General features: G+C 47.0%; 89 protein-coding genes and 2 other annotated features (2 of these 91 only partly in view). Of the genes, 12 read left to right on the plus strand and 77 right to left on the minus strand.

Annotated elements, in window-relative coordinates:
• The 6 genes from DXA57_RS02320 to DXA57_RS02345 all read right to left on the minus strand — a co-directional run.
• Positions 1-1,278, minus strand: partial view of a glycosyltransferase family 2 protein gene (locus DXA57_RS02320; RefSeq protein WP_117764280.1) — the 5' portion only. Its footprint begins 21 nt before the window's first position; only the first 1,278 of its 1,299 coding nucleotides appear in the window; the start codon lies at positions 1,276-1,278; its stop codon lies off the left edge, out of view.
• Positions 1,279-1,297: 19 nt separating this feature from the next.
• On the minus strand, positions 1,298-2,035 hold the full coding sequence (locus DXA57_RS02325; protein WP_117764281.1) for a glycosyltransferase family 2 protein: 738 nt from the start codon (positions 2,033-2,035) through the stop codon (positions 1,298-1,300).
• Positions 2,032-3,420: a sugar transferase gene (locus tag DXA57_RS02330; RefSeq protein WP_117764282.1), complete on the minus strand. Its 1,389-nt coding sequence runs from the start codon at positions 3,418-3,420 to the stop codon at positions 2,032-2,034. Before DXA57_RS02330 ends, DXA57_RS02325 begins: the two co-directional genes overlap by 4 nt.
• Positions 3,421-3,551: 131 nt before the next feature.
• Positions 3,552-4,403, minus strand: coding sequence for a hypothetical protein (locus tag DXA57_RS02335; protein WP_117764283.1), 852 nt, complete (start codon positions 4,401-4,403; stop codon positions 3,552-3,554).
• Between the two features lie 18 nt (positions 4,404-4,421).
• Complete coding sequence (locus DXA57_RS02340) at positions 4,422-5,510, minus strand: DUF6077 domain-containing protein (protein WP_117764284.1); 1,089 nt, start codon at positions 5,508-5,510, stop codon at positions 4,422-4,424.
• A 78-nt stretch (positions 5,511-5,588) separates the two neighbouring features.
• On the minus strand, positions 5,589-7,385 hold the full coding sequence (locus tag DXA57_RS02345; protein WP_117764285.1) for an N-acetylmuramoyl-L-alanine amidase: 1,797 nt from the start codon (positions 7,383-7,385) through the stop codon (positions 5,589-5,591).
• A gap of 238 nt (positions 7,386-7,623) precedes the next feature.
• Between DXA57_RS02345 and DXA57_RS02350 the strand changes: the two genes are divergently transcribed.
• Positions 7,624-9,423, plus strand: a complete 1,800-nt coding sequence (locus DXA57_RS02350; RefSeq protein WP_117764286.1) for a L,D-transpeptidase family protein — start codon at positions 7,624-7,626, stop codon at positions 9,421-9,423.
• Positions 9,424-9,535: 112 nt separating this feature from the next.
• Here the strand turns inward: DXA57_RS02350 and DXA57_RS02355 are convergent, their stop codons facing one another.
• From DXA57_RS02355 to DXA57_RS02450, 19 genes are all read right to left on the minus strand, one after another.
• Complete coding sequence (locus DXA57_RS02355; RefSeq protein ID WP_117764287.1) at positions 9,536-9,799, minus strand: HPr family phosphocarrier protein; 264 nt, start codon at positions 9,797-9,799, stop codon at positions 9,536-9,538.
• A gap of 3 nt (positions 9,800-9,802) precedes the next feature.
• Positions 9,803-11,164, minus strand: a complete 1,362-nt coding sequence (locus DXA57_RS02360) for a CdaR family protein (protein ID WP_158571212.1) — start codon at positions 11,162-11,164, stop codon at positions 9,803-9,805.
• A complete protein-coding gene (gene cdaA, locus DXA57_RS02365) occupies positions 11,161-12,030 on the minus strand; it encodes a diadenylate cyclase CdaA (protein WP_117764289.1) in 870 nt (289 codons plus the stop codon). Before cdaA ends, DXA57_RS02360 begins: the two co-directional genes overlap by 4 nt.
• The gene (locus tag DXA57_RS02370) at positions 12,018-12,935 is read right to left on the minus strand and encodes a hypothetical protein (protein WP_117764290.1); all 918 of its coding nucleotides are present in this window, start codon (positions 12,933-12,935) and stop codon (positions 12,018-12,020) included. Before DXA57_RS02370 ends, cdaA begins: the two co-directional genes overlap by 13 nt.
• The gene (locus DXA57_RS02375; protein WP_117764291.1) at positions 12,916-13,380 is read right to left on the minus strand and encodes a hypothetical protein; all 465 of its coding nucleotides are present in this window, start codon (positions 13,378-13,380) and stop codon (positions 12,916-12,918) included. Before DXA57_RS02375 ends, DXA57_RS02370 begins: the two co-directional genes overlap by 20 nt.
• Positions 13,331-14,143 carry a ComF family protein gene (locus tag DXA57_RS02380; RefSeq protein WP_117764292.1) on the minus strand — a complete coding sequence of 271 codons (813 nt, stop codon included), beginning with the start codon at positions 14,141-14,143 and terminating at the stop codon, positions 13,331-13,333. The genes DXA57_RS02375 and DXA57_RS02380 overlap by 50 nt, the downstream gene beginning before the upstream one ends.
• The gene (gene recD2 / locus DXA57_RS02385) at positions 14,143-16,377 is read right to left on the minus strand and encodes an SF1B family DNA helicase RecD2 (protein ID WP_117764293.1); all 2,235 of its coding nucleotides are present in this window, start codon (positions 16,375-16,377) and stop codon (positions 14,143-14,145) included. The genes DXA57_RS02380 and recD2 overlap by 1 nt, the downstream gene beginning before the upstream one ends.
• Positions 16,377-17,375: a rod shape-determining protein gene (locus DXA57_RS02390; RefSeq protein WP_117764294.1), complete on the minus strand. Its 999-nt coding sequence runs from the start codon at positions 17,373-17,375 to the stop codon at positions 16,377-16,379. Before DXA57_RS02390 ends, recD2 begins: the two co-directional genes overlap by 1 nt.
• Before the next feature lie 867 nt (positions 17,376-18,242).
• On the minus strand, positions 18,243-21,080 hold the full coding sequence (gene uvrA / locus DXA57_RS02400) for an excinuclease ABC subunit UvrA (protein WP_117764296.1): 2,838 nt from the start codon (positions 21,078-21,080) through the stop codon (positions 18,243-18,245).
• Complete coding sequence (gene uvrB, locus DXA57_RS02405) at positions 21,077-23,065, minus strand: excinuclease ABC subunit UvrB (protein WP_117764297.1); 1,989 nt, start codon at positions 23,063-23,065, stop codon at positions 21,077-21,079. The genes uvrA and uvrB overlap by 4 nt, the downstream gene beginning before the upstream one ends.
• 53 nt (positions 23,066-23,118) lie before the next feature.
• Positions 23,119-23,991 carry an SIR2 family protein gene (locus tag DXA57_RS02410; RefSeq protein ID WP_117764298.1) on the minus strand — a complete coding sequence of 291 codons (873 nt, stop codon included), beginning with the start codon at positions 23,989-23,991 and terminating at the stop codon, positions 23,119-23,121.
• A complete protein-coding gene (locus DXA57_RS02415; RefSeq protein WP_117764299.1) occupies positions 23,988-24,977 on the minus strand; it encodes a ParA family protein in 990 nt (329 codons plus the stop codon). The genes DXA57_RS02410 and DXA57_RS02415 overlap by 4 nt, the downstream gene beginning before the upstream one ends.
• Positions 24,978-25,299: 322 nt before the next feature.
• Positions 25,300-25,512, minus strand: a complete 213-nt coding sequence (locus DXA57_RS02420) for a hypothetical protein (RefSeq protein ID WP_243005685.1) — start codon at positions 25,510-25,512, stop codon at positions 25,300-25,302.
• Positions 25,484-26,044: a DUF3990 domain-containing protein gene (locus tag DXA57_RS02425; RefSeq protein ID WP_278309125.1), complete on the minus strand. Its 561-nt coding sequence runs from the start codon at positions 26,042-26,044 to the stop codon at positions 25,484-25,486. Before DXA57_RS02425 ends, DXA57_RS02420 begins: the two co-directional genes overlap by 29 nt.
• Entirely contained in the window at positions 26,017-26,238 is a 222-nt protein-coding gene (locus DXA57_RS02430) for a DUF3791 domain-containing protein (RefSeq protein WP_117764301.1), read from the minus strand. Before DXA57_RS02430 ends, DXA57_RS02425 begins: the two co-directional genes overlap by 28 nt.
• 676 nt (positions 26,239-26,914) lie before the next feature.
• Complete coding sequence (locus DXA57_RS02435) at positions 26,915-28,681, minus strand: alpha-amylase family glycosyl hydrolase (RefSeq protein WP_158571213.1); 1,767 nt, start codon at positions 28,679-28,681, stop codon at positions 26,915-26,917.
• Positions 28,682-28,817: 136 nt separating this feature from the next.
• Complete coding sequence (locus tag DXA57_RS02440) at positions 28,818-30,434, minus strand: extracellular solute-binding protein (RefSeq protein ID WP_117764303.1); 1,617 nt, start codon at positions 30,432-30,434, stop codon at positions 28,818-28,820.
• Positions 30,431-31,447 (minus strand): response regulator transcription factor, encoded by a 1,017-nt coding sequence (locus DXA57_RS02445; protein ID WP_117764304.1) that lies wholly within the window; start codon positions 31,445-31,447, stop codon positions 30,431-30,433. Before DXA57_RS02445 ends, DXA57_RS02440 begins: the two co-directional genes overlap by 4 nt.
• Positions 31,444-33,195, minus strand: a complete 1,752-nt coding sequence (locus tag DXA57_RS02450; RefSeq protein WP_117764305.1) for a sensor histidine kinase — start codon at positions 33,193-33,195, stop codon at positions 31,444-31,446. The genes DXA57_RS02445 and DXA57_RS02450 overlap by 4 nt, the downstream gene beginning before the upstream one ends.
• A gap of 271 nt (positions 33,196-33,466) precedes the next feature.
• On the opposite strand from DXA57_RS02450, the gene DXA57_RS02455 reads away from it, so the two are divergent.
• Positions 33,467-34,009 carry a prolyl-tRNA synthetase associated domain-containing protein gene (locus tag DXA57_RS02455; protein WP_117764306.1) on the plus strand — a complete coding sequence of 181 codons (543 nt, stop codon included), beginning with the start codon at positions 33,467-33,469 and terminating at the stop codon, positions 34,007-34,009.
• A gap of 120 nt (positions 34,010-34,129) precedes the next feature.
• On the opposite strand, the gene DXA57_RS02460 is transcribed toward DXA57_RS02455, so the two are convergent.
• Complete coding sequence (locus DXA57_RS02460; protein WP_117764307.1) at positions 34,130-35,143, minus strand: aldo/keto reductase; 1,014 nt, start codon at positions 35,141-35,143, stop codon at positions 34,130-34,132.
• Between the two features lie 16 nt (positions 35,144-35,159).
• On the minus strand, positions 35,160-36,221 hold the full coding sequence (locus tag DXA57_RS02465; protein WP_117764308.1) for a zinc-dependent alcohol dehydrogenase family protein: 1,062 nt from the start codon (positions 36,219-36,221) through the stop codon (positions 35,160-35,162).
• Between the two features lie 253 nt (positions 36,222-36,474).
• Between DXA57_RS02465 and DXA57_RS02470 the strand changes: the two genes are divergently transcribed.
• Positions 36,475-37,332, plus strand: a complete 858-nt coding sequence (locus DXA57_RS02470; RefSeq protein ID WP_117764309.1) for an AraC family transcriptional regulator — start codon at positions 36,475-36,477, stop codon at positions 37,330-37,332.
• On the opposite strand, the gene DXA57_RS02475 is transcribed toward DXA57_RS02470, so the two are convergent.
• The 4 genes from DXA57_RS02475 to DXA57_RS02490 all read right to left on the minus strand — a co-directional run bounded on the left by DXA57_RS02475 (position 37,329) and on the right by DXA57_RS02490 (position 41,603).
• Positions 37,329-38,402: a LacI family DNA-binding transcriptional regulator gene (locus DXA57_RS02475; protein WP_158571214.1), complete on the minus strand. Its 1,074-nt coding sequence runs from the start codon at positions 38,400-38,402 to the stop codon at positions 37,329-37,331. The two genes, DXA57_RS02470 and DXA57_RS02475, sit on opposite strands and share 4 nt — an antisense overlap.
• Before the next feature lie 157 nt (positions 38,403-38,559).
• On the minus strand, positions 38,560-39,393 hold the full coding sequence (locus tag DXA57_RS02480; protein ID WP_117764311.1) for a carbohydrate ABC transporter permease: 834 nt from the start codon (positions 39,391-39,393) through the stop codon (positions 38,560-38,562).
• Complete coding sequence (locus DXA57_RS02485; protein WP_117764312.1) at positions 39,383-40,255, minus strand: carbohydrate ABC transporter permease; 873 nt, start codon at positions 40,253-40,255, stop codon at positions 39,383-39,385. The genes DXA57_RS02480 and DXA57_RS02485 overlap by 11 nt, the downstream gene beginning before the upstream one ends.
• 64 nt (positions 40,256-40,319) lie before the next feature.
• Positions 40,320-41,603 carry an ABC transporter substrate-binding protein gene (locus DXA57_RS02490; protein ID WP_158571215.1) on the minus strand — a complete coding sequence of 428 codons (1,284 nt, stop codon included), beginning with the start codon at positions 41,601-41,603 and terminating at the stop codon, positions 40,320-40,322.
• Between the two features lie 261 nt (positions 41,604-41,864).
• Here DXA57_RS02490 and DXA57_RS02495 point away from each other — a divergent pair, with 261 nt between their 5' ends.
• Complete coding sequence (locus DXA57_RS02495) at positions 41,865-43,685, plus strand: glycoside hydrolase family 36 protein (RefSeq protein ID WP_117764314.1); 1,821 nt, start codon at positions 41,865-41,867, stop codon at positions 43,683-43,685.
• A gap of 132 nt (positions 43,686-43,817) precedes the next feature.
• Here DXA57_RS02495 and DXA57_RS02500 read toward each other — a convergent pair whose 3' ends face one another.
• From DXA57_RS02500 to DXA57_RS17165, 16 genes are all read right to left on the minus strand, one after another.
• Positions 43,818-44,072 carry an HPr family phosphocarrier protein gene (locus tag DXA57_RS02500; RefSeq protein WP_117764315.1) on the minus strand — a complete coding sequence of 85 codons (255 nt, stop codon included), beginning with the start codon at positions 44,070-44,072 and terminating at the stop codon, positions 43,818-43,820.
• A 4-nt stretch (positions 44,073-44,076) separates the two neighbouring features.
• Positions 44,077-45,033, minus strand: a complete 957-nt coding sequence (gene whiA, locus DXA57_RS02505; protein ID WP_117764316.1) for a DNA-binding protein WhiA — start codon at positions 45,031-45,033, stop codon at positions 44,077-44,079.
• A 5-nt stretch (positions 45,034-45,038) separates the two neighbouring features.
• Positions 45,039-45,896 carry an RNase adapter RapZ gene (gene rapZ, locus DXA57_RS02510; RefSeq protein WP_117764317.1) on the minus strand — a complete coding sequence of 286 codons (858 nt, stop codon included), beginning with the start codon at positions 45,894-45,896 and terminating at the stop codon, positions 45,039-45,041.
• Positions 45,893-46,813 carry a UDP-N-acetylmuramate dehydrogenase gene (murB, locus tag DXA57_RS02515; protein ID WP_117764318.1) on the minus strand — a complete coding sequence of 307 codons (921 nt, stop codon included), beginning with the start codon at positions 46,811-46,813 and terminating at the stop codon, positions 45,893-45,895. The genes rapZ and murB overlap by 4 nt, the downstream gene beginning before the upstream one ends.
• 155 nt (positions 46,814-46,968) lie before the next feature.
• Positions 46,969-50,004: a GtrA family protein gene (locus DXA57_RS02520; RefSeq protein WP_158571216.1), complete on the minus strand. Its 3,036-nt coding sequence runs from the start codon at positions 50,002-50,004 to the stop codon at positions 46,969-46,971.
• Between the two features lie 107 nt (positions 50,005-50,111).
• Positions 50,112-53,882 carry a helicase-exonuclease AddAB subunit AddA gene (addA, locus tag DXA57_RS02525; RefSeq protein WP_117764320.1) on the minus strand — a complete coding sequence of 1,257 codons (3,771 nt, stop codon included), beginning with the start codon at positions 53,880-53,882 and terminating at the stop codon, positions 50,112-50,114.
• A complete protein-coding gene (addB, locus tag DXA57_RS02530) occupies positions 53,879-57,310 on the minus strand; it encodes a helicase-exonuclease AddAB subunit AddB (RefSeq protein WP_117764321.1) in 3,432 nt (1,143 codons plus the stop codon). Before addB ends, addA begins: the two co-directional genes overlap by 4 nt.
• Positions 57,311-57,378: 68 nt before the next feature.
• Positions 57,379-60,030 carry a valine--tRNA ligase gene (locus DXA57_RS02535; protein ID WP_117764322.1) on the minus strand — a complete coding sequence of 884 codons (2,652 nt, stop codon included), beginning with the start codon at positions 60,028-60,030 and terminating at the stop codon, positions 57,379-57,381.
• Between the two features lie 229 nt (positions 60,031-60,259).
• Positions 60,260-60,484 (minus strand) — a binding site (T-box leader).
• Positions 60,485-60,529: 45 nt separating this feature from the next.
• Positions 60,530-61,123 (minus strand): ribosome biogenesis GTP-binding protein YihA/YsxC, encoded by a 594-nt coding sequence (gene yihA, locus DXA57_RS02540; RefSeq protein ID WP_117764323.1) that lies wholly within the window; start codon positions 61,121-61,123, stop codon positions 60,530-60,532.
• A 2-nt stretch (positions 61,124-61,125) separates the two neighbouring features.
• Complete coding sequence (gene lon / locus DXA57_RS02545) at positions 61,126-63,456, minus strand: endopeptidase La (protein ID WP_117764324.1); 2,331 nt, start codon at positions 63,454-63,456, stop codon at positions 61,126-61,128.
• On the minus strand, positions 63,453-64,766 hold the full coding sequence (clpX, locus tag DXA57_RS02550) for an ATP-dependent Clp protease ATP-binding subunit ClpX (RefSeq protein ID WP_117764325.1): 1,314 nt from the start codon (positions 64,764-64,766) through the stop codon (positions 63,453-63,455). The genes lon and clpX overlap by 4 nt, the downstream gene beginning before the upstream one ends.
• Positions 64,767-64,867: 101 nt before the next feature.
• Positions 64,868-65,449, minus strand: coding sequence for an ATP-dependent Clp endopeptidase proteolytic subunit ClpP (gene clpP / locus DXA57_RS02555; protein ID WP_117764326.1), 582 nt, complete (start codon positions 65,447-65,449; stop codon positions 64,868-64,870).
• Positions 65,450-65,493: 44 nt separating this feature from the next.
• Positions 65,494-66,780, minus strand: a complete 1,287-nt coding sequence (tig, locus tag DXA57_RS02560; RefSeq protein ID WP_117764327.1) for a trigger factor — start codon at positions 66,778-66,780, stop codon at positions 65,494-65,496.
• Positions 66,781-66,986: 206 nt separating this feature from the next.
• Positions 66,987-67,823, minus strand: a complete 837-nt coding sequence (locus tag DXA57_RS02565) for a DUF975 family protein (RefSeq protein WP_117764328.1) — start codon at positions 67,821-67,823, stop codon at positions 66,987-66,989.
• A gap of 12 nt (positions 67,824-67,835) precedes the next feature.
• A complete protein-coding gene (locus tag DXA57_RS02570) occupies positions 67,836-68,387 on the minus strand; it encodes a DJ-1 family glyoxalase III (RefSeq protein WP_117764329.1) in 552 nt (183 codons plus the stop codon).
• Positions 68,380-68,538, minus strand: coding sequence for a hypothetical protein (locus tag DXA57_RS17165; protein ID WP_158571217.1), 159 nt, complete (start codon positions 68,536-68,538; stop codon positions 68,380-68,382). Before DXA57_RS17165 ends, DXA57_RS02570 begins: the two co-directional genes overlap by 8 nt.
• 35 nt (positions 68,539-68,573) lie before the next feature.
• Between DXA57_RS17165 and DXA57_RS02575 the strand changes: the two genes are divergently transcribed.
• A complete protein-coding gene (locus DXA57_RS02575; protein WP_117764330.1) occupies positions 68,574-69,035 on the plus strand; it encodes a CYTH domain-containing protein in 462 nt (153 codons plus the stop codon).
• A gap of 9 nt (positions 69,036-69,044) precedes the next feature.
• Here the strand turns inward: DXA57_RS02575 and DXA57_RS02580 are convergent, their stop codons facing one another.
• Positions 69,045-69,251 (minus strand): hypothetical protein, encoded by a 207-nt coding sequence (locus DXA57_RS02580; protein WP_117764331.1) that lies wholly within the window; start codon positions 69,249-69,251, stop codon positions 69,045-69,047.
• Positions 69,252-69,517: 266 nt separating this feature from the next.
• On the opposite strand from DXA57_RS02580, the gene DXA57_RS02585 reads away from it, so the two are divergent.
• The 3 genes from DXA57_RS02585 (at position 69,518) to DXA57_RS17675 (ending at position 71,645) form a co-directional block, all read left to right on the plus strand.
• Complete coding sequence (locus tag DXA57_RS02585) at positions 69,518-69,871, plus strand: helix-turn-helix domain-containing protein (RefSeq protein WP_158571218.1); 354 nt, start codon at positions 69,518-69,520, stop codon at positions 69,869-69,871.
• Positions 69,872-70,276: 405 nt separating this feature from the next.
• Positions 70,277-70,525, plus strand: coding sequence for a helix-turn-helix domain-containing protein (locus DXA57_RS02590; RefSeq protein WP_117764407.1), 249 nt, complete (start codon positions 70,277-70,279; stop codon positions 70,523-70,525).
• A 130-nt stretch (positions 70,526-70,655) separates the two neighbouring features.
• On the plus strand, positions 70,656-71,645 hold the full coding sequence (locus tag DXA57_RS17675; RefSeq protein WP_330423176.1) for a VanZ family protein: 990 nt from the start codon (positions 70,656-70,658) through the stop codon (positions 71,643-71,645).
• Between the two features lie 38 nt (positions 71,646-71,683).
• Here the strand turns inward: DXA57_RS17675 and DXA57_RS02600 are convergent, their stop codons facing one another.
• Positions 71,684-72,535: a LysR family transcriptional regulator gene (locus DXA57_RS02600; RefSeq protein WP_117764334.1), complete on the minus strand. Its 852-nt coding sequence runs from the start codon at positions 72,533-72,535 to the stop codon at positions 71,684-71,686.
• A 129-nt stretch (positions 72,536-72,664) separates the two neighbouring features.
• On the opposite strand from DXA57_RS02600, the gene DXA57_RS02605 reads away from it, so the two are divergent.
• Positions 72,665-74,410 (plus strand): ABC transporter ATP-binding protein, encoded by a 1,746-nt coding sequence (locus DXA57_RS02605; protein ID WP_117764335.1) that lies wholly within the window; start codon positions 72,665-72,667, stop codon positions 74,408-74,410.
• Entirely contained in the window at positions 74,407-76,170 is a 1,764-nt protein-coding gene (locus DXA57_RS02610) for an ABC transporter ATP-binding protein (RefSeq protein ID WP_243005687.1), read from the plus strand. Before DXA57_RS02605 ends, DXA57_RS02610 begins: the two co-directional genes overlap by 4 nt.
• A gap of 108 nt (positions 76,171-76,278) precedes the next feature.
• Here DXA57_RS02610 and DXA57_RS02615 read toward each other — a convergent pair whose 3' ends face one another.
• From DXA57_RS02615 to DXA57_RS02680, 14 genes are all read right to left on the minus strand, one after another.
• Positions 76,279-77,640: a DUF4832 domain-containing protein gene (locus DXA57_RS02615; RefSeq protein WP_117764336.1), complete on the minus strand. Its 1,362-nt coding sequence runs from the start codon at positions 77,638-77,640 to the stop codon at positions 76,279-76,281.
• Positions 77,633-78,304 carry a DUF4956 domain-containing protein gene (locus DXA57_RS02620; RefSeq protein WP_117764337.1) on the minus strand — a complete coding sequence of 224 codons (672 nt, stop codon included), beginning with the start codon at positions 78,302-78,304 and terminating at the stop codon, positions 77,633-77,635. The genes DXA57_RS02615 and DXA57_RS02620 overlap by 8 nt, the downstream gene beginning before the upstream one ends.
• Before the next feature lie 2 nt (positions 78,305-78,306).
• Positions 78,307-79,047: a polyphosphate polymerase domain-containing protein gene (locus DXA57_RS02625; RefSeq protein WP_117764338.1), complete on the minus strand. Its 741-nt coding sequence runs from the start codon at positions 79,045-79,047 to the stop codon at positions 78,307-78,309.
• Positions 79,037-80,818: a CotH kinase family protein gene (locus DXA57_RS02630; protein ID WP_117764339.1), complete on the minus strand. Its 1,782-nt coding sequence runs from the start codon at positions 80,816-80,818 to the stop codon at positions 79,037-79,039. The genes DXA57_RS02625 and DXA57_RS02630 overlap by 11 nt, the downstream gene beginning before the upstream one ends.
• Positions 80,805-82,274: an exopolysaccharide Pel transporter PelG gene (gene pelG / locus DXA57_RS02635; RefSeq protein ID WP_117764340.1), complete on the minus strand. Its 1,470-nt coding sequence runs from the start codon at positions 82,272-82,274 to the stop codon at positions 80,805-80,807. The genes DXA57_RS02630 and pelG overlap by 14 nt, the downstream gene beginning before the upstream one ends.
• Positions 82,255-83,679 (minus strand): GT4 family glycosyltransferase PelF, encoded by a 1,425-nt coding sequence (gene pelF / locus DXA57_RS02640; RefSeq protein WP_117764341.1) that lies wholly within the window; start codon positions 83,677-83,679, stop codon positions 82,255-82,257. Before pelF ends, pelG begins: the two co-directional genes overlap by 20 nt.
• Before the next feature lie 11 nt (positions 83,680-83,690).
• Entirely contained in the window at positions 83,691-85,529 is a 1,839-nt protein-coding gene (locus DXA57_RS02645; RefSeq protein WP_243005688.1) for a DUF2194 domain-containing protein, read from the minus strand.
• Complete coding sequence (locus DXA57_RS02650; protein ID WP_117764342.1) at positions 85,514-86,407, minus strand: hypothetical protein; 894 nt, start codon at positions 86,405-86,407, stop codon at positions 85,514-85,516. The genes DXA57_RS02645 and DXA57_RS02650 overlap by 16 nt, the downstream gene beginning before the upstream one ends.
• Positions 86,395-88,527 carry an NAD(P)-dependent oxidoreductase gene (locus tag DXA57_RS02655; protein ID WP_117764343.1) on the minus strand — a complete coding sequence of 711 codons (2,133 nt, stop codon included), beginning with the start codon at positions 88,525-88,527 and terminating at the stop codon, positions 86,395-86,397. Before DXA57_RS02655 ends, DXA57_RS02650 begins: the two co-directional genes overlap by 13 nt.
• A 95-nt stretch (positions 88,528-88,622) precedes the next feature.
• On the minus strand, positions 88,623-90,698 hold the full coding sequence (locus DXA57_RS02660; protein WP_243005689.1) for a diguanylate cyclase: 2,076 nt from the start codon (positions 90,696-90,698) through the stop codon (positions 88,623-88,625).
• 166 nt (positions 90,699-90,864) lie between these two features.
• Complete coding sequence (locus DXA57_RS02665; protein WP_117764344.1) at positions 90,865-91,692, minus strand: TrmH family RNA methyltransferase; 828 nt, start codon at positions 91,690-91,692, stop codon at positions 90,865-90,867.
• A gap of 183 nt (positions 91,693-91,875) precedes the next feature.
• The gene (locus DXA57_RS02670) at positions 91,876-92,856 is read right to left on the minus strand and encodes a calcium/sodium antiporter (RefSeq protein WP_117764345.1); all 981 of its coding nucleotides are present in this window, start codon (positions 92,854-92,856) and stop codon (positions 91,876-91,878) included.
• A 253-nt stretch (positions 92,857-93,109) separates the two neighbouring features.
• Positions 93,110-96,121 carry an EAL domain-containing protein gene (locus DXA57_RS02675; RefSeq protein ID WP_117764346.1) on the minus strand — a complete coding sequence of 1,004 codons (3,012 nt, stop codon included), beginning with the start codon at positions 96,119-96,121 and terminating at the stop codon, positions 93,110-93,112.
• 185 nt (positions 96,122-96,306) lie between these two features.
• Positions 96,307-97,719, minus strand: coding sequence for an extracellular solute-binding protein (locus DXA57_RS02680; RefSeq protein WP_117764347.1), 1,413 nt, complete (start codon positions 97,717-97,719; stop codon positions 96,307-96,309).
• Positions 97,720-97,974: 255 nt separating this feature from the next.
• Between DXA57_RS02680 and DXA57_RS02685 the strand changes: the two genes are divergently transcribed.
• Entirely contained in the window at positions 97,975-98,163 is a 189-nt protein-coding gene (locus DXA57_RS02685) for a hypothetical protein (protein ID WP_117764348.1), read from the plus strand.
• A 325-nt stretch (positions 98,164-98,488) separates the two neighbouring features.
• A complete protein-coding gene (locus DXA57_RS02690) occupies positions 98,489-99,070 on the plus strand; it encodes a thymidine kinase (RefSeq protein ID WP_117764349.1) in 582 nt (193 codons plus the stop codon).
• Between the two features lie 42 nt (positions 99,071-99,112).
• Here DXA57_RS02690 and DXA57_RS02695 read toward each other — a convergent pair whose 3' ends face one another.
• From DXA57_RS02695 to sdaAB, 14 genes are all read right to left on the minus strand, one after another.
• Positions 99,113-100,447, minus strand: coding sequence for a citrate/2-methylcitrate synthase (locus tag DXA57_RS02695; RefSeq protein WP_243005690.1), 1,335 nt, complete (start codon positions 100,445-100,447; stop codon positions 99,113-99,115).
• Positions 100,440-101,735 carry a transglutaminase domain-containing protein gene (locus tag DXA57_RS02700; protein ID WP_147345648.1) on the minus strand — a complete coding sequence of 432 codons (1,296 nt, stop codon included), beginning with the start codon at positions 101,733-101,735 and terminating at the stop codon, positions 100,440-100,442. The genes DXA57_RS02695 and DXA57_RS02700 overlap by 8 nt, the downstream gene beginning before the upstream one ends.
• A gap of 268 nt (positions 101,736-102,003) precedes the next feature.
• Positions 102,004-105,720: a DNA-directed RNA polymerase subunit beta' gene (gene rpoC, locus DXA57_RS02705; RefSeq protein ID WP_117764352.1), complete on the minus strand. Its 3,717-nt coding sequence runs from the start codon at positions 105,718-105,720 to the stop codon at positions 102,004-102,006.
• A gap of 120 nt (positions 105,721-105,840) precedes the next feature.
• On the minus strand, positions 105,841-109,689 hold the full coding sequence (gene rpoB, locus DXA57_RS02710; protein ID WP_117764353.1) for a DNA-directed RNA polymerase subunit beta: 3,849 nt from the start codon (positions 109,687-109,689) through the stop codon (positions 105,841-105,843).
• Positions 109,690-109,853: 164 nt separating this feature from the next.
• Complete coding sequence (locus tag DXA57_RS02715) at positions 109,854-110,291, minus strand: GatB/YqeY domain-containing protein (protein ID WP_117764354.1); 438 nt, start codon at positions 110,289-110,291, stop codon at positions 109,854-109,856.
• 96 nt (positions 110,292-110,387) lie between these two features.
• Positions 110,388-110,762: a 50S ribosomal protein L7/L12 gene (rplL, locus tag DXA57_RS02720; RefSeq protein WP_117764355.1), complete on the minus strand. Its 375-nt coding sequence runs from the start codon at positions 110,760-110,762 to the stop codon at positions 110,388-110,390.
• A gap of 72 nt (positions 110,763-110,834) precedes the next feature.
• The gene (gene rplJ, locus DXA57_RS02725; protein WP_117764356.1) at positions 110,835-111,338 is read right to left on the minus strand and encodes a 50S ribosomal protein L10; all 504 of its coding nucleotides are present in this window, start codon (positions 111,336-111,338) and stop codon (positions 110,835-110,837) included.
• A 70-nt stretch (positions 111,339-111,408) separates the two neighbouring features.
• Positions 111,409-111,538: a sequence feature (ribosomal protein L10 leader region), on the minus strand.
• 224 nt (positions 111,539-111,762) lie between these two features.
• Complete coding sequence (gene rplA / locus DXA57_RS02730; RefSeq protein ID WP_117764357.1) at positions 111,763-112,455, minus strand: 50S ribosomal protein L1; 693 nt, start codon at positions 112,453-112,455, stop codon at positions 111,763-111,765.
• 111 nt (positions 112,456-112,566) lie between these two features.
• Positions 112,567-112,992 carry a 50S ribosomal protein L11 gene (rplK, locus tag DXA57_RS02735; RefSeq protein WP_117764358.1) on the minus strand — a complete coding sequence of 142 codons (426 nt, stop codon included), beginning with the start codon at positions 112,990-112,992 and terminating at the stop codon, positions 112,567-112,569.
• Positions 112,993-113,072: 80 nt separating this feature from the next.
• Positions 113,073-113,588: a transcription termination/antitermination protein NusG gene (nusG, locus tag DXA57_RS02740; protein ID WP_117764359.1), complete on the minus strand. Its 516-nt coding sequence runs from the start codon at positions 113,586-113,588 to the stop codon at positions 113,073-113,075.
• A gap of 19 nt (positions 113,589-113,607) precedes the next feature.
• Complete coding sequence (secE, locus tag DXA57_RS02745) at positions 113,608-113,826, minus strand: preprotein translocase subunit SecE (RefSeq protein WP_117764360.1); 219 nt, start codon at positions 113,824-113,826, stop codon at positions 113,608-113,610.
• Positions 113,827-113,860: 34 nt separating this feature from the next.
• Positions 113,861-114,010, minus strand: a complete 150-nt coding sequence (rpmG, locus tag DXA57_RS02750) for a 50S ribosomal protein L33 (RefSeq protein ID WP_117764415.1) — start codon at positions 114,008-114,010, stop codon at positions 113,861-113,863.
• Between the two features lie 143 nt (positions 114,011-114,153).
• Entirely contained in the window at positions 114,154-115,026 is an 873-nt protein-coding gene (sdaAA, locus tag DXA57_RS02755; RefSeq protein ID WP_117764361.1) for an L-serine ammonia-lyase, iron-sulfur-dependent, subunit alpha, read from the minus strand.
• Positions 115,027-115,028: 2 nt separating this feature from the next.
• A protein-coding gene (sdaAB, locus tag DXA57_RS02760) for an L-serine ammonia-lyase, iron-sulfur-dependent subunit beta (RefSeq protein WP_117764362.1) crosses the window boundary here: on the minus strand, positions 115,029-115,343 show its 3' portion. The gene runs 351 nt beyond the window's last position; the window shows 315 of its 666 coding nt (coding positions 352-666); the start codon falls outside the window, past its right edge; its stop codon occupies positions 115,029-115,031.

Here is a 115,343-nt window from a genome sequence, read left to right on the forward strand (position 1 = left end):
CCCTTCTGTATTTATCGTTTTTCTGGCAGCACGGGCGCAGGCACGAAGAGGTGACGTCACCAGATGGCCTGTTTTATAGGAGAAGGAATCATAGACATTTCGAACCTCGTACTGAAGTTCTGCCTTTTCTGCTCTTAAATCTTCTCTTTCCTGTTCCAGAGCCATCTTTTCCCGCTCCAGAGCCGCTTTTTCCGCTTCCAGCTGACGGATCCGGTCCTCATCCCTGTGGATAATGCCCATCTTTTCGATATGGTTCAGATGCAGACAGTTATCCCTCTCATCCTTGAGATCCTGGATACGAAGTCTTAAAAGGCTGTCGTAATCCTGATCCATAATGGTCCGGTAGAAATGATACATCCGCTGATTATAGTCATAGTAATAATCAGCCGGCTGATCGGCAATATCCAGTGCCTTGAAAAGCCCCCCCTTCAGCTGGTGGTAAAGTGTCTCCTGCTGCACACTCTTTTCCTGGGAAAGCAGGTTTGCCACACAGCCGTCAATGGCATGATTGATAAAACTTCTCTTTACCTCTTCATAACAGCCTTTTTCCAGAAGATATTCCCGCAGTCTTGAGAATGCCCGATGGAAATCCAGCGGTGTCGCTGTATTCGTACTCTGACAGTTTCCTGTGATACCCACACGGTAATTTACCAGAAATTCTTTCACAGTCGTGATTTTCTCCGCATTTACCAGGGCAGAGCAGGTGAAAAAGAGATCATTGGTCCGGCGGATTTCCTGGAAGCAAAGCTTCTTCTCTTCCACAAAGGAACGGCGGAACATTTTATTCCACGGCCAGTTGTGGAAGGTATTGAAAATATACTCCGCCATATCGTGATAATCAAATACCTCTTTCTCCGGAAGATACTCTTCCCGCATGGCTGCATGCTCATCCGTGAAAAACTGAAGATCTTCATGCCAGCAGCGCACCTTACAGACACTGATATCCGCCTGTGTCTCGTCCAGACGGTCTGCCATCCGTTCCAGCAGACAGGGTTCAAAGAAATCATCGGAATCCAAGAACATCAGATATTCGCCTTTTGCCTCTTTCATTCCATGATTTCTGGCAGCACCGCCGCCGGCATTTTTCTGCTCAAGAAGATGAAAACGGCTGTCTTTTTCCACATACTCACGGATGATCTCCACAGAACCATCACTGGAACCATCATCCACGCAAAATACTTCCATCTCCTTTAATGTCTGATGCTCAATGCTCTCCAGGCACTGGCGAAGATATTTTTCCGTATTATAGACCGGAAGGATCACCGATACCTTTATCATAAAGAAGCCTCCTTTTTTCTCACCTGTATTTCCAGATACCGTTCAGGGCATAACTGATAAAACAGCAGAGGGATCTTCCCATTCCAAAGCCCATATAACGGTAGACCTTAAAGGTCATTCCGGCAGATTTTAATTTATTTCCCGACTTTCCCTTTGAAGTCAGGCGATAGTTTAAAAGTGGTTCGTCAATACCTGATGCCGTCTTATATTCCTGTAAAATCTTCAGCCAGGTAATATAATCCTCATGGCTGTCCTCATGCTCCATGGGATATTTCCGTGCCACATCCCGGCGTAAGAGTACGGAAGAACAGTTGATGCTGTTATGGCGGAGCAGATCCTGATAAGTGATCCTTTTTTTGACGGGAATGTATTTTCCCAGTTCTTCTCCTTCCGGTGAACAGAGCCTTCTTCCGGTACAGGCCAGAACATCCTTCGTTTCCTCCAGAAGTTTCAGCTGCTTTTCAAGCTTCTCCGGTTCCCACCAGTCATCTGCATCAAGAAAAGCCACGTAATCACCGGACGCCAGCTGTACTCCCCGGTTTCTGGATGCCGCAGCTCCGAGATTCTTTTCGTTTTTCAGATAACGGAGCCTTGGTTCCTCTCCATATTCCTTTACGATTCCCTCGATATCTTCCCCGGAACAGTCATCCAGCACCAGGATCTCCAGCGGTACCTCCTGAATCAATGCGGAATCAATTGCCTTACGCAGGGTGGATGAACAGCGGTATGCCGGAATGATCACGGATACTTTTTTCATTTTTCTTCTTCCTTCCCGGTTTTTTCCTTTGTGGCAGCAGTGACCTGCCACTGTTCCACGCCTTCCGTATTCTCCTTCTGGAAAAGGATCTTAAAGGTCAGAAAAAGAAGTTTGATATCCAGCACAAAGGAATACGTTTCAATATATGTCAGGTCCAACTTCAGCTTGTCGTAGGGTGTGGTGTTATACTTGCCGTAAACCTGGGCAAAGCCGGTTAGACCTGCTTTTACTTTTAAGCGGTAGTCAAATTCCGGTATCTCCCGTTTATACTGTGCTGCGATCTCCGGCCGTTCCGGTCTCGGTCCCACCAGAGACATATCCCCTTTCAGGATGTTGAAGATCTGAGGCAATTCATCAAAGTGAATATTCCGGATCACTTTTCCGACCGGAGTGACCCTGTCGTCATTTTTCATGGCAAGACGGGCGCCTTTTTTCTCTGAATCCACCCGCATGCTCCGAAATTTCAGTACATCAAAAACTTTCCCGTCCTTGGTAAGTCTTGGCTGCCGGTAAAACACGGGACCACCGTCATAGGCCTTTACCAGAATGGCGATCACAAGCATAAAGGGGGAAGCCAGCACCAGACCAAAAAGAGAAAACACGATATCCATCAAACGCTTCACAAACTGCTGCTCTGCAGTCAGTCCGCGGTTCCGGAATAAAAGCAGGCTGGTATCAAACAGATGAATATGATCTGCATGCATGAGCATAATATCAGAGATCTTCGGTACACTGTAGCAGCGGATGTTGTTTTCAAAACAGAACTTTAAAAACAGATTTCTCTCATGGGCGGGAATATCTCCCAGAAGCACCGCATGATACTGTAGGATCTTCGCTTTGATAGCCTCTTCTCCTGCACTCAGATGGATCTCTTCACAGATATTGTACTTGTCTTCTCTTGTACCGATCTTCTTCTCCAGATCCCTTGGGCTGTATTTGCCATAGATCATCAGCATCTGTCTGGGCGGATAAAGTCTTGCATAGACCCAGCGCATGAAAAATACCCAGATCACCACTACGATAAGATTGATGCCTGTCATCTGGAGCAGATAGTTTATATTCCGGCCAAACTTCCAGTGACCGATCAGTGCCAGCTGAAGATAGGTGATAAAATTCACACAGAGCACCGACAGGATCTGGGAATAAAGCACTTCAAATACCCTGAGATATCCTACTTTGAACCCTCCGTAAAGCTTATAGAAAAGAAACAAAAGCAGGGCATACTGCGCAATAATCACATAGTTTCCTCTGTGCCAGTAGTGCCTCAGCATATTCTTTTCAAAATGATGATACCACATATATGCAAAAACGCCGATCTGGATCGCCATGATCAGAGTCGAAGCCAGAAACATGAGCAGATGCTTGTATTTTTCTCTTTTTTCCAAGGTCTTCCCCCCTAAAGTAATTTACTATGAAAGTCCCGGGCGACACGTCTGTTAAGATGGAATGCTCTGAACTTGCTTCGTATATCTTACACTAGAATGACTGAAAAAACAACCTTTCAGCCATTGGAAGTTTATTCTTTATGCTTCTTTCCATATGAGGTAAGATATACCACTGCTTCAGGAGTCTCCCCTACAGCCTGGCAGCCGGCCTCACGGATCGTCTCATGGACATCATTCTTTTTATAAGCCACAAGGTAATCCGTTCTGGTTTTCGCAAGTGCTTTTTTCAGAACAGAAGGCTCGGTATTCCGTCCTCCGTAGATTACATCCATGATATCCGACTGATAACGATAGCTCTGATTCTCATCGGTATAAGATCCTGCCGTATCGATTCCAAGCCAGAACATCATTTTATTTCTTTCAATGGTCAAACGAAGAGACGGATCATACTGTCTCGCCTGAAGGTTGTATTCCAACGGCAGTGCCACCTTCGGCTCTTCTTTCGTGCTGTCCCGGTGGATCAGCTCCGCCACGGTCAGAAGATCATCTTCCACTTTATAAACATTTTTCGGAATAGAGATCGTGGCGATCTGCTTGAGAGAAGACTGATTACAGAAAAGTACCAGCCCGCCTACAGCCGCGATCAGAGTCACCCGTTTCCAGCCTTTCTTCAGCCGGCTGCCTGTTTCTACCAAGGCATACGCCAGAAAAAACGGCAGAGGTACCAGCCAGAAAAAACGGTAAAACTCCGATTCAAAATCCATTTTTACGATCACTTTGTTCATCAAAAACGGATTAAAAACGGTCAAAAGCAGAACCAACGGATACCAGAGAAAGAGAAATTCCACTTCTTTCTTCCTATATAATAAAGTCAGCAGGATGGCAGCAATTCCCAGGAGTACATAGGTCCAGGTTCCCTGATATTTCACAAAGCAGTCAAAGATAAAGCAAAGCCCCTGTTCTGCCACAGATAAACCTCTCATAACGGTCTGTCTCCTTTCCTATTTTGCCGCCAGCGTTACGATTCTCAGCTTGACCGCCAGATAAAGCATGAGAACCGCCACATCCGGCAGGATTGCCAGAAACGCACGGATCAGCGGCCGGATCTTCTTTTTTTTCAACGCAGTCGGAAGAATCCCTGCAAACACAGCGGCCGGTACCACGGTCATGGAAGAAGTGCTGAGACAGACTGCTCCCAGTGAAACAAAGAAAAGTGTCCACCAGGCCAGATGATCTTCCGACTCCCGGTAAATGCGTACAAAAAGCAAAAACAGGAAGGGAATCACCAGCCCCTCCAGCATGGCCTTTCCTTCATATGCCCGGTAAAAAAGAAAGCCGGAAAATTCCTGATTTCCTGCCAGGAAGAAAAAGAATACCGCCGCTGCCAGGAAGGCCACCGCCTTTTTTCTCACCGCCAGAAGATCTTTTCCACGGAAAAGCTCATATCCGAGCTGATAATACACCAGATCTGCCAGAAATGTCCACATGACGGGATTGATCGTTTTGGCAAGGACCATGGGATGCACCTGAAACACCTTTGCAAAAGCCGCCGTATCGAGATACCAGGCAGCTGTCACATAGCGCACATAAAAAACAGAACTTAACAGGCCGGTATAAGGATTGTATCTTCCCAACGTATCGGTATAAAGAGAGGTGCTGATATTGGCGACATAAAATGCTGCATCCGCGGCATTGAGATCATAAGCCGCCACATAGATCATCTGTCCCAGTGTGAGAAGCCCTGCCAGAATACAGATGATTTTCTGGCACCGGAACACTTCCAGTAGATTTCTGGCACTCTTCACCCAGTCTCTGCCGCACAAAAAAACCGCTGCCAGTCCAACAGCTGCCAGGGCTGCGCCCCAGACAACCGTCAAAACGTGCAGCGGTACCAGCAGCAATGTCATGGGCAGAGCCAGGATTTCAAAGAAACCGTAGTAAAGGAAAAGTCCGAGCACCGGTGTAAACAGCGGCGAATACCAGCTGCATCCCTTTTTCCTCCCAAGGATTTTCCGGAAAAGGCTTCCGAAAGCCAGGAAGAAATAAAGATGAACGCACAGACTGATCCCTCCCAGGAACAATTGCTTCATTCTTATCTCCTTTTTCGTTACAGATTTTCGATCGTTGATAAGATCATACCATTTTTTTGTCTTTTCGGCAAGTACTCCTTAACGCTCTACCACGGTTGTTTTTGTGTAGAGACCTGACGGAACGTCTTTCCGCCCCTTGGTAATACCCTTGCCATTAAAATAATAACGTTTTTTATCAATGTAATGCCAGGTGTTGCGGTATATTTTTCCTTTACACGAAGCAAAATACCAGTTATTCCAGTAATAAACCCATTTGCTCCGGATCATGGAACCATCCGTGCGGAAGAAATAACGTTCTCCGTTGATCGTTGCCAGTCCTTTCTGGGCATGACCGTCTTCGTGGAAATAATAACGTTTTCCATTGATGCTCACCCAGCCAAAATGAAGCATGGATCCGGTACTCGGGCGAAAATAGTACAGCTTTTTCTGGATCGTCTGAAAACCGGTAAGACGTTTTCCGGTTCCTTTCTCCTGATAATACGTCTTTTCACCTACTTTGACAAAGCCTTCCGTGCGATAACCATTTTCATCCAGATAATAGATTCCTTCTTCCAGTTTCAGCCAGCCGGATGCTGCCCTGCTGCCGTCACTTCTCTGATAATAATAATGACCGTTTTCTTCCTTCCAGCCCTCCGTTCCGGAAGGAGTCGGATTGGGATTGGGATCGGGATCCGGTTTCGGATCCGGCGTATCTGTTTTCAGCTTCAGTCCATAATATTTCGCGATCGCGGTCGCATCTGCCACACCCAGCTTTTTGATGGCTGCATCACTGGAAAAATATTTCTTACAGTCTGAAGGATTGTTTACAAACGCATGCTCTACGATGATCCCCGGGAAGCCGGCCAGGACGCTTCTGCGGATGATCCCGTAATAATCTGCCAGGCTCTTGTCCGGATAGAGCGTGTTGTTCTCGCTTTTCCGTACCAGAAGTCCCAGATTGTTAAGCCCCAGTTTGGAAAGTTCACTCAGGATCGTATTGGAGAGTGCCCAGCTTTCGTTTTTCAGATCCGGGCGGTAATTTCCCGTAGCCACAAAAACCAGCGAACCGCTGACAGAATCCTGGTTGTTCTCCGTAGAATTGATATGCTGGCTGACAAGAACCGTCGCTTTTTTACCTGCCGCATAGTCTACGCGGTCCTCCAAGGACATTGTCGTATCACCGGTTCTAGTCATATAGACCGTCACACCGGCATACTTTTCCAGCTCTGCCTTGGTATATCTGGAAATCTTCAGATTGATCACTTTCTCTTCATAAAGGACACCGTTCCAGGTCCTGTTTGCTCCGGCTTCGTTTCCGCCATGGCCTGGATCCAGCACCACGACGATATTGCTGCCTGCGCCAGAACGGCTGGAGGAAGTTCCTGCCTGAATGGAGGCCGCTGCCAGTGTGGAAGCGATCTCTCCGGCATTCTGTGCCGTACAGGTCTCTACGGATGCTTCCTGTGACTGGCTGAGACCGCCGGCTGCCATGCTTCTTCCGGATGCGATCCCTTTGTCTTCGATCTCCTGCTCCGGATCCAGTTTTTTGGTACCGGATGCCTGAAAGAAGGAACTCAGTCGGATCGTCTCTTTTCCGGAAGTCCCGGTAATGGTGACGCTTTTCAGATTTTTCTCACTGATATCCGCACCGGGCACCAGAAAGATCAGATGATTCCCGTTTATCTTCGAACTCTTCACCTTTCCACTGCCGTAATCAAGCGAAGCCTCTGTTACCTTCTCTCCATTCAGGGCAATGACCACACCCGTCTGATTTCCGTTTTCGCTGGGTGTCAGATATACATATTGCAGTTCCGTTGCCGCAGATACGCCAACTGCCGGTACCAACAGCAGCAGAAAAGCCCAGATCAGACACAGCAGTGTTTTTTTTCTGCTCATTTTCGATTCTCCTTTGTAATGTTTTCTTCATAATTCAGTAATAATTCCATTATAGTTACCTCACTTTCGCCTGTCAACAGCGGATTTAATTCTTACATTTTTCTTAAGGGTTATAGAAAATGATTGCATCCCTTCCTCATTTATAGTAAATTAGGTGTGAATAAACATTTCATTTTTTAATAGCCGGCAGACGCCGGTACCGGATTTTTCAAGAGATCCGGGAAGAGAGGGGTATGATATGAGAATCAGAAAAATGCTGCCTGTTCTTTGCATGGCGCTGGGACTGACCATGGCTGCACCCTTAGCAGCCGGAGCTACTGCAGAAGACGTATCAGGCACCACCACAAACACACAGACAGCCAACGAAACAGGCTGGCACTATAATGCTGACGGCTCCCGTTCCTACACCATTGACGGAAAGACCGTTACCGGTTTCCAGTGGATTGCAAACAGCCAGGGAACCAAGCTTCTTTACTACTTCAATCCGGAGAACGGTCTTCTGCTTCAGTCAAAAAGCGCCGGCCGCATCAAGATCGGAAATGATTACTATTACACCTTCGGTTCGACTGGCAATTATGCCATCGCTTCCGCACAGGGCTGGATCCGTACAGAGGGCAATTCCAGAGCTTATTATGTATCCGGTCCATCCAACAACGGAAAGCTTCTTGCCAACCGCGTCGCAAAGATCGGTAAGTTCTATTATGGTTTTAACAGCTACGGACAGCGCTGGGCCAAAGAAGGACGCCGTCGTCTGGGAACCAAGGTTTACTATGTGACCTCCTCCGGTTTCCTCCGCACCAACAAATGGCAGAACATCAGGATTGGCGGTGTGACCCGTTCCTATTACTTCAACGCTCAGGGTGAAATGACCGGTCTCTGTAAGAGAGTTGTCAATAACAAGACGCTTTACTACCAGGTAGACACCACAAAGGGAAATTACCCGCTGCAGAGTGTCGGCTGGCATAAGGATTATCTGAACAGACAATACTATGTCACCAGTCTCCGCCGCCTGGCCACCGGTTTCAAAAAGATTGACGGAAAGATTTACTATTTCAACAAAAACAACGGTATGCTGGTAACGAACCGCTGGATCATTTCCAACAAAAAAGCTTATCGTTCCAACAAAAACGGCGTGATCCAGACCGGCTGGTACACCGTAAGCTCCAAGAAATACTATGGTGATTCCAACGGAGCAAGAGTAACCGGTCTTCAGACCATCGACAACAAGACCTACTACTTCAATGCCGCTGGCGTGATCCAGACCGGCTGGAAGACGCTGAATGGCAAACGATATTACTTCTCACCTGCATACAGCGGTACTTCCTTCGGTATGGCAAGAACCGGCTGGTTCAATCAGGACAACAACATTTATTATGCAAATGCGGACGGTACTCTCCTTACCGGCTGGGTTCTCTACAATAACAACCGTTATTATCTCGATCCCGGAAATGGCGGTGCAGCTGTTCGCAGCAAAACCGTAAACATCGGAGGCATTACTTACACCTTTGATTCACAGGGTCGTCAGACCAACTGGATCCCGGATGGTTCCTACAGTATCAAGGTTGACCGTCAGAGAAATATGGTTGCTGTTTACAAGGGCAGCTACCCCATCAAGGTATTCCTCTGTTCCACCGGTCTGAACAATGCAACACCGACTGGTACCTTCCGTCTTCTGGACAAGCTGAGTATCCACGAGCTGAATGGACCGACCTGGGGCTATTACTGTTCCCACATTACTTCCGACATTCTCTTCCATTCTCTCCCGAGCAGTGCTCCCAGCCATTATGCATTCCCGGCACATAAATACAACCTTCTCGGCCAGCAGGCTTCCCAGGGCTGTATCCGTCTGAGAATGGGTGACGCATACTGGCTCTACAAAAATGTTCCTACCGGAACTACCGTAACTGTCGGCGACTACATCATTCCGAGTTCGATTTCCAAACCGACTTATCAGGCTGTTCCGGAAAGCCTGACTGTAGATCCTACCGATCCTACGGATGCAACAAACAGAAGATACGCACCAGATTACATGGGCTGATAAAAAAATCCTCCTGCTTTTCCAGAAGAAAGGCAGGAGATTTTTTAGTTCAAAAAACCGGCTGAAGAAAAGCATCTCTGCTTTTTTCAGCCGGTTCGATTTTTTTATTCTATTATTCTCCAAGTCCGGATTCTACTGCCTCTACGATCGCCTGAAGAGCTTCTTTTTCGTCTTCTCCATCACAGGTGAACTCAATTACATCACCGCACTGTGCACAGGCACTCAGGACACTTAAAACGCTTTTTGCATTCGCTGTAAGTTCCCGAAAGGAAAAGGTGATCGTACATTTAAAGCGCATGGCCTCTTTACAGAGGTTTCCTGCCGGCCGTAAATGCAGACCTGTAGGATTCTTTATCGTTACCTTCTGACTTACCATCTGTCATTCCTCCGCTGTTTCTGTCTCTGTCTCCGTCACCGGCTCTATTTTTTCCAGATTTACCTTGATGCTGGGCACCGATTCCAGTGCATACCCTTCCGGCAGTTCCACCTGAAGTTCTACGGTATAATTTCCTTCGTTCTGATATTTACTAAGATCCATCGTCACCGAAATGTCTTTTGCAGTGATATCCGGTGCATCTTCGCTTTCTTTGCGGACCTCCACCGGTAATTTATCTGCCGGTGTCAGAACAATCTTCATTCCCTCCGGCTGACCGATAATATGAAAATCAGATACCGGAACACTGACTGTCGTCGTTCCCACTTTTTCTATCTGGATCTTTACAGATACTGCTGTTGCAGAGCCGCTCTCCAGCTTCAACGCTTTCTTGTAATGATCCTGCAGATAATCGGAAAGATCAATGTTCTGCTCAATGGTCGAGGTTGCTCCCGCGTAATTGGTAATCCCTTCAATCACCAGCTCGCCGTCTAAAGCATTCAAGGTGGCCTCCGAACCCGCCAAATTAATGGTAGACGGCGTCAGATCTGTGGAAGTAAGAATATACCCATCTGCCACCTGGATCTGGCTTGTATCCACCTTCAGCCGGATATTCTGCTGTACCTTCCACAAAGTCACTACTGCATTGACTTCATTATCCTTGATCAGTGCACCTTTTGATGTTTTGATCTCCAGACTGTCCATCTGTGTTTTGGAAAGATTGTTGCCATTCCGATCTGTAATGACTACATCTCCGGTCACAGTTTTGTTTTCACTCAGATTGTTTACATCCACCTGGACACCGACCTTATCGATGGTCTTCGTAATAGAGGTCGGACCGGCAATAATGATGTTTTCACCTTCCCGGATCTTCACATCTCCAAGTTCATACCCACTGGCAGGCTGACCGCTTGTGCTTAAAGAGATCGCATAGGTTTTCTCACTCTTATCCTCCAGCACAAACCGCATGGCCACAGGAAAACACTGTACATTTTCTCTTTTTACTCCTGGAACCGTCACCTCATAGGGAACGGTATTCTGAAGAGTCATATTCTGCATATTGGCACTTACGGTGATATCTGCGGAAGTGATCTTGTCCAACACAGATCTTCGTGCCGTCACATAAACCGTAACATTTCCGCTTTCATCATCATCACGCACCACACTGTAAACCTTTTTCCCATCCTGATTCTGCTCCGCTCTGGCCTGCGCTTCTTCCACATTGGTCATCTGGATCCGCTGCTCCGGAATGACAAAAGCCTTGGTCTTCTCCGGATCATCCACATTGACCACCATAAGCCAGATCAGAATTGCCACAAACACGGAAAGGAGCTTTAGGCCAAGATTATTTCCCAAATGCTTTTTCATCCTTTTCCCTTTCCTTTCCATAATTTGAATTTCTGAGACTCCACGGATTTGTCCTGTGTGACCATCAGATACTTCCGAAGTTCATCCTCCGTAACCGCCCTGGAAAGCTTTCCGTTTTCAGCGATTGAAACCTTTCCTGTCTCCTCGGATACAATAATGGTCATCGAATCAGTAACCTCACTGATCCCTACCCCTGCACGGTGTCTGGTTCCCAGCTCTTTGCTCAGTTCCATATTATCGGAAAGAGGCAGATAACAGGTAGCCGATGTCACCCGGTTGCCCCGGATAATAACGGCACCGTCGTGAAGCGGTGTGTTGTGTTCAAAAATATTGATCAGCAGCTGACTGGTCACAATCGCATCCACCTGGATACCCGTACGCTCATATTCTGTCAGCGGCGTATTTTTCTCAATAACGATCAAAGCTCCTGTCTTCACCTTGGCCATTGCCATGGTTCCCTTGATCAGTTCCTCTACCGTCCTGTCGCTGAAACGTTCCTGAATATCTTTCAGTCCGTCAAAGGACACAATGCTGGAAAGCAGCTTCTGCTCGCCCAGCTGTTCGAGTGCTCTTCGCAGCTCCGGCTGGAAAACGATCACCGCAGCAACCATTGCCACGTCCATTCCTTTGGTGATCAGAAATTTGATCGTATCCATTTCAAAGATATATGCCAGCGAAATAAAGAATACCAGCACCAGAAGACCCTTCAGAAGAACCCAAGTTCTTGTCCTGCGGATCCAGATCAGAAAATGATAGATAAAGAAGGACAGGATGATGATCTCAAGGATATCTGTCCAACGGATACTTAAAGTTGGAAGCTGAAGCCATGAAAAATGCATCGTCCAGAAATTTCTTATTGCGTCCATTCATCTTCACTCCTTTCCTGTTTTCGTTTCGGTACTGCCGTCACATAGTAATAGTATTCGTCATCCTGAAAGCGCAGTTTCTCAGTGCTCCGGTAATCCAGATCAAACAGAAAGAGCTGCAGAACCGTTCCCACAACGGCTGCAGTTATGACTCCAAACACCAGATCCGGCACCGAGACTGGTATCTCCAGTGTAAATACTCCAAAAATCTCCAGCAGAAGATAGATAAAAAGCCCGGTTCCCACTGCCATCTGCCAGGCATAGCGGATCTCCGTACGCCTTACCGCAAATACTGCGATCAGTACTGCTGTCAGGGCGATCAGTGTCAGGATCATCGTTCCATTCCCCAGGAAAGCAGAAAGCATCGTCTGCATTTCTTCCAGGAACAATTCCTGGGTACTAAGTGAAGCATCCGAAGGAACAAAACTGCACTGAAGCACACTCTGAAGTCCATAATAACTCACCGTTCCGGCCACGATACCAACCGCTGCCAGTGGCGTTCCCAGAAGACCGAAGGCCACCGGAACCACCAGCGGGATATGAAGAGCCAGCGCCAGCGGTGTCAGAAGAAATGCCAATGCTCCATCGGGTGCCAGTCCAAAATACAAAAGCACAACCAGAAGAAGGATTCCGCCTCCAACTGCCAGTGCCGGAAATGACAAGCCATAAAGCTGACCTAAGATCACAACAAAACAGATCAGCACCGTTCCATTCAACGGAAGAAAAGAGGCAAACAGCGCCAGGATCAAAAGCACCAGGATATTTCCAAATACCGGCAGAAAGCTCATAGAATTCCGAATGACAAGAAGGCTGCCAAATGCCAGGGAAAATCTTCCCAGCGCCCGCAGCCATACATCATATTTTCCATAAACGCTCCGCACGATCTCACGGATTCTCTGCACCATGTCCCCGGCTCCTGTTCCGCCCTTTCCTACGGTTCTCCGTGGAAAAGACTTCCTTTTCTTCTTTCTGATACTCTGCTTCCAGGCGGTCAACCAATCTGTCATAGGCACGTCTTCGCTTCTCTGCCTGATAATAACGGATACTGAAGATCACATACGTGAGCAGCAGATAACTTCCGAGACTGATCCCGTAAGCGATCAGGACTCTCTCTGCCAAACCGAGAACATCCATGGAATTGAGACGGTACAGCATTTCATCAAAATGAAGCACCACATAAAAAGCAAAGCCGATCAGGAATGCCAATGTCAGCCTGCAGCCGTTTTTCAGCATCCGGACACCGATATAATCTCCCCGGAACCACTGATCCGTATCGGAAAGTTCTTCTCTATGACGCTTTTCATAAACCGCTATGGCGGTCATTATACGGATCCGGTTTTCTCTTGCCATGCCTTTCTCCTATCGCTTCTGTTTCCTGCATTCCGCCTTCTCTTTCTGTACCGATACAGGCAGTCAGAAAAAACACTGCTTCTGCTCCGGCTTCTTTTAAAACAGCCGCTGCCGCATCCACCGTGCTGCCTGTCGTAAAGATATCATCTACCAGCAGAACTCTACTTAATTTTACATCATATGGACCGATTTTAAAAGCCTTTTTTAAATTCTTTTGCCGGCTTTTTCGATCCAGTTCCTTCTGTTCAGCGGTTTCTTCCCGTTTGCAAAGAAGATCCGGGATCACAGGAATCTCCAGTGCTTCTCCTATCGGAAAAGCCAGAAGCTCTGCCTGGTTAAAACCACGGTAACGCCGCTTTTTCGGATGAAGCGGAACCGGTGCGATCACATCGATCTCCCATCGATCCATTTCTTCCTGTAAAACCGCTGTCATGGCTTCCGCAAAAAAAGCCCCATAGCTTCTTTTGTTATGAAGCTTCAGATCCCGTATGCTTTTTCTGAATTTTCCAAGATAAGGAAAAGCAGCCCTGCCCGCATCAAAATGGCGCCTGTTTCTCAGGCAGTCCTGACAGTATTCCTGCTCCGGCCGAGCCAGTGGCTTGCCGCATTTCAGGCAGAATGGCTCCTCTATGAGCTGCACAGAGGGACGACAGATATTACAGACCCTTTTTTCCTTTCTTGAAAGAAGCTCGCCGCACAAGGGACAGCGTCGTGGATAAAGGATCCCTGCAAGCCACCGGAAGATCCGTTTTGTTTTTTTCATCAATCTGCAGAAAGGCTCTCCCCTGCAAGTTCGCGTATCCGCTCTTTCAGAGTCGTATAACGCTTCTGTTCAAAGGTATTATCGATCATCTGATTAAACACAGCCTCACTTCCCACGACCGTCACACAGGATTTTGCCCTGGTCACTGCCGTATAGAGAAGATTCCGGTTCATCAGCATCTGCGGTCCGGAAAGCAGCGGAATGATCACCGCCGGATACTCGCTTCCCTGTGACTTATGTACGGTAACCGCATAGGCCAGTTCCAGTTCTTCCAGCTGGGCAAAGGGATATTCCACAAATTTGCCGTCGTCAAACTCGATCGTCATCTGCTCGGCAAAGGTATTGATCTCGCGGATGATCCCCATATCCCCGTTAAAAATACCTTGCCCCTTATCAATCGGGATCCCGTAAGCACCTCGCGTCTCCCAGTCGATCTGGTAGTTGTTTTTTACCTGCATGACTTTATCGCCCTCACGGAACTTAGCGGAACCGTATTCTCTTTCCCGTTTTTTCGGGTCCGGCGGATTCAGATAATGCTGCAGGATCTCATTTAAACGTTCTACTCCCAGAAGACCTTTTCTCATAGGTGTGAGCACCTGAATGTCCGTCTGTGCCGCATGGACATATTTGGGCAGTTTTTTCTGGATCAGAGTCAGAACCACGCTGATGATCACATTGGCATCTTCTCTTTTCAGGAAAAAGAAATCCCGGCTCTTATTATCCAGTGTCACATGCTCTCCACGGTTGATTTTATGGGCATTCATGACAATATCACTCTCCGTTGCCTGACGGAAGATCCGGTTCAGCCGTACCACCGGAAAGCATTTGGACTCTATAATGTCCTTCAAGACACTTCCAGGCCCCACAGAGGGCAGCTGGTTCCGGTCTCCCACCATGATGAGCCTGGTTCCCGGCACAAGTGCCAGAAGAAGAGAATGCATCAGGTAAATATCCACCATAGACATCTCATCAATGATGACCACGTCTGCTTCCAGTGGATTTTCCTGATTTCTCGCAAAACTTCCCCTGTCTGCACCGTTTTCTGTAACAGATGCGACCTCCAGCAGCCGGTGAAGCGTTTTCGCCTCACAGCCGGTAGCCTCTGTCATCCGTTTGGCCGCCCGTCCGGTTGGCGCTCCCAGCATAACAGAAAGCCCTTCCGATTCAAAATAAGAGATCATGGTATTGATCGTGGTTGTTTTTCCGGTACCCGGTCCTCCGGTCAGCACCAGAAGTCCATGACCGGCAGCCTGAACCACGGCTTCCTTCTGCATTTCATCCAGAACCGTTCCCGTCCGTTTCTCGATAGCTGCCACCTTCGTGAGCACGGCACTCTCTGAAATTTCACAGGAAATGTCCAGATCATGAAGCATTTTTGCTGTATTCAGCTCCACATAATAAGCCTGCGCTCCATAAACACAGACTCTGCCTCCGGTCTCCTTTGCCACCAGCTTCCGGTCCACAGCCAAATCCATGATGTGCTTTTCTACCGCTTCCAAGCTGACACCGAGAAGGTCCACGGTCCGTTTTTCCAGAAGTTCTTTCGGCAGAAAGACATGTCCCTCGCCCATAGCCTGCTGCAGGATATAAAGAAGACCACAGCGGATCCGGTAATCCGAGTCTGTATGGATGCCTACCTTTGATGCGATCTCGTCTGCGATACGAAAACCCACACCATTGATATCATCCGCCATCTGATAGGGGTTTTCTTTGATCACCTGGTAAATGTTGTTTCCATACTGATTATAGATTTTTACGCCTAAGGTCGTGGAAATACCGTACTGCTGCAGAAAGATCATGGCTTTTCGCATGTCTTTCTTTTCTTCCATCTGAGCTGCGATCTCCCGGGCCTTCTTCTCACTGATGCCTTTGACTTCCGCAAGCCTCTCCGGTTCTTCTTCCATGATCCGGAAGGTATCTTCATGGAATTTCCGGACGATCCTGGCCGCCAGGGAAACACCGATCCCCTTTACCGCTCCGGATCCCAGATAGCGTTCAATAGAGAGTTCATCTTCCGGAGCCTTGATCTTCAGAGTCTCGATATGAAGCTGGTGTCCATAAGTGGCGTGCTCTTTGTAATGACCGCTGATCTCCACCAGTTCTCCGTCCCCGATATAATGAAGCATTCCCACACAGGTGATCTCTTCTCCGTCTGCCACTACATTCATGACGGTATATCCATTGTCCTGATTCCGGTAAATGATATGATCCACATATCCTTCAATGTGCTCCATCAGACATCCAGCTTTCTGCCGCCGGATACCAGCTCCACATAACGTCCGGTTCCAATGACTACCGCTGTCATGGGTTCTTCGGCTGTCATCGTATTGATCCCTGTTTTAGCCTCGATCAGTTCTTCCAGTCCATTCAGAAGGGAACCGCCTCCGGTAAGGACAATTCCTCGATCTACCACATCCGAAGCCAGTTCGGGCGGAGTTCTCTCCAGGATGCTCTGCACGGTCTCTACGATCTGGGAGAGAGCATCCTTCAACGCATCCCGTACTTCTTCCGAATTGACTCGAATGACTTTCGGAAGGCCGCTGATGAGATCTCTGCCCCGGACTTCCATGCTTTGCGGTTCCGGCCGTTCCACTGCGGTTCCGATCCGGATCTTGATATCTTCTGCCGTCTGCTCACCGATGAGAAGATTATATTTCTTTCTTACATATCTGACGATCGCCTCATCAAAATCATCGCCTGCTACTTTAATAGAAGAACTTACTACAATACCGTTCAAGGAGATCACTGCCACATCCGTGGTGCCTCCTCCGATATCTACGATCATATTTCCGCATGGTCTGGAAATATCCACGCCTGCTCCGATTGCTGCCGCAATGGGTTCTTCGATGATCGCCACCTCTCTGGCACCTGCCAGATACGCAGCATCTTCTACTGCTTTTTTCTCCACTTCTGTAATCCCACTTGGGACGCAGATACTGATCCTGGGTTTCCTGAAAGACATCCTTCCCAGTGATTTCTGGATAAAATACTTTAACATATGTTCCGTGATGGTATAATCCGAGATCACACCTTTTCTTAATGGCCGGATGCCCACAATATTTCCCGGTGTTCTTCCAAGCATCAGCCTGGCTTCTTCTCCGATTGCTTTGATCCTGTTTGTATCTTTATCGAAGGCCACCACAGAAGGCTCCTTCAAAACAACACCCTTGCCTCTCACATAGACAAGGATGCTGGATGTTCCCAAATCAATTCCGAGATCTGCTGCATTCATCTATCTAAAAACGCTCCTTCCTGTATTCCTGTGTGCGGCTGCGGTTTTTCTGCTCCAATACGGAAAATCCTGTCTCCCACCGCGTTGCTTTGCAATCATTATACCCAACTTCCTTTTAATTGAAAAGGGCTTTTTCCCCGTTCCCCCGAATTCATATATTCTTTATCTGATGAACATATTTTGGACACATTTTCGGGGTATAGTAAAACGGTAGCAGCGAAAAGCTGATACATTTCATAACTCACACATCGCAGTGTCCACACGCTGCGGTGTACTCCCTCAAAATATTTTAATTTTTTCTCTTTCCTTTTAAGCAGAACGCTCCGGTTCCCCCGGAGCGTTCTGTTTTTCTTCGTTGTTATCAGAAAACTCCATTTTTTTCTTTGACTTATTATACTCTTTATGGTTTTTATACTTTTTTTAGGTTTCATACATATTTCTAACACATATGTGGGATATAGTATAGATGTATCAGCGAGGAGCTGATATATTTCATAACTCACACATCGTAGCGCCCACACGCTGCGATGTACTCCCTCAAAATATTTTAATTTTTTCTCTTTCCTTTTTAAGCAAGAACGTCCCGGTATCCCCGGGGCGTTTTTGTTTTGCCTGTTCAGAAAAACAGAACATTTTTCTTCAGAAAATTCATTTTTTCTTTTGATGTTGAACACATTTTATACACAAAGATCGGTTATACTACAATTGTATCAACGAAGAGTTGATACATTTCATAACTCACACATCACAGTGTCCACACGCTGTGATGTACTCCCTCAAATTTTTTAATTTTTTCTCTTTCCTTTTAAAGCAAGAAGCGCTCCGGCAATCCCCCGGAGCGTTTTCGTTTTTATTTATTTTGAATGCCTACAGATATTTCTTCACATAACGACCCGTGTAAGACTGTGGACATTCTGCCACTTCTTCCGGTGTCCCTGTGGCAATGACCATACCTCCCCGATCACCGCCTTCCGGTCCCATATCAATGATATAATCCGCCGTCTTGATCACATCCAGATTATGTTCGATCACAACAACCGTATTACCGCCTTCTGCCAGCCGTTTCAAGATCTCGATCAGCTTGTCCACATCTGCAAAATGAAGCCCTGTCGTCGGCTCATCCAAAATATAGATCGTCTTGCCGGTACTCCTTCTGGAAAGTTCTGTTGCAAGCTTGATCCTCTGTGCCTCTCCTCCGGAAAGCTCCGTTGATGGCTGACCCAGGCGAATATAAGACAGTCCCACATCATAAAGCGTCTGGATCTTTCTTCGGATACTTGGCACATGTTCAAAGAAAGGCAGTGCCTCTTCCACCGTCATATTCAGCACATCGTAGATACTTTTCCCTTTGTATTTGACCTCCAGTGTCTCCCGGTTGTAGCGTTTGCCACCGCAGACCTCACAGGGCACATAGACATCCGGCAAAAAATGCATTTCAATCTTCAGGATGCCGTCTCCGCCACAGGCCTCACAACGACCGCCTTTTACATTGAAGCTGAAACGTCCTTTTTTATAACCTCTGGCTTTGGCATCTGCGGTAGACGCAAAAAGATCACGGATCAGGTCAAAAACTCCTGTATACGTCGCCGGATTGGAACGCGGCGTTCTTCCAATCGGGGACTGATCGATATCAATGACCTTATCCAGCTGTTCCATTCCGAGGATCTCTTTATGTTTTCCCGGGATGATCCGTGCCCGGTTCAGATCTCTTGCCAGCCGTTTATAGAGGATCTCATTCGTCAGCGAGCTTTTTCCGGATCCTGAAACACCGGTGATACAGGTAAAAACTCCCAGGGGAATGTCCACATTGATATTTTTCAGATTGTTCTGGGCAGCGCCCAGGACCTTCAGCCATCCCGTCGGCTTTTTCCGCTCTTTTGGCACCGGAATCTTCCGCTTTCCGGAAAGATACTGGCCTGTAATGGAAGTCGGATTCGCCATGATCTCCTCGGCATTTCCCACTGCTACCACTTCTCCGCCGTGTTCTCCTGCTCCGGGACCGATATCCACTATATAATCCGCTGCCAGCATGGTATCCTCATCATGCTCCACAACGATCAGGGAGTTTCCCAGATCCCGTAGATTTTTCAGGGTCGCCAGAAGCTTGTCATTGTCTCTCTGATGAAGACCGATGCTGGGCTCATCCAGGATATAAGCCACACCGACAAGACCGGAACCGATCTGGGTCGCCAGACGGATACGCTGTGCCTCACCACCAGAAAGCGTTCCGGTCGCCCGGGCCAGTGTCAGATATTCCAGTCCTACATCGATCAGAAAACCGATCCTGGCTTTGATCTCCTTGAGGATCTGATGTCCGATCATCTGCTGATGCGGTGTCAGAGTCAGTTCATCCAGAAAAACCTTCAGTTTCTCAATAGGAAGCTCCGTCACCTCCGCGATGTTTTTTCCTCCTACCGTAACTGCCAGAGCTTCTTTTTTCAGACGCTGACCGCCGCAGGTCTTACAGGGGGTGATCCTCATAAACTGCTCGTACTCCTGCTTCATGGCATCTGATCCGGTCTCCCGGTACCTTCTTTCCATGCTGCGGATCAGACCTTCAAAGGCCACATCATAGATGCCTTCTCCCCTCTGTCCCTTGTAGCGGACCTTCACCACCCGGCCGTCCGTACCATGGATCAGCATATGACGGATCTCTGCCGGCAGTTCCTGATACGGAGTTTTCAGATCAAATCCATAATCTTTTGCCAGAGCATCCAGGATCGCACCGGCAAAGCTGTGCTTGTCCGTGCAGGACTGCCAGCCCATGGCAGTAATGGCACCTTCCGCAATGCTTAAGGTCTTATCCGGGATCATGAGATCCTCGTCAAATTCCATTTTGTACCCAAGACCGTAGCAGTCCGGGCAGGCTCCGAAGGGATTATTAAAGGAAAAGCTTCTCGGCTCGATTTCATCAATACTGATCCCGCAGTCCGGACAGGAAAAGCTCTGGCTAAACTGCAGAGTCTCACCCTCCTGCACATCCACCATCGCCAGTCCGTCTCCCAGATGCAGCACGCTTTCCAGAGAATCCGTCAGTCGTTTTTCGATGCCAGGCTTCACAATGAGACGGTCCACCAGAATCTCAATGTTATGCTTTTTGTTCTTTTCCAGTTTGATCTCCTCGGAGAGTTCATAGAGATTTCCGTCTACCCGGACACGGACATAGCCGCTCCTTCTGGCCTGTTCAAAAACCTTGACATGTTCTCCCTTTCTTCCACGGACCACCGGTGCCAGAAGCTGGATCTTCGTTCGTTCCGGCAGAGCCATGATCTGGTCCACCATCTGATCCACATCCTGCTTTTTAATCTCCTTGCCGCATTTTGGACAATGCGGGATACCGACTCTGGCATAAAGAAGACGAAAATAATCATAGATCTCTGTCACGGTTCCTACGGTAGAACGCGGGTTACGGTTCGTCGATTTCTGGTCGATGGAAATGGCCGGCGGAAGTCCTTCGATACTCTCCACGTCCGGTTTCTCCATCTGTCCCAGGAACTGTCTGGCATATGAGGAGAGCGATTCCATATACCGTCTCTGCCCTTCCGCATAGATCGTATCAAACGCCAGGGAAGACTTTCCAGAACCACTCAGGCCGGTTAAGACCACAAACTCATTTCTCGGAATATCCACATCGATCTTTTTCAGGTTATTGACATTTGCTCCCCGGATGCGGATCATCTGTTTTTTATCTTTTTCTGCACTCATTCTTCTATCTCCTGTAACTGCTTCTTCAAAACGATCATCCGGTCACGCAGCACGACAGCTTCCTCGAAATTCAGCTCGGCTGCCGCCTGCTTCATCCGTTTCTGCACATCCTTCAGTGCCGCTTCCAGTTCTTTTCTGCTCATGGATTCCGGATCTTTTTCCTGCTTCTTCGGCACTTCCTCAACTTCCTTTGAAATGCTGATGGCATCCCGTACGGCTTTTTTGATGGTCTTCGGCGTGATGCCGTGTTCCTTATTATAAGCTTCCTGGATCGCCCGGCGGCGCTTTGTCTCATCAATCGCCAGACGCATGGAATCCGTTATATTATCGGCATACATGATAACATGGCCTTCCGCATTCCGGGCCGCACGTCCGATGGTCTGCACCAGAGAGGTCTCGGAACGGAGGAAGCCTTCCTTATCCGCATCCAGGATTGCTACCAGCGAGATCTCAGGAATATCCAGTCCCTCTCTCAGAAGGTTGATACCTACCAGCACATCAAACACATTCAGACGCATATCCCGGATAATCTCCGTACGCTCCAGGGTATCGATGTCAGAATGAAGGTATTTCACACGGATACCGATCTCTCTCATATAATCCGTAAGGTCCTCTGCCATCCGTTTGGTCAGAGTCGTGATCAGAACCTTGTTTCCTTTTGCCGTTTCCTTATTTACTTCACCGACCAGATCATCGATCTGCCCTTCCACCGGACGAACTTCCACCTCAGGATCCAGAAGTCCTGTCGGACGGATGATCTGCTCTGCCCGCAGAAGCTCATGTTCCGCCTCATACTCTCCCGGCGTCGCGGAAACAAAGAGGATCTGATCGATCCTGCTCTCAAATTCATCAAAATTCAGCGGCCGGTTATCCTTGGCAGACGGAAGCCGGAAACCATACTCCACCAGAGTGGATTTTCTGGACTGATCTCCTGCATACATCCCTCTGATCTGAGGGATCGTCTTATGGGACTCATCGATGATGATAAGAAAATCGTCCGGGAAGAAATCCATCAGCGTATTGGGCGGCATCCCCGGAGCCAGACCCGTCAAATGTCTGGAATAATTCTCAATACCGGAACAAAAGCCCGTTTCCTTCATCATTTCAATATCAAAATTCGTCCGTTCTGCAATTCGCTGCGCCTCCAGAAGCTTGTCCTCGCTCTTAAAGTAGCGGACCTGCTCTTTCAGCTCCTCTTCGATATGGATCGCTGCCTCTTTGATCTTTTCCATGGGAGTTACATAATGGGAAGCCGGGAAGATCGCTGCATGCTCCAGCGTCCGCTTTACCGTTCCCATAAGAGGATCGATCTCCGTGATCCGGTCGATCTCATCCCCGAAAAATTCCACCCGGACTGCTGTATCTGAAGATTCTGCCGGAAAGATTTCCAGCACATCTCCCCGCACCCGGAAGGTACCGCGGTGGAAATCCATATCATTCCGGTCATAATGAATATCAACGAGCTGATGGATCACCTCATCCCGGTCTTTTTCCATCCCCGGCCGCAGGGAGATCACCATCTCCTGATAGTCTACCGGGCTGCCCAGGCCGTAAATACAGGACACGCTGGATACAATGATCACATCTCTCCGCTCCACCAGCGCCATTGTGGCTGACAGACGGAGTTTATCAATCTCGTCGTTTGTAGAAGCGTCTTTGGCAATATAGGTATCAGAAGAAGGCACATAAGCCTCCGGCTGGTAATAGTCATAATAGGAGACAAAGTATTCCACTGCGTTCTCCGGGAAGAATTCCTTAAACTCACCGTACAGCTGTGCTGCCAGTGTTTTATTGTGGGCAATGATCAGCGTTGGCTTGTTCAGCTGCTGGATCACATTCGCCATGGTAAATGTCTTACCGGAGCCTGTCACTCCCAGAAGCGTCTCCGCCTGATTTCCCTCCCGGAAGCCCTTCACCAGTTCCGCGATCGCCTGCGGCTGATCTCCGGTGGGGGCGTATTCTGATACTAATTCAAAATGATCCATGAAAGGCACCTTTCTTTATGTATGTATTTTTGACAATATTTACACTTACACTATCACCAATCCATTTCGTTCGCAATTCGTGTTCTCTCATCCTCAACCAATGGAACTAAATTTTCTAATGCATTATGCAATTCCTGATGACTATTCTTCGAGTTATATGTAATTATTTCCAAATTTCTATTTTCCTTAATGATTTGTTTGAATTCATCATTTATTCCATTCTTTGGTGTAACAAAATAATGACTTGGACTTCCCGGAAAAACAAATGAGTAATTCTCTAAAACTAATTGTATGTCCGGATCAGAAAAACCACATCCCAAAAACACAAAAGTATAATTTAAAGAAAGAGCTTCTAACAACCTATAAAATGCTGCATTTTCATATCGAGCATTTGTGTACTGACTTCTTGTAAAAATCATTTTTGAGCTTTCATCAAGTGTACCATGAATTTTTAAAATAATTCTTTCGTCTGCTTTAATTTTACTAACCAGATCTGAGTCATAATATTTTTTAACCAAAATAGTTCCTGCAGTTTCTGACTGTGCATATACTTCATATATTTTGTCAACACTTGGTGTTATTACTATTCTCGCATCTAACTTTAGTATATTCTCATGTATTTTATGGCTTTTATATTTAGGTGCCAGAAACTGATCTCGTGCTATTTTTTCGAATCTTATATTTCCGATCTGATTCACGAGAACTTCACATGCTGTTAAATAATCTTTTTCTTTTAAGAGTGAGTCTACATATTTTTTTATAGCTGTATTATCAATTTCATTAAGAATTATTCGTATGAATTCCTCCCAAGTGGGAGGATGCTTTGATCCATCTAAACTAACCGCATTAGCTGAAATTCCGGCTCCTAAAAAAAGTATTGCTTTTCTTTTCGCAATTTTTTCTACAATATCTATAGGCCAATTCATTGCATTTTCTCCATATTATTTATAAAGCGAGTAGCAATACTTTCCATGACACCTTTATAGTCTTTAACCTTTGCAAAATGTGCCCCTACTATGCCATCCGTACTATTCAACTCGAAGACAGGTTTATGTGCTGATTGTGATAATGGTATAATACTATTAAAATTTGGTATTGTTCCTAATTCATAATTAATATTATTTCTTTGAACATTTAAAATATTTATCAATTCCTTTTGGATTACTTCTGGTACATTAGAAAGAATTCTTTCATATGCTTGTACTGGTCGTCTAACCCCTTCTACAGTTTTACTGGTATATTGCTGTGTCACATATCCCAAAAACTGTATTGCTGGAATAGGCGCAAAATACTGTTTCAATTCCTCATCTCCACATCTATTAAACCCTTCTCTAAAAGAATCTCTCCATCCCTTTATAGTCTTTCCTATATTCTCTATTGCTAAAATACTAAATATATCCGACGACATTGGAGTTACAAAATAATCACATCCTAGTAAAATGGCTCTATTGATGGCCCCTAAAGAAGGTCCCATATCAAAAATAACAAAATCATATTGTTTAAAACGTCTTGTCAAATCACTAAAAGTTAATGTAGTTCTTATACCTCTTTCTCCACCAGATAATGTTGAACTCCAATCAGAAGCCAACGTATCCTCAAAAAGTGCTAATTGAGGATCTCCCGCTATAAAATCAAATCCAAAACTATCTAAAAAATATGTATTTACATCTCTTACATATCCCATCCCCTGATTTACCGGTTTTATCACATTATATATTGTAAAACCTTTCTTTTCATAATATACAGTATTAAATAGTTCATCATTAAAACAATATACAGTTGAATTGCATTGTGGATCAGCATCAACCAATACAACCTTTTTCCCCTGTCGTGCAAAATAAGAAGCCAAATTACAGGTTAATGTGGTTTTTCCCACCCCACCTTTATTATTAAACATAGCGATTGCTTTCATTCAATTCTCCTCCAAATTATACTTTAATATTTAAATCTAAAACAACATATAATACTTTACCAGATATGAGCCTAAGATATACTCATATCTATAATACACATGCATTCCCCTGGCTTTCTACTATGAATAGTTCTACCCGTCTAAATATGTTTCCTATCATAAAATTTTAAAAAACGCCTTTTGATTTATTGTTTCTTCTTCTGTTTTTCTCATTATTCTATAGTCATTCTATTTATTCATAAAGCAGCCTTTCGCATTTCTTGATTTATAAAAAATTTCATCACTTTGATAAAATTCCAAAATGATGAAATTACTTTATACTTTACATGTTTTGAATCTCCCTTTTTAACAACTCATACACATAAGTAGATCCTTCCAAATAAAGACCAGTCTCTACATCACTTAACTTTTCAAATGTATCTGACAAATAGAACTGCTCCATAGCCTGTTCTATGGTAATTGCATTATCCTCTATAAGATAACCAACCACTTCCTGTGTGGTGTACTCAATCATTTCCTGTTGCTGATCTGTCATGCATCACACCTACTTTCTTCAAATACTGCAGAGCCTTTTCCGTATGAAACGTATATTGATTTGTAAGCCTTCCAAAATCAAACTCTTTCTTAAGGTATTCTGCATCTATCGTTCCCCGGCTAAACTGCCGGATTAAAAGACCTACCGTATCATTTGCCACAGGTCCGATAACCACATCAAATTTACAGTCAAGATTGCATTCCCTGCTGCTAATATCCGTAAATTTTCTATCTCGATTATTTTTTATGAATATCGCCCATTCAATTGTAGGTTTGTCATCAAATATACGACAGTTCAGATCTGACCTTTCTGCCAAATCATCCGGTACCTCATATACAGTTACCGTCGGTATACCACCGTCAATTCTTGCTCTACGCTGTGCCATTCTCCATGCCTGTTCTTCCAGTAACGTAGTATAAAATCCACATCCAAAATCTTTATTAGGCATGCACTTTGACAAATCCACTTTATCAATTTCCATATTAGATCCATGAAAAAGTCTCACTAAGCTGCACCTCCATTTTTCCTGCATATTGCAGCCAGATCATCCAAAGCATCATCAAACGAGAGGGTATGCTCTACATCATAGAATTCTTTTAGAAACTCAATTCCTTTATAACGATTCAAATAAATATAAGCATCTCTCATATGCATCCCGTACCGATTTGCAAATTCACTGATACAAACAACAATGTAATCTAATAGGTTCCTATCTGCTTTCGTCATATCACTCTCTCCTTTCCTGTATCTTAGATCTGCTTTGATTATAGCAAAAATTCATAAATCTTACACTACACTTTTTAATCAGTGTTGCACGCCCTCTATTTTGAGCGGTACCGACCAATTTTTTCGCTTCTATATTTCTGTCACGGAGCCCTCTTTACGCATGAGGGTCACTGAACTCACCCTGTCCATATAGTTTTATCCTGTCCACACAGTCCATATAGCCCACAATATCTGGTATAAACAGCACCAAGCAACACTAAATAGCTGTTCTAAAAGTACTCATCGTTATTAGGACACAAAGTATTCGACTGCGTTTTCCGGGAAGAATTCCTTAAACAGCACTGTAAAACACAAAATAACACGGATAGTATTTACCCGTTACTTGAATTTCAATTATAGCATACAGATAAAAAAAAGTACAGACAAATCCGAACTTTTGTTCTGCGCTTTTTGATAGTTTTCATTCAAGCTTTTACATAACGATGTTGGAGCACAACACAAAAATACAGGTCTGCCAAAAAGACAAACCTGCACTTATTTCTTATGAAATTGTCCGTCAATATCCCGGCTTTACTCTCATCTTGATCCGGCAGCTTTCGATGTCGGGCTGGATGCCTCCTCATTCAGACATGTAATACTTCATGCCCTGCATCAATACCATCATTTTTTTATTCTCTTATTCCAAAACAAGCAGTGTATACGGGCTGATCGTTACGTGACTGCCCTCTAGTTTGCTTTCTTTATCATCTGCACTCTGGAAGAAAACACTCGTGAAATCGCCGTAAACCTCTGACGTCTTCAGATCCAGTTCCTTTGTTTCTCCGGTCAGGTTTACCAGTACCAACAGGCTCTCGTCCTTGGTCATACGAATGAACGCCTCGATTCCCTGATCCTCTGTTTCATATACATCGATATCACCATTTCTGAGTACATCGGAATTCTTTTTCAGATTCAGAATTTCTGTATAGTAGTTAAACAGCGGATTTTCTCCTGCTAAAGCTGCATCAACAGTAAGTCCTTCTTTGGCCATCTCCTCTGTCCACGGCATCTTGATCATGCCTTCTTCATCCCAGCTCTTGGTGGCTCCCAACTCCTCCTGGAAAAACAGGAATGAATTTCCCGGCATAGTAGCAAGCAGAGAAGCTGCTGTACGGGCATGATCCTGATTGCCCTCCAGCTGAGCCATTACACGCTGCTGGTCATGGTTGGACAGGAACGGACAGTCAATGAATTTTCCGTTGGAAATCTCATTGCAGGTCTCATAATATGCAATCAGATCTTCTGCAATATTCAAATCATTGTTCTCTTCCTCGGTCAGCTTGTCTTCACCCTCTACATACTGATATTCTGTAGACTCATTTTTTGCTGCTGTCAGCATCTTGCTGCTTAAATTGAAATTATAGAGACTGTCCAGATATCCGCCTTCAATAAACGGTGTCATGTGGCTGGCATCTTTGTCCCATACTTCTGCGATCAGATATGTGTCGGGATGCTCTTTACGTACTCCTTCGCTAAATTCTTTCCAGAAGCCCATATTTTTGGCAAAAATCTCATCACTGTAAATATTGGACAGATAATCTCCGAAAATGTGGCGTGCAGCATCCAGTCGGAAACCGTCAAATCCCAGATTCAGCCAGAAATTCGCACACTCAATAAACTCCTGACGTACTTCCGGGTTATCAAAATTCAGATCCGGCACATTATCCTGGAAAATATCGATCCAGGTATAATCAAATTCTTTGCCCTTATAAGGTGAATCATCCGGCAGCTGATCCGTTGTCCACCAAACGGATTCAAATCTTCCGTTGGCATTATCCCCCGAATACGTGCCGCCTGTCATCGGGTACTGCTCCTCCCAGCCTTCCAGAGATCCATGTTCCAACTCATATGCATTCCGCTCTTCCTGGATCTCAAGTGCTGTCTTATCTACAAAGTTTGCATCCTTAGATACGAAATTAAACCAGTCAAAATACTTGTTTTTACTACCATCTTTCAGAATCGGTCCTTCTAACGCAGTCTCAAACCAGGGATTATTGTATGCACAATGGTTGACTACCAGATCCATAATCACCTGGATTCCTCTTTCATGCGCCGCACTTAAAAAAGATTTCAGATCCTGCATCGTTCCAAGATCCGGATTCAGACCGTAATAGTCTATCGTACTGTATGGCGACGAATTTGACTTATTGATCGGCATAAGCCAGATTCCCGTGATTCCCAGATTTTCAAGGTAATCCAGCTTCTGCTCGGCTCCGCGGAAATCTCCTATTCCGTCTCCGTCACTGTCGCAAAAGCTGCTTACCCTCATTTCGTACCAGTTTCCACCTTCCTGCACTTCTGCATTTGTGTTACCGGCAGCTGCAAAAGAGGTAGTTCCCGTTCCCAATGCCATAGCAGCAGCCATCATCGTAACCATGAGTTTTTTTCCTGTGTTTTTGTTCATATAACACATACCTCCTTTATTTATTTGTATGTATTTTAGCAGTTTAGCACAAATACCTCAATGGAGATGTGTCTTTATTTTAGGATATTATTTTTTATTTCTTATTACAATTTTAAAATTGTTCTCTTATTTTTTATCAATTTTCTAATCCCGCATAATACGCATTTACTTCCTCCTGGATTTTCAGTCCCCCGTTTTCCTTCCATGTATCTACAAACTTGTCAAACGCCTCGACCGGTTCCTTTCCCAGAATTATTTTTGCATATGTCTGCTCTTCCAGATTTTTCAGGGATTTCCATTTTGCCTTCATCGTCTCTGTTGTTCCGGAAAACAGATTATCCACTGGCAAATATTCCTGATCTGCGATCGGCCGTACTCCGTTTATGATCCCATACAGACGGATAAAGCTGGTGTTATTTCCCTCCTGATAATCTTCCGTTCCGAAATGATCGTATGGAAACCTGTTTAACAGATTCAGATTATCCACATCCTCCTGAATCGATTTATGCCCGGAAAAATCACTCGTTTGTTCTTCTCCCTGCATTACCTGATCCAGCTTCTTCCATATATATTCCAGTTCATCTGCGAAATCATACTCCCAGCCAAGAGGATAAGCCAATATGTTTATGCTGTTGTCCTCCTTTCTCCAGCCGTATTCCAGATTGATCCCATAATTTAAGATATCGATTACCGCCTCCGGATCCTGGCATTTTTGATGGATGACCAGATACTGATTTACTTTGGGCGGCATCACACAAATATACTGCCCATCCTCATCCAACGGCGCTCCGTATGCCTGCCATTCGCTTTTATTTTCAATGATATCCTTCTCCAACCGTTCTGCCGCCCACCAGGGGCCGAAGAAAATTCCTGCCTTTCCTTCATTTAACACCTCTGACACATCCTGTCGCAGGAATATTTCCTGATCCAGCACGCCCTCTTTATACAATTCTGCTAAAGTCTTCAAGGCTTCTCTGACTTCCTTTTGCACCGATCCATAAATCAGATTTCCATCCTCGTCCTTCAGCCAATATTTGGGATACGCATGAAAAGCACTAAACAGAGGCGTCAGACCAAAGCAGCACTTGCCAACGGCAGTCAACTCTTCATCGACCCCCGGGCCTAAAATGCCAACGGTTCCTTCTCCTCCCATCTGATGCTCTGTAAACAACTCGCCTGCACGAATTACCTCCTTGATTGTACGTGGAGGCTCCAGTCCCAGTTCGTCCAGCCAGTCTTTCCTGATCCACATAACATTGATTCCACTGGCTGTCAGATTCGGAAAGGGGATCGCCATCATTTCTCCGTCTACCCGCACGGCTTCCAGCATTTCTTCGCCTCCGCTTTCCACAAAGGCTTTCGCCTGATCCGAAACCATCTGTTCATATAATTCCGTTACCGGCTGAAGCTGTCCGTATTCCAACATTTGCAGGTATTGTGCCTCTCCTACCATTAACGCCTCCGGCAAAGCATCGCAGGCGATATGCATGTCGATATTCCGCTCAAATTCCTTTGTCGAATAAATCCAGTCATATACCACACGTATACCCAGGTCCTCCTGGATCCGATCCAGTATCTGATTATCCTCTACTGTTTCACCCTCCGGAAAAGAAACATTTTCCTCCAATACTGCCCCCAGATGAATCACCTGTTCGCTCTCTGCTTCCTGTGCATTTCCGGATTTCCAAAAACCATACCCACATACGCTCAAGATTGTCAGTATTCCAATTCCTCCTAACCATTTCCTTTTCATTCCTGTTCCTTCTCTCTTTTCCGGTATTCTGCAGGGCTACATTGAAATTTTTCCCGAAAAACACGATTAAAATAGTAAACATCCTCATAGCCACTTTTCCAGGCAATCTCCATAATGCCAAGGTTCGTATGCAAAAGCAGTTCTTCTGCCTTTTGCATTCTAAAATTCTGAATGAAATCGCCAAATGTGCTTCCCGTATATTTTTTAAACTTTACGCTAAAATAGCTTCTGCTCATCCCGATTTCCGAGGCCACCTCCGGGGCATGAAGGGGTTCTGTATATCGTTGCTCGATCAATTTTACTGCCTTTAATATAGTCGTAAATTCATTACCTGCAAGTTTATCACTGTTCCTGTATTCCGAACGTATCTGATCAACCCAATCCATCATTTCATCTTCTGACTGAAACCAGGGGACATCTGTCTCACTGCGTCCAAGCAAGTTATCCGCCTTTCCAATGCATTTCACGATCTGGCGTTCCAGAATCCGCGTCTTAGGATGCCATGCTTTCGTAAACGCCATCAGATTTTTGTAAAAAATCGTATCAAAAATCCAATACAGACTGTTCCACTGCTCTTTTATTTTTTCCCATTCCTCCCCAGCTCCATCTTTATTTCGGACGAATCCCTGATTCCGTTCGTCAAACTTTTTTTCAATTCTATCCAGAAGAGAATCGCCATCTGTAAATTCAAGCGAGGCTTTAGAAATATATTCCAGGCACCCCAGGCGGATTGCTGCCTGGGCATATGAAAATTCTTCATAAAATGTCAGCACGACAAACCGTATCTCTGGATTCTTTGCGCTGCACTGCTCCATAAATGTAATCCCGTCCATCTCCGGCATATCAATATCCACAAAAATCAGGTCTGCTTCCTGTTCATTCAAAAATTTCAACGCCTCTTTGCCATTTTGCACATCTCCGACTACCTCCATCTGATGCTTTTCCCAATGAAGCAGGGAGATAATCCCCTTCCGTGCCAGCTTGTCATCATCCACGATCAGAACTTTAATCACTGTTTTTCCTCCCCTATGTTTTCACCAGGTCTGTGCCCTCCGGCACATTCCCGCAATGGTATCAGTATATTGATTTTTGTCCCTTTGCCTATCGCACTGTTTACATTCAGGATTGCCTTTTCTCCATAAAAGGACTCCAACATATACCGTACGTAACGAAAACCAATTCCGGCTTTTTGCGGGCTTTCCGGCTCCACGCCAAGGGGACGGCAGATCCTGTCGTACTCCTCCATATTCAGCCCCTCGCCATAATCCCGTACAATAATCACCGCATAATTTCGAGACGTATCTTCAAAAATCCACAGTTCCAGTCTTCCTCTTTCCCCAAGGCCATGCTGAAGGGAATTCTCTATTAACGGCTGCAAAAGCATACGGATGGTCGGTTCATCCAAATACTCACCTTCCTCCACCTCCAGCATAATCTCAAAATCATACCGCTGTTTTTGGATTTCAATGTATTTTCTCGCGATTTCTACCTCTGTGCGCAGCGTACTGACTGTTTTTTCTTTTCCAAGATTATACGACAAGATGACCATCAGATCATGGACAAACCCACGGATTTCCGGTTTTCCCTCCTTCTGTGCCATCCATTGTACAGAATACAGGGTATTTAATACGAAATGTGGGTTGATCTGATACATCAGCTTTTCCAACTCTGCCTTTTTGCGCAGCTCATATCCTGTCCTTTCCTGCTCTTGAAGCTGCTTAATATTTCTGCGCATCTGACTGATGGTTTTCAGCACCTGATCAAACTCCTCTATTCCCATATCACTTTTAATGGCTTCAAAATTTCCTTTTCCTGTCTCTTTTATTTCCTCCCGCAGCTTTCTGATCGGTTTTCCAATCATTTGGTAAATCGCCAGAACAATGCTATAGAATAAGGCTAATATGATCAACGAGGCAATGATGCTTCTTTTCTGCCAGATATTGGTTTCACGGTTGTAAACAGACAGCGGCAGGCTTAGTGCATAATAAAATCCCATTTGATTCTTCTTTAACAGCAAATAGTACCCGTTCCGTTGAAAACCCTCTTCCGTTTTCTCCTCTCCCCTTGCAGTATCCAATGTTTCCCCCTCCTGGAAGTCTGCACATTCCGAATAAATGATCTTCCTGTTCTCATCCAACTGCAGCAGTTTATAGTCTGCTTTATCCGTATTATCTATCTGAAGTGCCAGGTAGATATCCAACAAATCATTTTCAAAATATTGTTTTTCTTTTTTCATGGAAATCAGATATTTGGAATGATAAGCATTACTGCTGTTTTCAATTCCATAAAACAGATTGTTTCCCACCCGCTTCAGCTTTTTCGCCTGTTCTGTTGTCTCTTCGTAAACGCTGCCTCCTGAAAACAATACCTCTCCGCTTTCTGAATCCTGATAAGAAATCCGTCTGACATTCAGATTGGTAAATAAAGTATTTGCAATCTGTTCTTCAACGTGCTGCTTTTCTACTCGCTTATCGTAGGTTTCCGGCTGCTCCAAATAAGTGATAACAGCCTCACCGCAGCTTCCCTTTGCCTCAAGGTTCTGCATGATATTCACCAGATTCAAATACCCCTGATCAAAGCAGGAGCAGATCTGATCAAGTGAAAACTGCATTGCGCTGTGAATCTGTTCCTTTTCCACGGAAGAGATCGTCATCCGGGCTAAAATAAAGCTGACCAAAATACTCACTATCGTGCCAAGCATGATAAGCTGAAATAATCGGTTTTTCAGCGAATTATTTCTTTTCCACAGCTTCTGTATCATTATCTATCTCCCCCCTGCGCTGATTTTAATCGTTCACAAAGAGTATCTCCATCCGGCGCCCCTCTGCTGCTCTTTGGATTTTCATTCTTCTTTTCATCTTCATAACTTCCATTATATCACCTGTCACTAATATTTTTTCGTCCATGCTCAGGCTTCCTACCAGAAATAAAATAGTACAGTTAGTATAGCTTATTTCTGTTCATTTTTCCAGTATCATGGTATAATACGCCTCAGGTAATTACCAAAAGATATTATACGAGGAGTGACATACATGGAATTAGTAAATGGACGGCCGGAAAATCCGGTCGGGAGACTGGAAAAAGAGATCCGGACTTATGATTTTCTGGATAAACTGAAGATTGATTATCAGAGGATCGACCACGAAGCAGCCATGACAATGGAGGACTGTGAGGCGGTTGACAAGATTCTTGATGCTACGATCTGTAAAAATCTCTTCCTGTGCAACCGGCAGGAGACCAGGTTTTATCTCCTGATGATGCCAGGTGATAAGAAATTTAAGACAAAAGAGCTCTCTTCCCAGATTGGCTCGGCAAGACTTTCTTTTGCCAAAGATCATTATATGGAAGAATTTCTGGATATCACACCGGGCTCCATGAGCGTGCTGGGACTGATGAATGACAAAGAAAACCGGGTACAGCTTCTGATCGACGAAGATGTGCTGAAAGGAGAATTGATCGGCTGCCATCCCTGCATCAATACTTCAAGCCTGCGGTTCCGTACCGAGGATCTGATGAAAAAGATCCTTCCGGCCATGGGACATGAGGCGGTGTTTGTAACACTGGGGCTGGAATGAGCATTATCCGGCTCCTGAATGAAGCAGGGAAATCCACAAAGATCCATCGTTCACATGAAAAAGATCCACCGCACACGCAGCACTGTGTACGATGGATCTTTTCTTTTTTTATACGTATGGTCACACGTTTTTTTCCGTGATCCTGCCATCCAGATCCCAGAGATCCTCCCATCCACGGGCACCTTCCCAGAGGAAAACCTGTCCTTTGATGAGACGGCAATTTTTATCATCTTTTGTAATGGCTTCCATCTCTTCTGCGGTCAGCGGGTCTTCTGTCACACAGGTAAGATTGGACTGATACTGGGTCTCCTTAACAGAGAAAGGAATGGGTACCTGCCCCCTCTGAGCCGCCCATTTGAGGCAGATGTTTGCCGGATGAACGCCGTGGGCTTTGGCTGCCGCTGCTACGGAGGGAAGCTCGGAATCAGCTACATCCTCTGCCGTGCGGTCTCGCTCAGGCCGGGACGGAGAACCCAACGGGCAGTAGCCGATGGGTAAAATATCATGCGCTGTTGCATAATCAAACAGTTCCGGCTGTTGGAAGGAGGGATGAAGTTCCATCTCCAGAGCCGCCGGTTTGATCCGGCAGAGCGGAAGAACGGCCTCCAGTTTCGGAACAGTCATATTACTCATACCAATGTAACGCACCAGCCCCTGATCCACAAGTTCTTCGCACTGACGCCAGGTTTTCATAAACTCCTCCACAGAAAAGGGCTTTGAATCCGGGTTTCTGGAATCGCCGCTGCAGCCCGGTGCATGGTAGTTCGGAAACGGCCAGTGGACAAAAAACAGGTCGATCGTCTCAAGTCCCAGGTCCTGAAGGCTCTGACGGCAGGACGCTCCTACTTTCTCATGCATATCATTCCATACCTTGGAAGTGATAAAAAGATCCTTTCGCTCTACAACGCCCTCATCAAACAGACGTTTCAGAACCTGACCGATCTGGGCCTCATTCTGGTAAACAGCAGCACAGTCAATGAGACGGTAACCAAATTTTACAGCTCCGTACACGGCCTCGGAAATGGCTTCCGGACCATATTTGTCAGAACCGAAGGTGCCAAGGCCAACGGCTGGGATTTCCTCCCCTGTATAAAGCTTCCTTTTGGGAATCTTGTTCTGATCCATTTTTTCCATGCTTCTCTCCTTATCCTCAGTCGTTGAATACAACGGCTACTTTACCGCATTTTCCGCCGGCCATGAGACTATATGCCTCACCTGCTTTTTCCAGCGGAAATTCATGGGTGATGAGGTCTTCCGGATGGATGTTCCAGCGGACGAGACGCTCCACCAACTCTTCCATTCTCCACAGAGACGTCACCCAGGAACCGTAAATGGTCTTCTGGCCGTGGATGATATCCGGACTCGGATTGAAGGTACAGGTTCCGCCCTCACCGACGAACGCGATCTTGCCCCATTCTCTGGTGGCACGGATGGCCAGCTGCCTTCCCGGATCGCTGGCAGATGCATCGATGGCTCTCTCCACTCCTTTTCCTCCGGTTGCTTTGAGGATCTCATCCAGTGCATCCGGACCCGGTTTTACTACCAGATCAACAAGGCCCAGTTTTTTCGCCAGATCGATCCGGTAATCGTTCATCTCTACACCGATGAGCTTGTTTGCTCCCAATGCTTTTGCCAGCATCAGTGCAGCCAGGCCTACCGGGCCAAGACCTGTTACCAGAACCGCATCATTTCCACTGACACCGATTTTTTCAATTGCTTCATATACCGTTCCGAAACCGCAGGCTACCTGTGCACCGTCCTTGTAGGTAAGCTCATCCGGAAGCTCGATCAGATCTTTTTCGTCTGCCAGGATGTAAGGAGCCATGCCACCGTTTCTCTGCCAGCCATAAGCCTGGCGGAATTTGCTTTTACAGGAAATGTAATAACCTCTCCGACAGTCATTGCAGACGCCGCAGCCTGAAATGTGGTAAACGATCACACGGTCGCCTTTTTTAAAACGTTTCAGTCCTTCGCCTTCTTCCACGATCTGTCCGCAGGGTTCGTGACCTGCCACCATTCCGGGAATATACCCCTCCGGTCCTTTTCCGGTATGCTCCCTGTAAATGCAGCGGATATCGCTTCCGCAGATGGTTGTTGCCTTTGTTTTGATCAATACCTGACCGTAACCCGGCTTCGGAATCTCAAAATCTTTTATCTCCACCGTGGAATTTCCCGGAAGGATCGCACCCTTCATCAACATTTTAACCGCCATACTTCCATACCTCTCTTTCTGTATTTTTCACAGTTTACAAGCTCTTTTGATACTTTCAGTATAGCGTTTTCACCAAAAATTACCAGATGGAAACCTGTCCTTTTTGTATCAGAAATGTCGTGTTTTTGAAGGTATTTTGTGGTAAAATCTAAAGTAACTGTACAGTGAAAAACAAGGAAGTGACACTTTCCTTTGTCTGATTTTCATCTGCTGCCTTGTCATTGACCAGCGGATTGGAAAGGAGAAAACTTTTATGCGCACGCTCTACAATGATATGGATATCCACTTTTCCCTGGAAGGCGTTTCTTTCCATGCTCTGAACATTGTTTTTGAACACTTTGAGCGAACGATTCCTTCTCACATCCATGGAAACGGCTGTTATGAGATCCACTATATTTCCACCGGACATGGAAAACTGAAGGCCAACGACGCCTATTTTGAACTTACACCAAACACGCTTTTTGTCACCGGTCCCCATGTGGAACACGCCCAGACTCCGGTACCGGATGACCCGATGGAGGAATACTGCGTCTATTTCAAGCTGGACAGCAGTTCTCACATGAAGAAAAATGCTTCTGTCCTTCCCTCCTTTATCCGGACTTCCTTCTGGCTCGGTCAGGACCGGCAGGGCATCCATGCACTTATGCTCCGGCTTTTTGACGAGCTGGCCAAACGTTATACCGGTTTCCAGGAACAGGTTCCTCTTCTTCTGACTCAGCTCGTTATCCTCATGGTCCGTAATTACGAACAGCTGCAGATTTCCCGTTCCGTTTTCACGCCCAACAATCTGGCGGATTCCAAATCTGTTATCATTGAGGAATATTTTCTGTACGAATACCAGGATCTTTCCCTGCCGGATCTCTCCGACCGGCTGAAGCTCAGTCCCAGACAAACGCAACGTCTTCTGATGGAATATTATGGAAAAACCTTCCAGCAAAAAAAGGCAGAAGCCCGTATGTCGGCCGCTGCCATTCTGCTTTCCGATCCGCAAAAAAAGATTGCAGAGATTGCGGAAGCACTTGGATATTCTTCTGCGGAACATTTTTCTTCGGCTTTTCGCCGTTATCACCATGTCAGTCCCCGGGAATACCGGAAAGAGCAGTTTTCTTAAGCCTTTTTCACACAGCTTTCCCGCTTGATCAGCTCCACCGGCGTAAAAAAGGTCAGCGGATAATCCCGGCCTTTGAGCTGGGAATCCAGTGCCATGGCAGCTGTCCGCCCCAGAAGAGGCATATTCAGGGCCACCGTGGTCAGAGGCGGCGTCAGATAACTGGTGTAAGGAAGATTATCGATGCTGACAACGGAAATATCCTTACCTACCTGGATTCCCTTCTCGCTGAGGGCCCGGTAACCGCCCAGAGCCAGCTCATCCGACGCATAAAGAAGACCTTTGGGAAGATGGCCCTCTTCGATGATCTTTTTCGTGAGCTGATAGCCGTCTTCCGCCCCAAACCATTCTGTAATCCAGACATTTTCCGACGCATCCAGACCGGTCTCCTGACAATATCTTTCATAAAATTCCAGTCTTGTATCCTTGCATGGAAACTGTTTTCCGTCCGCAAGCCGGGTCAGATGATCCTCTGCTCCGACAAAACCGACGGTTCCATCCGTATTCTGGCGCAGATAATTCATTGCCCGGTAAACCACTTCTTTAAAATCCACCTGTACGGAATCAAAGGCCTGCTCCGGAGCCGGATAATCGACGATCACTTTATAAGGAATTGCTTTTACCAGTTCGTTTTCCGGATCCACGGAAAATTTTCCCATGATAAATAAAGCATCCAGACCGGTCAGCTGCTCATATACTGCCTGATGTACATAATGAAATTCCATCTGCATGGCTGGATTCAGCCGTTTCAGTTCTCCCATCACACTGTTGATGATGACTTCATAATAGCCGTTATCCATGTTGCTTCTTGGAAAACCATATGCCAGAATCCCAATTTTCATTGCCCTGGAGATTCCCGGCGTCTGTTTCTGCTCTTCTTCCCGTTCCAGTTTTCTCCGGATGTTCGCATACCGGCGTTTCTTTCCCATTTCATAATTCATTTCTGCTGCGGTACTTAAAATTTTTTCTCTCGTTTCTTCTGCCACAGAAAACTCCGGATCCTCATTCAGCACCCGGGATACCGTCGCCTTGGAAACCCCGCAAGCCTCTGCAATATCATTCAGCGTTGCCATAATTTCGCCTTTCCCCTGTTTCATCTTCTTTTTACTATACCATATCTCATTCTTTACCCGCAAGTATGTTTAACCACAAAACTGCCCTGCATCCAAATGGCAGTCCGGTTTTTTCCGGTATTCGCCCATTTTTCCGCACGGCAGTTTCACAGCTTTTTCAGTTTTTCATTCCGGTAATGGCAATTCCCTGAATGATCTGTTTCTGGAAGAAAATATAGACTACCAGAACCGGCACAATAGAGATCATGGTTCCTGCCATCAGAAGCGGATAATTCGTAGCATAGTTACCCTTGAAGAAATTCAGAAGCAACGGAACTGTGAAAGTTTCCGTTTTGTTCAGGAAAATCAGAGGATACATGAAGTTGTTCCACTGACCCAGGAAAACAAAGATTCCAAAAGCAGCCATGGAAGGTTTGATCAGCGGCATGATGATTTTAAAGAAAATCTGTGGAACGCTGGCTCCATCAATGATTGCAGCCTCCTCCAGTTCATCCGGCAGGGAAGCAGTAAACTGGCGCATCAGGAAAACACCAAATGCATTGAACAGGCTTGCCGGAAGGATCAAAGACCAGTGGGTTCCGAGAAGTTTCAGGTTTTTCATGATAATAAACAGAGGGATCATGGTTACCTGTGACGGAATCATCATTGTCGCAAGAAACAGGACAAAAATCACATTATGCCCTTTAAATTTCAGCTTGGCAAAAGCATAGCCTGCCATGGAAGCAGTCAGTAGCTGCACCACTACCACGATAGCCGCAATATAAAAGCTGTTAAAATACGCTCTTCCGAAAGGCAGGGCTGCTAGAGATTCCGGATAGTTTTTCCACACAAAGGGGCGTGGAATGATGGTCGGCGGAACAGTAAAAATCTGTCCCATACTTTTCACGGAGCTTAAGGCTGTCCATAAGAACGGAAGCACCATGATGACTGCCCCAAGACTGAGAGCAAGATAGAGAAGAACCGTTGACGGTTTGATTTTTTTACTGTTCATAGTTCACCCACCTTTTTGATCCATACATCTGAACCATCGTAATTGCCAGGATAATGACAAAGAGAATCATGGATGCCGCACAGGCACGACCCATCTTAAATTCCACAAAAGCACTCTGGTAAATATGATATACCAGCGTATAGCTTGCCTTTACCGGACCGCCCTTGGTCATAACGAAGGCCTGGTCGAAAACCTGGAAAGAACTGATAATTGTGTTGATCAATACGAAAAACAAAGTCGGAGAAAGCATGGGAATCGTGATATTCCGGAAACGTGCCCATTTATTTGCTCCGTCAATCTCTGCCGCCTCATAATAAACTTCGGGAATATTCTGAAGACCGGCCAGAAGTAATACCATGTTATAACCAACATTCCACCACACAGAAACGATCACGATGGAGAGCAAGACCATATGCGTATCCGTCAGCCATTTCGGTCCGTTGATTCCAAAAACTGCCAGAACAGAATTCAGAAGGCCGAAATCTCCGTTCAGAATCCAGGTCCAGATAACACCTACGGACACAGAACCGGTTACCACCGGCATAAAATAAAACAGCCGGTACAGAGTTTTCCCTTTGATCTTCTGCACTGCAAGAGCCAGGATCAGGGCCAGTACGATGTTCAGCGGAATATACATGATAGAATAGATAACCGTATTGACCAGTGCTTTCTGGAAATCTGAATCCATAGCCTGATGCACATAGTTTTTGACACCCACAAATTTCATGGTATCGGCGATTCCGTCCCAGTCATGAAAACTGATCACAAAGCTCATAACCAGTGGAATCAGTGCAAAAATCAAAAGTCCAATGAACTGCGGGGCTACAAATACCCATCCCCACATTCTACGTCTTTTCTGCATGATTTCTCTCCTTGTAATGAAAGGAGCAGTCCATTTAAGACTGCTTCCTTTCTTTTTTCAGCTTTTACTCGTTCTCTGCGATTACTTCTGCTGCTTTTTCTTCTGCTTTTGCCAGAGTTTCTTCTGCATCTGCTCCATTTACATAAGCTTCCTCGAATACAGCTTTGGTTGCATCCAGAAGTCCCGGATACAGGCCATCCTTTGCACAGTCATCACCAAGAGCCCATCCGGTGGAACGAACCTCAAGGATATGTTTCACATCTGCCGGAACATTGGAATCCAGCATCATATCATCAAGACCGGTAACAGACGGAACAGAAGTTCCAACTCCGGTGATTCTTGCTTCCTGGCCCTGGGTTCCGCAGTAGAAGCTTGCGAATTCCATTGCCTCTTTCACATGTTCGGATTTTGCATTGACAGAAAGATAACCACAGCAAACCTGTGCGGGTTTGTACTGAGAGCCATCCTTTGTCGGATACGGGATATAATCGAAGTCGATTCCTTCTTCATGGAAGGTTTTAGTCAGCCAGCGGCCTGCTGCAATGAAGCCGGTCTGGCCAGACATAAACATGGCATCCTCACCCTGACCATTCGGAAGGGTTCCGCCGTATACGAATCTGCCATCATTGATACGATCGCATACATACTGGAAAGCTTCTTTTGCTTTGTCATCAAATTTGTACTCATCCCCCTGCCATACGGTTCCGTCATTTGCAAATACCCAGTTGTAAAGGCGGATGGTATCACCGGACTGGATCATTCCACTCTTTCCGTTCTCTTTCAGGGTATCGCAGATCTTATCAAAATTATCCCAGGTCCACTCACCTTTTTCAAACAGGGACTGCGGATCTTCAAGTCCAAGATCTTCCATCATTTTCGGAGAATAATAAAGAACTACCGGATTACAGTCTACAGACAGACCATAAACACCTTCATCATTTCTTGCTGCGCCCCATACGCCTTCACCAAAATCTTCTTCTTTTACATAAGAATCATCGGTTGCCAGGAAATCCTTCATATTAGCGATGGTTCCATTTTTCACCAGCTGACTCATAACCGTATCCTCTACGAAGATGACATCTGCTGCTGTTCCGCCTGCCAGCTGTGTGATCAGCTGCTGACTGTAACCATCACTGGGAGATGCCTCAAAGGTTACATGGATCTTATCCTGTGCCTCATTGAAAGCGTCAACTGCCTGCTGATAAACCTTGATCTCATCAGCATTTCCTCTGGAGGTATAAGTGATCTCCACCTTATCCTCGTCTGCATTTCCAATTACTACATTTGTTCCCAGCAGTGTGGTAAATGCCATCACTCCTGCCATTCCAAGCACCAGTTTCTTTTTCATGTTTCTGTTTCTCCTTTCATTTACTAAACAGTAATTCCATTGTAGAAAATACCTCTTTTGTTTTAGTAAAATGTTTTCTTTGTCGATGAATCCAATATAGCACTTATATCCAGTGATGTCAACTCTTTTTTTCATTTTTCCGTTGTTTTTACTATACTTCTTTTTCTTCTTCAATTTTCTGTATTGTTTTTTAGTAAAATACTTGTTTTTTTTTATTTCGTATGCTATGGTAAAAGCATACTAAATCAGGAGGTTTTACTAATGAACATTCCAAAAGTAAACATATCTTTTCGTAAACTTAAAGCAGATGTTGTTTCCTCCAGTGAAGCGGACGGCCTGCTCACTTTCCACTATACGATTTGCCCGGATGCATCTGCAAAGGATTCTTTTCCAGAACGCTTCCAGCTTTCTTCCTCTTCTCTTCCCTATATCCGCCTTCGTATGACATTCCCGGCTCTCGGGATCATCGGCACCTGGATGGCAGATTCCGGTTTTTCAAAAAATCTCCGGGCAGACTGGGCTCCCGGACAACAAATCAATCTGAGTCATTCTGCTCCTGTGGTCTGCTTCTTCAATGGAAATGACCAGAACTGCCTGACTCTGGCGCTTAGTGAGGCAGCCCGTGATGTTCTTCTTTTTCCTGGTATCCACGAAGAAAATGGGGAAATGCTTCTGGAAGCCGCCGTTCTTCTCTCTGAGCCGCTTTCAGAGGAATACCATCTTTCGATCCGACTGGATACCCGCACACTTCCTTTCTATGAATCACTGAAAGAAGTTTCCAACTGGTGGGACAGTGTATCTTCTGACGCTCCAATGAAGGTTCCTGCAGAAGCCCGGATTCCCATGTACTCCACCTGGTACTCCTATCATCAGGATATCTCCGATGAAGCTCTTTCCAGAGAATACGGTCCGGCAGAAACTCTTGGTATGAAAGCTGTGATCATCGACGACGGTTGGCAGACCTCTGACAATAACAGAGGCTACGGCTACTGTGGTGACTGGGAAAACACACCGGATAAATTTCCGGATTTTGCCGCCCATGTGAAAAAGATCCATTCCCACCATATGAAATGCCTGCTCTGGTACAGTGTTCCTTTTATCGGCCGTTATTCCCGTATCTGGAATCGTTTTTCTGAAAAGCTGCTTCATTATGACGAAGAGCTGCACTGTGGCACTCTGGATCCTCGTTATCCGGAGGTTCGTGAATATCTGGTTTCTGTTTTTGAAAAAGGTATGAAGGAGTGGAATCTGGATGGTTTTAAGCTGGATTTCATCGACTCCTTCCGCTCTTATCCGGATACCCCCGCTTATTCCGACACCATGGATTATTCCGAAATCCAGGACGCTGTCTATGCTCTGATGTTGGAGATTTCAAGAAGGCTGCAGAAGCAGAACCCTTCTCTTCTCATTGAGTTCCGTCAGAATTATATCGGGCCCAGGATGCGCCGGTTCGGTAATATTTTTCGTGTGGGAGACTGCCCCTTATCCGGTATCAGCAACCGGGTAGGAATCACTGACTTAAAGCTCATCAGTGGAAACACTGCCGTTCATTCTGATATGCTCATGTGGCACAGGGACGAGAAGCCAGAAGATGTAGCAATTCAGCTTATTAATAACATCTTTGCGACTCTGCAGATCTCCGTACATTTAAATGAACAGACCACGGAGCAAAAAAAAGTTCTGGCTCATTATCTGAACTTCTCCACCAAATACCGTGAAGTTCTTCAGTGTGGAGATTTCCGTGCGCATGCTCCACTGGCTCTTTATCCACTCCTGGAATCATGCAAAGACCAGATATGGATCTCGGCCTCTTATAAGGAAAATCAAATCATCCCCAGTCCGGATCCTGCTTCCTATAGAGAAACCATTTTTCTCAATGGAACAAAAACCCCGGAACTTACACTCCGTTTCTCCGCTCCAGGTGTCTTTCTCATCAGAAAACTGGATTGTTTCGGAGAAATTGTGCATGAGGAAACAAAAGCACTTACAGCCAGTGTTCATACCTTTCAGGTAAGTCAGGGAGGTGCTCTTTTCCTCTATCCTTCCGGAGCATCGAAATCCGATGTCGCTATTCACTCATAAATACGATTGCTTAACGTTCTGTACACTTGAAGCAACGAAAAGATTCTTCTGCATGCAAGCCATAAAAAAAGGCTGTCGCCCGACAAAGATTTTGTCGGTACGACAGCCTTGATTTTTGTTTTTTTGATCTGATCAATTCCCACTCAGATATTTCTCAATTTCCTTCATGGCTTCTTCTTCGTCTGTTCCATTGGCGGAAACTACAATACTGTCGCCATAATTCAGCCCCAGAGTCATCATTCCCATAATGCTCTTCGCATTTACATGGCGCTCTTCACTTTCCACATAAATCTCACTGTCATACTGGCTGGCCACCTGTACAAGCAGTGCCACCGGACGTGCCTCAAGACCGTTTCTGATTTGGATCATCACTGGTTTCTTAATCATAATATTACTCCTCCTTACTTCCTCTCAGCGTTTCCGCCAAATTACTTAGTTTTCTTAATCTATGGTTGACTCCTGATTTTCCAATGGGTGGGTTATGCATAAGCCCAAGCTCTTTTAAAGATGCGTCGGGATTTTCCAGACGAATCCCCGCTGTCTCCAAAAGTTCCTCTGACAGTTCCGAAAAACTGCCCGCTGTCTTCAGAAACTCAATATCCTCAATCTGTTTGACCGCTGCACTGACTGTTTTATGAATATTGGCAGTCTCGCAGTTGACTTTTCGATTTACGGAATTTCTCATTTCTTTAAAGATACGTACATTTTCCAGATCCATCAGTGCGACATGTGCTTCCATAACATTCAACAAATCTACGATCTGCGCACCTTCTTTTAAGTATACCACAAAATATTTCTTTCGGCACACTATTTTTGCATCCATATCAAAGCTGTCTATGAGCTCCTGGATCTGTCTTGCCTTGCCTTCTGTGGAACAGACAATCTCAAAATGATAAGCTTTCTTCGGATCACTCATGGAACCGGTGCTTAAAAAAGCTCCCCGGATAAATGCCCGTTTACAGCATGTCCGCTGCAGCAGGATATTATCCGCCGCTGTCAGGTTTTCCCGGATCTCCATGTGTCCGTCGATCAGCTTCAGTGCCTGGAGCACACGCAGAGCATCCTCATGTCCTGGTACCAGGATCGTATAGATCCTGGTCTTCTGAGGCTTCTGATGCTGCCGAATAGAGATCTCCGGTTCTATATTAAATATTTTTTGCAATAATGTAAAGCATTTTCTCGCCACAGGCAGACTGTCTGTCTGGATTTTTACCCGGTAACGGTCGCCGCTAGTGATCACCACTCCGCCGCACATACCCATGATCGCTGCCAGTTCCGCGATCTGGCAGTGCCTGGCCGTGCTGACCTTCTGTGAAAGTTCCTCTTTTATTTCTCCGGAAAATGACATTTCCTTCACCTCGACACATCCCGGTGTTCCAGCCGGACTCCATACTCCGGGCAGTTGCTCAGAGCTTCAAAAAGCTTGTTTGCCAGAGTCACCGAACGGTGTTTGCCGCCCGTACAGCCAATACCGATGACCAGCTGGTTCTTTCCTTCCAGTATATAATTGGGAATGAGAAATTCCAGCATATCTACCAGCTTGTCCAGAAACGTATGGGAAAGCTCATATCCCATAACAAAATCCTGTACCTCTTTATCATTCCCAGTCTTGTATTTCAGTCCCTCTACATAGTAGGGATTGGGAAGGAAACGAACATCAAATACCAGATCGCAGTCACTTGGAATCCCGTATTTGAAACCAAAGGACAGTACCGTGATCATCAGGTTCTTAAAGTTCTTCTCTCCTGCAAAGATCTGTTCCAGAGCTTTTTTCAATTCTCTGGTAAGAAGCTGGCTGGTATCCAGAATATACGTGGCATTTTCTTTCAGATAAAGAAGCTTTTCCCTTTCCTGACGGATCCCGTCTTCCACACGCCCCTGCTTCGCCAGAGGGTGCGTTCTTCTTGTCTCTTTATAGCGTTTGACCAGAACCTCATCACTGGCTTCCAGATAAAGGATCTGATAGGCAACACCGGAGGCCTTCAGATGCTCCAGAACGGAAGACATCTCATCCAGAGAACGGCCATTCCGGATATCTACACCAACAGCCACCTGGCTGATATCGCTTCCGGGTGCATGGGCAAGCTCCGCAAATTTCGGAAGCAGAGCAATGGGAAGATTATCCACACAAAAGTATCCCATATCCTCCAGCATTTTCAGGGCTGTGGATTTTCCGGCTCCTGACATTCCGGTTACAATGACAAATTTCATTTAAATTCTCCCAACATCTTCACTTCCGGCTCCAGACGGACACCGAACTTTTCTTCCACACGGTCAGCCACTTCCTTCATCAGAAGCTGTACCTCTTCGGCAGTGGCACCGCCTTTGTTGATAACAAAACCGCAATGCTTCTCGGAAACCTGCGCTCCGCCGACAGAGAAGCCCCGAAGCCCTGTATCCATAATCAGTTTTCCTGCAAAATAGCCTTCCGGCCGTTTAAAGGTGCTTCCTGCACTCGGATATTCCACCGGCTGCTTGCTCACACGCTTTTCCTTCAACTCTTTCATCACGGAACGGATCTCGTTCTGATCGCCCTTTTTCAGGCGAAGAGCAGCTCCCAGAACAAAATAATGTTTCTTCTGGATCACACTGGTCCGGTATCCCAGCTCCAGTTCTTCTCCGGAAAGCCTTAAAAACTCTCCGTCCTCTGTCAGAACATCGCTCCAGAGGATGACATCCTTCATCTCTCCGCCATAAGCGCCTGCATTCATAACGACTGCGCCCCCCAGGGTTCCCGGGATACCGGAGGCAAATTCAAGCCCGGTCAGGCCCTGCTCCGCCGCCTGATTGGCCAGACGTACCAGAAGCGCTCCCGACTGGGCATAAATGGTTTCCTCTTCTATGATGATATCGGAAAAATTCTTAAACAGCTGAATGATAACGCCCCGGAACCCCTTGTCTCCCACCAGGAGATTGCTTCCATTTCCGAGAACAGCAAAGGGGATCTCTTCCTCTTTGCAAAGCCGGATCACCTGACGGATTTCCTCTTTCGTATGAGGTGTCACAAAATAATCTGCCGGACCGCCGATCCGAAAGGTGGTATGACGACTCATGAGCTCCTCTGTGACTACTTCCCCGCTGCCGGCTGCCCGGCGCAGGCGCTCCAATAAATTCTGATCACTTTTCATGTTTATTCTCCTGCCGCAAACGGGCAGACCTCTGCCCTGTGCGTTTTCATGACTCTCATCATACAACAACAAACGGATTTCTTCAAGTATAAAATTAAGAACGGCACTCCGAAGTCTACCGGAGTGCCATATCAGTTCTTTTCTGTTATCTATTCCTATGATTCTTCTTCAGAAAGAAGCTCTTCCGTTTCCTCTTCTTCCCTTTTTCTCACCGGAATCGCTGCTTCCATTCCTTCTTCAGCAGGAATCGGTATGAGACGCCGCTGATTTTCCAGAATCTGGGTCAGGAAAAACAGTGCCAGGCAGAGCACGCTTAAGATGGTGCCCTCCCAGAGTCCGGGAGCCGTATAATCCAGAGAGATTTCATGACTTCCCTCAGTAAGATCGATCCCGAGAAGTGCACGGCCCACGACATAGGTCTCTACTGTTTTTCCGTCTACCTTTACCTTCCAGCCTGTATCATAGGGAATGGAAAAGAGAAGCGTTCCGTCCTGATCCGCCTGGATCGTGCCGCGGATTTTTCCGTCAGTCACATAATAACGGCCGTCTTCACTGTCTGTCACCAGTTGGGAGGAAGCCAGTTTTTCATGAACCAGCTCATACTCCTCGTTGGAGCAGATATAGACATTGGCTGTCACACTGCCTTCCTGACCGTCACTGAACTCGCAGGTCACGGTGGCCAGCTCATCCTCATCAAAACAGCCAAGATCATACAGATGATCGTTGTATTTATCATAGGATTTCGTATAATCCGGCGTGGAGACCGTGATCTTTTCTGTCTTTCTGGTCACCTGCAGATAAGCCTGCATGCCTGCCGGGATCACAATGTCATAGCTTCCGCCGTCTGTCATCTCGATGCTCTGATTCAACGTATAAAGCGGTCCCTCATTGACTGCAAGGGCTACAAACTGATTCTGGACATCTGCTGCACTTCCGCTGTCAATATCCCAGTCCTTGATATCGGAATCCACCAGAAAACCGATGGAAAGCGCATTGTCATTGCGATAAAGAGCCAGTGGTTCTTCATAATCCACCTGTTCCATCTGATAAAGCCGATCCGTAATGGTCTTGGATTCCACATATTTGACACCGAAAATATCGTTAAAGAGTTTGGTCAGCCCAACGTAACCACTCTTGTTTGTCCTGGCCTCCATGCCAAGAGCCTTACAAAGATCTACGGTAGCTGCCGGCATCGTGGAAGAAAAAAGCATGACGCCGTCTCCTCCCATGAACATATCCGCATTTCTCATACGGGTGCTGTCGATATCACTCCGGTAGAAGCTGCTGCCGTCTTCATTTCTCGCCATCAGTTTTTCATAGGCGATCTGGTCATCCAGATACGTCTGACGGCTGACTGTCCCGTTCATGCAGACCCCGTAGACAGCGGTAGCCGTCATCTCCGCCACTCCAAGGAAGATCAGGACTTTTTTAAACAGCTGTTCTTCCCTTGCTTTTCTCACCAGCCCGTAAAAAAGAAGAAGAACTCCATAGACGGTAAGCAAAAGCTCCGTTGACAGATAAACGTAAAATTCCCGTTCGCCAAGCCCCGTCCACCAAGAATACCCGGTGAATGCCAACGGGACCGCAGCCGCAAGAAGCACTCTCGTACCGGAAAGATATCTGACGTGCCAGAGTGCCTGATGTGCCATGATAAGAAGCATGGCAATATAAAGGAAAGCAAAACGGTTCGGCAGACCGTTCTGGGTATGAAAACCGTGCCAGACGAAATTCAGCACATTCGTATCAAAGCTCAGAAACAGAAGGACGCAAAGTGCCGTCTTGGCGATCCGTTCCCGGAGGCTCACATATTGATCCAGAAGAAAGAGCACTGCCAGTACCAGGGTCAGTACGCCGCAGAAAGCGTTCAGCTCATACTGATGATCTGCAATGTTGATCGGATCCACAAAGGCAAACTGACTGGTCAGCTGAGACGCATCGTGAAGATAAAACTTCGGCGGCCACGGAAATTTGTTTTCCGCCGATTCGGTGATCCCCAGTCCCAGAAAAGCGGGAACCAGCATGATGGCCGCCATCCCGCCGGAAAGCAGTGCATACCAGCCAAACGTGAAGGCACTGGTGAAAAAGCTTTTTACCGTCAGTCCTTTCGCGCTGATCCACTGTACCAGCAGATAAAAGCAGGAAAACAGGCAGAGCATGAAACCGATGTAATAATTGCAGTACAGGGCATAAAAGAGGGAGACGCAGAACAGTTTCCCGTTTCCGCCTTTTACGATCCGTTCAATACCGAGCATGATCAGCGGCAGCATGGCAATGCTGTCAAACCACATGAGATTAAAATAATAACCGATCATGAAGCTGCTGAGTGCATACATCGTACCAAAGAGCACCGGGAAATAGCTTTTCCCTTTTTCCTTATAAGCCAGATACCAGCTGAAGGTGCCGCCGCAGAGTCCAAGCTTCAGGACGATAAAAAGTGCCATGACATCCATCATATTCCGCTTCGGGAAAAGAACCAGCAAGAAGTTCATCGGACTTGCCAGATAATAAGCGATGGTGGCCCAGAAATTAAAACCAAGACCACCTCCCATGGAATAGAGGAAGTTCTCGTTATTCACCAGCTTCTCATGAAATTCCGTAAAAAAAGGCAGATACTGATGAAGAGAATCGATGATCAGAACGCCATGGTCCCCAAAGGGATAGACCAGATTGACTGCAAAACTCACTGCCACCACAACAGCCGGAATCGCAAAGCCAAACGCCGCACACCGGCGGATGCGTTTTTCCTGAAGAAGCTCTTCCTGTGTAAGTTCCGTCTTTGTTTCTTTTTCTTTAAATACAAAGCATTTGCTGAACACATAGTTCAGTACCAGTACCACCACCTGGATCAGGAGTTTACCGATCATATCCGGTACACCAAATACACAGCAGAGGATCACCACGCCGAAAATCTCGATAAACATGGTACTTAACCGCATGCCGATGAATTGTCCGGCTTCCACCAGAAGCTCCCGTATTCCCCTGGTCCGACTCTCAAAGACAAAGAGCTTGTTCACCACATAGGCAAACAAAATAGACAAAGAAATGGAGAGAAAGTTGGCAACGGTAATATCGATTCCCAGAAAATGCCGGAAAGCAGCATAGGAAACCAGATTCACAAGGGTCGTGCATCCGCCGAAAAAGATATAGCGGATGGCCTGGTTCTGAAACAGTTTTTTTATCCAGTTTGTCATCTTGATACCTCTCTTACATACTGCTGCCATCCAGAAACATCACACAAATGTCTCCGGACAGCAGCAAAAACTGTTCTTAGTATACCTTCCTTCCTATTAAAAAGCAATTAGTTTTCCCTTAACTCTTTCTGAAGATGAAGTGAATAGAGGATCTTTTCCTTTACTTTCCGGCCGGTGAGCTGTTCCAGTGCTTCCGTATAATAATTCAGCTGCGGAGCATATTTCTGCAAAAGTTCCTCTTCCGCACCTTTTTCCACGCGGTCGGTCTTATAATCCACAAGGATCAGCCCGTCTGCTTCTTCAAAATAAGCATCCACCACACCCTGGATCAGAAGTGTGCGCTCCTTTTCCGCCTCCGGATAGACCCTGTCAGCCGGGATCGCATAAATAAAATGCTGTTCCCGGAAAAGACAGCCTTCCCGCTGCGCCTTCGCCATCCGTTTTCCAAGAGCTCCTCCTGCCAGCTTCCGGATCCTCCGGCAGTCAATACAGGCGGCTTCCTCTTCCGTCAGTCTTCCTTTGGCTTTCAGTTCCCTCAGCTGCTCTCTGACTTCCGCCAGGCTCTCCGCCCGGTTAAAGTCCAGATACTGCAGGAAAATATGATAGGCTGTTCCTCTGGCTGCTCCCCGGACAGGTGCTTTTTCTTTCAAAAACTCCGGAATGATCTCATCCACCTCCGGAAGAACCTCTTCCACGATCTCTGTACTTTCCGGGCTTTTGTTCATTTTTCTGGCATTCTCTGCCGGAACCAGCCAGTCAGTGCTCCAGTCCTTTTCTTCTTCCGGTCCGTTTTCGTAGAGAACCTCACTTTCCTCCTGAAGTTCTGTTTCGCTCTGCCGTTTCAGCTGGGAAACAGTCAGCTTGACCGGGATCCTCGGACCGTTCTTTTCTTCTTTCATGCGCTTTTCCAGGATCGCATGAAACTCTGGCTCATAGATCTCATCCGGCCGAAGCAAATTCAGCCATTGAAGATCCAGTGCTTTTTCCGCTTCCTGTGTGACACCGCCGGCCAGAAGCTCCTGTACCGTCACTCTCTGGAGGGAAAACGGCGTACTCCAGACCGGATCTTCTTCTTTCCGGAAGACCCGTTCATATCCAAGCTTTGTCAGAAAAGCCTCCGCACTTTCATATTTGAAAAGCACAGGCATCAGAAAATCGAGATAACCGCCGGCGCCGGAAAGCTTCTGATAGGAAAGGCCGTATTTCTGCGGAAATGCACTCTGACACCAGCGTTCCACTTTTTTCTCCAGACCGGAAACGGCGCCTGTCAGGATCAGTTTTTCCCTTGCACGGGTCAGTGCCACATAGAGCACACGGATTTCTTCTCCCAGATTGTCATCGTTGAGTTTTGCCTGGATACAGCGCTTGAAAAGAGTCGTCCGGCGGATCCGCAGCACAGGATCCACCATATCAAAACCAATGCCAAGATCTGCATCCAACACCATTCTGCTTCTGGTATCCATCCGGTTAAACTGCTTTTCCAGTCCACCAAGGAAGACGACCGGAAATTCCAGTCCCTTGCTTCTGTGGATGCTCATGATCTGGACAACGTTCCGGTTTTCTCCCAGACTCCTGGCTTCTCCGTAATCCACATCATATTTCTGAAGGTTTTCAATATAACGGATGAAATTGAAAAGCCCCCGGTAGCTTGTCTTCTCATAATCCCAGGCCTTCTGCACCAGCATGTTCAGGTTCTGGGCACGCTGTTCTCCCGCCGGCATCGCTGCCGCTTCTTCTGCATAGCCTGTCACATCAAAAAGATACCAGAGCAGTTCATGGATTGGCGTAAACGCCGCCTGCTGCCGGAAGTCCTCCAGCATTGCATAAAAATCCTGCAGTTTTTTGCAAAGCTTCTCATCCTCTCCGTTTTCCAGATACCAGCGGCAGCTCTCATGAAAGGTCTTTTCTTCTCCCGCGCTGCTCTTGATGAGAGCCGTTTCTTTTTTGGAGAAACCGCCGATAGAGGAGAGCAGCACCGCCGCCAGCGGAATATCCTGGCTGGAATTATCGATGATCTTGAGCAGAGATAAGACTACCTGTACCTCTCTGGCAGAAAAATATCCGCTTCTGGTACCTACGTAAACCGGGATTCCCATGGATTCCAGCACTTTTCCGTAACTCTCAGCAAAAGCAGCCGGAGAACGGAACAGGATCACGATATCCTTAAATTCCACTTTCCGCATGCCACCCGTGGTCTTATCAAAGATCTCTTCTTTGCCGACCATCCGTAAGATCCGCTGACCGGTCATCTCTGCTTCCAGTTCCCCCGGTGTCATCCGGAGCTGCTCCACCAGGCTTTCTTCTTCATCAAGATCCAGCAGAAGGAGCTCCGGCCGTTGAGCAAGCGGTTCCGTTTCCGGATAAACAGCGCCCGGATAAAGGGCGGTTTCTGCCGTATAAAGAATTTTTCCCGGATTTTCCCGCATGATCTCCCGGAAGATCTCATTGGTAAAGGCCAGGATCTCCCTGCGGCTCCGGAAATTCTGCTTCAGATCAATACGCTGGCAGTCCGAATCATCCAGCGTATAGGCTTCATACTTTTCCAGAAAAAGCTCCGGTCTTGCCAGACGGAAACGGTAAATGCTCTGTTTTACATCTCCTACCATAAAGATATTCCGTATTCCTTCATGGACTCTGGATACTGCCGTCAGAATGGCCTCCTGCACCAGGTTGCTGTCCTGATACTCATCGATCATGATCTCCCGAAAACGGCCGGAAAGCTCTTTTGCCGTATCCGTAGGCTTTCCTTCCTCATCCACCAGAATGGAAAGCGCCAGATGCTCCATATCGTGGAAATCACAGAGATTCCGTACCCTTTTTTCCTCCGTAAAGGCTTTGATAAAAGCAAGCGTCAGCTCCACAAGAACCTTCATGGGACGGCCTGCCGCCTGCATATCTTTAAATTCGGTTTCCGGAGTTTCTGCAAAATACTCTTCCTGAAGCGCTTTGATCTCCGTTTTTACTTCTTCCCGGATGGCTTTGACCTGGTTCTTCTTGTTTTCCCGGATCGTTTCATCCTTTTTGGACGAAAGTCTGGCCCATTTTTCCATGGAATGGATCGCCGTATAAAGCTCCCGGTAGGACGCTGCTCCCTTGAGTTTTTGAAAATTTTCAAGATCAGAAACGATCGCCGGTTCATAGATGTAGGGACCGCCCGGTTCTCCACAGATGACCAGTGCCGTCTCCAGCAGGGCTTCCAGATCTTCGATCCGTTCTCTTGCGGAAAGAAGCCAGCTTTCCAGCCAGGAAGACTGTTCAAATTCTTCCATGGTGGCAGCCGAATAGACTGCCAGGCATTCCTGCAGCCACTTTTCCGGATAGGGATGGCTCATGGAAAACTCGTAGAGCCGGAGGATCGAATCCTCCAGGATCTGATCATTCTTTCCTGTTGCCACACATTCTACAAAATGCCGGAATTCCGGACTTTCCTCCTCAAAACGGCTCTCCAGCAGTTCCTGTACCACCTGTGTCCTGAGAAGCTTTCCCTCTCCCTCATCCATGACCCGGTAATTCGGATCCAGACCAATGACATGAAAATAATTTTTCAGGATGTAGCTGCAGAAGCTGTCGATGGTGGTGATCTGGGCACTCTGGATCAGCGTAAGCTGCCGTGTCAGGTGCTCATCCTCTTCTCCTTCGGAAAGCTTTTTCTCAATGGCTGCATTCAGACGCTCCCGCATCTCTCCTGCCGCTGCCCGGGTAAACGTTACGACCAGGAGCTCATCAATATCCACAGGACGGACCGGATCGGAGATCAGGCTTAAAATCCTCTCAATGAGAACTGCCGTTTTTCCGGAGCCTGCTGCCGCAGAGACCAGAAGATTCCTGTTTCGAAGGTCAATGACCTTCTTTTGGTCAGGGGTCCAGTTCGTACTCATTTCATCTCCTCCTCAATCTTTTTCAGTGCTTCATCCGCGCTCAGCTCCTCTAACCGACGGAATTTCATATTTTTATCCTTTTGATCAAAACCACAGACGCTGCGGAATATGCAGTAATCGCAGGCCGTCTGGTTCTTTCTCTCATAAGGAAGCCGTTCTGCCCTTCCTTCCAGTATCCCGCTTCCGAGCTCCTGCATTTTCTTTTCCGCATAGGCAGACATGGCCGCAAACTGTTTTGTAGTAGCCGTGCGTGAGGCTTTTCCAAGAGAACCGTCCTTATTGACTGAAACAGGGATCACACTGGAGCTTCCACTTAAAAAGCGGTCCATGGAGCGGACGATCTCTTCCCTGCTGTTTACCAGGCCGTTGACCTTCAGTTCCTTCAGAAGCTGCTTCCGGATCTCTTCCGGATCCTCATCCCCGGAAAGTTCCAGCAGCGGATCTTCCACATGATAGTAAAAGATCCCCGCCGGGATCACCGGCTTTTCTTTTTTGGTCCGGCGTTCCAGTTCCAGAGCCGCATTTAAATAAACCATGAGCTGAAGCTGCAGGCCATAATAAAAGGCCGCCAGGTCAAATTTCGTGTTCCCGGACTTGTAATCCACCACTTTTACGAAAACTTCTTCCTCATTTTCACAGTAATCGATGCGGTCGATCCGGCCTTTGAGCTTCATTTTTGTATCATCCGGCAGATCCAGGTTGACGGCTTTCAGATTTTCAATGGCAGAAAAAGGCACCTCAAAGTTTCCCGGCTCAAACAGGCCGCTCCGGATCTGAAGCAGCAAGGCCCAGATCGTCCGTCCCATGATCCGGCGAATCCGTTTTATGGCATAGGCACTCCGGCTGTCTTTCTTAAGTCCGGGACTCCGGATAAAGGCCGCCGCCTCTTCCACCGCTTCCTCGGTAAGCTTCTCCGCTTCTTCATCCGGCAGGTCAAACCAGGTCCAATCGCTTTTTTCCACCTTTTCCGAAAAAAGCTCCAGTGCCTTGTGGAAAAGATTTCCCATATCCACGGGAGCAAATTCCAGTGTCTCCCGTTCACTGAGCCGGAGTCCGTAACGCAGGAAATGTTCACAGGCGCAGGAAGCAAAGGTCTCCAGACGGCTCACACTGTTGGTCAGTATCGTGCCGTAAAGAGCTTTTGCCGCCTCTCTTCCGATACCGGAGTCCTGCTCTCCTGAAAAAGCCGCCTGAAGAAGGCGATCCACTTTTTCTTTCCATTCGGGATTCTTCCGGTACCAGAGATAAAGCTCCTGAAATTCCGGTGAAAACTCTCCGTTTTTCAGCTTTAAAAGTCCTTCTGTCAGGCAGGAAAGTCCATTCTCAGGTGTCCATACTCTCTTTTTAAAGGACCGGTCCTCATCTTCATCGGTCACCGTCAGCTTCAGAAAAAGCTTCTGCAGCCGCCCCACTACATAGGAGGGCCGCATGGCTTTTCCTTCCTGATCTGCCTTTGCCATAGTCAGATACAGTCTCCTGGAAGGCTTGGTGAGATGAAGATAGAGATAAAAGCGTTCCACAAAGCTGTTTTCCCGTATGCCAGGAGCCAGTGTCACGCCCTGATCGGACAGAAAACTTCGTTCTTCTTCCGAAAGAATACCGCTTCCTTTACCGGAAGAAGGAACGATTCCTTCATTGAGTCCCAGAAAGATCAGTACCTGAATATTTTTCAGACGGGTACGTTCCATATCTCCCACCAGAACTTCATCCAGAGACGGCGGGATCAGCCCCACCCGGCTGTCTTCAAAACCGGCTTCCAGAAGTTCCTTATAATCCTTCAGACTGATGATCTCGTCGCCCAAAAATTCCACCATTTTGTCAAACAGGCTGATGACCGTACCGTAGATCTGATGATACACCTTTGCCTCGTCCATTTTACCCTGTTTTTCAAAATTCTCCTCCATTACGGCAAGCTTCTGCTGAAGCTTTTCGCCGGCAATGAAGCGATACAGGCTTTCCGTCCGCTGACGCACGGTGAGCTTTTTTCCACGCATGGCTTCACAATAGACTTCCGTTTTTTCCAGAAAAACCTCACGGAAGGCATTCAGCCGCGGCAGATCATCTCCGGAAAAGCTTCTGGTCTCCTGCGTCCATTCTTTTTTCCACTTAGAATATCCCCGGATCCCGGCTGCCAGGACATAGTTTTCCACATCATCCAGACTCTCCTGGTGAATGTCCAGAAGACCACAACGAAGAAAACGAAAGACGGTTTCATAGCTGAAATCCCGGATCAGCATTTCCAGAGCCGCTTTTATAAATTCCAGAAAAGGATTCAGCAGAACCCGCTTCGTTTCATCGATAAAACAGGGGATCCCGTATTTTGGAAAGATCCTGCGGATCTCCCTTGCATACGTCTCCATATCACCACTAATCAGGGCAATCTCCCGGAACGCAAGTCCTTTTTCCTGTCTGAGCGAAAGAATGGTGCGGGCTGCAAACTCCGCCTCTTCCCGTGGATCCGCACACGCATGGATCGAGATTTCTTCCGACGGATCTTCCGGATAAGAGCTTCCGCCTGCAAAAAAGCTTTTCCCCGTACGGAACAGATGGCTTTCCAGAAAAGCAAGTGCCGGCCGTCCTTCAAACCGCCGGACGCCTCTCCTTCCGAGAATGACCGGCTCCAGAAGCTCAGTCCCCGTTTCTTTACAAAGGTTCGTAAGGCTCTGTATGGTCTTCTGGCTGAGATAAAAAAGCTCATGCATCTTTCCCTGTCTTCCCCAGTCCGTGCGGGGATCAACGGTCACAGTCACCTGAATTTTTTTTGCCAGCGGAAGAAGTTTTTTCAGTAAGGCAAGCTGGATCGGGGTAAAGCCTGTATAACCGTCCAGTGCAATGGTACAGCCGGAAAGAAGCCGTGATTCTCCGGCATGCTCTGCCAGCACCTCAAGCAGTTCTTCTGCCGTCACATACTCTTTTGCCATCTGTTCCTGAAAGGCATGATAAAGGATCCCGATGTCTTTCCATTTATAATAAAGCCTTGGCTGATCTTTCAGGCTTTCCAGGATCCCGTCCATAGTTTCCGGTTCGATCCGGTACTGGGCCAGCTCTGAGATCATGGATTTTACCTGGCTGATATAGCCGTTTTTCTCCATACTTCCGCCTAAAAGCGTGAGCTCTTTTCTGTGTTCCATGGCAGCCCGGCGGATCACCAAATTTTTTCCGGTCTCTTCCAGGATCCGTCTCCGGTCAGCTCCCAGATCCTCCAGAACACGGAGTGCCAGACGCTGAAAGCTCAACACGTCAATATTTAAGATTCCTTTTCGCGGATGCAGCTCGGTCAGATTTCTCTGGATCTCCATGGTAAACTGCTCCGGTACCAGAATCAGAAAATTTTCTTTCGGGGCAGCCAGGGATTCCTTGATCACCGTCTCATAAAGATAACGGGATTTTCCGCTTCCTGAACTTCCCAGGATAAACTGAAGGGGCATAAATCTCTCCTTGTGAAAGAAGAGCCTTACCGGCAGACTTGCCGATAAAGCTCTTTTCTTCCTTGCTGTTATTTCGTGAGCTGTGCCAGGCGCTCTTTCACCTGAGCCATCATCTCCGTATATTTGGTCAGTTTCGCTTTTTCTTCATCGATCTTAGCCTGCGGCGCCTTGCTGATGAACCGTTCGTTGTTCAGCATGCCGTTGGAACGTGCGAGTTCCTTGGTGAGACGCTCTGCCTCTTTTTCCAGACGCTCGATCTCTTTCTCGATATCCACCAGTTCTGCAAACGGCATATAGATCGTTGCTTTATGGATCACTGCAGAAACCGCATCCTCATCGATGCCTGTTTTGTCTGCCTGTACCGTCACATCGCTGGCATATCCCAGGGTTGCGAAGAATACTTTACCATTCTCAAAAATCTCCCGGACTGCCTCATCCTCAGATACAACGAAAACCTTCGCTTTCTTGCTGGGCGGTACATTCATTCCGGTGCGGACATTACGGATGGCACGAACAGCTTCCTTAATGGTCTCAATGGCTGTTTCATCCGCTGCAAAGTTCCAGGCCTCCTGATACTCCGGCCAGGATGCGATCATAATAGACTCTTCCTCCGGACGAAGGGTACAGTAGATCTCCTCGGTAAGGAAAGGCATATAAGGATGAAGAAGCTTCAGGGCATTGGAAAGAACGGTTTTCAGTGTCCAGAGTGCTGCAGCCTTGGTGGTATCCTCATCGTTGTAAAGACGGGGTTTCACCATCTCGATGTACCAGTCACAGAACTCTTCCCAGATGAAATCGTAAACCTTCTGAACTGCAATACCAAGCTCGTATTTATCCAGATTCTCCGTTACCTCTTTTGCCAGATGGTTGACCTTGGAAAGGATCCATTTATCTGCACTGGTCAGGTTATCGAGATCCATTTCTGCCGGAACATCCGCTTTTTCCAGATTCATCATAATGAAACGGGATGCATTCCATACTTTGTTGGCAAAATTACGGCTTGCTTCTACTCTGTCCCAATAGAAACGCATATCGTTACCCGGTGCGTTTCCTGTCATCAGCGTCAGACGAAGGGCATCTGCGCCGTATTTATCGATCACCTCCAGAGGATCGATACCGTTTCCAAGAGATTTACTCATCTTTCTTCCCTGGCTGTCACGTACCAGTCCGTGGATCAGTACGTGGTGGAACGGAACCTCTCCGGTCTGTTCCAGAGAAGAAAATACCATACGGATAACCCAGAAAAGAATGATGTCGTAACCGGTTACCAGTACATCTGTGGGGAAGAAGTAGTCCAGATCCTCTGTTTTATCCGGCCATCCCAGTGTGGAGAAGGGCCACAGGGCAGAGGAGAACCAGGTATCCAGCGTATCCTCATCCTGTTTGAAATGTGTGCAGCCACATTTCGGACATTTATCCGGTGCGCCGCCGCGTCTTACAACAACTTCTCCGCACTCGTCACAGTAATAAGCCGGGATCCGATGGCCCCACCAGAGCTGACGGGAAATACACCAGTCATGGATATTCTCCAGCCAGTGGAAATACGTCTTGTCGAAACGCTCCGGAACAAACTTCAGTTTACCGGATTTTACTGCCTCGATAGCCGGTTTTGCCATCTCTTCCATTTTTACGAACCACTGCTGTTTGATCATGGGCTCTACTGTCGTATGGCAGCGGTCATGTGTTCCTACCGCATGGGTGTGGGGAACAACTTTTACCAGGAGGCCCTGGGCTTTCAGGTCTTCTACCATGGTTTTTCTGGCATCGTAACGATCCATACCGGCATATTTTCCGCCTTTTTCATTGATGGTTCCATCATCATTGAGGATGTTGATCTCCTCCAGATTGTGACGTTTTCCTACCTCAAAGTCATTGGGGTCATGAGCCGGTGTGATCTTTACGCAGCCGGTTCCGAATTCTTTGTCTACATAGAAGTCACCAACCACCGGGATTTCACGGTCTGTCAGCGGCAGCTTCAGCATTTTTCCGATGAGATGCTGGTAACGCTCATCATCCGGATTGACAGCTACTGCCGTATCACCAAGCAAGGTCTCCGGACGGGTTGTCGCGATCTCTACAAATTTACCCTCCTCACCTACGATGGGATAATTGATGTGCCAGAAGAAACCATCCTGATCCTCATGCTCTACCTCAGCATCGGAAATGGAGGTCTGGCAGACCGGACACCAGTTGATGATACGGGAACCTTTGTAAATATAGCCTTTCTCATAAAGGCGTACAAAAACTTCCTCTACGGCTTTGGAACAGCCCTCATCCATGGTGAAACGCTCTCTGTCCCAGTCAGCGGAGGAACCCAGCTTATGCAGCTGATTGATGATCTTTCCGCCGTACTCTTCTTTCCAGGCCCAGGCATGTTTGAGGAATTCCTCACGACCGATCGCTTCTTTGTCAATACCCTGCTCACGCAGTTTCTCGGTAACCTTTACCTCTGTGGCGATGGCTGCATGGTCTGTTCCCGGCTGCCACAGTGCGTTGTAGCCCTGCATTCTCTTATAACGGATCAGGATATCCTGCATGGTGTTATCCAGTGCGTGACCCATATGCAGCTGACCGGTTACATTTGGCGGCGGCATCACAATGGTAAATGGTTTCTTGCTTCTGTCTACTTCTGCATGAAAATATTTTTTGTCCAGCCATTTCTGGTAAAGACGGTCTTCTATGCCCTTTGGATCATAGGTTTTTGCCAGTTCTTTGTTCATGGGATTCTTTCCTTTCGTTTTGGTGGGCTGTGAGGAAATGTGGAGGGAGAACCGCCGGCATGCGGTACACTTCGGTTTTGCTTTGCAAAACCTCAGTCGCGGGCGTCGCCCTATCAAAAGCCATTCAAACGTGCAAAAATCTGCAAGCAGCTTTTGCACGCTCGCATGGCTTTCGGCATTGCTCATGCCTAACGCGCAAAAAGAAAAGCCCTCTGCACACAGTTTGTGTGCAAAGGGCGAATGTCTCGCGGTACCACCTTTTCTTATGCTTGTCTTTCTCGCATATCTCAGGGATCTTTTAACGTGGATCGGACGGGAAGACTTACTGCAACGTTCAGCCTGCCGGTTCAAAAGCTACCTTCCATACCTGCTTTCCTTCAGATTCCTCTCAGCCTGTCGGGAATCTCTCTCTGGCGGTGCTCTGGTATGTACTCCTCTTTCTCACAACCTTTTTCTTTTTTCGCTATAGTCTGTATCATAGCCGAGGATTTTTCATTTGTCAAGAGGGAGTTTTCATCAGTCCTTCGATATACGCCCAGATCTCATCTCTTCCCTGCTTGGTCTCGGCAGAGAAAGGAATGATCACAGTCCCCGGTTTGACGCCGAGACCGGTCCGGACCAGCTTTAGCTGTTTCTGGGTCTGGCTCCGTTTGATCTTGTCCAGTTTGGTGGCGATGATCACAGGATCAAAACCGTTGCTTACGATCCAGTCATACATCAGCTTATCGTTGGCAGACGGCTCATGACGGATATCGATCAGCAGAAAAACGGCTTTCAGCACGGAAGATTTGTGAAGATAATTCTCGATGAGCTTTCCCCACTTTTCCTTTTCTGTCTGAGAAACCTTTGCATAGCCGTAGCCCGGAAGATCCACCAGATAGACTTCATCATTGACATTGTAAAAATTGATGGTCTGGGTCTTGCCCGGCTGGGAACTGGTACGCGCCAGAGCCTTCCGGTTCATAAGGGCATTTATCATGGAAGATTTTCCTACGTTGGATTTTCCGGCAAAGGCCACCTCCATACGCTCGTTTTTCGGAAGGGGGCTTGTAATACCGCAGACCGTTTCCAGTGTCACATTTTTTATAATCATAATCAGTTCTCCGAATTTTTCACAAGAGCAGCCTTCAGTACCTGATCCATCTGGGATACAAAGCGGATCTCCAGTCCTCTCTTGATCTCTGCAGAGATCTCCGCTACATCCGGCCGGTTTTTCTCAGGCACCAGAACCAGGCGGATGCCTGCATTTTTCGCTGCCAGCAGTTTTTCCTTCAGGCCGCCGATGGGAAGTACTCTTCCCCGAAGGGTGATCTCTCCGGTCATCGCAATATCGGCACGTACCGGAAGCTTCGTGATGGCAGAGGTCATGGCTGTGGCCATTGTGATTCCGGCGGAGGGTCCGTCCTTGGGAACGGCTCCTTCCGGAATGTGGATATGGATATCATTTTCCTTGAAAAAGTTATCCTCAATGCCGTACTCCCGGCTGACCGAACGGATGTAGCTGATCCCTGCCATAGCAGATTCCTTCATCACGTCTCCCAGCTGACCGGTGAGCAGAAGTTCACCTTTTCCGGGCATGATATTGACCTCGATCTCCAGGGTATCACCACCGACGCTGGTCCAGGCCAGACCACGGACGATACCGATATCATCTTCTTCATTCAGACGGTTGACCGTATAACGCTCCTTGCCGAGATAGCTTTTCAGGCCGGTTTCTGTCACACGGATGCTTTCTTTGCCATCCTCCAGAAACTCTCTGGCTGCTTTCCGGCAGATCTCTCCGATCTTCCGCTCCAGATTCCGGACACCGGCCTCTCTGGTATAAGAGGAAATGAGCTTTTTCATTGCTTTGTCCGAAATGGAAAAATCATAGTCGGTAAGACCGTTTTTCTCAATCTGTTTCTCCAAAAGATGCTCTTTTGCAATGTGCAGTTTTTCATTTTCCGTATAACTGGATACTTCAATAAGTTCCATACGATCCAGAAGCGGCCGCGGAATGGTCTGTACATCATTGGCCGTGGCAAGGAAAAGAACCTCAGAAAGATCAATGGGAAGCTCCACATAATGATCCCGGAACTTATTGTTCTGTTCGGAATCCAGAACCTCCAGAAGGGCAGATGAGGTATCCCCCTTGTAATCACTGCTCACCTTGTCGATCTCATCAAGAAGCATCAGCGGATTTTTCACTCCTGCCTGCTTCATGCCATTGACGATACGGCCCGGCATAGCTCCTATGTAGGTTCTTCTGTGACCGCGGATCTCTGCCTCGTCACGGACACCGCCCAGACAGATCCGGACATATTTTTTATTCAGTGCTCTGGCGATCGAACGGGCGATGGACGTTTTACCGGTTCCCGGAGGACCCACCAGACAGATGATCGGGCTGTCACCTTTTTTGGTCAGGGTGCGGACAGCCAGAAATTCCAGGACTCGTTCCTTGACCTTCTCCAGACCGTAATGATCCTCCTCCAGAATCTCTCTGGCGTTGGAAAGATCCATATTGTCCCTGGATTCTTTGTCCCAGGGAAGCTCCAGAAGTGTCTCGATATAACCACGGATCACAGAACTTTCGGCAGAATTGTTTCCGGCATTTTTAAAGCGTTCGATTTCTTTTTCGATGCGCTCTTTTACCTCAGCTGAAGCTTCCAGCTTTTCTGTTTCCGCTTTAAAATGCTCTGCTTCGGCTCCTGTGGTATCTTCTCCCAGTTCCTCACGGATCACTTTCAGCTGCTCCCGGAGAATGTATTCTCTCTGATTTTTGTCAATGCGGGCTTTGACCTTCTCCTGGATCTCCGTCTTAATGTTCATGACCTGGATCTCATTTTCCAGAAGAACAGAAAGCTGCTCAAAACGCTCGGTCAGATCCACTGCTTCCAGAAGCTTCTGTTTTTCCTCATAAAACACAGGAATGTTCACAGCGATCTGATCCACCATTTTCTGAAGATCGGTCTGTTCCATGATCTGAAGCGCCGTTTCCCGGCTGATCTTACTGTTCGCCTGACAATAATCCTGAAAAATGGTCCGCAGAGTCTGAACCATAGCCTCCTGGTTTTTCTCATCAGGAAGTGCCAGTTCTTCTTCCGAAAAAGTGGCGGCATCTGCCACAAGACAGCCGTCCGCCACATCCAGATCCATCACTTCCACCCGTTCCAGACCTTCCGCAAGCACACGGAAAATATTCTGTGGCAGCTTCATGATCTGCTTTACGGTCACCAGGGTACCGATCTTATAAAGATCTTTCATTCCCGGATCCTGTGTTTCCGGAGATTTCTGGGTCAAAACTACCAGCCTCTGGTCACGGAGCATGGCAGCTTCCACCGCTTTGACTGATTTCTCCCGGCTGATGTCAAAATGTGTGATCATGGAAGGCAGGATCGTCATTCCACGAAGAGCTACAACCGGTATGTTTTTGATCAGTTCACTCATGCAGTTTCCTCAATCTCTTTATCTTTTTTGCTTTTTTTCGTTTTTGTGGAAGGCAGCTTGCTGTCATCGCTGTACATCAGCACCGGTTCGCCGCTTCCGTCAATCACATCCTTCGTGATCAGACAACTCTCTACATTCTCATCGGAAGGCAGCGTGTACATGATATCCAGCATGGCCTTTTCCATAATGGCACGGAGGCCTCTGGCTCCTGTCTTTCGCTCAAGCGTCTTATCTGCCACTTCCTCAACCGCATCATCTGCAAAGGAAAGCTCCACGCCATCCATCTCAAAAAGCTTCTGATACTGCTTGATGATGGAGTTTTTCGGCTCTTTCAGGATACGGATCAGTGCATCCCGATCCAGCTGATCCAGAGAAACCACCATCGGCACACGGCCGATGATCTCAGGGATCATTCCGAATTTTACGAAATCCTGCGGAAGGACCTGGCGCAGGATCTCACCTACGTTATGACCTCTCTTATCGTTGATCGCAGAATTAAAACCGATCTCCTTCTGATCCAGACGTGCCTCGATGACCTTTTCCATACCCTCAAAAGCTCCGCCGCAGATGAAAAGGATATTGGTGGTATCGATCTGAAGAAGCTCCTGATGCGGATGCTTTCTTCCACCCTGTGGCGGCACGGAAGCTACTGTACCTTCCAGGATCTTCAGCAATGCCTGCTGTACGCCCTCACCGGACACATCACGCGTGATGGATGCGTTTTCTGATTTTCTCGTGATCTTGTCAAACTCATCGATATAAACGATTCCGTACTCGGCCCGCTTGATATCATAGTCTGCAGCCTGGATCAGCTTCAGGAGGATATTCTCCACATCCTCACCCACATATCCGGCTTCCGTCAGAGTGGTCGCATCTGCAATGGCAAAGGGTACATTCAGCATTTTTGCCAGGGTCTGAGCCAGCAGAGTCTTACCTGAACCGGTAGGTCCCAGCATCAGGATGTTACTCTTCTGCAGCTCCACCCCGTCCACACGTTTGCCAACGGTGATTCTTTTATAATGATTATAAACAGCCACAGCCAGGGCTTTTTTTGCTTCCTCCTGACCAATGACATAATCATCCAGAAAAGCAGTGATCTCCTTGGGCTTCATCAGATTGATGCCGCTCTGTTTCTCATCCTGCTCATAATATTCATCCAGTTCTTCATCCATGATCTCTGCGCAGATCTCAATACACTCGTCGCAGATATAGACGCCTTCCGGACCGGCGATGAGTTTTCTCACCTGATCCTCTGATTTATTACAAAAAGAACATCTTACTTTGTTATGTTCTCCATATTTTCCTGCCATAGAATTTCCACCTCATACCTACTGTTAAGCAGTTTTCTTCAAAACTTATCAACGAACATGAGGGGATGTTGCTGAACGTAACATCCCCTCACGCTTATCTTTTAGTGATTTGTGATAACACTGTCGATGAGACCGTATGCTTTGGCCTCTTCTGCACTCATGTAGTTATCACGCTCGGTATCCACCTCGATGACGCTAAGCGGCTGGCCGGTATTGGCTGCCAGATGCTCATTCAGCCTTTTCCTTGTGGCGATGATGTGATCAGATACGATCTTGATATCTGTCGCCTGCCCCTGCGCTCCGCCTGAGGGCTGGTGAATCATGATCTCTGCATTGGGCAGAGCAAACCGTTTGCCCTTGGTGCCGCCTGCCAGGAGAAATGCTCCCATGCTGGCTGCCATACCAAGGCAGATGGTTGACACGTCGCATTTGATATAACGCATCGTGTCATAAATTGCCAGTCCTGCTGAAACAGAGCCGCCAGGACTGTTGATATACAAATGAATATCCTTTCCAGGATCCTCCGCTTCCAGGAACAGAAGCTGGGCAACGATCAGGTTGGCACTGACGTCCGTAACCTCCTCGCCCAGGAAAATGATTCTGTCCTTCAGAAGTCTGGAATAAATGTCGTAGCTTCTCTCGCCGCGGCTGGTCTGTTCAATGACATAAGGTACTAAGCTCATTTCGAAGAATCTCCTTTCCGGGAACTTCCGCAGGCAGATGTCTCTTACGCCTCTTTTGCAGCGTCTGCGATCAGATCTGCAGCAGCCTGTACAGCCAGGTCTTTCTTCATCTGATCTTTCTCGGACTCGCCGATCAGGTCTTTCAGCTTCTCGACTTCCATCTTGTAAGCCTCAGCCATCTTTGCGATCTCCTCATCTACCTTCTCATCGGAAATTTCGATGTTTTCTGCTTTTGCTACAGCCTCAAGAACCAGGCTGTTCTGAATACGTTTCAGAGCTTCCGGTTTCATCTGGTCATGCATTTTCTTTACATCCATGCCGGTGAACTGGAAGTACTGCTCCAGGGAAAGACCCTGAGACTGCATTCTTCTTGCGAAGTCCTCCATCATGCTCTGAACCTGGGTGTCGATCATGGCATCCGGGATCTCCATGGTGGCATTCTCTACTGCTTTCTCGATTGCCTGAGCCTCTTTCTTTGCTCTTGCTGCTTTCTCTTTCTTCTCGGTCAGTTTCTTCTTGATATCCTCTTTGTACTCAGCAAGGGTCTCAAACTCGGAAACTTCGCTTGCAAACTCGTCATCTGCTTCCGGAAGCTCTTTTACAGAGATTGCATTTACTTTGCATTTGAATACGGCTTCTTTTCCTGCAAGGCTCTTCTCATGATAGTCCTCCGGGAAAGTAACGGTAACGTCTTTCTCCTCACCAATCTTGGTGCCGATCAGCTGATCCTCAAAGCCCGGGATGAAGCTTCCGGAACCGATGGTCAGAGTATAGTTCTCAGCTTTGCCGCCCTCGAAAGGAACACCGTCTACGGAACCGTCAAAGTCAAGCTTGATGATGTCTCCGTTCTCAACTGCTCTGTCATCTACATCGATGGTTCTGGAGTTGTTCTCTCTCTCCTTGTCAACCTCTTTGTTGATGTCTTCCTCAGTTACCTCAACATCGCTCTTCTCAACCTCTACGCCTTTGTACTCGCCAAGGGTAACTTCCGGTTTTACAGCAACTTCTGCGGTAAAGATGAAGGGTTTTCCAGCTTCGATCTGAGTCACATTGATCTCCGGACGGGAAACGATCTCAAGATCGCAGTCCTTCAGAGCCTCTGCATATGCAGTCGGGATCAGATCGTTGGCAGCATCTTCATAGAAAACGCCTGTGCCATACATTTTCTCGATCAGTTTACGCGGTGCTTTACCTTTACGGAAGCCCGGGATATTGATTTTTCCTCTGGCTTTCAGATATACTTTCTGAATTGCTTTTTCAAAGTCCTCGGCAGAAGCCTCGATGGTCAGCTTCGCCATGTTTTTTTCCAGTTTTTCAACCTGTAAACTCATGGTGTGTTTTTCCTCCTAAGTTTCTATGTTTTTCGCAGTCCCGGGCAATCCGCCCAAGCCATACGGCCAGGTCTGCATGATTATGGGGTTCCGCACCTGCGGTTTTCCCCCTGCTCTGTGCCATGGTGCTGATTTGACAGACTTCTCCATACTTACAGTCATTTTAATACTATAGCACAAGTGAAAAGAAAAAGCCACTCTTTTTTTCAAAAAATGGGCTGCTCCGCTCCAAAACCGGGCAGTTCATATCTGTCAGAGAATCCGGAATCCTGTACCTTTTGCCGGAGAACGGCATAAAGTTCCGCCTCCGTTGCAGACATGTAAGGATTTACCCAGAAAATCCCTGCCAGGCCACAGGTGCAGGCGGAAAGGATGAACCAGGGGATAAAGGAAAGATTCAGAACAAACATGTCCATCTTTTCATTCATGGTCATCTCCCGGCTCAGTTCAAAGACCCGTGACATGGAAAGTCCCGGATTTTCAGCCAGAATATAGGGGATCATCTTATATTCATAGGATTTTACAATGCCCGGGATCACAAAAAGAAGTCCCCAGAGAAAGATCTTCACATTCATCACGAACATGATCAGCACGACATTCCAGAACTCTTTCTGGCGGAAAGCATAAAACACTTCCCCTATGCCGCTACTCGTTTCCCTGGCCTGCATGAAGAAACGGCTGGAGCCCACCTGGATGGGATTGCCAACTAAAACACCAAAGGCAAAACCAAAAAGCACCATGGTCACGCCAATGCCAAGGATCACCACGCCAAAGCCCATACCTGCGATCCGTGCCAGAATATTCTGCGGCTGTCTTGCATTTTCAAAGATCAGATCCGTCGCAGAGCCTACCATATTTCCACCGTTGTCCTGGATGCTGTTATACGTAGTTTCCTGAACCTGGCCTCTGCCGGAACTGCCGCCGGAAAAGCTTCCTGTAAGGATACCTGTGATCAGAGCCACCACAACCGCCGACCAGAAGCAGCCCCGAAGAACATTTTTGGCCCGTTCTTTTAAATCGATCCGGTTCCACATTGCCTTCATCGTATTCCCTCCTTATGCCTGATAAACAATACTCTTTGCGATCCTCTCTGCCGTTTCTTTTCCACTCAGTTCTTCTATGAGACGGAGTGCAAACGGAATGGCGGTTCCAAGACCTCTGGAAGTCGTGATGTTTCCATCTGTCACGACAGGCTCTGCTGTCACTTCCGCACCGGTCAGGCCTTCCTCCATTCCCGGATAGCAGATGGCCTTTCTTCCATTTAATAAACCGAGTTTTCCAAAAACAGTAGGTGCCGCACAGATGGCTGCGATACGACCGTTTTCTTCTGCCGCCTTCAGGAGAAGCTCCCTAAGTTTTTCACAGTCTCCCAGATGCAGGGTTCCCGGCATGCCGCCCGGAAGCACCAGCAGATCTTCAACGGTCGGATGTACGTCACCGATCAGCGTATCTGCCACCACAGGGATCCTGTGAGAACCGATGATCTCTTCTCTTCCCATGACAGAAACGGTGATCGTCTCGATCTCTGCCCTTCTTAAAAGATCTACTACGGTAAGACCTTCAATCTCTTCGAATCCGTCTGCCAGAAATACGTATGCTTTACTCATATTTTTCCTCCTTGTCCGGAAGACTTACGGCTTTTTCTGTCTTTATTCTCAGAAAAACCTTAAATCTTCTCCAATGTCCCTGTCTATCGTTGTCACCGCTTATCTTAGCAAATCTCTGCCTGCGATACAAGTGATTTACAAGATTTTTCATTTATGGTAAACTTCCTCGTAAAAGGAGGTTTGTCTATGGAAATCGAACGCAAATACCTGATCCGCGAACTACCGGAACATCTGGAGCGCTATACTTACCATGAAATCGAGCAGGCGTATCTTTGTACCGCTCCGGTGGTCCGCATCCGCCGTCAGGACGACCGCTATATCCTGACCTATAAATCCAGTGGCATGATGGCTCATGAGGAATACAATCTGCCCCTTACACAGGAAGCCTACGAACACCTGAAAACCAAAGCCGACGGCAATGTCATCACCAAACGGCGCTATCTCATTCCTCTGGATGACATTCTTACCATTGAACTGGATCTTTTCTCCGGAGCCTTTGAAGGCATGATCCTGGCAGAAGTGGAATTTCCCACGGAAGAAGCTGCCAATACCTTCACTCCGCCCGACTGGTTCACGGAAGATGTCACCTTTAAAAAAGAATACCACAACAGTTACTTAAGTTCTGTTGACCTGTCAAAAAAAGGATGAGCCCCAGGCTCATCCTTTTTTATACTCCAGTATATTCTTTAAAATCACTTCGGAATCCTGTCCGGACATTCCACTGGCTTTTTCCTTCCGGAATTCTCTTTCGATACGATCCGCCTTCCACTGCTCCCACTTTCTGCAGCAGCCTGCCAGAAAACGCACCGGTCTTCTGGGACTGTCCCCGTATTTCATTCCAAAATTAAAAACAGATGCTTTCATTCTCTTTCCCTCCTGAAACAGACAGGCAGATGCCTGTTTTAAAACCACAGTTAATATACCACGTTTATTATACCATTTTCAGCTAGTATTTTGCAACATTTTGTTGCATCGTTCTTATTTTTGTTTCATTTTGTTACACGCCGTTTTTTAACGCGGCAGACATTGTTATAATGAAAAATACGATTTCAGAGGAAAAATATTACGCCTTACCCTCTGTTTTTCGCTCTATTTTTTCAAAGATAAACGACTGTAACCGGGAGGCTTTCATGAACAATCAGATCCTGTTTGAAAGACTGCGTGATCTTCGTGAACGAAATCATTACACGCAGGCCTTTGTCAGCTCAAAACTGAATATCGGCCGGGCAACCTATTCCAACTATGAGCGCGGCAAACGTACGCCTTCCCTGGATGTGATCATGGACCTTGCACATTTCTATGATGTCCCTTTCACCTATTTTCTCAATACGGAGAATCTGGAAGAGATTGCGGTCTCAAAAGAGCCACTCGTTCTTCCGCTCACTTCACCGGAGCAGAAACTGATGGATACCTACCGTTCTCTGCCCCAGGATCGCAGGGAACAGCTTCTTTCATTCGCTGTTTTTCTCCAAAATCAACCCTGATTTTCTCTCTTTTTTTCTATTATAACTCTTTTTCCTTATTTTGCAAATCATTTTTATGCTATTATATAATTGATATTTGTTCCATTTTTATTTTCCAGATACTACACTTATGATAGTATGATGCTGCCAGGGGCAAAAAGTCAAAAAGCCGTTCATGCTTGCATGATAAGGCTTTTGAACTTGGAACCCACCAAACATAAAAAAGCAGCGATTTACGCAGTAAATCAGCGGATTTTGAATGTTTGGCAAATTGCGGGAGCTGCTTTGCAGCGGAGCAATTCGTAAGCATCCGTGGAGGCAAAAGACCTTTTGCCCCCAACATCATAGTATTACTCTGCGAGAAGCCGCAGCTTCATGCGCCTCTTTGCAGGATATGAATTTCCAAAACAGAAAGGCGGACAACACATGAAAAGTGACAAACGAAAACAGCAGTACAAGCAGCTTGGTCTTGCAGTTGCTTATTACCGTAAAATGCATGGTCTGACACAGCTTCAGCTGGCAGAGGAATGCGATCTCAGCCGTACCCACATCAGCAATCTGGAAGCTCCGAATATGCCCACCAGCATTTCTCTGGAAGCCCTTTTTGACATCGCTGATGTACTGGAAGTTCCCATCAAATGTTTCTTTGATTTTCCGGATGCCTCCGGCAAATAAATCTGTATTCAAAAGTCCCCCGGTCTGGCACCGGGGATTTTTTATTTCCCCACATCCTTACTATTTTCTTAACTATCTGGACAAGAGCCCCTTCAGATGATATGATTGAGCCGATTGGAGGCGAATGCTTATGATAAGAACCTTATTGAAACCATTATCCTTCCTTCCTGCACTGATGCTGATGTATATGATCTATTCTTTTTCCGCACAGCCCGGAGAGGTTTCTTCGGAGATGAGCTATAAAGTCAGTTACAAGCTCGTCCAGACCGCAGACTATGTCTTTGACGGAGGTCATGAAGACTGGCAGCTTTCCCAGTGGGCGGGCAAGATCAATTTTATTACCCGAAAGCTTGCTCATATGACAGAATATTTTCTTCTGGCGATAGCAGTTTCTTTTCCCCTCTATGTATATGGCCTTCACGGTTTTCTTCTGATGCTGACTGCCGGGATCATCTGTGTGGGCTTTGCCTGTGGAGACGAATATCATCAATCCTTCATATCCGGCCGTTCGCCGGCGGTAAAGGACGTCTGTATCGACAGTTTCGGCGTTTTCTGGGGGATCATCCTGGTACGGATCATCGGCTGGACCGGCAGGAAGACGATTTTCCGACCCCGCCCTGAGAAAAAACACTTTAAAAGGAAGAACGCCGCAGCCTGTGCATACGAATATAAGCAGGGACCCGACTGGGAGGAAGCACCGGTAAGACCGAAGAAAAAGCGATTCGGCAGGAAAACGAAACATACCGGTGAACCGCAGGGTGGCTATCCTTCCGAAAATGACTACGGGCCGCAGGACAACTACTATGATCCGGAGAACAGTTTCCGCCCACAGGATGATTATTGCAACCCGGACCAGGGCAGCCATTACGGACCGCGGAATGGTTATTACAACCCGGGCAACAACTACGGACCGCAGAACGGCTATTGCGACCCGGACAACAGCTACGGACCACAGAATGGCTATTACGACCCGGACAACAACTGCGAGCCGCAGAATGGCTATTACGACCCGGACAACAACTTCGGACCACAAAATAATCCTGCTCCCGGTTACGGTCCGGAAGCTCCCGTAAAGAAAAAGAAAAAAGAAAAAGACTGGATTTTTGACGATTTCGTCTGATCCAGCCCGGATCCCGGCTTTTCAAAGCCGGGTTTTTTTCATTTTTTCATACAGATATCCAGAAATTTCTGTAAAAGACTGGTCGGCTGCTTTCCCTTTTTCCAGATCAGAAGAATCTTGGTCTCAAGCGACGACTCCACCAGTGTTTCCACATGAAGTCCCTCACAGAAACAGCGCATGGACTCCGGAAAGACTGCGACTGCCAGCCCCTCTCTCACCCAGAGCATAGCTCCCCTGGCATCATCACAGAGACAGAAAATGTCCGGATCCAGCCCCTGGGCCGCAAACGCTTCCAGAATAAATTTTTCGTATCTTCGATAAAGGATCAGCGGACTGTCCATAAGATCCATAAGATAAAGTCCACCCTCCCGTTCCAGCCGCATTTCTGTGGGGATCACAGCGATCATCGGTTCCTGATGAAGCTCTGTATACTCCACTCCATCCAGTCTTAACGGCGTGCGCACCACCGCCACATCCACGATCCCATCCATAAGATAATGATATAAAGTATATGTGATCCCATCGTGCACTTCAAAGTTTACATCCGGATTTTTCCGGGCAAACTCTGAAATGAAAGGCATCATCGTACCCACAGTGGTCGGCGTCATCCCGATCCGGAGTACCTGTTTTTTTCCGGTCTCCGCCACCTCCTGTTTGGTTGAATTCACAAAATTCAGCAGGTTTTCCGCCCTTTCATATAAAAGCTTCCCTGCTTCCGTCAACGTCACTCCCGTCCTGTTCCGTTCAAAAAGCGTCACATTCAGTTCTGCCTCCAGTTGCTTCATCTGATAGCTCAATGGCGGCTGTGACATATTGAGCCGTCTGGCTGCCTCATTGATGCTGCCGGTAGTGGCAATCTCCCGAAAGTATTCCAGCTGCCTGATCTCCATAAATGCCTCCGAGTTTGTTATATATTTTTTGTATTAAAATAGTTTAAAAACAATATTACTCCTATTACATTCTACAAGACTATAATGAATAAGTCAAAGCGGAAAAAATATTTATATGGAGGGAAAAACATGCGCTCACTTGCGTGCTATCTGAAAGAATATAAAAAGGAAAGTATTCTTGCACCGTTTTTCAAGTTTCTGGAAGTCGTGTTTGACCTGATCGTCCCCCTTGTCATTGCCCAGATCATCGATGTGGGAGTGGCTCAGAACGATCATGGCTACATCGTCCAGAGATTTTTTATTCTGATCCTTATGGCAGCTGCCGGTCTTACCTGCAGCTTTACTGCCCAGTATTTTGCAGCGAAAGCCAGCGTCGGCTTCGCCGCCAATCTCCGTCAGGCGGTCTTTGACCACATCCAGCGCCTCTCTTTTACCGAGCTGGATACCCTGGGAACGGATACGCTCATCACCCGTCTCACCGATGACGTGAATCAGGTCCAGAACGGCGTAAATATGGGTCTTCGCCTTCTTCTTCGAAGCCCCTTTATCGTTCTCGGCTCTATGGTCATGGCTTTCACAATCAACGTCCGTTGTGCATTGATCTTCGTGATCGCGATCCCCATTCTCTTCCTGGTGGCCTTCGTTATCATGTACGTCAGCATCCCGCTCTTTAAAAAAGTGCAGGGCCGGCTGGATGCGGTCACCAGACTGACCCGTGAGAATCTTACCGGTATCCGTGTCATCCGCGCCTTCTGCCGGGAAAAAGAGTCTGTTGAAGAATTTGATGCCCGCAACCGGGATCTCACAAAGCTGAATGAGTTTGTCGGAAGGATCTCCGCTTTCCTGAATCCGGCAACCTATGTTCTCATCAACATTGCTACCGTCTTCCTGATCCAGAAAGCCGGCGTAGAAGTAAACCTTGGAAACATGCAGCAGGGTGAAGTGGTCGCTCTTTACAACTATATGGCCCAGATGATCGTTGAACTCATCAAACTGGCTTCTCTTATCATCACTCTGAACAAATCCGCTGCCTGTGCCGAGCGTGTGGCCGGCATCTTAAAAGTCCGTTCCAGTATGGAATATCAGGAAAAAGCGGTTTCCGTCAGAAGAAACAGCCCCGCAGTCACTTTTGAAAACGTGACCTTCTGCTACCAGAACAGCAAGGCTCCCAGCCTTTCCAATATCAGCTTTTCTGTAAATCCCGGTCAGACGGTCGGCATCATCGGAGGTACCGGAAGCGGAAAATCCACTCTGGTAAATCTGATCACCCGCTTCTATGATGCTTCCGAAGGAAAGGTTCTGGTAGACGGTGTGGATGTCCGGAAATATCCCAGAGGTGTACTCCGCAGCAAGATCGGCGTGGTTCCCCAGAAGGCAGCCCTTTTCCAGGGAAGCATCCGTGCCAACATGAAATGGGGCCGTGACGACGCCACGGATCAAGAGATCTGGGAGGCGCTTACCATTGCCCAGGCAAAAGAAATCGTTGAGAAGAAAGACGGTCAGCTGGATTTCCATCTGGAGCAGAACGGCCGGAACCTCTCCGGCGGTCAGAGACAGCGTCTCACCATTGCGCGGGCTCTGGTGAAAAAGCCGGAGTTCCTGATCCTGGATGACAGTGCCAGTGCCCTGGATTTTGCCACCGATGCCGCTCTTCGGAAAGCGCTCCACGATCTTAGCGGCCGCGTGACCACCTTCCTGGTTTCCCAGCGTGCCGCCAGCATCCGTCAGGCTGATCTGATCCTGGTCCTGGATGACGGTCTTCTGGCAGGAAAGGGAACACATGAAGAACTGATGCAGTCCTGCGAGACCTACCGCGAGATCTTCTTTTCTCAGTTTCCTGAAGAACGCAAAAACGATAAGGAGGCAGCCAAATGAGTAACAGCAAAAAGAAAAAAATGCCGAAAAGCAGTATGGAGACCTTCTTTAAAGTCCTTCGTATGATCGGGAATTACCGTTTTCTTCTGATCCTGAGTATCGTCCTGGCCGCAGTCACCGTTGTGCTGCAGCTCTATGTGCCGATTCTGTTCGGAAATGCCATCGATGAAGTGATCGGTGCCCATGCCGTTGATTTTGAGCGGATGTGGTATTATCTCTCCCGGATCCTGGTCATGGTCATCGTTTCTTCCGTTTCTACCTGGATCATGAGCATCATCAATAACCGGATGACCTACCGTACCGTACAGGACATCCGTGCCAAAGCGATCCGTCACATCCAGGAACTGCCGCTTGCCTACCTGGATCAGCACAGCACCGGAGACATCATCAGCCGTGTCATTGCCGACACCGATATCCTTTCCGATGGTCTTCTCCTTGGCTTTACCCAGCTGTTTTCCGGTATCGTAACCATCGTCGGAACCCTGATCTTCATGTTTTCCAAAAACGTCTGGATCACGCTGATGGTCATCGTCCTGACACCCTTAAGCTTTTTCGTGGCAAAATTTATTTCCAGCCACTCCTTCCAGATGTTCCGGAAACAGAGTGAGACCCGTGGAAAACAAACCGCCCTCATTGAAGAAATGATCGGAAACCAGAAAGTGGTACAGGCCTTCGGCTACGAGGAAAAGGCTTCTGAACGCTTTGCAAAAATCAATGAAGACCTGAAAAACTATAGCCAGAAAGCCGTTTTCTACAGCAGTCTGACAAACCCGTCCACCCGCTTTGTCAACAATGTCATTTACGCAGGTGTGGCACTGGTAGGTGCATTTATGATCCCCGGCGGTTTTCTGAGCGTCGGCGGTCTTTCCGTACTGCTCTCTTATGCAAACCAGTATATGAAGCCTTTCAATGATATCAGTTCAGTCATTACCGAGCTCCAGAATGCCCTGGCCTGTGCCGGCCGGATCTTTGAACTTCTGGAGGAACCTTCTGAAACTCCGGAAGTCTCCAGCGAGCTCGGCAAAGCAGCCGGAGACGTACACATTGAAGATGTGTCCTTCTCCTATGACAAGTCGAAAAAACTCATCGAGCATTTCAATTTCCAGGCAAAACCCGGTATGCGTGTCGCCATCGTAGGACCGACCGGTTGTGGAAAAACAACCTTTATCAACCTGCTCATGCGTTTCTATGATACCGATCAGGGCGATATCCTGGTAGACGGCCAGCCGATCAAACAGGTAACGCGTCATTCTCTTCGAAGCAATTACGGGATGGTCCTTCAGGACACCTGGATCAAAGCCGGCACTGTCCGTGAGAACATCTGCATCGGAAAACCGGACGCTACCGACGAGGAGATCAAAGAAGCAGCAAAACGTTCCCACAGCTGGGAGTTTATCCGTCGTCTCCCGGACGGACTTGATACGGTTCTTACGGAAGACAGCTTAAGCCAGGGACAGAAACAGCTGCTCTGTATCACGCGTGTTATGCTCTGCCTGCCGCCCATGCTGATCCTGGATGAAGCAACCTCCAGCATCGATACCCGTACCGAGCTGCAGATCCAGGAGGCCTTTGACCAGCTCATGCAGGGCCGTACCAGCTTCATCGTTGCCCATCGTCTTTCTACCATCCGCAATGCAGACTGGATCCTCGTCATGAAAGACGGGCGGATCATCGAACAGGGAACTCACGATGATCTGATGAAAGAGAACGGTTTTTACAATCATCTCTACAACAGTCAGTTCGTCAACGTGGCTCAGTAATCATACTTTCAGAAAATCCAAAACAGGCGCAAGATCTGCTGCCTGCCAAAAAGAAATCCACCATGCATATGCGCGGTGGATTTCTTTTTTTACTTATAATCATGGATCCTACCAGAGATAATTCTTCCCGTCCTGATAGAATGCCTCCATTGCAAAACGGACCTGTGCTGTTTTTGTCATCGGATCCTCCATTCCAACGGAAAGACGATACTCGTTTATCTTTAATTTTCCCGGAGCTTTCAGTTCCAGCCAGGTATCTGTCACGATTTCCATGTCCGGAAGCAGTGATGAGATCTTGATCTTGATTTCTTGCTTTTCTATTATTTTTCCCGTACTGTCTTCCAGATACAGATAAGCCGGCCAGTCTTTATAAAAAGGAGCCACTCCCGAATTTTTCCAGACCAGTCTCACAAGCGAGCCTTTTCCTTTCTTTTTTATCTCTGCACTGGAGATCCAGATCCTGTAACCCATATTTTTCAGAACTTCCCGGTATCCTTCCGGGTACTCCAGCGGAGGAACCTTCGGACCCAGAAAGGTGGTATGCGCTTCCCGGATCAGCTCTACTGTCCGTTCCAGATCTGTCACAAGCATTTCTTCCATTTCAAGAGAACTGGTAAATTCACCTCCGGAAGGTGCCGTTTTCCAGAAATCTTTCATTGCAGCAAGCGCATTTTTTTCTCCAGTCTGCTCATATTCGCCGCCCCGTTCTATCCAGCCAAACCAGGTCTTCGTATCTTTTTCATGACCGGTCATATCATTATACAGTCCAAAACCATAGGTTTTCGCCGCTGCAAAGGGCCTTCTCATCAGAAACATGGCATCAGGAAAGGCTTCCATCCATGGACGGATATACGCTTCCCGGATTTTTTCTCCCGGCAGTCTTGCAATTCCTTCTTCATAATTCACATGCCACTCGCCCCAGTGCCCAAGGCTTCCCAGTTCGATATAGCTGATCATTCCATCCTGCCCAAAATGCTCTCCAAGCGCTTTTACCGCCTTTGCATGACTGTCGATAATCGTCTGGTCCCTGTAATCCGGAGCAAATCCTTTTCCATATTCGCCGTCATACCATTGTCCTGCTTCTCCGCTTTTTTCATACAGCCACTGCGGAATATCCATATGGGCTTCCGTTCCCGGAAGATCACAGAGAAATCTCAGAACCAGGTGTTTTCCTTCTTTTTTCCACCTTGCGATCTGATTTTCCTCTTCGATCGCTGTCCAGGCATAGATCCCTTCCTCCGGTTCCAGTTCAGCCCAGGTGATATCTACATACAAAAGAGAAACATCCTCTGCGACTTCTTCATGCCATGCATTTTTCGCATATCCCATCAGCGGATTCCCGAATACCGCCTGCGATTCCCGATATTCTTTTACAAATTTTCTTCTCTCTGCTCCAAACATTCCAGCTCCCGCTGCCAATATTGCTGCCCCGATAACGGCTGTCAGCAGCAAAACTGCTTTTTTAGCCATGATATTCTCCGTTATACTGGATCAGCGTAACATCTTCGACCTGCTCGATCGCCCGTATCTTTTCCATAAAATCCATATCCGTCTGTTTGCAGAAAAGCTCGACTGCCATTTCCGTTTTCTCCTTACGCATGGTCTTGGATTTTATAAAATATTTTCTTTTTCCGAAGCACCGGATGATCTCGTCTCCCGCTTCGTCTCCGGTATAATGGAGTACTGCTATATAAATCCTGCCGTTCTGCTGCTTATGATAAAACAATACGATCATCAGGATCATCACCGCCGCTGCCAGAAGTGCCAGAACATACATCTCCGCCCCTGCAGTGATCCCCGTTGTGATCGCCCAGAAAAGGTACAGAAGGTCCATCGGATCCTTGACCGCAGTACGGAAACGCACGATCGACAAGGCACCGACCATACCAAGAGAGATCACCACATTCGTACTGATCGCCAGTGTTACCATACAGGTCAGGACCGTCATTCCTACCAGTGTCACCGCAAAAGTCCTGGAATAAATAACTCCCGCATAAAATTTCTTATAGACCAGAAAGATCAAAATTCCCAGTAACAGTGCCGCGATCAAAGCTGCAAAAACTGCCGGAATATCATACCGGCCAAATGCTCCCGATTCCAGTACTGATTTTTTAATCACATCTTTTACGCTCATAATCATTTCCTCTCTTCTGTTTCATACCAATATTCAAACCCGTTTTTATATCTCGTCTTCTCATAACAGAGCACATATTTGGAAACAGCTGTAAATTCAGCCGCCTGCGGAGGCAGGATCTCTTTCACGATCTGCGGAAGCAGCTCGGTAAACTTTACTTCCATGATCAGTTTTCCCGGTTCCAGCACCGGCAGCGTCGGCAGGGTCGGGTCAAACATATCAAAACTGCCGATCGCAGCTCTTACATCCGAATCAAACGTGATCCGGACGGTTCCCTCATCCAGGATCCACGGCTCCCTGTCATAATCCACGATCGTGCGCGGCCGCATCAGACTGCTGACACACTCCACATAGAATTCCCTGCAGAGAGGGTAGGGACTTTTCAACAGAAATCCATAGTCTCCATCCAGGATTTTCCAGACTTCTTCTTTTGTAAGAGGGGCACTTTCTTTGTAAATAAAGCTTCCGAATTTTTTCTTCCGTTCCAGTCTGATCGACCGTTCGCTACAATCATAGATCCGGATACGGTATTTTTTTCGCATCAGAACTCCCGCTTCTTTTTCTTCAAAGGCACTATTCCAGTAATCGTCAAAATAAAGACTCCTGATCATGTAGCTGCCTGTTCCCGCATGAGGATCCAGTTTCAGAAAGTGCTTCATCCGCAGCTTCAGCAGTTCCTTTTCACTGGTACTGATAAGATATTTCCATTCATTCCGAAAACATTCTTTTTTTCTATTCTCCATAAAGATCTTCCTCAACCCGACCATCCTGCGTAATGTAGAAACACCTCATTCCATAATTTTTTCCGGAATCCGTTACATAATAATCGAAAGCATCCTGCGTATAGCCGGAGCTGTTTTCCGCCTGCACTCTCACAAAATACTGTCCGGCCTCCGGAAGATCCAGTTCTGCTTCCGGTAGAAGCTGTCTCTCTGAACGGTAAATGACATCACGAAACAGATAATCCCTGGCAACCTCTACGGTATACGTGATATCCTCCGCATCAAAATCATAGGAAATATCCCAGTTGACCTTCAGCTTCTGCCCTGTGATCACTGGTTTTCCAATATAAAACGGCATAGGCTTTTTCAGGCTCTCCAGATAAAGCTGATAATTGTTCTCCACTTCTCCCGGAATTTCGGAAGCAATCTCATCATACGCATCCTCTGTAAGCGGTTCATTCATCTGATCCGGCATGGAATACGCATAAGGCTTTACCACCGCCTGATAACGTCCGATCATTGTGCGAAGTCTGTCCTCACTCAGATACGTTTTCAGATCCAGGATTGCCTCATCTAATTCTTCCCGGAAAGTTTCCGACTGCAGACAACGCTGAAACAGTATATTTCCCCAGTAATTGCTGACGCCAGACTCCCAGCTTCCCTGATCGGAAAACTGCCTTTTGACATACTCGCTTCTCATAAATGCCCCGTCATTATCCCAGCAGATAAAGTACCAGGTATCCGAATTCAAAGGACTGTACAGATAGGTGTTTCGATTCTGCGTGTCAACATTTCCTGTCAGGATCTGAAAGGCCATCCAGTAAGTCAGGTTTTCTTTGTCAAAATATTGCTCCAGAACGGTACTGACAGGCTTGGAATAATCATTTACTGCCTCCAGCATCCGGATCAGTTTTCTGTGATCGGAGCTTCCTTTGATCTCCAGCCGTTCCTCAAATGCCCTCTGGTCATATCCTGCCTCGTCCTCCTTTTTGATCACATCCTCATACCGGTAAAATTCAAAAGAATTGACCTTATATAACTGTCCGTTGAAATCCAGTCCATGGGCTTTCATTCCTGTTTTATTCAGTTGCTCCACCTGCGTATAAAGTCCATAATCAGAGAAACCTCCATTCTCCCCTTCTGTCTCATCTTTGACATACAAATGTACAAACTGTGTTCGCAAACTGAGAAGTTCCGGGATCCCTTTCAGCAAGTCATAGGCCAGTTTGTTCCGGAAACGCATTCCTTCTCCCATATGTTTGTTCAGGTTGATCGTCCGCTGCCCTCTCCAGGTCCCTTTATTTTTCTTCAGTTCAATCTTGTAATTCTTCTGTGCATAGCGGCTGGAAGTCTGTCCACGAATCTGCACCGTTGCATTAGGTACCTTTTCCCCATAACCGACTTCTCCCGCTTCCGGTCCGTTTTCATCTCCTACCTGTAAAAGCCCGGCCACCTGATAACGTTCCACTCCCATTTCTTCATAATCAGATACAGAATAGCTGTTAATCTCACTCCAGGAATGATCCGTATTCTCCGAGGAATTTCCTCTGGAAACCGTCAGATACATGGTCACTACACTGGTGTCATCATCGTTCTCATATAAGGTATCTTTATCCCTGAGATGAATCTCGTTGATCTCAGGTTTTTCTTCTTTTTCCACTCCAGAGTTTTCGCTTTCCACTTCTGTTGATTGTTCTCCGGTCTTCTGCATGGTCGTAGACATGCAGCCTCCGCACAAGACAGCTGCAAGAAGTACTGCCAGGATCCCTGCTGCTTTCTTATATCTTTTCATGCTCCTGTCTCCCTTCCAGTTTTTTATTCAGAAAATATCCAAGCCTGGTAAACACCCCTGTTTTATCCTCTGCCACCACCGGCTGTACACTCAGTATATAATACGGAAGTTTCCTGGTATACGCATCCAGCCTGATCACAGCCAGAAGAAAAAAGATCCCACAGCCAATGAGAAAGCCAAACCCATAATATACCTTCGGAAAAAAAAGAGAAAAAAACGTAAACACAGACGTTCCTGCTGCAAAGATTCCGGACAACCACAACGCCCCCTGATAATCCGTAAAATACAGCAGAAGCAGCAGCATCGTGTTTGCTACAGCATAAAGCCCATAACCAACGCAGAGCGTCCGAAAATACCCTTCCATGAGATCATTAAAGCCAAGTGGAAGCGCATTCAGCAGAAATCCTCCCACAGAAATTGCAAGTGCTGTCGTTAAGAGCTGTTTTAATGCCGTGTATTTCAGTTCCATATTTAGTACCTTCTGCATTTCTTTTCCTGCCTGCTGAATATCACCGATCGCTCCTTTATCATTGAAGAGACTATAATAGTTACGGTATTTGGGATAAAAATTAACCTCCACAGAAACAACAAAGTTCACCGTTGTGATCAGGATCGTGAGAAAGGCAGCCAGTGCCGGTACATCATGATAAGGGGCTCCGACAAAAAGCCCCTGCACCTTCACCTGCAGCGGTCCTGCCCACATAATAACCAGATGTGAAAACAGTCCGATATGGAGAAAAAGCCCGGTAAAAGCCAACGGAAGAAACTGATCCACCCATTTCAGAAAGAAAAATGCACTGCCGTTTCCCTGCGGAAAATACTGGTACAACAGTGCTGTATCCCAGAGCATCATGACTCCGTATCCAATAAAGACAGCGATCAGTAAAGCTTCCACATGGGGAATTTTCAAAAAAAGCAGAAACCAGCCGACCAGAAAGGTCACCACAATGGCGGCTACAAATGCCAGAAGAATCCCTCTGTAATCCTTGATCGCTGTCAAATAGCTCATGGCATTCCAGGTAAGGATCAATTCTCCGAAAAGCCCCAGACACAGAAAACCATCCAGCAGTCCTGCTCCTGAAAAAGCAAGAAAAATCCCATAAAGAATTCCTCCAACGATCAGCATAAGAGCGGAAGAGCCCCAGAAAGAAGGCAGTATCGTTTCATAATTTTCTTCATACAGCTGATCTGCTATAAATCTCGTTACCACCATGGAAAGAAAGCTGGTGACTGTCAGCGAAGACAGAAGCGTATAGGTGATCATACACACCAAAAGCTCTCTGCTGTGTTCGGAGCCCCCGGTCAGGCTGCAGAGAAACAGAACGCCAAGAAGCAGCACGATTCCAAGCAGCATCGGTCCGGTACAGACGATTCCTGCATATCCGTAAGCCCGGACGCTTGCAAACAAGCCACGCCTGTTAAAAAGCTTCTTCAGTTCAAATCCGATCCCAGCCATTTTTCTCTTCCACCTCCTTGTACACGCTCCGGTAATTCTCAATCATTTTTTCCTGTCTGTAATAGAGCCGTGCCCGGTTCTGTCCGTTTTTTCCCATCCGTCTGCGTCGCACCTCGGAAGCACACATTTTTTCCATTGCGTCTGCCAGTCCTTCTCTGTACATAGGCGGCACATAATAACCTGCCCGACCGCAGCAATCCTCTTCATTTCCTTCCAACAGTTCTTTACAGCAGCCAACATCTGTTGTCACACAGGGCCGCCTTGCTGCAAAAGACTCCAGCACAGACAAAGGCTGGCCTTCCGATATACTCGTCAGAATCGTAAAATCCAGTTTTTCCATATATTTTACGATATCTACACGTCCGGTAAAAATGAGGTTTTTTAACTGTAGCTGCTCTACAAGTGCATAACACTCTTCCGCATATTCTTCATCATCGACGCCTCCCAGAATATGAAGGCGCACCTTTTCTACTCTCGCCGCCAGTTCAAAAAATGCATAAATCATAGTTTTGATATCCTTGATCGGTGCCAGTCTCACAACTGCACCGATATCCACCCAGCCATCCGGCTTCTTCAAAGGGATCTCTGCCAATCGCTCGTAATTGATCCCATTGGCGATCACCCGGCATTTTTCCGGAGCACAGCCCATCTGTATCTGTGTTTTCATTGCATTTGTGAAAAGACTGGTTACGCGGAATGCTCTTTGATAAATCATATCTGACAACATATAAAAAAAGGAGATCCATTGTTTCTTGAAAGACGGAACCACCCATTTTGCACGGATGATCTCTTCCTCCCGTTCACGGGTATAAATCCCATGTTCCGTAAGAAGGACATCCCGGTTGTTGACATATCCTCCAAGGCAGGCCAGAAGACCTCCATATCCGGTACAGATTGCATGATACACATCCGCCTGCGGCACTTTTGTTCCCATCAGATAGAGCACCGGCAAAAGCATGGAACGCATGGTATGAAAGGCATCCGCAAAGGCAATGTACGGATACTGTTCCTCACAGCACTCTGTCAGAATCTCAAGAAACTCTTCACTTTTCAGAAATGCCATCGGATTGAGTTCTTTATCATGATACAGACGGAAGAGAACTTCCCAGTCCGGTCTGCCGCAAAGCATCAATTCTTTGAGACTTTCCTTTTCCTCTTCTGAAAAAATGTGTCTCATTTTTTTCTTATCCTTCACCTTAAGTGCATCATCCAGAAAGACCTCATGAACCTCTTTGACCTGAGGCGGAAGCTCATAGACAAATTTCCCTCTGCTTTCCGCTTTGGCTCCAATCACCCAGAGCACAAATTCATGCTCTTTCATTTGATTAATATACTGGTGCATCCATGTGGAAACACCGCCAAACACATAGGGATAGCATCCCTCTAAAATCAGACAGATCTTCACGCTTTATCTCCTCAGTTTCTGGCAATTACCACTTCACTTTCCTCTGCACGCAGAAGATAGAGATTTCCGGTAATGTTTACAAGCTCACCGCCGGTCACATCTCCCGGCTTCCCTTCATTGATCCTTACCATCAGATACGCTTCATCATATAAATGCCCCAGATGAAGCCTGATTTCTTTCTCTGTGATCTCTTTATCCACAGTCAACGCTCCATAACGCTGAACAGCACCTGCCAGCTCTGAACCGGTGAGGTTACGCAGCTCTTCGGCCGACTCATTCAGCCAGGTCATATATTCATCCAGCCGCTTTTTCAGTTTTTCCCATCCAAGTGCCGCTCCTCTGTCTTCATCCAGAAGATCATCCGGATGCATAAAATGGCTGTTTACGAAGTGCATATTCAATTCAGAAAGAGCTGCCATCTGCATATAGTCATCAATCACTGCTCCGGATATGATACGCGGCTGTTCCACGATTCCGTCCTCCGCTGTTTCAAATTCCTGTACATAGGCAAATTCACCGGAAAAATAATTACTGGCAATGGAACGGATCTCAGGAAATTTTTCTCCCAAAAGTTTTCTTCCTTCTTCTGAAAGCACATTGGATGGCGGTACATACACGGACAGTTCTGTCGCCGGAAACATTTTCTTTCCAAAACGGATCAATTCATCAACGGCTTTCTCCATTGCATCCAGACTGGTCCAGGTTTTATAGGGAAGAACGGTTCCATAATCCACATTTGACAGACTCAGAGGCTGGTGATTATACCCGTGATACCCCAGTTCTCCTCCCTGATGCAGAATCATATTTCCAAAATACTGGAAGCGCTGCACATCCGTCTGCTCCGTGATCTCTCCATCCGTATCATCTTCGTAGTTTTCAATGATCACTCCGGTATACTTTACACCGTGTTTCGCTGCAAGCGTCATCATATCCGGCCACCAGACATTGGAATAAAACTCCGCAATGCTGGTATTGTAATCACGTCTAACATACGTTCCGTCACCACTCGGTACCGGAGACGGAAAATCATCCAGATAGAACACCGATCCATTGATCACCGGATAGACACCTGCATCTGTCAGAAGACTGTAGGAAGCCGCATAAAACCCTCGTACTGCTTTTTCTGTCAGGCCAAAATTATCAATGACAAACTTTCCTTTTCCATAGTTTCTCTCCCAGATCAGCGGCATCCCGTTTTCATCACCGATCCTTGCATAGACCCGGGCAGTTTCATCCAGCTGTACCTCCCATGCAGAATCAAAAGGATCCGTGATCATATAGGACCTGCCGCCTCCGATCAGGAAATCTTTTTCAAAATAGATACTGGAAACCTCGGCATTCTGATATCCAGAAGAAATGATCCCCAGTTTCTGTTCGATCATCGACACATACGTTTCTTTTTGCAGCGTCAGTGCAAACAGGACGCTGCCTCCTTCCTTCACCCAGCTGCAAATGTCCAATACGTTTTCCTTCAGAGGCTCCAGGCTTTTGAGAAGAACAGTCACGGTCTCATACGGTTCCAGCTCCGGAAGTGTCTGTTTCTGAAGATCCACTACCTCCGTTCCTACACGCATATCCATAAAAATCTGCCGGAACTGCGTCCAGGCCTGAATGCTTTCCTCCTGGCTGCTGTCCATTAGGACAAGACAGCTTTTTTTCAGAGAAGAAAACACTTCTTTTTCCGTAACGATCCGGTCACGGTCTATATAAGAAATCTGTCTTTTTTTCTCCTGATAGTGAATGCCTGCCCTTTCGGCAAAAAGGATCACTGCCATCATCAAAAAACAACCAAGGATCACCAGGATCCCTTTAAACTGAAAATTTCTGATCTCTTTCAAGCGTCTAACCAAAAAGCCAGAACCTCCTTACTCTGCGAAGATAGATAAATATGCTCCTCTTTCATCTGTTTTAACGTATTTCTTATTTCTCTGCCATTTTTCTGTACTGCCAAAAACAGGATCTTTCTTACCCAGAACTCTTCTCGTCTGTGCCAGTTCCGATCCATCCGCTCCAGGATCTCCTGCACTCCTGCATAATCTTCCAGTTCCATCAGGTTATCCGCCAGACAGATACAGCTGTGAAGATCTTCATTTCTTTTCAGTTTTTTTCTTAAGAGCAGAGTATATTGGTTTCGCTGCATACGCTCCATCTGTTTTTCCAGCAACCCTTGCCTCAGATAATTTTCCATAAAATCACAATACTCATCCAGTACAACCGGATCATCCGGTGCTGCCGCATACGTTCGTTCCATGGTCTGCAGCCTGCTGTCATAATCTTTTGACAGTTCTACCATGGCTGTGATCGCATAATGTACAACCTCCACGTCTTCATTCAGCCTTGCTTTTTCCAAAAGTTCCATATATCTGGACGGATCATCATTCAAGATATTCATAATCAACTGCCTTCGAAGTTCCGGTTCATTGATCAGAAGTGCTTCCTCTAAAGGTACAATATCTCTGTCATTTTTTTCTCTTACCTGAACATTGTTTTTATAAATCTCTTCATTGATTCGAAGCTTTTCCAGACCGATCGGCCTGCTGTTTTCTTTTTTCAAAAAAAACTGCAGCTGAAGCAGACCTATGCACAACACTCCAAAAAACGGGATAAAAATAACAGGAACCATCAGATATCTCTTTCCCTTCAAAAAATGCGTCCGGATTCCGATCCAGGTCAGCACACAGATCAGCAGATGAAGGAACAGCAAAATCAAACCACTTATTGTCTGCATTCTTTGTTCTCCTCTTCCGTCTCCTGCGGTTCTGTATTTTCCGTATTGATCTGCCTGCCATAAAAACCGGCCTGGTTCAGTCTTTTCAGAACGGCCGGAAGTGAGACATTGTCGGTCTGTACCAGCATCAGATACAGTTCTCCGCTTTCAGAAATTCCCCAGACGTCATTTTCTCTCACTACTGTACACAGCACCTGATCTGCCTCTTCCAGAGAGCGTCCCGGATGTTCCAGCTGCAGAAGAACATAAGAGGCCATTCTCTGTTCTCTCATATCATGCTGAAGTTCCAACCGCTCCTCAAAATATTCTGTTTTTAATATATGCGTTCCTTCTACATACTGCTTATCCTTCACGGCTTCCTGATATTCCAGGGCACGAAGAAGGGCGGTTTCCACCAGTCCGCACAGGATCTTGAACAGATTCAGGTAGTATAAAGACAGCTGCTCACGTTTTGCTTCATGAATACAGATTAACATAACCAGTGCCCCGTTTCTCCGGATCCCAGCCATAAACATCGGATAATTTTTCAAAAAGTCGCGATTGACCCATATTTTATCCTTTTCCAGAACTTCCATTGCTGCTGCATACTCACTTAGCTTCAGAGAGTGGGGATACTCTTGTTTTGCCCGGGCAGATGCCGCTTCCAGCCGTCCGTAGCCCTTCTCCGGATTCAGTGTGTACAGTCCAAGGCTTTTATTTTCCAGAACATCTTCCAGAACCTGTACCGTTTCAAGAAAAAGCTCCTGCGGACGAATGACATCCAGTTTTCTTGTAATGTCAAAAATTTTTCCGAAACTGTCTTTGCTTCCAAGAATCTGTTTTTTATAGAGATTCTTGTCTTCCAGCGTTTCCTGGTACATCTCGCGGGTACGGAAAAGTTTTTCCTGGATCAGCTGGTTTTCTTCTTTTACAAACTGGATATTTTCCTTATTCTTCATACGGACATAACCGCAGATTGCTCCTACAGCAAAGTAAAAAATAAAAGGGATCCAGTTTGAAGGTTCATAAAACAGAACGTACCAGCTAATATCCTCTCGTTCAAACTGCCGGATCAGTGAAACGGCCTCTGCTAGTGCCGCTGCAATTCCATAATTGATCCCGTATAAACTGCTGAATAATACAATAAATAACAGCCGAAGATCGATCATCTGAAATTGTGCCTGATTTCCCAGCACACCATTCAACCATTCAAATAACAAAAATACAACTGCAAACTCCAGGATCTTTAAACCTGCTTTCTGCTTTAAGAGCAGATAACGGAGGCTGTCTAAAGGACCTTTTTCCTTCTTTCTCCGCCGTTTATATGCTTCATACAACCCCGGAAGTTCTTCCAGAATAGAAATCTTTGGAAACCATCCATATTGATAGCGAATGACTTTGTCATCTTCCGGCATATTTTCCAGAATACTCTCTCCGGTATAAGCTATTTTCAAAAATGGACACGACTGGTTCAGTTTTTTTCCGAAATCCTGAAAGGTATGTTTAAATACATTCGGTATATTCAGACTGTCTTCCTTCTCATTCCAGTTATCAAATACTTTATATAAAAGTCCTGCCAGATCCTGCGGGTTCAGAAAAAACAGCTGCTGCTCTTTCTTTTCCTGAAATACCAGTGTCCCGCTCCGGGAGATTTCATCAAATATAAGATTTAGAAAATCTTTTTCATACTGCTCCGAATATAAATAAGGTGCCCGGATGATCTTGATTCCGATCTCATAAAGCTTTGCCAGTTCTCTTCCCAGTCTTTCCACTTCAGAAACAAGAAGTGTTTTTCCAGTCAAAGTATCATAATTGTTTTCTGGTCCTGTCAGATAAATGATCCTTATCTGCCGTTTTTTGCGGCAGCACTGCAGCACACGGCGCAGCATATCTGCCTCTCCCTGCAATTCTCCGTGAAATGACAAATAATTAGAAAAATAAACAACCTGTTCAAATTCATAAGTATGAAAAAGATCTTCCAGTTCCTCTTCACTCTGCGTAAACGGACGAACAAGCAGATTCTTTCTTCTGTTTGTTTTTACTATCGTATCTCCCAAAAGCATTACCAGACTTTCCGGAAATGCTTCTTCGATAAATTCATTCGTGATATAGCCTGTATTTCCGACTAATAGGGTTCTCATTTTTTCTCTCCATCCAGACTTTTGTATCTCGGTAAAGCGTACATTCAAAAAAGCTGTGGAAAGCGAATTCCACAGCTGTTCTTATTCTTTCTATTTCAAAAATCTTCCGATTCTTTTGCTATGGTCTGAAGGAAAAACTCCTTTGTTTTTCTGTTATCTTTCAGAAATGAAGCTTTCTTCCTGCCAAGAGCCGTTTTCTCATACTCCTGACGGATCTTTGTATGAATACTCTTCAAACATTCCAGAAGGATCGGATTGAAACTGCCGCGCTCACCATCCAGGATCATTTTCAAAGCAGTTTCATGGGAATAGGCTTTCCGGTAAGCCCGGTCGTTGACCAGGGCATTGTAAGTATCTGCAAGAGAAACGATCTGTGCAGCTATGGGGATCTCTTCTCCCTTCAGTCCGTCCGGATACCCTTTCCCGTCATATCGTTCATGATGCCAGCGACAGATCTGATAAGCTGTTTTCAAAAGCGGTTCCTCCTGATACATGCCAAGATTTTTCAGGATAGAAGCGCCAATGAGGGTATGTTTTTTCATCTCCTCAAATTCTTCCGTGGTCAGTTTCTCCTGTTTATTCAGAATACTTTCCGGAATCCCGATCTTTCCAATATCATGAAGTGAAGCGGCTGTACAGATCCGAAGACGGTCCGTCCAGCTGAGCGGATACTGTTCGGTCCGATGGACCAGTTCCTCCAGAAGCCATTTTGTCAGCATATTGATATAGAGCACATGAGGGCCACTCTCTCCGCTCCGGAATTCTACGATCTCACTTAAGATGGCGATCATCATACGGTTGTTTTTCTCTTTTTCATAGAGCTGGTCTGTTACCAGATCGACCAGACGACGCTGCCTCGCATAAAGCTTGATGGTATTCATGACGCGCCGATAGACCACCTGGGCATCAAAGGGACGACTGATATAGTCGGCAACTCCAAGCTCATACGCCCGCCGTATCGTAGCTGCCGAGTCCTCACTTGAGATCATGATCACAGGAATCTCCTCGATCCAGTGATTTTTCGCCATCTCTTCCAATACTTCAAATCCGTTCTTCAAAGGCATCACAATATCCAGAAGCACCAGAGAAATATCCGTACCATATCTTTGGAGCTGTTCCAGACATTCCTCTCCGTTTTCCACTTCCAGGATCTCAAGTTCCTGTCCGAGCATTTCCCTGAGAAGCAAACGGTTCATCTCCGAATCATCCACGATCATGACCCGGTGACTTTTGGATTTTTTAGGATTTTGGGGATTTTCCGCCTTCTCTTCTCCCGGATTCTGAAATTTCCTTTCTTCTGTCACCACCATATTTTTCTGTATTTTGGCCTGGTACATAAAATGATCCGCCCGGTTGACAGCTTCCTCCAGCGTTTCTTCCTTCATCCGGACACCGCCGATACTCACAGAGAGTCGGATTTTCTCATATTCCTGGATCCGTGTCTGATGGATCTCCTCCTGGATCGTATGAAGCTTCTGTACAAAATCCGCTTCTCCGATATCCTTCAGGATCAAAAGAAATTCATCTCCACCGTAACGCACCAGGATATCTGATTTCCGGATACACTTTCGGATGACCTTTACCACGGCATCCAGCACCTTATCTCCTGCCCGGTGTCCGTAAGTGTCATTGTACATCTTGAAATCATCCAGATCAATCATGGCCACTCCGGCAGCTTCTTTCGTTTTTTTCAACCGGTCTTCATAATATCTTCTGTTATAGGTTCTCGTCAGGGCATCTGTATAAAGCTCTTTATTATACCCTGTCAGCTTCTTCAGAAGGTGCATTCTTCCATCGTTATCCACCAGTGCATCTTCATCCAACTGGCTGATCAGTTCGATCACACACGGCTCTCCGTCTACTTCCACATAATGAGAGATCACCTGATAAATGGTGGAGTCTAAAAATTCCAGTTTGCTTCTCTGTTTTTTATCCCTGAAGGTCTTCATGGAGATACAGTTTTCACAGAAACGGTTCTTTTTCCAGAATTCATAACACTGGCAGGTAAACGCTCCATGCTCATTGAGATGATTTTCATCCCGTTCAAAATTTTTTTGATCCAGAATGCGTACAATAGAAAATACTTTCCTCATCTCGTTCAGAAATTCTTCCGCTTCCTGAGCAGTCATTGTTTCCTTTTCTTCTGTTTCTTCTGTAATATCGTTCTCCATTCTTTTCTGCTCTCCTTGTCTTGTTCCGTAAAGCGGACATTCGCAATCCGCGCACTTGAAGCGGGGGAATGCTTATCTGCGTTCAAGTCACCGTACTGCTCCACGCCTTGTTTATTCATATTTCTTTATTATAACATCACCCCCAAAAACTGTACAGAACATTTTTTTACTTTCTTTTTCCAAGCTGCCAGAAGGCTACCGCACTGGCAGCTGCCACATTCAGAGAATCGACACCATGGGACATCGGAATCCGAACCGTGTAATCACAGTCCGCAATAGTGGACGATGCAAGCCCGTCTCCTTCCGTGCCAAGGATCAGTGCCAGTTTCTCTTCGCTCATGAGTTTCGGATCATCAATGCTCACGGAATCATCCGAAAGAGCCAGCGCCGCTGTCCGAAATCCCAGCATTTTTAACTTTTTCAGGCCTTCCTCCGGCCAGGACAGCTCTTTATCCACAAACGCCCAGGGAATCTGAAATACCGTCCCCATACTCACACGGATCGAGCGTCGGTAAAGTGGATTGCTGCAGTCTGTGGTCAGAAGCACCGCATCGATATTGAGTGCCGCTGCCGAGCGGAAAATAGCTCCGACGTTTGTGGGATTCACCACGTTTTCCAGAATTGCTACTCTTGATGCATCCCGGCAGACTTCTTCGATCTTTTTCGGAGCCGGCCGGTACATGGCGCAAAGCATGCCTCTGGTCAGGTTATACCCCGTCATCTTTGACAGCACGTCAAACTCTGCAGTAAATACAGGAAGACCTTCAAACCGTTCCACAATGTCCCAGCTCTCCCCCCGTACTCTTCCTTTTTCCGCCAGAAACGCGGCCGGTCTGCAGCCAGCTGCCAGAGCCCGTTCTATGACTTTTGGACTCTCCGCTATAAACATCCCCTTCTCCGGCTCATGCCTGTTCAGAAGCTGATTTTCTGTCAGCCGTGTGAACACATCCAGTTCCGGGGCTTCAAAATCTGTGATCTCTATGATATTTGCCATCTTTTTTCTCCTCTGTTTCTGAAACCATTCGTACCTGTCACCAGCCTGCAGAAAACAGATCTTTTGACAGGCTGTCCGGCGGACATCCCCGCCTCCAGATAGATTTTACACGATTCCGTTCTTCCTGACCACAAAAAAATACTGCTGCCGACGATCGAACGCCGAAAACAGCAGTATTTTTGTTTACCGGATACAAATATAAACAACATAGGCAGCATACAGAAGCACCATCAGGATTCCTTCCTTCCGGTCCAGTTCTTTTTTGGTCCAGGCCATGATCCATACGATCACGCTGAACACGATCAGGATCACAATATCAATGATATTCTCTGTCAGGAAAGCCATGGGACTGATCGCTGCAGCCATACCAAGAACCATGAGGATGTTGAAGATATTGGAGCCGATGACATTTCCAAGAGCCATATCCACTTCTTTTTTCTTTGCCGCTACCACAGAGGTGACAAGCTCCGGAAGGCTGGTTCCAAAGGCCACGATCGTAAGACCGATCAGGTTCTGGCTGATTCCCATAGCAGAAGCCACTGTCGTTGCTCCATCCACGACCCAGTCGCTTCCAAGGGCAATGGCTGCTGCGCCAACGATGATGAAGATCAGGCTCTTTGGTATCGGCATAACCGTCATTCCCTCTGCCTCCGCCAAAAGTTCCCCCTCTTCTCCTGCTTCGCCTTTCCCTGATTTTCTGGCAGAACGGATCATATAAAGAAGGAAAAGAGCAAAGAGAACGATAAAGACAGCTCCGTCAACACGGCCCAGTGTCATACCAACGGCTCCCAGGATCAGAAGCAGGACCGCACAGCCGATCGACAATGGAAAATCTCTTTTTAAGATCCCGATCTGAACGGCAACCGGTGTCAGTACTGCACAGACACCCACAACGATCATCAGGTTAAAAATATTGGATCCAACGGCATTGCTCACAGCCAGTGCATTATTTCCAGAAACAGAAGCTGTGATGCTGACAGCTGTCTCCGGAAGACTGGTTCCCATAGCCACAATGGTCATACCGATGATCAGAGACGGCACATGAAACCGTTTGGCAATGCTGCTGCAGCCCTCCACGAAAGCATCCGCACCCTTTACCAGAAGCAGAAAACCAAGCACCAGAAGCAGGATCGCATAAGGGATTCCCTGAAAAAATTCACTCATAATGTCTCCTCCGTTTTTCTGAATTTATTTTTTCCATTTTCGGCTGTTCCAAATCACAAAGTTTCCAAAAAACAAAAAACCCACGTATGCTTCTCCGCCCAAAAAGCGAAAAACCATACGTGAGTCTCATTCTTTAAGATTTGCCAGGTGCTTTAAAAGCACCGCGTCTGTTGACAAACCGCACCTGCGTGTGAACTACTCCCCCACGGAAATATTCAGATCGTACTAATCATAGCGGATGTGTCTTTTTTTGTCAATACTTTTTCTCAAAAACCTGCTTTTGATCCGTAGCATGGGCCTGAATCACCGCAAAGGCTTCATCACTGACCGATCCCGGCACGGCGGACGGACGAGCCAGAAAATATCCCTGCAGAAGGTCCACATCCAGTTCCAGTACGGTTTCCAGTTCTGCTGCCGTCTCCATACCTTCCGCAATGACCTGCATATTTCTTTTATGCGCATAAGAAACGATATTAGCGACGATCTGCTGCTTATCCTGACTCTTGTCAATATCCCGGATGATTTCGAGATCCACTTTGATATAAGCCGGTGACAGAGCGAGAAGATTCTTCTCATTGCTGTAGCCGCTTCCGTAATCGTCCAGGGCAAATATTCCGGAAAAGCCCGGCATGTTCCGCTTCGCTTCCAGTGAAACAGTATCCAGTCCTTCTTCTTCCGTGATCTCCACCACGATCCGGTCCTGAATGGAAGAGAAACGACGGATATATTCCCTGCATTCTTCCTCTGTCATGTGCTGGCTGGCGATCGAATTGACAAACAGCCGCGCTTTTGCGCTGATCAGTCCTTCTCTTGCCAGGAAAAGATAGGCCTCAGCTGATTTAAACATCGTGAGCCGTTCGATCTCATGAAGACAGTTTTCTTCTCTTGCAAGCTGCATGACCTCTTCCGGATTACTGATCATCGGAAGGCAGACACGCATCAGCGCCTCATACGCTACTGTTTCTCCTGTTTTTCCGGAAATGATCGGCTGAAAATGATAACGGACCAGTTCTTCCCGGATCAGCTGCTGAAATTCCTGCCTTTTCTCCGTGTCAACGGCTGCCTTCTGATAAATCTTCGGATCAAATTCCCGCAGTGTTCCCTTGGAAGAGTGCTTTGCCTGATACATGGCAAAATCCGCATACTTCTTCATCGTCATAAGGTCTTTGCTGTTTTCCGGATACCAGGCGATACCGCCGGAAATGCTCAGATGAAGTTCCCTGCCGCTCGGAAGCATCATGGTACTCTGATTCATCGCCTTCTCCAGTTCTCCGATCTTCTTCCTGATCTCCTCCTGACTGTCATATCCATAGAACAGCACGTTAAACTCATCACCGGAAATACGGGAACAGATCGTTCCCTGCGGTATATTCCAGGCAAGACACTGACCAGCTCTCCTAATATACTTATCTCCCCAGTCATGACCGAAGGTATCGTTGGTATGCTTCAGATTATCCAGATCGATCATAAGTAAGGCTGCATGCTTCAGCTGAAACGGCTTCTTGAAAAGCTGCTCACACTCTCTCTGAAAGGCCCGGCGGCTGTAAAGCCCCGTCAGCGTATCGTAATCCCTTTCATGCTCAATACGCAGCCGCTCTCTGGTAACCGCCGTCACATCTTCCACCAGACCTACCTGCGTATTGTTCTCCTGTGTAGTCTTCATCCGCACATAACGGATATTTCCATCCGGAAGAGGTACATGATAGATCCAGTCTCCTGTATAGCCTTTGCTGGATGGACAATTGCTGCAAAATTCCCGCAGGATCTCCTGAAAGTGCTCTTTACTCAGATTTTCCTCTTTTTTCTCCGGCATACCGAGGATACTGAAAAAGTTCTCCGTCACATAAACCTTTGGTGAATCACTTCGGATCTCATATCCCCCAAGATCCACACTGGCCATCTCCATGATCCGCAGAAATTTCGTTGACGTATTGATCACATCCTGGCTCAGCTGAGTCACAGCTGTGGCAAAGTGATCCAGTTCCCGTATGTTTGTAGTAGAAAACTCCGGCATGGCCGTCGGATTTTTCTGCGCCACAGCTACTTCCCCCGAAAGTCTTGCTATGGGGGCCGACAGATAACGGCTGATGAACAGACTGCTGATCATCCCAAATGCCAGAATCAACAGGATTGCCAGACACATAAGGATCATCGTATGATTGGAAAAGGCAAAAAGATATTTACCTTCCACCGTTCCCACCAGTGCCCACTTCTCATGGAAAAACGGGGCATTTCTACTATACAAAGTCAGAGGACGAATTGCGGCATAGCTTTTTCCCGTCGGATCCTGCAGCCAGTACTCTCCCTCTTCCTCCGTAAGTACCAGATTGCTGCTGGAAAATTTCTGCATACTTTCCAGTGAAGAGGAACAGGCTGCCTCCCGAAAATCGATCGTCTCTCCGGAAAGCTTTTTTTCCGTGGAGACCAGATGATAGGATCCGTATTCCTGATTTTCAAGTTCCTTGTTCGGAAGCAGGGACTGCATGTAAGAAGTGAGCATTTCCACTCCGATCACACCATAGACCGTACCATCTGAAAGGATCAGCGGTATGGTATAGGCAATAGCAGAACGGTCATCTCCCTTCAACACATAGGCCTCTCTTGTCCACCTTCCGTATGCTTCTGCTTCCAGCTTCTCCTGATCCTGAAAGGCAGCCTGAAAAACCGGATAAACAAAACTCTCCTTCTTCAGTGCTTCCGGAGGAAAAGACGAAAACCAGCCTTTATCCGTAGAAATATCCATCTCTTTTACCAGCTGGATCGGTGAACGTTCCAGAAGAAGGTCGGAGTCTTCTTCGGAAGGTGACGTCAATGGATCCAGGTCACGGATGTAGACGCCCGGAAGAACACGATCTTCCTCTCTCTGATCCAGATCCTCCGTATTGAGAACCATAAAAATACCGGTTACCGATTTGCTCCTGAGCGTTTGGATAAGATCCCCGGTAACTGCCTCCAAAAGCGGCATGGCATTTTCTCCACTCTTATCCAGACGCTTAAGATCTATTCGTCCTTCACAGAAAAGCGCTTCTGTAGAATTGTTGATCCTATCTGACAATTCCTTCAGATCCTCATTTTCCAGCATGACGTTTTCCAGATATGCACTTCTGTTTTCCACCTGTTTTTTCACGATATCCATGGCATTCTGATTCATCTGTGGTCTCATCTTGCTGAAATAAAGGACAGCCAGGAGCATCAGGATTTCCAGCCCCAGAACACCCAGCGTTGCAGTCAGAATCATCTGGAAAACCGTTTTTTCCTTCTTCATGATCCCGGAGATCCCTCCTTTCCCGTTTAAAATTTCTGTAAAGCGGACATTCGCAATCCGCTTCGCTACTTGCTCATGAACGCAGTCGCTTCGCGATCTGTCAGTGGGAGTTTTCAACTCCCACTGACATAAGCATCCCCCTCACCCGCCGCTTAGTGCTCCGCGCACTTGAAGCGGGCGAATGCTTATCTGCGTTCAAATGCCTGAAGCTTGGATAAGGTGTCCTGATACCAGGATTTAAAATACTCCTCTGTCAGGAAATCAGCCGCAGCGGTTTCCAAGTCTTCTCCGTTCTGTATCCGCTCTTCCACAACCGTCCGGTCGGCTTTAGCCAGGTCGCTCATGGTATGCTCCAGAATATTTCTGGCATCATTACTGCCCTCAAATGCCTTCGGTGTATACATGGTACTGGTGTTTACCGTATCAACTCCCACAGAGAGGATTTCTTCCATAGAATCGCTGATATCTGTATTACAGCTTTTGATCTTCTTCCTGTCGTTGGCTTCCCGTGTCACCGGAAGATAACCGGAACCGACAGAAAATGCGATGTTGTTCTCTGGCCTGGTAAACCATTTCAGGAATTCCACGCTGGCTTTTTCTTCCTCTTCGCTGGCTTTTGTGACCACCATTCCAGCTCCCTGCTGTACCGCATACGCTTCACTGCCCTCAAATACAGGCGCCGGAAGAACCTTCAGCGTGATATCATGGCTTTTGGTATCACTTTCGACGACCTGCGTCGGAAAATACGTGGCACTGGCAGTAGATCCCACATAGCCGATGAGGTTTCCTGTCCTGATATCATCACTGCGGAAACGGCCGGAAGCATTAAAATAACCTTTTATGTAAGGAACATAATAAGAGTCCCAGAGTTTCCGGGCGATTTCTTCTTTGAAATCCAGCGTCATTCTGCCGTCTTTTACCTGAAAGAGCTCACTTCCCAGTTCCTTGGCTCCGATAAGCATATAGTTTGCCATGGCATCTCTTCCAAAGAAAGCCTTGCCATCCGACCAGTCATAATATTTCTTGGCAGTATCCAGAAGGCCTTCCACGGTTTCCAGATCCTCATAAGAAGCACCCGTTTCTCCGGCAAAGGCTTCCCAGTCCGTCTCATTCAGGAAAAGAAGCTCTGTGGATTTTGCGACCGGAAAGATCTTGATGCTGCCATCACCGGAAAAATCTCCCTCTTCAAGGTAACTCTTCACGTATGTTTCCTTCTCTTCCGCTGTCAGGTAATCAGAGATATCTGCGATCTTGCCCATCTGATCTATTGTATAAGCAGTGTCCGCATATGCAGAGAAAATGTTCGGCATCTCAGCGGCTCCTACTTTTCCTTCGGCGGAATTCAGCACATTGGTCTCCAGATCGTTTACACTTCCCAGACTGCTGCATTCTACTTTGATCCCTTTTTTCTTACCTTCTCCCTCATTGAATTCATTTACCAGAGAGTTGAAGGCTTCCAAAAGATCTCCATTATAATACGTCCATACGGTAACTGTAAGTGGATTTTTAGATTTTATCCCGGAGCTGGTGCACCCGGTGCATGACACAGCGATCGTCACGGCACTCAACAGGCACAGCAGCTGCTTCTTGTTCCACATAAAAAGCTCCCTTCTTTCAAAGCCCTACGGATTTTCAGCGAAGAAATCCGCAGGCATCAATTCAATGTATCTTATCATAAAATCCCATTCTCTGCAAGAAAATCGCCCTTTTGTACACACTTTTATGCGTTGATACAAAAAACTTGTTTCTTCTTGTATAAGCTTCCAAAGATACGGGCAGAATAGGAAAAGCAGAGGTACCCAACCGTTTCAGGATACCCTGCAAAAAGAAGCTTCTGCAAGGAGGAAACAGAAATGGCAAAGAATACAAAAAGCAAAAACAGTACAGAAAGCAATTACAGCAATACCTACGGAAGCGATGATACAGGACACGCTTACGAGGAAGAAAACAAAGGCAGAAACGGCTACAAACAGGATGGAAATACTAGAGACTGCCACAAAAACAAGGCGGAAACTACCAGAACAACGGATCAGAAATACTAAAGGATAAAAGAACCCCGGCGCGATCACAGGAGACTCGCGCCGGGATTTTTTCCCCTTATCCTTTATCCTACCGAAAAGACTTCTGCTGCCTGCAAAATCACAACCGGAAAATGTTTTCTCTCTGAACAGTCAGTAGAAAGTATGCTATAATAGTAAAAAAGGAGTAACTATCCAGAACCACCTCCAAAATGCTGTGCATTTCGTCGATGTGGCGTATCCGCCGAATAGATTTCCATGTAAAAGTGTTCATTCATGCAAGCATGATTCACACTTTTGCATGAAAATCTGCCTGGCTCTGAACAGTTACAAAAAGGAGAACAGAAGAATGGCAAAATTATATTTTCGGTACGGGGCTATGGGAAGCTCCAAGACAGCAAATGCCCTGATGGTCGCATACAATTATAAAGAACGCGGAAAACGGGTGCTGTTGGCAAAGCCAAAACTGGATACCAGAGAAATGGGGGTTCTGCACAGCCGGATCGGTCTGGAGCAGCCTTGTATCTATGTGGAAGAGCTTGTAGAAATGTCTCTGGAGAAATTAAATTCTTATGACTGTGTGATCGTGGATGAAGCACAGTTCTGCAAAAAAGAAGATGTGGAATTCTTTACATACCTCGTAGACAAGCTGGATATTCCCGTTATCTGCTATGGTCTCAGGACGGATTTCCAGATGAATCTCTTTGAGGGAAGTATGTGGCTTCTGGCCTGGGCAGACAAGATTGAAGAACTGAAAACCGTCTGCTGGTGCGGCAGCGGTGCCAGATGCAATGCCAGAATCGACAGCAACGGAAATATGGTATCCTCCGGAGAACAAGTGGAACTGGGAGCAAATGAACGCTATATTTCTCTCTGCCGAAAACATTTTATCGAACGGAAAACCGGTCCGGATGAAAAAGAGAACAGCTGACATAAGCTTCAGCTGTTCTCTTTGTTTTTTGTGTGATCTGTCTTAACGCTCATCCATCGGAACATAGTCCCGTACTTTCATGATGCTCTTGTAAGCCGGACGGATGATCTTATCCATATTGATGAGCTCTTCAATACGGTGTGCGCTCCAGCCCACGATCCTGGCCATGGCAAACATGGGGGTATAGAGCTCCAGCGGAATATCCAGCATGCTGTAAACGAAACCACTGTAGAAGTCCACGTTGGCACTGACGCCTTTATAGATTTTCCGTTTTTCACCGATGATCTGGGGTGCCAGACGCTCCACAGCAGAATAGAGCTGATAATCCTCTTCTCTGCCCTTTTCATGGGCAAGTTTTTCTACGAAGCCCTTGAAGATCTGCGCTCTCGGGTCAGAAAGGGAATAAACCGCATGACCCATGCCATAGATCAGACCGCTGCGGTCAAATCCTTCCTTATCCACGATTTTTTCCAGATAAGCACGGATCTCTCCTTCATCCTTCGGATCTCCCACATGTTCCCGGATATCATTCATCATGCGGACAACCTTGATATTGGCTCCACCGTGTTTCGGACCCTTCAGGGAAGAAAGCGCTGCCGCAATGACGGAGTACGTATCAGAACCGGAGGAGGTTACCACACGGGTAGTAAAGGTAGAGTTGTTTCCGCCTCCATGCTCCATATGAAGGATCAATGCCGTATCAAGAACCCTGGCTTCCAGATCTGTATATTTCTGGTCCGGTCTGAGCATGTAAAGAATGTTTTCCGCCGTAGAACGGTTGGGATCCGGACGGTGGATATACATACTGCCATCCAGATCATAATGGTTATACGCATGATACCCGTAAACAGCCAGCATCGGGAAGACACTGATAAGATTCATCGACTGGCGGAGAACATTTTCCACGGAATTATCAGAAACTTTGTCATCATAGGAAGCCAGCGTCAGCACACTCTTCGTCATGGAATTCATGATATCCTGACCTGGCGCCTTCATAATGACATCTCTGGTAAAATTCTGAGGAAGTCTTCTGTGTTCATTGAGTTCCTGACAGAACAGATCCAGTTCTTTCTTATCCGGAAGCTCACCCATAAGAAGGAGGTATGCTACTTCCTCAAAGCCGCGCTCTCCGATGCCGTTTACCAGATCATTGATCTCATAACCGCGGAACCAGAGCTTACCGTCACAGGGAACTGATTTTCCATCCACCGTTTTACTTGATTCGATCATGGAAATATTGGTAAGTCCTGTAAGAACGCCTTTTCCGTTAAAATCGCGAAGTCCTCTTTTTACTCCGAATTCATCAAAAAGATTCCGGTCGATCTTGTCCTCGCTCATACAGCAGGCTGCTTTCTCTCTAAAATATGCATCACTCATCTGTTTTTCCTCCTTCTTTCTGATCATTCATAAGTTTCAATTCATCCCTCAGCACACTTTCCAGCTCCAGCATCAGCTTATCCAGTTCTCTGGCTTTTTCCCTGCCAAAGCGTTCGATGACATGCTCATAAAAACGAATGGTAATGTCCTGTTGCTCTTCCAGCTTTTTCTTGCCGTAATCGGTCAGCATCACATAGGAAGCTCCCACCCGTTCATCGCTCTCCCAGAGGATATATCCTGCTTCTTCCAGTCTGGTAAAAACAGGTGAAAGTCTGCCGGCCGGAACATTCAGCCATTGTGAAATATCCCTGACGTAAAGCCTGTTTTCCGTTCCTTCTATCACAGAACGGTCTTTCAGAACAGAAAGGATCGTAAATTCAAGACTGCTCATAACCCGGTTCAGATGCTCCAGAGGGATACTCTGAAAAGAGCTGTTCCGTACGGCCATCTTTCTGGCCATCCAGTGGATGTTTCCGGATTCCGGCAACAGAGCATACTCTTTCTTTTCTACCGGAACGGCTTCTACAGAGATCTGAACATTCTCATCCTTCCCTTCCGTGCTGCCGCTTACCAGAAGTGTGCACTCTCTGGCATCTCTTCCCTGACAGAAAACGATGTAGCTCTCCGTTACCGGGATTCCGAATTCCGGATCCACACCATAGAAAATACCATTCTCTTCCTGTACTTCTACCCAGGCATGAAGCTGTGTTTTCCCCGGAAGGATCCCCGTCACATAGCGGGCGGTCATCCCGTCCATACGGCAGAGAGCCAGCATGATCTGCGCAAAATCTCTGGTGCTTCCATATCCACGACCGGCAGCCTGATCCGCTGTCAGCAGTCCTTCTCTCTCCGTTTCCTCTCTTTTTTTCAGCTTTCGTTTCACAAAACCTGCAATCCAGAGAGCCCGGTCTCTGATCTCACCTTCCGGAAGGTTCAGTTCGCCGTACCATTCTCCCAGATTTTGTCCTATCTCTGTATAAGGAGAGGAGATTCGATAAAGCATCTCCCGTGATTCCGGTTTCCGGTTATATTTCTGGATCTGAACAGTTCCTTCTGCCTCATAAGTGATTTCCGAATGTGCTTTTGCCATATATCCGAGTATGTACTGGTTTTTGGCATCATCCATACGTTTCTTCACCATACAGTCACGGGGCCGGATCTCTTCCTTCAGCTCTACGATCTTCTGTGTTTCATCGATTCTCGGCAGACATTTCATCTGAAAATACTCATCTGCCACCGGTTTTTCATACAAAACCTTTACGCTCAGTTTATATGCGATCCATTCCATGTTCTCTGCCACCGTTCCTTTCCGGCCTGTCTTTACACAATCTGCCTCTTCCTTTTTCTGATGTCCTAAACTGTTACCGATTTTAACTTATTATACTCATAAAATGACTTCTTGCAATAGAAGTTATGGTATTTTTAGAAATTACCAAGATATTTCATTTTTTGCAGGTACTGTTTACAGCAAAACAGACATTCGCAATCCGCTTCCGCGACTGCGGTAAAAAAAGGCTGCTGCCAAGGATTTTCCCTTCGGCAGCAGCCTCTTACTTTTACTCTTCTGTTTCAGAAGCTTCTTCTTCAGGAGCTTCCTCTGCAAAGTCATCTGCTTCAGAAGCTTCTGCCTCTTCTACAGTCTCCTCTGCTTCATCCTGGATGTCATCTTCATAGAAATCGTCATCATCCAGCAGCAGATCATCATCGTCGTCATATTCTTCCACTTCGGTGTTGATCTTAATGTTGCGGTAACGCTTCATGCCGGTACCAGCCGGGATCAGTTTACCGATGATAACATTCTCTTTCAGGCCGATCAGCGGATCGATCTTACCCTTGATGGCAGCCTCGGTCAGAACCTTGGTGGTTTCCTGGAAGGAAGCCGCGGACATGAAGGAATTGGTAGCCAGAGATGCCTTGGTAATACCAAGCATAACCTGTTTTCCTTCTGCCGGTTCTTTCCCCTCTTTGACCATTGCCTCATTGACATCCTCAAACTCCAGAGAATCTACCAGGGTTCCCGGAAGGAACTCGGTATCTCCGTTGTTCTCAATACGGATCTTCTTCAGCATCTGGCGAACCAGAACTTCGATATGTTTATCGCTGATCTCTACACCCTGCAGACGGTATACACGCTGTACCTCACGGAGCATGTAATCCTGAACGGCACGGACACCCTTGATCCTCAGGATATCATGGGGGTTTACACTACCTTCTGTCAGCTCGTCACCGGCCTCCAGAACAGCGCCGTCCATGATCTTGATACGGGAACCGTAGGGGATCAGATAGGTCTTGGAATCACCGTCTTCCTGACTGGTAACGATAATCTCACGTTTTTTCTTGGTATCTTTAATGGTTGCCACACCGGCTATCTCCGTGATGATAGCAAGTCCTTTCGGTTTTCTTGCCTCAAAAAGCTCCTCGACACGAGGAAGACCCTGTGTGATATCTCCACCTGCCACACCACCGGTATGGAAGGTACGCATGGTCAGCTGGGTACCCGGCTCACCGATGGACTGTGCGGCGATGATTCCGACAGCCTCACCAACCTGTACCGGCTCACCGGTAGCCATGTTGGAACCGTAACATTTTGCACAGATACCGATATGGGAACGACAGGTCAGGATGGTACGGATCTTCACCTGCTCCAGGGGATTTCCGTTCGCATCTACACCTTCCTGCATGATCCTTGCAGCTCTCTTCGGAGTGATCATGTGGTTTGCTTTTACCAGAACCTCACCGTCTTTATTACAGATGGTCTCGCAGGAGAAACGTCCAGTGATACGCTCCTGCAGGCTCTCGATCTCTTCTTTTCCATCGGTGAAGGCTTTCACATACATGCCGGGGATCTCATCACGCTCTACGGCACAATCCAGCTCACGGATAATCAGATCCTGAGATACGTCAACCATTCGTCTGGTCAGGTAACCGGAGTCTGCGGTACGAAGTGCTGTATCGGACAGACCTTTACGTGCTCCATGTGCAGACATGAAGTATTCCAGTACGTCAAGACCTTCACGGAAGTTTGATTTGATAGGCAGCTCGATGGTATGACCGGTTGTATCAGCCATCAGGCCTCGCATACCTGCCAGCTGTTTGATCTGCTTATCAGAACCACGCGCTCCGGAGTCAGCCATCATGAAGATGTTGTTGTATTTATCAAGTCCGCTCAGCAGAGCCTTGGTCAGCTTGTCATCGGTATTCTTCCAGGTCTCAACAACCTCTTTGTAACGCTCCTCCTCGGTGATCAGACCACGTTTGAAGTTACGTGTGATCCGGTCCACAGTATCCTGTGCTTCTTTGATCATCTGCGGTTTCTGAGGCGGCACGGTCATATCGGAAATGGATACGGTCATAGCTGCTCTTGTGGAATATTTGTAACCCATGGCCTTGATGTTATCCAGAACCTCAGCGGTCTTGGTTGCTCCGTGGGTGTTGATGACTTTCTCAAGGATCTGTTTCAGCTGTTTCTTACCTACGTGGAAGTCAACCTCAAGCTTCATGGCATTTTCCGGAATAGAACGGTCTACAAAGCCCAGATCCTGCGGCAGGATCTCATTGAAGATGAAACGTCCAAGGGTAGACTCAACCGTTCCCTGCTGAATGCTTCCGTCAGCCATCTTCTTCTGCATACGGACTTTGATCCTTGTCTGGAAGGTCAGGATCTTGTTCTCATATGCCAGGATCGCCTCATTGATGTTCTTGAAGTATTTGCCTTCACCGATGGAACCCGGTCTCTCCTGTGTCAGATAGTAGATACCAAGAACCATATCCTGAGAAGGAACGGCTACAGGACCACCATCAGACGGTTTCAGCAGGTTGTTCGGAGAAAGCAGCATGAAACGGCACTCTGCCTGTGCTTCTACAGAAAGGGGCAGGTGGACAGCCATCTGGTCTCCGTCGAAGTCAGCGTTGAATGCGGTACATACAAGCGGATGCAGTTTGATCGCACGACCCTCTACCAGAATCGGCTCAAATGCCTGAATACCAAGTCTGTGCAGTGTAGGTGCACGGTTCAGCATAACCGGATGCTCTTTAATGACGTCCTCAAGGACATCCCATACCTCCGGCTGAAGACGTTCTACCATCTTCTTGGCATTTTTGATATTGTGAGAGGTGCCATTGGCAACCAGCTCTTTCATTACAAACGGTTTAAACAGCTCAATCGCCATCTCTTTGGGCAGACCACACTGATAGATCTTCAGTTCCGGTCCTACAACGATAACGGAACGTCCGGAATAGTCTACACGTTTACCAAGCAGGTTCTGACGGAAACGTCCGGATTTACCCTTCAGCATGTCAGAAAGAGATTTCAGTGCACGGTTACCCGGTCCTGTTACCGGACGGCCGCGGCGGCCATTATCGATCAACGCGTCTACAGCCTCCTGAAGCATACGCTTCTCGTTGCGGACAATGATATCCGGTGCATGAAGCTCGATGAGGCGTTTCAGACGGTTGTTTCTGTTGATGATCCTGCGGTACAGATCGTTCAGGTCGGAAGTAGCAAAACGGCCTCCGTCCAGCTGTACCATGGGTCGGAGATCAGGCGGGATCACAGGGATCACGGTCATGACCATCCATTCCGGTTTGTTTCCGGATTCACGAAAAGCCTCCACAACCTCCAGACGTTTGATGATCCTTGCTCTCTTCTGACCGGTGGACTCCTTCAGACCCTTTTTCAGTTCTTCGGATTCCTTCTCCATGTCGATGGCTTCCAGAAGCTCCTTGACAGCCTCTGCACCCATTCCTACACGGAAACGGTCTCCCCATTTATCATAAGCTTCCTGGTATTCTCTCTCTGTGAGTACCTGCTTGTATGCCAGGTCGGTCTCACCTTTGTCCAGGACAATATAGTTTGCAAAATACAGCACCTTCTCCAGTGTTCTCGGAGAAAGATCCAGCATCAGACCCATACGGCTCGGAATACCTTTGAAATACCAGATATGGGAAACCGGAGCAGCCAGCTCGATATGGCCCATCCGCTCACGGCGCACGCTTGCCTTGGTAACCTCAACACCACAGCGGTCGCAGACTACGCCTTTATAACGGATCTTCTTGTATTTTCCACAGTGACACTCCCAGTCTTTGCTGGGTCCGAAGATACGCTCACAGAACAGACCGTCACGCTCGGGCTTCAAGGTTCTGTAGTTGATGGTTTCCGGCTTGAGCACCTCCCCGTGAGACCACTCTCTGATCTTTTCCGGGGATGCCAGGCCGATTTTGATTGCGTCAAATGTAATCGGCTGATAACCGTCATTTTTAACTGATTCAGGCATGTATGGTTCTCCCTTCTCTATACTACCTTATTCAAGATACCAGGGGCAGAAGTTCAAAAGCCGTCCGTGCCCGCACGATAAGGCTTTTGAGCTTGAAACCCCAGGCATACTTCCTTTTTCTTACTCTTCGTCACCAGGCTCCATGGATTCATCCAGATCTACATATCCGTCAGAATCGTCACTGTCATCAGATTCATCCACATCTACCAGATCTCCGTCAGAAAATTCCTGTTTGGTATAACCATCAAACTTTTCTTCTCCACGGTTGTAGTCATGATCTCCCTCGATCACGGAACGAAGGTCTGTATCACCATAATCGATGTTTTCCATGATCTCAACTTCTGTATGATCCTCACGGAGCACTCTGACATCCAGTCCCAGAGACTGCAGCTCTTTCAGCAGAACCTTAAAGGACTCGGGGATACCAGGAGCCGGGATATTCTCTCCCTTGATGATAGCTTCGTAGGTCTTCACACGTCCGATCACATCATCGGATTTCACGGTCAGGATCTCCTGCAGGGTGTAGGATGCACCGTATGCCTCAAGAGCCCAAACCTCCATCTCTCCGAAACGCTGTCCTCCGAACTGAGCCTTACCACCCAGAGGCTGCTGGGTAACCAGGGAGTACGGGCCGGTGGAACGTGCGTGGATCTTATCGTCTACCAGATGATGCAGCTTCAGGTAATGCATGTGTCCGATGGTTACCGGGCTGTCGAAATACTCACCGGTACGACCATCACGAAGTCTTACCTTACCATCTCTGGAAAGCGGAACACCCTTCCAGAGCTCCCGGTGATCTCTGTTCTCATAGAGATAATCCATAACCTCCGGAAGCAGCTCTTCCTCGTGTTTCTCTTTGAATTCTTCCCAGGACAGGTTTACGTAATCGTTTGCCAGATCCAGGGTATCCATGATATCCACCTCATTTGCGCCATCGAATACCGGTGTGGCGATATTGAAGCCCAGCGCTTTTGCAGCAAGGCTTAAATGAATCTCCAGCACCTGTCCGATATTCATTCGTGACGGCACACCAAGGGGGTTTAGAACGATATCCAGCGGACGTCCGTTAGGCAGGAAAGGCATATCTTCCACAGGGAGTACACGGGAAACCACACCCTTGTTACCATGACGGCCTGCCATTTTGTCGCCGACGGAAATCTTACGTTTCTGTGCAATATAAATTCTTACGGACTGATTCACTCCCGGAGGAAGCTCATCACCGTTCTCTCTGGTGAATACTTTGGCATCCACAACGATACCGTATGCACCATGCGGAACCTTCAGAGAAGTATCACGTACCTCACGGGCCTTCTCACCGAAGATCGCTCTTAAGAGACGCTCCTCTGCACTCAGCTCGGTTTCTCCCTTCGGAGTCACTTTACCGACCAGGATATCACCGGCACGAACCTCTGCACCGATACGGATGATTCCACGTTCATCCAGATCCTTCAGAGCCTCATCACCGACACCCGGAACATCACGGGTGATCTCTTCCGGTCCGAGCTTGGTGTCACGGGCCTCTGCCTCATATTCATCAATATGAACGGATGTATAGACATCGTTCATAACAAGTCTTTCACTTAAAAGAACAGCATCCTCGTAGTTATAACCTTCCCAGGTCATGAAGCCGATCAGCGGGTTCTTACCAAGAGCAAGCTCTCCGTTGTTCGTGGAAGGACCATCTGCGATTACCTGTCCTTTTCTGACCTTCTCGCCTTTGAATACGATCGGTCTCTGGTTGTAGCAGTTGCTCTGGTTGCTTCGTGAGAACTTTGTCAGATGATAGGTATCTTTGTTTCCGTCTTCTCTCTTGACAATGATCTCTTTGGAAGTAGAACGCTCTACCACACCGTCATTCTTTGCAACAACGCAGACACCGGAGTCAACGGCTGCCTTTACTTCCATACCGGTACCTACTACAGGTGCCTCGGTAGTCAGAAGCGGCACTGCCTGACGCTGCATGTTGGATCCCATCAGCGCACGGTTCGCGTCATCGTTCTCCAGGAACGGGATCAGAGCCGTTGCCACAGAGAACACCATTTTCGGGGAGACATCCATGTAGTCAAACATCTTACGCTCGTATTCCTGCGTCTCCTCACGGTAACGACCGGATACGTTCTTCTGGATGAAATGACCTTCCTCATCCAGCGGCGTATTTGCCTGTGCTACATGATAGTTATCTTCCTCATCAGCAGTCATGTATACAACATCCTCGGTAACACGGGGATTGTTCGGATCTGTTTTGTCGATCTTACGGTAAGGAGCCTCTACGAAACCATACTGGTTGATTCTTGCATAACATGCAAGAGAGTTGATCAGACCGATGTTCGGTCCCTCAGGTGTCTCAATGGGGCACATTCTTCCGTAATGGGAATAGTGTACGTCTCGAACCTCGAATCCGGCTCTGTCTCGGGACAGACCACCAGGACCAAGTGCGGAAAGACGTCTCTTATGTGTCAGCTCACCAAGCGGGTTGTTCTGGTCCATGAACTGAGACAGCTGTGAGGATCCGAAGAACTCTTTGACAGCTGCAGTAACCGGCTTGATATTGATCAGGGACTGCGGAGAAATGTTATCCTGATCCTGCGTGGTCATACGCTCACGAACCACTCTCTCCAGTCTGGAAAGACCGATGCGGTACTGGTTCTGAAGCAGCTCACCTACGGAACGGATACGACGGTTGCCCAGATGGTCGATATCGTCGTCATTTCCGATGCCATATTCCAGATGCATGTTGTAGTTGATGGAAGCAATGATATCCTCTTTCGTGATATGCTTCGGGATCAGCTCATGGATGCTGTCATGGATCGCTTCTTTAATAGAATCCAGATCGTCATTTTCTTCCAGAATTTTTTCAAGGACAGGGTAATATACTGATTCTGTAACCCCAAGCTCTTCCGGATCCACATCCACAAAGCTTCTAAGGTCAACCATCAGGTTGGAAATCACCTTGATATTACGCTCTTCTCCTTCGATCCAGAGATAAGGAACGGCTGCATTCTGGATCTTGTCAGCCAGATCACGGTCTACTTCACAGCCAGCCTCTGCCAGGATCTCTCCGGTAGTGGTGTCGATAACATCCTCTGCCAGCTTATGTCCGCAGATACGGTTGCGGAGATGAAGTTTTTTATTAAATTTATAACGTCCAACCTTTGCCAGATCATATCTTCTGGGGTCGAAGAACATGCTGGTGATCAGACTTTCTGCACTCTCTACTGCCAGCGGCTCACCGGGACGTATCTTCTTATAGAGTTCCAGAAGACCTTCCTGGTAGTTGGTGGCCGTATCCTTTGTCAGGCTGGCCAGGATCTTGGGTTCCTCACCGAAGAGCTCAATGATCTCCGGATTGGTGCCAAAACCGAGAGCACGGATCAAAACAGTGATGGGAACTTTTCTTGTACGGTCTACACGTACATAGAAAATGTCATTGGAGTCTGTCTCATATTCCAGCCATGCACCACGGTTCGGAATAACTGTACAGGAATACAGTTCTTTTCCTAATTTATCGTGTGCAATTCCGTAATAGATACCCGGTGAACGAACCAGCTGGCTGACGATTACACGCTCAGCGCCGTTGATCACAAAGGTACCCGTGTCAGTCATAATGGGAAGATCACCCATAAAAATTTCATGTTCGCTTACTTCGCCGTTTTCTCTGTTATGAAGACGTACACGGACTTTCAGCGGAGCTGCATATGTGGCATCCCGCTCCTTGCACTCTTCAATAGAGTATTTCACATCATCTTCGCACAAAGTAAAGTCCACAAATTCCAGGCTGAGCTTTCCACTATAGTCCTCGATCGGAGAGATGTCGTCAAAAACTTCCTTCATTCCTTCATCAAGAAACCACTTGTAGGAATCCTTCTGAACCTCAATGAGGTTCGGCATTTCAAGTACCTCTTTCTGTCTGGAATAACTCATACGGAAGCTTTTGTCACTCTTCACTGGACGTATTCTGTTTTTCTCCATTGACGTTTCACCCCTGTTCTTTCTATATATAAAATATCAAATTGAATCTCCCATTTTTGGGCATACTTATCCCGTCTGGGTATACTCCTACACAATAGTGCATTGTTTACTGTATCACAAAAAAAAATCAATGTCAAGTTCTTTTTTCTTTTGATCAGTTACCGTTATTTACAAAGCTCTCCTACCACCTGATTGATGACTTTTCCATCTGCCTTGCCTTTCAGTTCCCCCATAACGGCTTTCATGATGGCGCCTTTGTTTTTGGTGGCAACAACATCAGCAAATTTTTCCTCGATGATCTTTTTCACCTCTTCAGGAGAAAGCTGCTGGGGAGCGTACTTGCTGATCACATCATAGCGGAACTGATATTCTGCTTTCAGATCTTCTCTTGCTGCAGGACAGGTATCGATCTGCTCTTTCACCGTTTTCAGTTCCTTTAAGATCACCTGATCTACCATGCTCTCCGGAATATCATCCCGGCAGCCTGCATCAATACCGGCTTTCTTCGCTGCTGAAACGAGGGAAGAGATTGCTTCTTTTCTCTCTTTATCCTTTGCCTTCATCGCTGCTACCATATCTTTTCTCAATTCTTCGATCGTCATTGTCTTTTCCTCCTGTCATGATGATTTGTTCTGAATCAAAGTAAAAAGCGGCCATGGATCGCTCCATAGCCGCCTGAACTTTCAGCTTTTGAAAAATTATTTCAGGGTAACTTTTGCTCCCTCAGCCTCAAGTTTGGTCTTCATCTCCTCAGCCTCTGCTTTGGAAACGCCCTCTTTTACTACCTTCGGAGCGCCGTCAACTACCTCTTTAGCCTCTTTCAGACCAAGACCAGTAGCCTCACGAACTACTTTGATAACTTTAACTTTGTTCGGGCCAACCTCGGTCAGCTCAACGTCGAACTCAGTTTTCTCCTCAGCCTCAGCTGCGCCAGCGCCAGCTGCTGCTACAACAACACCTGCTGCTGCAGATACGCCGAACTCTTCCTCACAAGCTTTTACCAGGTCGTTCAGCTCAAGTACAGATAACTCTTTAATCGCATCGATAAATTCTGCGGTAGTTAATTTTGCCATTTTATTTTCCTCCTATAAATATGGTATTTTATACGGTCTGACGATCAGACAATCCCATTTACTTGCAGATAATTAAGCCTCTGCGGAAGCTTCGCCGTCTTTCTCAGCGATCTGTTTAATAACACGAGCAAAGTTTGCAATCGGAGACTGCATACTTCCAAGAAGTCTTCCAAGAAGTACCTCTCTTGCCGGGATATCAGCCAGAGCTTTGATACCAGCCTCATCGTAGTATTTATCCTCTACGACACCAGCTACCAGTTTAACAGCTTTTACATCTTTTGCATATTTTGCAAGGATTCTTGCCGGAGCAGTTGCATCATCTTTAGAGATTGCAAGTGCGTTCGGTCCATCCAGATGTTTGCAGAGCTCTTCACAAGCAGTTCCTTTGAATGCAAAGTTCATCATTGTGTTTTTGTAAACCTTGTACTCAACGCCAGCTTCTCTCATCTCTTTACGAAGAGCGGTATCCTGCTCAACGGTGATTCCGCTGTAAGTAGCAAGCACAACAGACTGTGCGCCCTGGATCTTGCTGCTGATCTCTTCAACAACCGGTTTCTTCAGTTCTACTTTTGCCATGATTGGTGCACCTCCTTATAGATTTTGTGCAGTTTGAAAACTGCATGATCCTGACCTCTCGGTCGGGTGTACCGCCGTAAAAAAACCTCCCTGATACCAGAGAGGATTAAAGTCAATCATACAATCAACTCTCCTCGGCAGGCGTTTTCATCCTTATGCCTTGCGGCACCTGCTGTCTTCGGCAGTTTTCTATTGCATTATAGTACACGGTACCGGGTATGTCAAGCACTTTTTTGAAATTGTTCAGAGTCATGCAGATTTTTTTGAGAAAGCGTGAGTCTGCCTGCATGAATGAACGCTTTCTCAAGAAAATCTATTTGGCGGATACGCTGCACCTCCAAAATGCGCAGCATTTTGGAGGTGACTCTGAGCAAAAAAAGCCGCTTCCCAGTAAACTGGAAAGCGGCTCATCTTTCGCTGAATCTTATGCAAATTTAGCGGTATTCAGTTTTACGCCCGGTCCCATGGTCGGAGCGATGGTAACACTCTTCAGGTACTGACCTTTCAGGGTGCTGGGACGAGCTTTGATAATTGCATCCATAAGCGTCTGGAAGTTGTCGCGTAACTGCTCTTCGGTAAAGGAAGCTTTTCCGATGGGCACATGAATGATATTGGTCTTGTCAAGTCTGTACTCGATCTTACCGGCTTTGATGTCCTGAACGGCTTTGGTTACGTCCATGGTTACGGTACCGGCTTTCGGGTTCGGCATTAAGCCTTTGGGTCCGAGAACACGACCGAGACGTCCAACAACGCCCATCATATCCGGAGTAGCTACTACTACGTCGAAATCCAGCCAGCCTTCGTTCTGGATCTTCGGAACCAGCTCCTCAGCGCCTACAAACTCAGCGCCTGCAGCTTTTGCTTCCTCAGCTTTGGCATTCTTTGCGAATACCAGGACACGAACGGTTTTACCGGTTCCGTGCGGCAGTACAACTGCACCACGGATCTGCTGGTCAGCGTGACGTCCGTCACATCCGGTTCTGATATGAGCCTCGATGGTCTCGTCAAATTTTGCAACTGCTACTTTTTTCACTAAAGCAACTGCTTCGTCGGTATCGTAAAGGGTTGCGCGGTCGACCGCTTTAGCAGCCTCTACGTATTTCTTTCCTCTGTTCATACTAAATTACCTCCTGGTGGTGTTTGCGGGAATATCCCTCCCACGTATCGTTATTGTCTACAATCGATTTTCTCTGCTGTCCGCATTCCGCGGCAGCATCACAAACTAAGATCAGTCCTCTACAGTGATACCCATGCTGCGTGCGGTACCAGCGATCATGCTCATAGCACTCTCGATGTTAGCAGCATTCAGGTCCGGCATCTTCATCTCAGCGATCTCACGGATCTTATCTTTAGAGATGGTAGCAACTTTGGTCTTGTTAGGAACTCCGGAACCGGATTTCAGGTTGCAGGCTTTCTTCAGCAGAACTGCTGCAGGCGGGGTCTTGGTGATGAAGCTGAAGCTTCTGTCCGCATATACAGTGATGACAACGGGGATGATCAGATCGCCCTTGTCAGCGGTTCTTGCATTGAACTCTTTTGTAAACTGAACGATATTTACACCATGCTGACCCAGCGCAGGACCTACTGGCGGAGCCGGGGTAGCCTTTCCAGCCGGGATCTGTAATTTAATATAACCTGTTACTTTTTTTGCCATTTTAGGCACCTCCTATGTGGTATTGTCGGGGGTTTCCCTCCCACTTCACGAAAGTGCGAATCACTTTCGGAATTTACCTGTTACAACTTTTTCACGTCGGTGAACGCAATCTCCACCGGCGTATCACGACCAAACAATTCTACATTGATGGTAACCATCTGTTTGCTGTGGTTCATACTCTGGATGATGCCGACAGTATCTTTCCAGATACCACCGGTAATTGTGACGGAATCGCCTTCCTGGAAGTCCACTTCCAGTTCCCCGGGCTGAATGCCCAGCGGCTGCATTTCCTCTTCGGTCAGCGGAACCGGCTTTGATCCAGGACCAACGAATCCGGTAACACCGCGGGTATTTCTAACCACATACCATGTGTCATCGTTCATAACCATGTTAAGAAGCACATAGCCCGGAAACAGTTTTCTCTGAACCTGTTTTTTCACTCCGTTGCGTACTTCCACAACATCCTCCATGGGTACACGAACCTCCAGAATCTGATCTTCCAGATGACGGTTCTCGATGGTTTTTTCAATGTTGGCCTTTACCTTGTTTTCATACCCTGAATAAGTATGAACTACATACCAGTTTGCTTCTGCCATATCTTCACCCTTGTCCTTATTATTTCACTAAGAAATCAATACCGTATTGTACCACAAAGTCAACGACGGCGATCAATACACCAAGTAAGATAGAAACAACTGCGACAGCAACAGTCTCTTTACCGAGCTCTGTTTTGTCCGGCCAAATGATTTTTCGAAACTCAGATTTCAGACCGTTGATCCAGCTCTTTTTCGGAGCTTTGGTCTTCGTCTTCTCAGCCTTAGCAGAATCTCCCATATCATTCACTCCCTTGCGTAGTTCCTACCGGAAATTACTTGGTTTCTTTGTGTAAAGTGTGAGTCTTGCAGAATCTGCAGTACTTCTTAGTCTCCATACGTTCGGGATGAGCTTTCTTATCCTTCATCGTATTGTAGTTTCTCTGTTTACACTCAGTGCATGCCAATGTGATCTTTACGCGCACAACCTCCACCTCGCCTTCTTAAATTTCATTTGCTGTTCGATGTTTTTTAGGCATAAAAAAAAGACCTACTTCCATTCGCTCGTCTATCTTATCACAGACAATACGGAGAAGTCAAGTCTTTTCTTTATTTTTTAGCAGCCTGCTTATTTACCCAAGAAATTTTCCGCCACTTCTTTGCCGAAGGGAGTTCCTGCAAGGCCTCCGATCCCTGTTTCTTTCAGGCTGGCATTCATCTGGTCACCCACTTCTTTCATGGCATCAACGACCTGATCAGGCGGGATCCGGCTTTCAATACCGGCCAGAGCCATATCCGCAGAGGACAGGGCATTCATGGCTCCCACCACATTACGCTTCACACAGGGAACCTCCACAAGACCGGCTACCGGGTCACAGACCAGCCCGAGAAGATTTTTGATCGCCATGGCTGCTGCATGAACGATCGCTTTTCCACTGCCTCCATGAAGAGCTACAAGAGCGCCTGCTGCCATGGCACTGGCTGTACCGATTTCTGCCTGACAGCCGCCGCTGGCTCCGGCGATGTAGGCTCTGGCCGCGATCACCTGACCGATTCCTGCCGCCGTATAAAGAGCATCCAGAACCTTCTCCTCTTCTGGCTCATATTTTTTCACATAAGGAACAAGGACAGCCGGCATCACGCCGCAGGCCCCTGCTGTAGGAGCCGCCACGATCCGTTTCATACATGCGTTGCACTCGCCCATTTTGAGTGCCTCAACGATCACCTGGCCTGCAAAGGCTCCGCTTAAGGGTTCCTTCTCCGCCAGATATTTTTCCATAATACCGCCCTGGCCGCCTACAAGCCCGCTCCGTGATCTTTCGTTTTCTTCATAACTTTCAGCCGCCTCCCACATGGCCTTCCAGAGACCGGCCATCTGTTTGCGGGAATCTTCCCGGGTAACCACCCGCTCATTGAGGTCATCAGCAAGAACTGCCTCCCAGAACGGGATCTTTTCTTTTTCGCAGGTATCCAGGATCTCCTGCAGTGATGTAAAAGCCATGTTTATTTCCCCCCTGTACTGATATATGTCACCTTCACGATCCCCTTCAGGTTCTGAAGGATGTTGAGCACACTCTCATCAATCTCCTGATCCAGCTCCACAACCATAACTGCCCTTCCGCCTCTCCGGTCACGGTAAACAGACATCGTTGCAATATTGATGGAAAGCATGGAGAGCATTGTCGTCACTTCTGCCACACGTCCGGGCAGATCCACATGATTGACCACAATGGTCGGCATTTCACAGGTACAGTTGAGTTCGATCCCGTCCAGCTCATTGATCATGATCCGGCCGCCTCCCAGAGAACAGGCCTGAAC

This window comes from Blautia sp. OF03-15BH (assembly GCF_003463065.1).
Taxonomy (GTDB): domain Bacteria; phylum Bacillota; class Clostridia; order Lachnospirales; family Lachnospiraceae; genus Limivivens.

What these genes read in the sequence shown, in the direction of transcription:
- DXA57_RS02590 (WP_117764407.1), top strand. Translation starts at nt 70,277, where the DNA reads ATGAAAAGTGACAAACGAAAACAGCAGTACAAGCAGCTTGGTCTTGCA.
- DXA57_RS02575 (WP_117764330.1), top strand. Translation starts at nt 68,574, where the DNA reads ATGGAAATCGAACGCAAATACCTGATCCGCGAACTACCGGAACATCTG.
- DXA57_RS02350 (WP_117764286.1), top strand. Translation starts at nt 7,624, where the DNA reads ATGAGAATCAGAAAAATGCTGCCTGTTCTTTGCATGGCGCTGGGACTG.
- DXA57_RS02690 (WP_117764349.1), top strand. Translation starts at nt 98,489, where the DNA reads ATGGCAAAATTATATTTTCGGTACGGGGCTATGGGAAGCTCCAAGACA.
- DXA57_RS02370 (WP_117764290.1), bottom strand. Translation starts at nt 12,935, where the DNA reads ATGGTGCAGAGAATCCGTGAGATCGTGCGGAGCGTTTATGGAAAATAT.
- DXA57_RS02715 (WP_117764354.1), bottom strand. Translation starts at nt 110,291, where the DNA reads ATGACGATCGAAGAATTGAGAAAAGATATGGTAGCAGCGATGAAGGCA.
- DXA57_RS02630 (WP_117764339.1), bottom strand. Translation starts at nt 80,818, where the DNA reads ATGAAAAGATATAAGAAAGCAGCAGGGATCCTGGCAGTACTTCTTGCA.
- nusG (WP_117764359.1), bottom strand. Translation starts at nt 113,588, where the DNA reads ATGGCAGAAGCAAACTGGTATGTAGTTCATACTTATTCAGGGTATGAA.
- DXA57_RS17165 (WP_158571217.1), bottom strand. Translation starts at nt 68,538, where the DNA reads ATGAAAAATCTTGTAAATCACTTGTATCGCAGGCAGAGATTTGCTAAG.
- rapZ (WP_117764317.1), bottom strand. Translation starts at nt 45,896, where the DNA reads ATGAAATTTGTCATTGTAACCGGAATGTCAGGAGCCGGAAAATCCACA.
- DXA57_RS02665 (WP_117764344.1), bottom strand. Translation starts at nt 91,692, where the DNA reads ATGGCAAATATCATAGAGATCACAGATTTTGAAGCCCCGGAACTGGAT.
- DXA57_RS02495 (WP_117764314.1), top strand. Translation starts at nt 41,865, where the DNA reads ATGAACATTCCAAAAGTAAACATATCTTTTCGTAAACTTAAAGCAGAT.
- DXA57_RS02685 (WP_117764348.1), top strand. Translation starts at nt 97,975, where the DNA reads ATGGCAAAGAATACAAAAAGCAAAAACAGTACAGAAAGCAATTACAGC.
- DXA57_RS02675 (WP_117764346.1), bottom strand. Translation starts at nt 96,121, where the DNA reads ATGAAGAAGGAAAAAACGGTTTTCCAGATGATTCTGACTGCAACGCTG.
- DXA57_RS02620 (WP_117764337.1), bottom strand. Translation starts at nt 78,304, where the DNA reads ATGAGCGTAAAAGATGTGATTAAAAAATCAGTACTGGAATCGGGAGCA.
- DXA57_RS02480 (WP_117764311.1), bottom strand. Translation starts at nt 39,393, where the DNA reads ATGAACAGTAAAAAAATCAAACCGTCAACGGTTCTTCTCTATCTTGCT.
- DXA57_RS02605 (WP_117764335.1), top strand. Translation starts at nt 72,665, where the DNA reads ATGCGCTCACTTGCGTGCTATCTGAAAGAATATAAAAAGGAAAGTATT.
- uvrA (WP_117764296.1), bottom strand. Translation starts at nt 21,080, where the DNA reads ATGAGTGCAGAAAAAGATAAAAAACAGATGATCCGCATCCGGGGAGCA.
- whiA (WP_117764316.1), bottom strand. Translation starts at nt 45,033, where the DNA reads ATGTCATTTTCCGGAGAAATAAAAGAGGAACTTTCACAGAAGGTCAGC.
- DXA57_RS02615 (WP_117764336.1), bottom strand. Translation starts at nt 77,640, where the DNA reads ATGGCTAAAAAAGCAGTTTTGCTGCTGACAGCCGTTATCGGGGCAGCA.
- DXA57_RS02465 (WP_117764308.1), bottom strand. Translation starts at nt 36,221, where the DNA reads ATGGCGGTTAAAATGTTGATGAAGGGTGCGATCCTTCCGGGAAATTCC.
- DXA57_RS02325 (WP_117764281.1), bottom strand. Translation starts at nt 2,035, where the DNA reads ATGAAAAAAGTATCCGTGATCATTCCGGCATACCGCTGTTCATCCACC.
- DXA57_RS02565 (WP_117764328.1), bottom strand. Translation starts at nt 67,823, where the DNA reads ATGAAGGCAATGTGGAACCGGATCGATTTAAAAGAACGGGCCAAAAAT.
- DXA57_RS02625 (WP_117764338.1), bottom strand. Translation starts at nt 79,047, where the DNA reads ATGGAGAATAGAAAAAAAGAATGTTTTCGGAATGAATGGAAATATCTT.
- DXA57_RS02355 (WP_117764287.1), bottom strand. Translation starts at nt 9,799, where the DNA reads ATGGTAAGTCAGAAGGTAACGATAAAGAATCCTACAGGTCTGCATTTA.
- DXA57_RS02375 (WP_117764291.1), bottom strand. Translation starts at nt 13,380, where the DNA reads ATGGCAAGAGAAAACCGGATCCGTATAATGACCGCCATAGCGGTTTAT.
- pelG (WP_117764340.1), bottom strand. Translation starts at nt 82,274, where the DNA reads ATGGCTGGGATCGGATTTGAACTGAAGAAGCTTTTTAACAGGCGTGGC.
- DXA57_RS02520 (WP_158571216.1), bottom strand. Translation starts at nt 50,004, where the DNA reads ATGACAAACTGGATAAAAAAACTGTTTCAGAACCAGGCCATCCGCTAT.
- DXA57_RS02490 (WP_158571215.1), bottom strand. Translation starts at nt 41,603, where the DNA reads ATGAAAAAGAAACTGGTGCTTGGAATGGCAGGAGTGATGGCATTTACC.
- DXA57_RS02420 (WP_243005685.1), bottom strand. Translation starts at nt 25,512, where the DNA reads ATGACAGATCAGCAACAGGAAATGATTGAGTACACCACACAGGAAGTG.
- DXA57_RS02335 (WP_117764283.1), bottom strand. Translation starts at nt 4,403, where the DNA reads ATGAGAGGTTTATCTGTGGCAGAACAGGGGCTTTGCTTTATCTTTGAC.
- DXA57_RS02700 (WP_147345648.1), bottom strand. Translation starts at nt 101,735, where the DNA reads ATGGAATGGATCGCATATAAACTGAGCGTAAAGGTTTTGTATGAAAAA.
- rpoB (WP_117764353.1), bottom strand. Translation starts at nt 109,689, where the DNA reads ATGGAGAAAAACAGAATACGTCCAGTGAAGAGTGACAAAAGCTTCCGT.
- lon (WP_117764324.1), bottom strand. Translation starts at nt 63,456, where the DNA reads ATGAGTGAACTGATCAAAAACATACCGGTTGTAGCTCTTCGTGGAATG.
- DXA57_RS02360 (WP_158571212.1), bottom strand. Translation starts at nt 11,164, where the DNA reads ATGAAAAAGCATTTGGGAAATAATCTTGGCCTAAAGCTCCTTTCCGTG.
- DXA57_RS02655 (WP_117764343.1), bottom strand. Translation starts at nt 88,527, where the DNA reads ATGAGAACCCTATTAGTCGGAAATACAGGCTATATCACGAATGAATTT.
- tig (WP_117764327.1), bottom strand. Translation starts at nt 66,780, where the DNA reads ATGAGTTTACAGGTTGAAAAACTGGAAAAAAACATGGCGAAGCTGACC.
- sdaAA (WP_117764361.1), bottom strand. Translation starts at nt 115,026, where the DNA reads ATGGCTTTTACATCACTGCAGGAGATCCTGGATACCTGCGAAAAAGAA.
- DXA57_RS02415 (WP_117764299.1), bottom strand. Translation starts at nt 24,977, where the DNA reads ATGAAAGCAATCGCTATGTTTAATAATAAAGGTGGGGTGGGAAAAACC.
- DXA57_RS02695 (WP_243005690.1), bottom strand. Translation starts at nt 100,447, where the DNA reads ATGAGTGATGCATATTTTAGAGAGAAAGCAGCCTGCTGTATGAGCGAG.
- recD2 (WP_117764293.1), bottom strand. Translation starts at nt 16,377, where the DNA reads ATGGAGCACATTGAAGGATATGTGGATCATATCATTTACCGGAATCAG.
- DXA57_RS02410 (WP_117764298.1), bottom strand. Translation starts at nt 23,991, where the DNA reads ATGAATTGGCCTATAGATATTGTAGAAAAAATTGCGAAAAGAAAAGCA.
- DXA57_RS02610 (WP_243005687.1), top strand. Translation starts at nt 74,407, where the DNA reads ATGAGTAACAGCAAAAAGAAAAAAATGCCGAAAAGCAGTATGGAGACC.
- rplA (WP_117764357.1), bottom strand. Translation starts at nt 112,455, where the DNA reads ATGAACAGAGGAAAGAAATACGTAGAGGCTGCTAAAGCGGTCGACCGC.
- clpP (WP_117764326.1), bottom strand. Translation starts at nt 65,449, where the DNA reads ATGAGCTTAGTACCTTATGTCATTGAACAGACCAGCCGCGGCGAGAGA.
- DXA57_RS02535 (WP_117764322.1), bottom strand. Translation starts at nt 60,030, where the DNA reads ATGAACAAAGAACTGGCAAAAACCTATGATCCAAAGGGCATAGAAGAC.
- rpoC (WP_117764352.1), bottom strand. Translation starts at nt 105,720, where the DNA reads ATGCCTGAATCAGTTAAAAATGACGGTTATCAGCCGATTACATTTGAC.
- DXA57_RS02340 (WP_117764284.1), bottom strand. Translation starts at nt 5,510, where the DNA reads ATGAAGCAATTGTTCCTGGGAGGGATCAGTCTGTGCGTTCATCTTTAT.
- addA (WP_117764320.1), bottom strand. Translation starts at nt 53,882, where the DNA reads ATGAGTACGAACTGGACCCCTGACCAAAAGAAGGTCATTGACCTTCGA.
- DXA57_RS02570 (WP_117764329.1), bottom strand. Translation starts at nt 68,387, where the DNA reads ATGAGTAAAGCATACGTATTTCTGGCAGACGGATTCGAAGAGATTGAA.
- cdaA (WP_117764289.1), bottom strand. Translation starts at nt 12,030, where the DNA reads ATGGACGCAATAAGAAATTTCTGGACGATGCATTTTTCATGGCTTCAG.
- DXA57_RS02460 (WP_117764307.1), bottom strand. Translation starts at nt 35,143, where the DNA reads ATGGAAAAAATGGATCAGAACAAGATTCCCAAAAGGAAGCTTTATACA.
- uvrB (WP_117764297.1), bottom strand. Translation starts at nt 23,065, where the DNA reads ATGGATCATTTTGAATTAGTATCAGAATACGCCCCCACCGGAGATCAG.
- DXA57_RS02650 (WP_117764342.1), bottom strand. Translation starts at nt 86,407, where the DNA reads ATGCAGACAATAAGTGGTTTGATTTTGCTGTTCCTTCATCTGCTGATC.
- DXA57_RS02440 (WP_117764303.1), bottom strand. Translation starts at nt 30,434, where the DNA reads ATGAAAAGGAAATGGTTAGGAGGAATTGGAATACTGACAATCTTGAGC.
- DXA57_RS02580 (WP_117764331.1), bottom strand. Translation starts at nt 69,251, where the DNA reads ATGAAAGCATCTGTTTTTAATTTTGGAATGAAATACGGGGACAGTCCC.
- DXA57_RS02345 (WP_117764285.1), bottom strand. Translation starts at nt 7,385, where the DNA reads ATGAGCAGAAAAAAAACACTGCTGTGTCTGATCTGGGCTTTTCTGCTG.
- DXA57_RS02430 (WP_117764301.1), bottom strand. Translation starts at nt 26,238, where the DNA reads ATGACGAAAGCAGATAGGAACCTATTAGATTACATTGTTGTTTGTATC.
- DXA57_RS02660 (WP_243005689.1), bottom strand. Translation starts at nt 90,698, where the DNA reads ATGGAGAACGATATTACAGAAGAAACAGAAGAAAAGGAAACAATGACT.
- murB (WP_117764318.1), bottom strand. Translation starts at nt 46,813, where the DNA reads ATGAAAAGTGATCAGAATTTATTGGAGCGCCTGCGCCGGGCAGCCGGC.
- DXA57_RS02435 (WP_158571213.1), bottom strand. Translation starts at nt 28,681, where the DNA reads ATGAACAAAAACACAGGAAAAAAACTCATGGTTACGATGATGGCTGCT.
- DXA57_RS02670 (WP_117764345.1), bottom strand. Translation starts at nt 92,856, where the DNA reads ATGAGTGAATTTTTTCAGGGAATCCCTTATGCGATCCTGCTTCTGGTG.
- rplL (WP_117764355.1), bottom strand. Translation starts at nt 110,762, where the DNA reads ATGGCAAAATTAACTACCGCAGAATTTATCGATGCGATTAAAGAGTTA.
- DXA57_RS02390 (WP_117764294.1), bottom strand. Translation starts at nt 17,375, where the DNA reads ATGAATGCAGCAGATCTCGGAATTGATTTGGGAACATCCAGCATCCTT.
- DXA57_RS02600 (WP_117764334.1), bottom strand. Translation starts at nt 72,535, where the DNA reads ATGGAGATCAGGCAGCTGGAATACTTTCGGGAGATTGCCACTACCGGC.
- DXA57_RS02425 (WP_278309125.1), bottom strand. Translation starts at nt 26,044, where the DNA reads ATGCAGGAAAAATGGAGGTGCAGCTTAGTGAGACTTTTTCATGGATCT.
- DXA57_RS02470 (WP_117764309.1), top strand. Translation starts at nt 36,475, where the DNA reads ATGCGCACGCTCTACAATGATATGGATATCCACTTTTCCCTGGAAGGC.
- DXA57_RS02450 (WP_117764305.1), bottom strand. Translation starts at nt 33,195, where the DNA reads ATGATACAGAAGCTGTGGAAAAGAAATAATTCGCTGAAAAACCGATTA.
- DXA57_RS02500 (WP_117764315.1), bottom strand. Translation starts at nt 44,072, where the DNA reads ATGATTAAGAAACCAGTGATGATCCAAATCAGAAACGGTCTTGAGGCA.
- DXA57_RS02585 (WP_158571218.1), top strand. Translation starts at nt 69,518, where the DNA reads ATGAACAATCAGATCCTGTTTGAAAGACTGCGTGATCTTCGTGAACGA.
- DXA57_RS02455 (WP_117764306.1), top strand. Translation starts at nt 33,467, where the DNA reads ATGGAATTAGTAAATGGACGGCCGGAAAATCCGGTCGGGAGACTGGAA.
- DXA57_RS17675 (WP_330423176.1), top strand. Translation starts at nt 70,656, where the DNA reads ATGATAAGAACCTTATTGAAACCATTATCCTTCCTTCCTGCACTGATG.
- rplK (WP_117764358.1), bottom strand. Translation starts at nt 112,992, where the DNA reads ATGGCAAAAAAAGTAACAGGTTATATTAAATTACAGATCCCGGCTGGA.
- DXA57_RS02380 (WP_117764292.1), bottom strand. Translation starts at nt 14,143, where the DNA reads ATGAAAAAAACAAAACGGATCTTCCGGTGGCTTGCAGGGATCCTTTAT.
- yihA (WP_117764323.1), bottom strand. Translation starts at nt 61,123, where the DNA reads ATGATTATAAAAAATGTGACACTGGAAACGGTCTGCGGTATTACAAGC.
- clpX (WP_117764325.1), bottom strand. Translation starts at nt 64,766, where the DNA reads ATGGCAGGAAAATATGGAGAACATAACAAAGTAAGATGTTCTTTTTGT.
- DXA57_RS02680 (WP_117764347.1), bottom strand. Translation starts at nt 97,719, where the DNA reads ATGTGGAACAAGAAGCAGCTGCTGTGCCTGTTGAGTGCCGTGACGATC.
- secE (WP_117764360.1), bottom strand. Translation starts at nt 113,826, where the DNA reads ATGGGAGATTCTGCTAAGGCTGAGAAGACGAAGACCAAAGCTCCGAAA.
- DXA57_RS02485 (WP_117764312.1), bottom strand. Translation starts at nt 40,255, where the DNA reads ATGCAGAAAAGACGTAGAATGTGGGGATGGGTATTTGTAGCCCCGCAG.
- rplJ (WP_117764356.1), bottom strand. Translation starts at nt 111,338, where the DNA reads ATGGCAAAAGTAGAACTGAAGAAACCGGTTGTTGAAGAGATCAGCAGC.
- addB (WP_117764321.1), bottom strand. Translation starts at nt 57,310, where the DNA reads ATGCCCCTTCAGTTTATCCTGGGAAGTTCAGGAAGCGGAAAATCCCGT.
- DXA57_RS02475 (WP_158571214.1), bottom strand. Translation starts at nt 38,402, where the DNA reads ATGGCAACGCTGAATGATATTGCAGAGGCTTGCGGGGTTTCCAAGGCG.